General features: G+C 72.0%; 100 protein-coding genes and 1 tRNA gene (2 of these 101 running past the window's edge). 44 read left to right on the top strand and 57 right to left on the bottom strand.

From position 1 onward, the window contains the following. From ACYU7H_RS02585 to ACYU7H_RS02555, 7 genes are all read right to left on the bottom strand, one after another. Positions 1–128, bottom strand: partial view of an acyl-CoA dehydrogenase C-terminal domain-containing protein gene (locus ACYU7H_RS02585; protein WP_460812246.1) — the start only. It extends 1675 nt beyond the left edge of the window; the window shows 128 of its 1803 coding nt (coding positions 1–128); it begins with the start codon at positions 126–128; its stop codon lies beyond the left edge, outside the window. 11 nt (positions 129–139) lie between these two features. Further along, positions 140–631: an LEA/WHy family protein gene (locus tag ACYU7H_RS02580; protein ID WP_460812244.1), complete on the bottom strand. Its 492-nt coding sequence runs from the start codon at positions 629–631 to the stop codon at positions 140–142. Between the two features lie 76 nt (positions 632–707). Further along, complete coding sequence (locus tag ACYU7H_RS02575; RefSeq protein ID WP_460812242.1) at positions 708–1367, bottom strand: response regulator; 660 nt, start codon at positions 1365–1367, stop codon at positions 708–710. 31 nt (positions 1368–1398) lie between these two features. After that, entirely contained in the window at positions 1399–2136 is a 738-nt protein-coding gene (locus ACYU7H_RS02570) for a sensor histidine kinase (RefSeq protein ID WP_460812241.1), read from the bottom strand. Next, the gene (locus tag ACYU7H_RS02565) at positions 2133–5516 is read right to left on the bottom strand and encodes a protein kinase domain-containing protein (protein WP_460812239.1); all 3384 of its coding nucleotides are present in this window, start codon (positions 5514–5516) and stop codon (positions 2133–2135) included. Before ACYU7H_RS02565 ends, ACYU7H_RS02570 begins: the two co-directional genes overlap by 4 nt. Continuing rightward, complete coding sequence (locus ACYU7H_RS02560) at positions 5516–6421, bottom strand: FHA domain-containing protein (RefSeq protein WP_460812238.1); 906 nt, start codon at positions 6419–6421, stop codon at positions 5516–5518. The genes ACYU7H_RS02565 and ACYU7H_RS02560 overlap by 1 nt, the downstream gene beginning before the upstream one ends. An 85-nt stretch (positions 6422–6506) precedes the next feature. Then, on the bottom strand, positions 6507–7388 hold the full coding sequence (locus ACYU7H_RS02555) for a DUF6689 family protein (RefSeq protein WP_460812236.1): 882 nt from the start codon (positions 7386–7388) through the stop codon (positions 6507–6509). A gap of 413 nt (positions 7389–7801) precedes the next feature. Here ACYU7H_RS02555 and ACYU7H_RS02550 point away from each other — a divergent pair, with 413 nt between their 5' ends. Next, positions 7802–10333, top strand: coding sequence for a S8 family serine peptidase (locus ACYU7H_RS02550; protein WP_460812235.1), 2532 nt, complete (start codon positions 7802–7804; stop codon positions 10331–10333). A gap of 89 nt (positions 10334–10422) precedes the next feature. Here ACYU7H_RS02550 and ACYU7H_RS02545 read toward each other — a convergent pair whose 3' ends face one another. Both ACYU7H_RS02545 and ACYU7H_RS02540 read right to left on the bottom strand, forming a co-directional pair. Beyond that, entirely contained in the window at positions 10423–11205 is a 783-nt protein-coding gene (locus ACYU7H_RS02545; protein ID WP_460813036.1) for a M23 family metallopeptidase, read from the bottom strand. Between the two features lie 92 nt (positions 11206–11297). Continuing rightward, positions 11298–12098: a murein L,D-transpeptidase catalytic domain family protein gene (locus ACYU7H_RS02540; RefSeq protein ID WP_460812233.1), complete on the bottom strand. Its 801-nt coding sequence runs from the start codon at positions 12096–12098 to the stop codon at positions 11298–11300. Between the two features lie 247 nt (positions 12099–12345). On the opposite strand from ACYU7H_RS02540, the gene ACYU7H_RS02535 reads away from it, so the two are divergent. Next, positions 12346–12564 (top strand): hypothetical protein, encoded by a 219-nt coding sequence (locus tag ACYU7H_RS02535; protein WP_460812232.1) that lies wholly within the window; start codon positions 12346–12348, stop codon positions 12562–12564. Between the two features lie 75 nt (positions 12565–12639). Here ACYU7H_RS02535 and ACYU7H_RS02530 read toward each other — a convergent pair. Then, positions 12640–12715: transfer RNA gene (locus ACYU7H_RS02530), tRNA-Phe, on the bottom strand. Between the two features lie 147 nt (positions 12716–12862). On the opposite strand from ACYU7H_RS02530, the gene ACYU7H_RS02525 reads away from it, so the two are divergent. Continuing rightward, on the top strand, positions 12863–13291 hold the full coding sequence (locus tag ACYU7H_RS02525) for a DUF6491 family protein (RefSeq protein ID WP_460812230.1): 429 nt from the start codon (positions 12863–12865) through the stop codon (positions 13289–13291). Between the two features lie 11 nt (positions 13292–13302). On the opposite strand, the gene ACYU7H_RS02520 is transcribed toward ACYU7H_RS02525, so the two are convergent. The 4 genes from ACYU7H_RS02520 to ftsY are packed head-to-tail and all read right to left on the bottom strand — an operon-like array spanning position 13303 to position 17206. After that, on the bottom strand, positions 13303–13581 hold the full coding sequence (locus tag ACYU7H_RS02520; RefSeq protein WP_460812229.1) for an oxidative damage protection protein: 279 nt from the start codon (positions 13579–13581) through the stop codon (positions 13303–13305). Positions 13582–13607: 26 nt separating this feature from the next. Further along, entirely contained in the window at positions 13608–14711 is a 1104-nt protein-coding gene (gene mutY, locus ACYU7H_RS02515) for an A/G-specific adenine glycosylase (protein ID WP_460812227.1), read from the bottom strand. After that, positions 14704–16047: an AsmA family protein gene (locus ACYU7H_RS02510; protein ID WP_460812225.1), complete on the bottom strand. Its 1344-nt coding sequence runs from the start codon at positions 16045–16047 to the stop codon at positions 14704–14706. Before ACYU7H_RS02510 ends, mutY begins: the two co-directional genes overlap by 8 nt. A gap of 4 nt (positions 16048–16051) precedes the next feature. After that, on the bottom strand, positions 16052–17206 hold the full coding sequence (gene ftsY, locus ACYU7H_RS02505; RefSeq protein WP_460812223.1) for a signal recognition particle-docking protein FtsY: 1155 nt from the start codon (positions 17204–17206) through the stop codon (positions 16052–16054). An 80-nt stretch (positions 17207–17286) separates the two neighbouring features. On the opposite strand from ftsY, the gene rsmD reads away from it, so the two are divergent. The 7 genes from rsmD (at position 17287) to ACYU7H_RS02470 (ending at position 22897) form a co-directional block, all read left to right on the top strand. Continuing rightward, positions 17287–17937, top strand: coding sequence for a 16S rRNA (guanine(966)-N(2))-methyltransferase RsmD (gene rsmD, locus ACYU7H_RS02500; RefSeq protein ID WP_460812221.1), 651 nt, complete (start codon positions 17287–17289; stop codon positions 17935–17937). Continuing rightward, complete coding sequence (coaD, locus tag ACYU7H_RS02495; protein WP_460812220.1) at positions 17934–18437, top strand: pantetheine-phosphate adenylyltransferase; 504 nt, start codon at positions 17934–17936, stop codon at positions 18435–18437. The genes rsmD and coaD overlap by 4 nt, the downstream gene beginning before the upstream one ends. A 73-nt stretch (positions 18438–18510) precedes the next feature. Continuing rightward, complete coding sequence (locus tag ACYU7H_RS02490) at positions 18511–19134, top strand: hypothetical protein (RefSeq protein WP_460812219.1); 624 nt, start codon at positions 18511–18513, stop codon at positions 19132–19134. Between the two features lie 63 nt (positions 19135–19197). Next, complete coding sequence (locus tag ACYU7H_RS02485; RefSeq protein WP_460812217.1) at positions 19198–19461, top strand: YfhL family 4Fe-4S dicluster ferredoxin; 264 nt, start codon at positions 19198–19200, stop codon at positions 19459–19461. 37 nt (positions 19462–19498) lie between these two features. Continuing rightward, positions 19499–21223 carry a gamma-glutamyltransferase gene (gene ggt / locus ACYU7H_RS02480; protein ID WP_460812216.1) on the top strand — a complete coding sequence of 575 codons (1725 nt, stop codon included), beginning with the start codon at positions 19499–19501 and terminating at the stop codon, positions 21221–21223. Between the two features lie 43 nt (positions 21224–21266). After that, positions 21267–22157, top strand: a complete 891-nt coding sequence (locus ACYU7H_RS02475) for an MBL fold metallo-hydrolase (protein WP_460812215.1) — start codon at positions 21267–21269, stop codon at positions 22155–22157. Further along, positions 22154–22897, top strand: coding sequence for a hypothetical protein (locus ACYU7H_RS02470; RefSeq protein WP_460812213.1), 744 nt, complete (start codon positions 22154–22156; stop codon positions 22895–22897). The genes ACYU7H_RS02475 and ACYU7H_RS02470 overlap by 4 nt, the downstream gene beginning before the upstream one ends. A 67-nt stretch (positions 22898–22964) precedes the next feature. Here the strand turns inward: ACYU7H_RS02470 and ACYU7H_RS02465 are convergent, their stop codons facing one another. After that, positions 22965–24464, bottom strand: coding sequence for an aminotransferase class III-fold pyridoxal phosphate-dependent enzyme (locus tag ACYU7H_RS02465; RefSeq protein WP_460812211.1), 1500 nt, complete (start codon positions 24462–24464; stop codon positions 22965–22967). Positions 24465–24710: 246 nt separating this feature from the next. Here ACYU7H_RS02465 and queA point away from each other — a divergent pair, with 246 nt between their 5' ends. The 5 genes from queA (at position 24711) to secF (ending at position 30632) form a co-directional block, all read left to right on the top strand. Continuing rightward, positions 24711–25769 (top strand): tRNA preQ1(34) S-adenosylmethionine ribosyltransferase-isomerase QueA, encoded by a 1059-nt coding sequence (queA, locus tag ACYU7H_RS02460; protein ID WP_460812209.1) that lies wholly within the window; start codon positions 24711–24713, stop codon positions 25767–25769. Between the two features lie 39 nt (positions 25770–25808). After that, positions 25809–26936: a tRNA guanosine(34) transglycosylase Tgt gene (tgt, locus tag ACYU7H_RS02455; protein ID WP_460812207.1), complete on the top strand. Its 1128-nt coding sequence runs from the start codon at positions 25809–25811 to the stop codon at positions 26934–26936. Between the two features lie 461 nt (positions 26937–27397). Then, positions 27398–27736, top strand: coding sequence for a preprotein translocase subunit YajC (gene yajC, locus ACYU7H_RS02450; protein WP_460812206.1), 339 nt, complete (start codon positions 27398–27400; stop codon positions 27734–27736). Positions 27737–27794: 58 nt separating this feature from the next. Beyond that, complete coding sequence (gene secD / locus ACYU7H_RS02445; RefSeq protein ID WP_460812204.1) at positions 27795–29654, top strand: protein translocase subunit SecD; 1860 nt, start codon at positions 27795–27797, stop codon at positions 29652–29654. A 12-nt stretch (positions 29655–29666) separates the two neighbouring features. Beyond that, positions 29667–30632, top strand: coding sequence for a protein translocase subunit SecF (gene secF, locus ACYU7H_RS02440; protein ID WP_460812202.1), 966 nt, complete (start codon positions 29667–29669; stop codon positions 30630–30632). A gap of 72 nt (positions 30633–30704) precedes the next feature. Here the strand turns inward: secF and ACYU7H_RS02435 are convergent, their stop codons facing one another. Beyond that, positions 30705–31544, bottom strand: a complete 840-nt coding sequence (locus ACYU7H_RS02435) for an inositol monophosphatase family protein (protein WP_460812201.1) — start codon at positions 31542–31544, stop codon at positions 30705–30707. An 89-nt stretch (positions 31545–31633) separates the two neighbouring features. Here ACYU7H_RS02435 and ACYU7H_RS02430 point away from each other — a divergent pair, with 89 nt between their 5' ends. The 3 genes from ACYU7H_RS02430 (at position 31634) to ACYU7H_RS02420 (ending at position 35557) form a co-directional block, all read left to right on the top strand. Beyond that, positions 31634–32419 carry an RNA methyltransferase gene (locus ACYU7H_RS02430; RefSeq protein ID WP_460812200.1) on the top strand — a complete coding sequence of 262 codons (786 nt, stop codon included), beginning with the start codon at positions 31634–31636 and terminating at the stop codon, positions 32417–32419. A 76-nt stretch (positions 32420–32495) separates the two neighbouring features. Beyond that, positions 32496–33422 carry a phosphate/phosphite/phosphonate ABC transporter substrate-binding protein gene (locus ACYU7H_RS02425; RefSeq protein WP_460812199.1) on the top strand — a complete coding sequence of 309 codons (927 nt, stop codon included), beginning with the start codon at positions 32496–32498 and terminating at the stop codon, positions 33420–33422. After that, on the top strand, positions 33419–35557 hold the full coding sequence (locus tag ACYU7H_RS02420) for a putative bifunctional diguanylate cyclase/phosphodiesterase (RefSeq protein ID WP_460812197.1): 2139 nt from the start codon (positions 33419–33421) through the stop codon (positions 35555–35557). The genes ACYU7H_RS02425 and ACYU7H_RS02420 overlap by 4 nt, the downstream gene beginning before the upstream one ends. 12 nt (positions 35558–35569) lie before the next feature. Here the strand turns inward: ACYU7H_RS02420 and ACYU7H_RS02415 are convergent, their stop codons facing one another. Together ACYU7H_RS02415 and ACYU7H_RS02410 are read right to left on the bottom strand one after the other, a co-directional pair. Continuing rightward, complete coding sequence (locus tag ACYU7H_RS02415) at positions 35570–36289, bottom strand: exopolysaccharide biosynthesis protein (protein ID WP_460812195.1); 720 nt, start codon at positions 36287–36289, stop codon at positions 35570–35572. Next, entirely contained in the window at positions 36286–37614 is a 1329-nt protein-coding gene (locus ACYU7H_RS02410; RefSeq protein ID WP_460812193.1) for a hemolysin family protein, read from the bottom strand. The genes ACYU7H_RS02415 and ACYU7H_RS02410 overlap by 4 nt, the downstream gene beginning before the upstream one ends. A 263-nt stretch (positions 37615–37877) precedes the next feature. On the opposite strand from ACYU7H_RS02410, the gene ACYU7H_RS02405 reads away from it, so the two are divergent. Then, positions 37878–38504 carry a DUF47 domain-containing protein gene (locus tag ACYU7H_RS02405; protein WP_460812191.1) on the top strand — a complete coding sequence of 209 codons (627 nt, stop codon included), beginning with the start codon at positions 37878–37880 and terminating at the stop codon, positions 38502–38504. Further along, entirely contained in the window at positions 38504–39640 is a 1137-nt protein-coding gene (locus ACYU7H_RS02400; RefSeq protein WP_460812189.1) for an inorganic phosphate transporter, read from the top strand. The genes ACYU7H_RS02405 and ACYU7H_RS02400 overlap by 1 nt, the downstream gene beginning before the upstream one ends. A 21-nt stretch (positions 39641–39661) precedes the next feature. Here ACYU7H_RS02400 and ACYU7H_RS02395 read toward each other — a convergent pair whose 3' ends face one another. Then, the gene (locus tag ACYU7H_RS02395) at positions 39662–40069 is read right to left on the bottom strand and encodes a hypothetical protein (RefSeq protein ID WP_460812188.1); all 408 of its coding nucleotides are present in this window, start codon (positions 40067–40069) and stop codon (positions 39662–39664) included. Positions 40070–40168: 99 nt separating this feature from the next. On the opposite strand from ACYU7H_RS02395, the gene ACYU7H_RS02390 reads away from it, so the two are divergent. Together ACYU7H_RS02390 and ACYU7H_RS02385 are read left to right on the top strand one after the other, a co-directional pair. Then, complete coding sequence (locus ACYU7H_RS02390) at positions 40169–40567, top strand: MGMT family protein (protein ID WP_460812186.1); 399 nt, start codon at positions 40169–40171, stop codon at positions 40565–40567. A 56-nt stretch (positions 40568–40623) separates the two neighbouring features. Then, the gene (locus ACYU7H_RS02385) at positions 40624–41286 is read left to right on the top strand and encodes a rhomboid family intramembrane serine protease (RefSeq protein ID WP_460812185.1); all 663 of its coding nucleotides are present in this window, start codon (positions 40624–40626) and stop codon (positions 41284–41286) included. Between the two features lie 20 nt (positions 41287–41306). Here the strand turns inward: ACYU7H_RS02385 and ACYU7H_RS02380 are convergent, their stop codons facing one another. Together ACYU7H_RS02380 and ACYU7H_RS02375 are read right to left on the bottom strand one after the other, a co-directional pair. Further along, positions 41307–43220, bottom strand: coding sequence for a M13-type metalloendopeptidase (locus ACYU7H_RS02380; RefSeq protein ID WP_460812183.1), 1914 nt, complete (start codon positions 43218–43220; stop codon positions 41307–41309). 182 nt (positions 43221–43402) lie between these two features. Then, on the bottom strand, positions 43403–45493 hold the full coding sequence (locus ACYU7H_RS02375; protein WP_460812182.1) for a M13 family metallopeptidase: 2091 nt from the start codon (positions 45491–45493) through the stop codon (positions 43403–43405). Positions 45494–45817: 324 nt separating this feature from the next. Between ACYU7H_RS02375 and ACYU7H_RS02370 the strand changes: the two genes are divergently transcribed. The 3 genes from ACYU7H_RS02370 to ACYU7H_RS02360 all read left to right on the top strand — a co-directional run bounded on the left by ACYU7H_RS02370 (position 45818) and on the right by ACYU7H_RS02360 (position 49314). Continuing rightward, positions 45818–46558, top strand: a complete 741-nt coding sequence (locus tag ACYU7H_RS02370; protein ID WP_460812180.1) for a sulfite exporter TauE/SafE family protein — start codon at positions 45818–45820, stop codon at positions 46556–46558. 294 nt (positions 46559–46852) lie between these two features. Next, entirely contained in the window at positions 46853–48172 is a 1320-nt protein-coding gene (locus ACYU7H_RS02365; protein ID WP_460812179.1) for a DEAD/DEAH box helicase, read from the top strand. Between the two features lie 269 nt (positions 48173–48441). Further along, on the top strand, positions 48442–49314 hold the full coding sequence (locus ACYU7H_RS02360; RefSeq protein ID WP_460812177.1) for a hypothetical protein: 873 nt from the start codon (positions 48442–48444) through the stop codon (positions 49312–49314). 118 nt (positions 49315–49432) lie between these two features. On the opposite strand, the gene ACYU7H_RS02355 is transcribed toward ACYU7H_RS02360, so the two are convergent. From ACYU7H_RS02355 to ACYU7H_RS02325, 7 genes are all read right to left on the bottom strand, one after another. After that, the gene (locus ACYU7H_RS02355; RefSeq protein WP_460812176.1) at positions 49433–51274 is read right to left on the bottom strand and encodes a DUF885 domain-containing protein; all 1842 of its coding nucleotides are present in this window, start codon (positions 51272–51274) and stop codon (positions 49433–49435) included. A 78-nt stretch (positions 51275–51352) separates the two neighbouring features. Next, positions 51353–52036: a DUF502 domain-containing protein gene (locus ACYU7H_RS02350; RefSeq protein WP_460812174.1), complete on the bottom strand. Its 684-nt coding sequence runs from the start codon at positions 52034–52036 to the stop codon at positions 51353–51355. A 30-nt stretch (positions 52037–52066) separates the two neighbouring features. Continuing rightward, a complete protein-coding gene (locus tag ACYU7H_RS02345; protein WP_460812172.1) occupies positions 52067–54139 on the bottom strand; it encodes a protein kinase domain-containing protein in 2073 nt (690 codons plus the stop codon). A gap of 93 nt (positions 54140–54232) precedes the next feature. Beyond that, a complete protein-coding gene (locus ACYU7H_RS02340) occupies positions 54233–54682 on the bottom strand; it encodes a DUF4442 domain-containing protein (protein WP_460813035.1) in 450 nt (149 codons plus the stop codon). 13 nt (positions 54683–54695) lie between these two features. Next, a complete protein-coding gene (gene trxA, locus ACYU7H_RS02335) occupies positions 54696–55580 on the bottom strand; it encodes a thioredoxin (RefSeq protein WP_460812170.1) in 885 nt (294 codons plus the stop codon). 66 nt (positions 55581–55646) lie between these two features. Further along, on the bottom strand, positions 55647–55907 hold the full coding sequence (locus ACYU7H_RS02330; RefSeq protein ID WP_460812169.1) for a SemiSWEET transporter: 261 nt from the start codon (positions 55905–55907) through the stop codon (positions 55647–55649). After that, positions 55904–57226 (bottom strand): metal-dependent hydrolase family protein, encoded by a 1323-nt coding sequence (locus ACYU7H_RS02325; RefSeq protein ID WP_460812167.1) that lies wholly within the window; start codon positions 57224–57226, stop codon positions 55904–55906. Before ACYU7H_RS02325 ends, ACYU7H_RS02330 begins: the two co-directional genes overlap by 4 nt. A gap of 150 nt (positions 57227–57376) precedes the next feature. On the opposite strand from ACYU7H_RS02325, the gene leuS reads away from it, so the two are divergent. Beyond that, on the top strand, positions 57377–60136 hold the full coding sequence (gene leuS / locus ACYU7H_RS02320) for a leucine--tRNA ligase (RefSeq protein ID WP_460812166.1): 2760 nt from the start codon (positions 57377–57379) through the stop codon (positions 60134–60136). Between the two features lie 21 nt (positions 60137–60157). On the opposite strand, the gene ACYU7H_RS02315 is transcribed toward leuS, so the two are convergent. The 4 genes from ACYU7H_RS02315 to ACYU7H_RS02300 all read right to left on the bottom strand — a co-directional run bounded on the left by ACYU7H_RS02315 (position 60158) and on the right by ACYU7H_RS02300 (position 63084). Continuing rightward, on the bottom strand, positions 60158–61177 hold the full coding sequence (locus ACYU7H_RS02315; RefSeq protein ID WP_460812164.1) for a TraB/GumN family protein: 1020 nt from the start codon (positions 61175–61177) through the stop codon (positions 60158–60160). Positions 61178–61230: 53 nt separating this feature from the next. Beyond that, positions 61231–62217: an LpxL/LpxP family acyltransferase gene (locus ACYU7H_RS02310; RefSeq protein ID WP_460812162.1), complete on the bottom strand. Its 987-nt coding sequence runs from the start codon at positions 62215–62217 to the stop codon at positions 61231–61233. Next, positions 62217–62849 (bottom strand): hypothetical protein, encoded by a 633-nt coding sequence (locus ACYU7H_RS02305; protein WP_460812161.1) that lies wholly within the window; start codon positions 62847–62849, stop codon positions 62217–62219. The genes ACYU7H_RS02310 and ACYU7H_RS02305 overlap by 1 nt, the downstream gene beginning before the upstream one ends. A 67-nt stretch (positions 62850–62916) precedes the next feature. Continuing rightward, positions 62917–63084 carry a hypothetical protein gene (locus ACYU7H_RS02300; RefSeq protein ID WP_460812159.1) on the bottom strand — a complete coding sequence of 56 codons (168 nt, stop codon included), beginning with the start codon at positions 63082–63084 and terminating at the stop codon, positions 62917–62919. A 228-nt stretch (positions 63085–63312) separates the two neighbouring features. On the opposite strand from ACYU7H_RS02300, the gene creB reads away from it, so the two are divergent. The 8 genes from creB to rlmH all read left to right on the top strand — a co-directional run bounded on the left by creB (position 63313) and on the right by rlmH (position 70229). Further along, the gene (gene creB / locus ACYU7H_RS02295) at positions 63313–64005 is read left to right on the top strand and encodes a two-component system response regulator CreB (RefSeq protein ID WP_460812157.1); all 693 of its coding nucleotides are present in this window, start codon (positions 63313–63315) and stop codon (positions 64003–64005) included. Between the two features lie 2 nt (positions 64006–64007). Next, on the top strand, positions 64008–65450 hold the full coding sequence (gene creC, locus ACYU7H_RS02290) for a two-component system sensor histidine kinase CreC (RefSeq protein ID WP_460812156.1): 1443 nt from the start codon (positions 64008–64010) through the stop codon (positions 65448–65450). Positions 65451–65553: 103 nt separating this feature from the next. Continuing rightward, positions 65554–66894 (top strand): cell envelope integrity protein CreD, encoded by a 1341-nt coding sequence (gene creD, locus ACYU7H_RS02285; protein WP_460812155.1) that lies wholly within the window; start codon positions 65554–65556, stop codon positions 66892–66894. Between the two features lie 63 nt (positions 66895–66957). Further along, entirely contained in the window at positions 66958–67461 is a 504-nt protein-coding gene (locus ACYU7H_RS02280) for an LPS-assembly lipoprotein LptE (RefSeq protein WP_460812153.1), read from the top strand. 19 nt (positions 67462–67480) lie between these two features. After that, positions 67481–68536 (top strand): DNA polymerase III subunit delta, encoded by a 1056-nt coding sequence (gene holA, locus ACYU7H_RS02275; protein WP_460812151.1) that lies wholly within the window; start codon positions 67481–67483, stop codon positions 68534–68536. A 25-nt stretch (positions 68537–68561) separates the two neighbouring features. Continuing rightward, entirely contained in the window at positions 68562–69245 is a 684-nt protein-coding gene (nadD, locus tag ACYU7H_RS02270) for a nicotinate-nucleotide adenylyltransferase (protein WP_460812149.1), read from the top strand. Between the two features lie 36 nt (positions 69246–69281). Next, positions 69282–69704, top strand: a complete 423-nt coding sequence (gene rsfS, locus ACYU7H_RS02265; protein WP_460812147.1) for a ribosome silencing factor — start codon at positions 69282–69284, stop codon at positions 69702–69704. A gap of 54 nt (positions 69705–69758) precedes the next feature. Continuing rightward, the gene (rlmH, locus tag ACYU7H_RS02260) at positions 69759–70229 is read left to right on the top strand and encodes a 23S rRNA (pseudouridine(1915)-N(3))-methyltransferase RlmH (RefSeq protein WP_460812146.1); all 471 of its coding nucleotides are present in this window, start codon (positions 69759–69761) and stop codon (positions 70227–70229) included. Between the two features lie 48 nt (positions 70230–70277). Here the strand turns inward: rlmH and ACYU7H_RS02255 are convergent, their stop codons facing one another. Both ACYU7H_RS02255 and ACYU7H_RS02250 read right to left on the bottom strand, forming a co-directional pair. Further along, on the bottom strand, positions 70278–70973 hold the full coding sequence (locus tag ACYU7H_RS02255) for an energy transducer TonB (RefSeq protein ID WP_460812144.1): 696 nt from the start codon (positions 70971–70973) through the stop codon (positions 70278–70280). A gap of 411 nt (positions 70974–71384) precedes the next feature. Continuing rightward, a complete protein-coding gene (locus ACYU7H_RS02250; protein ID WP_460813033.1) occupies positions 71385–72146 on the bottom strand; it encodes an SIMPL domain-containing protein in 762 nt (253 codons plus the stop codon). A 174-nt stretch (positions 72147–72320) separates the two neighbouring features. Between ACYU7H_RS02250 and ACYU7H_RS02245 the strand changes: the two genes are divergently transcribed. From ACYU7H_RS02245 to tldD, 4 genes are all read left to right on the top strand, one after another. After that, complete coding sequence (locus ACYU7H_RS02245) at positions 72321–72959, top strand: Maf family protein (protein WP_460812143.1); 639 nt, start codon at positions 72321–72323, stop codon at positions 72957–72959. After that, complete coding sequence (gene rng / locus ACYU7H_RS02240) at positions 72959–74458, top strand: ribonuclease G (RefSeq protein WP_460812141.1); 1500 nt, start codon at positions 72959–72961, stop codon at positions 74456–74458. The genes ACYU7H_RS02245 and rng overlap by 1 nt, the downstream gene beginning before the upstream one ends. Positions 74459–74494: 36 nt before the next feature. Next, on the top strand, positions 74495–78406 hold the full coding sequence (locus ACYU7H_RS02235) for a YhdP family protein (RefSeq protein WP_460812139.1): 3912 nt from the start codon (positions 74495–74497) through the stop codon (positions 78404–78406). A gap of 77 nt (positions 78407–78483) precedes the next feature. Further along, positions 78484–79926, top strand: coding sequence for a metalloprotease TldD (tldD, locus tag ACYU7H_RS02230; protein WP_460812137.1), 1443 nt, complete (start codon positions 78484–78486; stop codon positions 79924–79926). Between the two features lie 14 nt (positions 79927–79940). Here tldD and yjgA read toward each other — a convergent pair whose 3' ends face one another. Further along, positions 79941–80486 carry a ribosome biogenesis factor YjgA gene (yjgA, locus tag ACYU7H_RS02225; protein ID WP_460812135.1) on the bottom strand — a complete coding sequence of 182 codons (546 nt, stop codon included), beginning with the start codon at positions 80484–80486 and terminating at the stop codon, positions 79941–79943. A 178-nt stretch (positions 80487–80664) separates the two neighbouring features. Between yjgA and pmbA the strand changes: the two genes are divergently transcribed. From pmbA to ACYU7H_RS02210, 3 genes are all read left to right on the top strand, one after another. Further along, positions 80665–82059 carry a metalloprotease PmbA gene (gene pmbA, locus ACYU7H_RS02220; RefSeq protein ID WP_460812134.1) on the top strand — a complete coding sequence of 465 codons (1395 nt, stop codon included), beginning with the start codon at positions 80665–80667 and terminating at the stop codon, positions 82057–82059. Positions 82060–82125: 66 nt separating this feature from the next. Continuing rightward, positions 82126–82557 (top strand): DUF4870 domain-containing protein, encoded by a 432-nt coding sequence (locus tag ACYU7H_RS02215; protein ID WP_460812132.1) that lies wholly within the window; start codon positions 82126–82128, stop codon positions 82555–82557. A gap of 103 nt (positions 82558–82660) precedes the next feature. Then, entirely contained in the window at positions 82661–83110 is a 450-nt protein-coding gene (locus ACYU7H_RS02210; protein WP_460812131.1) for a DUF4870 domain-containing protein, read from the top strand. Between the two features lie 10 nt (positions 83111–83120). Here the strand turns inward: ACYU7H_RS02210 and ACYU7H_RS02205 are convergent, their stop codons facing one another. The 7 genes from ACYU7H_RS02205 to ACYU7H_RS02175 all read right to left on the bottom strand — a co-directional run bounded on the left by ACYU7H_RS02205 (position 83121) and on the right by ACYU7H_RS02175 (position 91782). Then, the gene (locus ACYU7H_RS02205; protein ID WP_460812129.1) at positions 83121–83999 is read right to left on the bottom strand and encodes a polyprenyl synthetase family protein; all 879 of its coding nucleotides are present in this window, start codon (positions 83997–83999) and stop codon (positions 83121–83123) included. Next, positions 83992–84261, bottom strand: coding sequence for an exodeoxyribonuclease VII small subunit (locus ACYU7H_RS02200; RefSeq protein ID WP_460812127.1), 270 nt, complete (start codon positions 84259–84261; stop codon positions 83992–83994). Before ACYU7H_RS02200 ends, ACYU7H_RS02205 begins: the two co-directional genes overlap by 8 nt. A 41-nt stretch (positions 84262–84302) precedes the next feature. Then, positions 84303–85625, bottom strand: coding sequence for a tRNA lysidine(34) synthetase TilS (tilS, locus tag ACYU7H_RS02195; RefSeq protein WP_460812126.1), 1323 nt, complete (start codon positions 85623–85625; stop codon positions 84303–84305). A 40-nt stretch (positions 85626–85665) separates the two neighbouring features. After that, positions 85666–86625, bottom strand: coding sequence for an acetyl-CoA carboxylase carboxyltransferase subunit alpha (locus ACYU7H_RS02190; protein ID WP_460812124.1), 960 nt, complete (start codon positions 86623–86625; stop codon positions 85666–85668). A gap of 71 nt (positions 86626–86696) precedes the next feature. After that, a complete protein-coding gene (gene dnaE, locus ACYU7H_RS02185) occupies positions 86697–90224 on the bottom strand; it encodes a DNA polymerase III subunit alpha (RefSeq protein ID WP_460812122.1) in 3528 nt (1175 codons plus the stop codon). Positions 90225–90366: 142 nt separating this feature from the next. After that, positions 90367–91002 (bottom strand): YkvA family protein, encoded by a 636-nt coding sequence (locus ACYU7H_RS02180; RefSeq protein ID WP_460812120.1) that lies wholly within the window; start codon positions 91000–91002, stop codon positions 90367–90369. A 150-nt stretch (positions 91003–91152) separates the two neighbouring features. Next, positions 91153–91782, bottom strand: coding sequence for a hypothetical protein (locus ACYU7H_RS02175; RefSeq protein WP_460812118.1), 630 nt, complete (start codon positions 91780–91782; stop codon positions 91153–91155). 209 nt (positions 91783–91991) lie between these two features. On the opposite strand from ACYU7H_RS02175, the gene ACYU7H_RS02170 reads away from it, so the two are divergent. Beyond that, positions 91992–94490: an ATP-binding protein gene (locus ACYU7H_RS02170; protein ID WP_460812116.1), complete on the top strand. Its 2499-nt coding sequence runs from the start codon at positions 91992–91994 to the stop codon at positions 94488–94490. Here ACYU7H_RS02170 and ACYU7H_RS02165 read toward each other — a convergent pair. The 15 genes from ACYU7H_RS02165 to rpsB all read right to left on the bottom strand — a co-directional run bounded on the left by ACYU7H_RS02165 (position 94483) and on the right by rpsB (position 110407). Beyond that, complete coding sequence (locus tag ACYU7H_RS02165; protein ID WP_460812115.1) at positions 94483–95082, bottom strand: ribonuclease HII; 600 nt, start codon at positions 95080–95082, stop codon at positions 94483–94485. The genes ACYU7H_RS02170 and ACYU7H_RS02165 overlap by 8 nt on opposite strands. Continuing rightward, the gene (lpxB, locus tag ACYU7H_RS02160) at positions 95079–96293 is read right to left on the bottom strand and encodes a lipid-A-disaccharide synthase (protein WP_460812113.1); all 1215 of its coding nucleotides are present in this window, start codon (positions 96291–96293) and stop codon (positions 95079–95081) included. Before lpxB ends, ACYU7H_RS02165 begins: the two co-directional genes overlap by 4 nt. Positions 96294–96352: 59 nt before the next feature. Further along, positions 96353–97141, bottom strand: a complete 789-nt coding sequence (lpxA, locus tag ACYU7H_RS02155) for an acyl-ACP--UDP-N-acetylglucosamine O-acyltransferase (RefSeq protein ID WP_460812112.1) — start codon at positions 97139–97141, stop codon at positions 96353–96355. After that, positions 97138–97620: a 3-hydroxyacyl-ACP dehydratase FabZ gene (fabZ, locus tag ACYU7H_RS02150; RefSeq protein WP_460812110.1), complete on the bottom strand. Its 483-nt coding sequence runs from the start codon at positions 97618–97620 to the stop codon at positions 97138–97140. The genes lpxA and fabZ overlap by 4 nt, the downstream gene beginning before the upstream one ends. 31 nt (positions 97621–97651) lie before the next feature. Next, a complete protein-coding gene (gene lpxD, locus ACYU7H_RS02145; protein ID WP_460812108.1) occupies positions 97652–98710 on the bottom strand; it encodes a UDP-3-O-(3-hydroxymyristoyl)glucosamine N-acyltransferase in 1059 nt (352 codons plus the stop codon). A 16-nt stretch (positions 98711–98726) separates the two neighbouring features. After that, positions 98727–101255 carry an outer membrane protein assembly factor BamA gene (bamA, locus tag ACYU7H_RS02140; RefSeq protein ID WP_460812106.1) on the bottom strand — a complete coding sequence of 843 codons (2529 nt, stop codon included), beginning with the start codon at positions 101253–101255 and terminating at the stop codon, positions 98727–98729. 144 nt (positions 101256–101399) lie between these two features. Beyond that, the gene (rseP, locus tag ACYU7H_RS02135; RefSeq protein WP_460812104.1) at positions 101400–102749 is read right to left on the bottom strand and encodes an RIP metalloprotease RseP; all 1350 of its coding nucleotides are present in this window, start codon (positions 102747–102749) and stop codon (positions 101400–101402) included. A 42-nt stretch (positions 102750–102791) separates the two neighbouring features. Beyond that, positions 102792–104000 carry a 1-deoxy-D-xylulose-5-phosphate reductoisomerase gene (dxr, locus tag ACYU7H_RS02130; RefSeq protein WP_460812102.1) on the bottom strand — a complete coding sequence of 403 codons (1209 nt, stop codon included), beginning with the start codon at positions 103998–104000 and terminating at the stop codon, positions 102792–102794. Positions 104001–104018: 18 nt separating this feature from the next. After that, positions 104019–104882 (bottom strand): phosphatidate cytidylyltransferase, encoded by an 864-nt coding sequence (locus ACYU7H_RS02125; RefSeq protein WP_460812101.1) that lies wholly within the window; start codon positions 104880–104882, stop codon positions 104019–104021. Continuing rightward, positions 104879–105643 (bottom strand): polyprenyl diphosphate synthase, encoded by a 765-nt coding sequence (gene uppS / locus ACYU7H_RS02120; protein WP_460812099.1) that lies wholly within the window; start codon positions 105641–105643, stop codon positions 104879–104881. Before uppS ends, ACYU7H_RS02125 begins: the two co-directional genes overlap by 4 nt. A gap of 20 nt (positions 105644–105663) precedes the next feature. Next, positions 105664–106221 carry a ribosome recycling factor gene (gene frr / locus ACYU7H_RS02115; RefSeq protein WP_460812098.1) on the bottom strand — a complete coding sequence of 186 codons (558 nt, stop codon included), beginning with the start codon at positions 106219–106221 and terminating at the stop codon, positions 105664–105666. Between the two features lie 75 nt (positions 106222–106296). Continuing rightward, positions 106297–107199, bottom strand: coding sequence for a cation diffusion facilitator family transporter (locus tag ACYU7H_RS02110; RefSeq protein WP_460812096.1), 903 nt, complete (start codon positions 107197–107199; stop codon positions 106297–106299). Positions 107200–107351: 152 nt separating this feature from the next. Next, the gene (gene pyrH, locus ACYU7H_RS02105) at positions 107352–108080 is read right to left on the bottom strand and encodes a UMP kinase (protein WP_460812094.1); all 729 of its coding nucleotides are present in this window, start codon (positions 108078–108080) and stop codon (positions 107352–107354) included. 426 nt (positions 108081–108506) lie between these two features. Further along, positions 108507–109373: a translation elongation factor Ts gene (gene tsf / locus ACYU7H_RS02100; RefSeq protein WP_460812093.1), complete on the bottom strand. Its 867-nt coding sequence runs from the start codon at positions 109371–109373 to the stop codon at positions 108507–108509. 158 nt (positions 109374–109531) lie between these two features. Further along, complete coding sequence (gene rpsB / locus ACYU7H_RS02095; RefSeq protein WP_460812091.1) at positions 109532–110407, bottom strand: 30S ribosomal protein S2; 876 nt, start codon at positions 110405–110407, stop codon at positions 109532–109534. A gap of 741 nt (positions 110408–111148) precedes the next feature. Here rpsB and map point away from each other — a divergent pair. Both map and glnD read left to right on the top strand, forming a co-directional pair. Next, positions 111149–111925 carry a type I methionyl aminopeptidase gene (map, locus tag ACYU7H_RS02090; RefSeq protein WP_460812089.1) on the top strand — a complete coding sequence of 259 codons (777 nt, stop codon included), beginning with the start codon at positions 111149–111151 and terminating at the stop codon, positions 111923–111925. Further along, on the top strand, positions 111922–113738 hold the 5' portion of the coding sequence (gene glnD, locus ACYU7H_RS02085) for a [protein-PII] uridylyltransferase (protein WP_460812088.1). 820 nt of this gene lie beyond the right edge of the window; the window shows 1817 of its 2637 coding nt (coding positions 1–1817); its start codon is at positions 111922–111924; its stop codon lies off the right edge, out of view. Before map ends, glnD begins: the two co-directional genes overlap by 4 nt.

Raw genomic sequence — 113738 nt, 5'->3', positions numbered from 1 at the left:
AGCACCGCGTCGACGACATCCCGCGTTGCGTCCACGAAGCCGAGCCGCTCGAAGAGCGTGCCGGCATCGAGCACGTCGTACAGCGCGAAGCGGATGTCGCCGAGGGGTGCGCGGTAACTTCCGCCCATCCGGGCCGGCCTCAGCGCAGCACGCCGGGCAGGCCGGGCACCGGACTCAGCGCGCTCCTCCGGTCGAGGTCGAAGCTGCGGCTGCCGGCGCCTTCGGGCGTCGCGTCGACGCGTCCGTCGAGGGTGTAGTCGATGCCGCGCCCGCTGGCCAGGGCGTCGGCCATCCGCAGGCGCGCCTCGGGGGTCGGCGTCATGCGCAGGGTTGCCACGTCGGCCGACTCCGGTCCGACGGGCAGCGCGGGCGTGCCGGCGAGCCGGCCGGCCGCCGTGCCGCCCACGGTGACGGCGAAATCGACGCGCTCGAACCGCATCGGGATGCTGCTGTAGTTGTCGATCCGCAGCTCGACGGTCCAGCTGCCGTCGGCGGCCACCGCCAGTTGCTGGATGCCCGCGGCCGGTTCCGACACACGCCGGACCTTGCCGCCGGTGCAGGCGGCGAGCAGGACGACGACGGCGAGGCAGGCGATCGCGGGACGCAGTGCGGGACGGGCGGGGCGGGTCATGGCATGGCTCGCGGCAGGAATGGAATCCGATCCGATGGTAGCGCGGTGCGCCGCCACGCCCGCCGCCGCCGGGGCGTCAGTCGAGCAGCCCGCGGCGCAGTGCGTAGCGCACGAGTTCGGCGGTGTTGCGGACCCCCGCCTTGCCCAGCACCCGCGCGCGGTGGTTCTCCGCGGTCTTGACGCTGATGTCGAGCCGGCGTGCGATCTCCTTGGTGGTCAGCCCCTCGGCGATGAGGTGGAACACCTCCCGCTCGCGCGCGGTGAGCCGCCCATACGGGTCGTCGACGGTGCGCTCCGGGTGCTGCATCTGCTCGGCGAGTGCCTGCGCGGCGCGCGCGCCGAAGTGCGCGCGGCCGGCATGCAGGCTGCGCACCGCGGCCAGCAGTTCGGCGGACGCGCTGTCCTTGACCAGGTAGCCCGAGGCGCCGGCCCGGACCGCCTGCAGCACGTATTCGTCCTCCTGGTGCATCGTCAGCACCAGTACGCGCGCGGACGGGACGGCCTCGCGGAGCCGGCGGACCACTTCGATCCCGTTGAGGCGCGGCATCGACAGGTCGGCGACGACCACGTCCGGACAGACCTCGACCGCCTTCTCGAGCGCCGCGATGCCGTCCGCCGCCTGCGCCACGACCTGAACGTCGCCTTCGGCTTCCAGCACGCCCGCGAGGCTCTCGCGGACGAGCGTGTGGTCGTCCGCGAGCAGGACCCTGATGGGATGGATGGCGGGCGCGCCCATGCCTGAACGGTGCGCGCGGCCCGCGATGGCGTCAAGCGGGCGGGGGAATGGGCACCACCGCCCGCACGCGCGTGCCTTCGCCCGGCGAGGCATGCAGTTCGAGCCGGCCCTCGTGCAGGCGCAACCGGTCGCGCATGCCGCCCAGGCCGCTTCCGCCGCTGCGGAACGCGACGGCCGGGTCGCAGCCGCGGCCGTCGTCGGCGACCTGCAGTCGCAGGCTGCCGTCGCGCGCGACGAGCCGCAGCAGGATGGTGTTCGCCTTCGCGTGCTTCACCGCGTTGTTCACCGCCTCCTGGGCGACGCGGAAGAGCAGGGTCTGCAGCTCGTCGTCCAGGTCCGGGAGGGGTTCGACCTCCACCTGCACCTCGACGCCGGCGGCATCGGCCTGGCTGCGGGCCAGCCAGCGCAGCGCCGCCTCCAGGCCGAGGTCGTCGAGGATCGGGGGGCGCAGCAGGCGCGACAGCTCCCGCGTGTCCTCCAGCGTCGACGCGCACAGTTCGATCGCGGTCTCGAGCCTTGCGCGCTGCTCGGGCGACATGCCGGCGCCGAGCTGTGCGAGCCGGTGCTTGAGCGCGGTGAGGTTCTGGCCGATGCCGTCGTGCAGTTCGCGCGCAAGGCGCTGGCGCTCGTCCTCCTGCACGCGCCAGACCGCGCGCCCGAGGCGGCGGAATTCGCGCTCGTTGGCCTCCAGCCGCTGCAGCAGCGCACGGTACTGGGTGCGCAGGGCATCGAGCGCCTTGGCATCGGTGATCGCGCCCTGCGAGCTCATGGCGACGGCTCCGCCTCGGCGAGGATCGGCCGGTGCGCGGCATCGAAACCGGCGCGCAGGGCCTCCGGCAGGGTGGCCGCCAAGGCGGCGAGGGTGTCGTCGGCCTGCGCGCGCGCCCGCGTGGCGGCGTCGGCATCGCCCGAGGCGGACAGCGCCTCGGCGTGCATCGCGTGCAGCCGATGCGCATGGAGGTAGGGCCGGCCGCGCAGGAGGCCGGCGACGTCCGGCCAGTCCGAAAGCGCCCGGTCGGCGCGCCCCGTGTCGAGCGCGAGCCGCATCGTCCACTCGTGCAGCGCGAGCACCAGGCCGACGTGGCCCAGCGCGCCGATCCCCTCGACGGTGGGGGCGGCGGGCGCGCGGTTCTCCAGTTGCGCGCGTTCCAGCGCGATCTGCAGTTGCAGCGCCCGCACGCCGGACGTCCCGGCCAGCGCGTCGGCTGCGCGCAGGCGAGCCGCCGCCTCGTCGATCCTGCCCTCGGACCGGGCGATCCGCGCACGTTGCAGGTCCGCGATGGCGCGCTGCTCCGCGGAACTCTCTGCGAGCAGCGGTTCGAGGGCGGCCAGCAGCTCCCGTGCGCGGTCGTGCGCAAGGACGGCCACGAAGGCCTGGACGCGCAACAGCGCCGCGTCGGCCTGCCCGCGACGGTCCTCGCGCTGCAGGAACAGCGCCTCGGCGCGCTGCGCCTGGTCGATCGCATCGCCGATCCGGCCTTCCCACAGCGCGAGTTCGGCAAGGTTGCGGTGGCTGACGGCCGCTTCCTCGACCATCTGCTGCGCGAGCGCGTCGGCCAGCGAGGCTTCCAGCTCGGACTTCGCCTGGTCCCAGCGACCGCGCGCGATCGCGAGCAGGCCCAGGTTCTGGCGCGTGCGGATGCGTCCCGTCGCGCTGCCCAGGGATTCATAGGCTTCGCCCGCCTGCTGCCAGTAGACCTGCGCGTCGTCGTAGGCGCCCAGCTGGTAGTGGGCGAAGCCGATGTTGTTGAGGGCCTGCGCCACCCCGTGCGGATCGTCCAGCCCGCGCCAGCCCGCGAGCGCGCGCCGGAAGGCCTCGAGCGCGGCGCGATGGTCGCCCTGCTCCTCGGCGAGCAGGCCCAGTTCGTTGTCCACCGCGGCCAGGCCGTTGCGGTCGCCGAGCGCGTCGTGGATCTGCCGGGCCTCGGCGAGGTTCGTCGTCGCGTCCGCGAAGTCTCCGGTGAGCGCCTGGACGTTCGCGAGGTTGCGCAGGCTGGTGGCGACGCCGGCGCGGTTGCCGACGGCGCGGCGCAGGTCCGCGGCCTCCCTGTACTGCTCGGCGGCGTCCGCTGTCTGGCCGAGCCGGCCGTAGCCGATGCCCAGGGCATTGAGCGTCTCCGCCTCGCCATACCGGTTGCCGCTGCGCTTGAACAGCACGAGCGCGCGAACGAGGTGGTCGTCGACGGCGCGGCGTGCATCGCCGGAGAGGATCGAGAACTTGCCGAGTTCGTACCAGGCGCGCGGGTCGTTCGCGTCGCGCGCGGTCAGGGCCTGGAGCTGGTCGACCGCGGCGCCGAAGTCACCGCCGGCCCCGAGTGCCCGGGCGAGATTCAATTCGGCGAAGGTGTCGTCCGGCGTCGCTTCCAGCTGTGCGCGCCAGTCGGCGGTGGCGCGCGTGGGCTCGCCTTCCAGCAACGCGAGTTCGGCGTCGATGCGGCGCTGCAGCCGGGCGGGCGCATCGGGGGCGAGCGCGGCGTCCGCCCGTTCCAGCGCATCGAAGGCGACATCCAGTTCGCCGATCGCCTGCGCGGCCTCCACGAGCGCGAGCTGGACGATCGGATCCCCGGGCGCGCGGTCCGCCGCGAAGCGCAGCCGGTCGATCGCCGTGGCGAGGTCGTTGTCCGCGAACGCCTGCAGGCCGGTGCCGAGTGCCTGCTCGGTGTCTTCGTCGGTCGCGCCCGCCGGCCAGGTGGCGGGCAGTCCGCCGGGCGACACGCCGAGCGCATCGGCGAGCGCGGGGGTCGCCAGCCAGGCCTGCATGGCCGCCATCGGCGTGGCCGCTGGCGGGCCCTCGATCGTTTGCCCGGGCGCGTCCTGCACGTGCAACGTCGATTCGACGCGCCACCGGTTGCCGACGCGGATCAGTCGTGGCTCCAGCACGCGACGCGCCGCGGCGATGTCGCGCAAGCCGTCCACGTCGTAGCGTGCCGAGCCCGTGGGATCGAGGAGGTCGACGGACTGCATCATCCGGGCGCGGTCCACCGTGGCCAGGCCCGGCGCGAGGTCGATCGCCGCGTGCATGCGCGCGCCCAACGCGACGCGTGCGGCGGGTGCGATGCCCGGGGTGTGGGAGGCGGGGGGCAGCACGAGCAGGCGCTCGAGCGGCGGCGAGGCGAACGGCGACGCGCCTTCCCCGGAACGCTGGAGCCACCATGCACCGCCGAGCGCGAGGACGGCCGCGAGGCCGGCGGCGACGGCGGCGCCCCGCCCGCCGGACAGTGCGCTCCGCAGGCGTCGGGGCAGGGGCTCGGCGGGGACCGCGCGCTCTTGGATCGCGTTCGCGACGGCCCGTGCGTCGTCGAACCGGTGCGCGGGGTTGGGACGGAGCAGCCGGTCGAGCAGCCGCACCACCCATGCGGGAGCGTCGGCGCGCAGTTCGTTGATCGGGCGTGGCGTGCCCATCATCCGCTGCGCGAGCGTCTCGCTGACCGTGCCGCCCGGGAACGGCTGCCGGCCCGACAGCATCTCGTAGAGGATCAGGCCGAGTGCGTACAGGTCGCTGCGCGCATCGACCGGGCCACCGCGCGCCTGTTCCGGCGACAGGTAATCGGGCGTGCCCACGACCGCCCCGGAGCGGGTCATCCCGCTCGTCGCCAGCGACCGCGCCACTCCGAAGTCGCTGATGAAGGCGTTGCCGTCCGCATCGAGCAGCACGTTCGCGGGCTTGAGGTCGCGATGCACCACGCCCTTCGCGTGGGCGGCGGCCAGCCCTTCCGCGAGCTGGCGGGCGATGTGCAGGGCGTCCTCGAGGGGGAGCGCGCCTTCGCGCTCGATCCGCCGGTCGAGTGATTCGCCGTCGACGAAGTCCATCCCGATCAGCCACAGGCCCTCGTGGCGGACGAGGTCGTGGATCCGCACGACGTGGGGACTGGACACCTGGCGCGCCAGCAGGAGCTCCTGCCGGAACCGTTCGAAGGCGTCCTGGCGCGCGGCCAGTTCGGGCCGCAGCAGCTTGAGCGCGACGGGGATGTCCAGGGTGAGGTCGGTCGCCCGGTAGACCACGCCCATCCCGCCGACGCCGAGCAGCCCGTCCACCCGGAAGCGGCCCGCGACCACGCTCCCGGGCGCGAGGTCGGCGTGCACGTGGATCCCGGTGGCGGTGGGCCGGTCTTCCGCCCCTCCCGGATGCGACGGGCCGGCGCCTGGCATCAGGCGTGCCCGGCGGTTTCGGGATGCGCGGCCTCGATGCCGTCCCATCGCGTCGCGTCGGGGCGCGCGGCGGCGTGCGCATGGTCGAGCAGGTCCGCCGCCCGCTGCGCGGCGATCCACACCGCGGCGCCCTCGACGAACGCCTGCAGCAGCTCGAGGTCGAGGTCGGTGATCGCCGGGCCGGGGCGGACCCGGTCCACGTAGATCGCGCCGAACGACGCACCGTCCTGGACCAGCGGCAGGCAGGCGATGGCACTCAGTCCCGCGGCGACGACCGAGGCCCGCTGGCCGAGCCATGCATCGCTGCCGATGTCGTTGACGACGACGGGCTGGCGGTCGCGCAGCGCGCGGCGGACCGCACCCACGCTGCCGGAGAACGTGCGGGCGGACAGTTGCGAGGGATCGAGCGCAAGGCTCGCCCGCACCGTCAGTCCATCGCCCTCGTCGAGCAGGACGAAGCCACGCTCGCACTGTGCGAGTTCGACCACGGAACGCAGGCTGTCGTCGAGCAGGTCCCGCAGGCCGGCCATGCGTTCGATCCTGGCGGTGCGGGCGGTGATGGCCGCGCGTCGCTCGGCGCGGTCGCGTGCGTCGGCGTCCACCTGTGCCTCCGTCAGCGGCGTGAATTCGCAGTAGACGTCGCCGAAGCGCAGCCACGTCTCCCGAGCGAGGGTCGCTTCGGAAATGCGGGCACCGTCCGCGAAGCTGCCGTTCTTGCTTCCGAGGTCGCGCACGTGCCAGCTGTCGCCATCGGAGTGCAGTTCCGCGTGGCGCCGGGACACGGAGGGGTGGTCCAGCCTGAGCTCGCAGTCGGACCCGCGGCCGATGCGCAAAGACCCGCCGGCCGCGACATGCCGGACGACGGCGGCGGCATCTGGGGGGTAGGCGATCAGTCGCGCCTGCATCCCGCCATCTTAGCCGGATGCGCGTTCAGCCGGTCAGCGGCTTTCGGGTGCCCCGGCCATCGGCCGGGGCCCGGACCGGCGAAGGCTACTCGCCGTAGTCGCGCAGGTAGGCGACGCTGTAGGCGAGGGTCGCCGCACCGGCGATCAGTTCGCCCGCGTGGTTCTCGGACGTGCGCGTCGCGCGCCAGGTCTGCGGCAGGTGCGTTCCCGCGCGGGCCGCCGCACGGGCCCGGAGGCTGTCGAGCGCGGCGATCGCCGCCGCATGGTCGCCCGCGTCGACGGCGGCCTCCGCATCGTCGACGAGCGCATCGAACGCGCCCTGCTCGGTGGCCGGCAGCATCGCGACGCGGCCACGCAACCAGGCGAGCTTGGCGTCGATCACGGCACCGGTCTCGCGAAGGTCCGCGAGCACGAGGAACTGCGAGAAGCCACCGGTCGTGCCACGCGCGCGCACGCTGCCCGGCGCGACTTCGTCGGTGATGTCACGGAAGGCGCCGTTCAACGGCGCCTTGAACAGCCGGTAGCTGCTGCCCGCCTCGTAGGCCAGCGCGTGGGTGTGGATCTCCACCCTGACCGTGCGATCGAAGGCCAGGCCGCCGGCGGCCGGCGGCTCGACCGTCACCAGCAGCGGCAGCGCGCTGTCGAGTCGCGTCAGTTGCAGGTTGGGCAGGCGCGCGAGCAGCGCCGGATCGTCCAGGCTCACCAGCTTGGCCGACACGCCGAGGCTCGAGGCGCTCAGGCCGTCGGCGTCGTCGAAGGTCAGGGTCATGTCGGCCAGGGGGTGGCCGGGCATTCCGCCGATCTCGATCGTCGCGGTGTCGCCGGAGATGTCCACGTCCACCGGGACGGCCTGCGCGAACGCGGCGCGGTTCGCCAGCAGGAGGGCGGCGGACACGAGGAGGGAGGCGGCAAGCAGGCGGAACGGATTGGACCGTGCGGTCGTCGGGGCGTGGCCGGGCGAGGGCATCGCAGTCTCCGGTTGGAGGCCGAGTCCATGGCGTTGCAGTGGTGGCGGCCGATCGGCGCGGATCCTCGGCGCCTTCCCATGCGGCGTCGGCGCGACCGCGGCGCCGGCGACCAGGCGATCCTACGGAGTCCGCGTGGCGCGTGCGTGAATCCGTGACCGCGTTCCGACGATAGACCGTGGGCGCGGGCCTTGTGAATAGGGGATTCCACCCAGGCGTGCGATGGCGTTGGTGGGGGTTCACGGCGGTCCGCGTGGCGTGAACGCGCTGCCGATCGGCCCGCGGCCGGCGCCGGATGGGTGATTTCGCCCATGACGGTTGGGGGGTCTCCCGGATGGGATCGGGGCGGCCGTTGCGCGTCACTGGAAGACAGCACCGGCCCCCGCCGGCGCAGACCCCCGGAGAGAGAGCCGACATGACCACCAATCGCCACAACCAGTCCACGTTCCGTTCAAAGCGCCATCGCACGGTCCGCATCTGCGCGATCGCCGCCGGCATGCTCGCCAGCGGCATGGCCCTGGCCGATGCGCAGCTCGACCCGCAGCTGCTGCAGAAGATGGCCGCCGCCGCACCCACCGACGAGCTGCATGTCGTCGTCAGCTATGAGCAGTCCGGCCCCGTCACCGCCGGCCAGCTCGCGACGATGAAGTCGCTCGGCATCGAGAAGGGCGTGACCATGCGCACCCTGCCGATCGCCGGCGCGCTCGCGACGCCCGCGGAGATCCAGGCGCTCGCGCAGCGCGACGACGTCGTGTCCATCTACTGGAACGCGCCGCTGCGCTACTTCAACAAGGAGCAGCGCGAGATCTCCGGCGCCGCGCGCGCCGTGGAGAACCCCGGCGACTACAACCAGGCCATCCCGTACAGCGGCCGCGGCGTGACCGTGATGGTCAACGACTCGGGCATCGACGCCTCGCACGAGGACCTGAAGTTCGGCGAGCACGTCGTGCAGAACGTGCTGGCGCCGCAGAACATCCTCGCGGAGATCGCGCGCGACTTCCAGCCGGGCATCGTCCCGATGACCTACCTGGAGAACCAGATCAACACGGATCTCGGTTCGGGCCATGGCACGCACTGCGCGGGCAGCGTGGGCGGCACGGGCGAGCGTTCCAACGGCCTGTACCGCGGCGCGGCGCCGGGCGCGGACCTGATTGGCTACGGCTCGGGTGCGGTGCTCTTCATCCTCGATGCCGTCGGCGGCCTCGACTACGCAGCGACCAACCAGTTCAGCTACGACCATCCGATCCGCGTCACCAGCAACTCGTGGGGCAGCAGCGGCAAGTTCAACCACCTCAATCCGGTCAACATCGCCACCTACGAGCTGTACAAGCGCGGCATCGTGAGCGTGTTCGCCGCCGGCAACGACGGCCCGGGCGAAGACACCCACAACCCGTACGCGCAGGCCCCCTGGGTCATCTCCGTGGGCGCCGGCGAGAAGGACGGCGTGCTGACCGACTTCTCCTCGCGCGGCAAGCGCGGCGAGAGCGGCACGTTCACCATGCCCGACGGCAAGTCCTGGACCTACTACAACGAGCCGACGATCGTCGCGACCGGCGTGGACATCATCTCCACGCGCACGGTGACCGGGACGCTGCCGGCCCTCGGTGCCGATACCGACGCATCGATGATCGCGCCCGAGCACCTGCCGTTCTACACCGTCTCCAGCGGCACCTCGATGGCGACGCCGCACGTGTCCGGCGTGGTCGCGCTGATGCTCGAGGCGAACCCGAACCTCAACCCCGCGCAGGTCAAGGACATCCTCGAGCGCACCGCGGGCAACATGACCGGGCGCCTGTCCTGGGAGGCCGGGGCCGGCCACCTGAACGCCTACGCCGCGGTCGGCGAGGCCGCCGGCATGCGCAACGACTTCGGCGGGTCGGTCAACTTCCTGCGCGAATTCAACAGCAACGCGCTGCTGGCCCCGGGCAGCGACCCGGTGCCGTTCTCGGTGGACTTCGCGCCGGTCGGCACGGTCGGCGAGAAGACCTTCGAGGTCGGTCCCGAAGTCGCCTATGTCAACGCCAAGGCCGTCATCGGCGAGAACACTCTGGCGCTGGTCCTGATCGACCCGGACGGCGTGCGTTACGGCTCGGCCATCTCGCTGCCGGTGATCGGCGACACGGTAAGCGTCGGCGCGCCGGCGAAGGTCGGCACGTGGCGGGTGACGGTGCGCGGCATCGGTTCGGTGTCGGGCAACGACATGGATCCGCTGGACGTCACCAACGGCTACGGCGCGCCCGGCACGGTCGAGGGCGAGGTGTCCTTCCTCAACAGTGGCGGGTACACGGGCCTGGACGACATCGCCAATCATCCGGCGCGCCAGGCGATCGAGTTCGCGGTCGCGAACCGCCTCGTCGACGGCTATTCGGACCGCAGGTTCAAGCCGGACCAGGCGATCCGCCGCATCGAGCTCGCCCAGTACCTGCTGATGGGCGCGAGCATCCGCCAGCAGTTGCCGCTCGACCGCGTGCCGTCCTTCGGCGACGTGTCCACGGGGAGCGCCAACTACGTGTTCGCGGAATCGGCGGTGGCCGAGGGCGCCGCGCTGCGTGACCTCACCCAGCGCCAGGCCGGCGTCATGGGGCTGTTCAACGGCAACTTCCGCCCGAGCGACAGCGTGACCCGGGTCAGCCTGGCGTACTCGCTGGTGCAGAGCCTGGCGCTCCAGGACGAGGCCCAGTCGTTCAGCGGCGACCTGACGGCGTTCTACGACGGCCGCCGGATCCCGCTGCAGGACGCCGCCTCGATCCCGCCCGCGCTGCGCGGCTACGTGCAGCTGGCGCTCGACCTCGGCCTGATCAACGCGCGGTTCACCCTGAAGCAGGGTCCGTTCGACCTGCAGCCGACACTGCAGGCGTACTTCGACCCGACCACCACGGTCTCGCGCGCTGCGTTCGCGGTGGCCGCCAGCCGGTACCTGTCGCACTACCAGTCCGCCCAGGACTGACGCAAGGCGCGGTAAGCCGTTCCGACAGGCCGCCCCTGGCGAGTCGGACCGGTCAACGGCCCGGGCAGGATGCCCGGGCCGTTTCTTTTTCAGCGGGTGGTGAACAGGGGGTAGGGATTGACCGCGGTGCCCTCCCACCAGCGCTTCTCGGGCCCGAGCCTGAAGATGCCGAAATGCAGGTGCGGCGCGTCGGGGCTTGCGTTGCCCGTGCTGCCGACATAGCCGATGACCTGGCCGCGCCGCACGCGGTCGCCCTCGTCCAGGCCGGGCGCGTAGCGCTGCAGGTGCGCGTAGTAGTAGGCGTAGCGGCCGGTCGGCTCGAACTGGTAGATCGTCAGGCCGCCGTTGTCGCTGTCGAAGAGCTTCTCGACGTGCCCGTCGGCGACGGCGAACACGGGCGTGCCGGCGGGCGCCATGATGTCCAGCGCCTCGTGGATGCGTTCGCTGCCGCGCCTGTCGTCGAAGGTGTCCACGAGATCGGTGGCGGCGACGCCGGCGACGGGAATGGCGAGGTTGCCCACGAGGACGGGTGCCGCGGGTGGCGTGGTCGCGGCCGCCCCCGTGCCGGCCGCGGCAGGGCGTGCGGCCTCGCGCCCTGCGGGCGACCGCCTGCCGATAGGCCGGATGTCGACCCGCAGCGGATTGCCCGCATGGGTGGCTTCGGCCGAAGGCAGGTCCGCCCGCGCGGCCACGGCGCCCGGGGGGGCGGCGACGGTCGGGTCCGCGCTCGACTCATCGGCCGGCCCGGCCTCGCGGATGGGGGGCAGGGGGTTGGTCGCCGCCGGACAGCGGGGCGCGTCGCGCACCATGAGGAAATAGACCGCGTTCGCGCCCGCGAGCGCGCCGACCAGCAGCAGGAGCAGCCCGCGCAGGGCGCCGCCGCCGGCCCGCTTCGAGAGGGTGGGATCGTGCCTGGTTCGCATCCGGGGACCCTGTATCCGAGGGTCCCGGATGGTCGATGCCGTCAGCGGGCCGCCGTGTGAAGGCCGGCGCCGCCAGCGCGCTTGCGCGCCTGGTAGGCCGCGAGCACGGCCTTGTCGCACGCCAGGAACTTCGACCCGGCCAGCCAGGCGTCGTCCGGGTAGTAGGAGAACAGCAGCTGGCCGCCCTTGAGGACGTCGATGATCTCCCGCGCGACCGCGGTGCGGACGGCCGGGCAGCCGTAGCTGCGGCCCAGGCGGCCCTGCCTGCGCGCCTGGTCCGGGTTCACGTACGCGGCACCGTGCATCACGATCAGCCGATCGCGGGCATTGTCGTTCCAGCCCGACTCCAGCCCGTCCATTCGCATCGAGTAGCCATTGCCGCCGACGTACGTTTCCGCGGTCCGGAACAGGCCCAGGCTGGACTGGTGGCTGCCGTCGACGTTGGAGAAGGACGTGGTCATGTTGTGGCCGCTCTTCTGGCCGTGGGCGACGTGCTCCCGGTACATGAGGCGCGGCTGGGCGGTATCGAACACCCACAGGCGCGGCTCGGTGGAGGCGACGGAATAGTCGATGACCGCCAACCGGCCCGGATCGATCGCGTCACCGTTGGCGAGTGCGCATTCACGGGCGCGCAGCGCGAGCTCCAGGACTTCGCCATCCAGGTCGGGCGCGAGCGACGAGAGCGATGCGAACAGGCGCGTGTCGTAGGACTCGGGCGGCGGAACGGCCGGCGCGGGCGCGGGCTCGACCACGACCGGGGCCAGGGCGGGCGGGGCCTCGGCGCGCGGGTTCGGCTCGGAGACGCAGGACGTGGCCGCCGCGAGCGCCGCGGCCGTGATCAAGACGTGACGGAAATTCCCCATGGACGCGAGGTTAGCGTCACTTCGTCTTGACGTGCATGAACCAACGGGAAGCGATTCAGGAACCGCGACATGCGCGTGAAGCGATCACTCGACGCAGGCGGGGGCCGGCGGCGCATTCACGATTGCATTCGCCTCGGCCGCGGGTCTCGCATGGGCCGGTGCCTTCACGCTGCCATACACGCCACGGACCCTATGTCTCCCGCAGGCGGAACCGCAGGTCCGGGTCGTGTCGCTGATCGAGATCAACCAGCTCAAGGTGCTCATCGCCGTGCTCGAGGGCGAAACGCTCCGGGGCGCGTCGCTCGACGATGCGCTGTTCGAGAACCACTGGCTCACGACATCGGAATCCGGGTTCGCCGTGACGCCGGCGGGCCGGTGGCGCCTGGAGGAACTGCGGCAGCGGATGCGCAGCGAGATCAGCCGCAAGGTGGGCGCGACCACCTGACCGGTCCATGCGGGACAGCTGGATCCCAAACGGAAACGCCCCGTGCGGCGGGGCCGGACGGGGCGCGGAAATCGCTGGTGGCCGGGGAGGGAATCGAACCCCCGACACGGGGATTTTCAATCCCCTGCTCTACCAACTGAGCTACCCGGCCAGCGAGCCGCGCATGATACGGGCGGGGGCGGGGGCAGGCAAGCTGGACACTGGCTTCCCGTGCAGATGTGGCCAGCCGGCGCCGTGCGACGCCGGGCCGCGCTTCGCCGTAGTACGACCAGTGCACCGCCCACCGACCGGAGGTCCCATGTCCCGAACCATCCCAATCACCGTCGCGATCCTTTTCGCCGTGTCCGGTTGCGCCACCACCGGTGACGAGGCCCGCGACGCCGCACGCGACGCGCGGCTCGAGCTCCACCGGGCCCATGCGGGCGCGCCGGTCAGCACCATCCCGTTCTCGCGGTCGATCGACAACTGGACCTACCTGGGCGACCGCAACCTGGTCGTGTGGACGAGCCCGGCGCGCGCCTACCTGCTCGAGCTGGGCAGCCGGTGCGACGAACTCGAGTACGCGCATTCGATCGTGTTCGACGGCAGCGGGCCGAACATCAGCGCCGGGTTCGACTCGGTGCGCGTCGTCTCGCCGTCCGCGCCGCTGCAGATCCCCTGCCGGATCCAGGTGATCCGCCCGCTGGACGTGCCCGCGATCCGGGCCGCGGAACGCGGGGAAGGCTGAGGGGCGCGGCGTCAGCCCGCAGGCGCTTCGGGCACGTAGCCTGCGGGCTTGTCCGCGCCACCTTCGAAGAGGAACGCGACCATCTCGCGTTCCAGCCGGGCACGGTGGTCCGGGTTCATCGGCGACAGGCGGTGCTCGTTGATCAACATCGTCTGGTGCGCAAGCCACGCGGCCCAGGCGCGCTTGCCGATGTTTTCGTAGATGCGCTTGCCCAGCGGCCCGGGCCACGGGATGAAATCCAGGCCTTCGGCGCGCGCACCCTCGTGCTGGCAGAACACTTCACGCGGCATCGCGTTTCCTCCTGTGTGGTCCGGGGTCAGCCACCCGCGGCCGCGACATGCGGCGCGTGGAGCAGCCGGCGGATCGGCGCGGGCAGTCCCAGCGCTGCGATCCGGGGCATGGCGAATGGCCGTAGACCGGGATTGTCCCGCACCGCGTCCTGCAGGGCGATCCCGTCCCAGAGGAGTGGTTGCATCCGCAGGCGGAAGTGGGTGAACCCGTGCTCGACCGACGGCAGCCGGACCGCGGCGTCGAAGTCACCGCGCACGTGCCGAGCGAACCATCCACGCGCCTCCTCGTCGTCCGGCAGCTGGGGAAGCGACCACAGCCCGCCCCAGATGCCGGAGGGCGGACGGCGTTCGAGCAGCACCCGTCCCTCGTGGTCGCGAAGCACCAGGATCGTCGCCTCCCGTCCCGGCACGGTGCGCGCCGGTCGTGGCGTGGGCAGTTCGCCGGTTCGGCCCGCCCGGTGCGCCACGCAGTCGCGTTGCAGTGGGCAGCGCGGGCAGGCGGGAGCATGGCGCGTGCACACCGTCGCGCCGAGGTCCATCTGGGCCTGGGTGTAGTCGGGCAGGCGGGCATCCGCCAGGGCGGGATCGGCCACGTGCGCATCCGCCAACGACCACAATTGCTTCTCGACCGCCGCCGAGCCCGGCCAGCCGTCGATGCCGTGGTATCGCGCGAGCACGCGCTTGACGTTGCCATCGAGGATGGGTGCCCGCGCACGCCACGCCTGGGATGCGATCGCGGCCGCGGTGCTGCGCCCGATGCCCGGCAGCGCGACGAGTGCATCCAGGTCGCGCGGGAGGTCGCCGTCGTGTACCTCGACGCAGCGTTTCGCCGCGGCATGCAGGTTGCGTGCCCGCGCGTAGTAGCCGAGGCCGGACCACAACGCGAGGACCTCGTCGAGCGGCGCCGCCGCCAGCGCCGGCACGTCGGGCAGGGCCCCGACGAATTGCTCGAAGTACGGCACCACGACCGAGACCTGCGTCTGCTGCAGCATGATCTCGCTCAGCCAGACGCGGTACGGCGTGCGCGGATGCTGCCACGGCAGGTCGTGCCTGCCGTGGGTGTCGAACCAGTCGAGCAGCCGCACCGCGAACGGAGCATCCGCCGCCACCGGCTTCCGCGGGTCAGCCATCGGTCGGGGGACCATGCGCCGCGTCGTTGCCGTCGCCTTCGAGCCCGGGGTCGTCGACGGTGATCTCGACGCCGTGCAGGGTCGCGCCGCCGAGTTCGAACACCGGCAGCGAGGCCCGTCCGTCGATCGGCGGCAGGGGCGACCACCGGCCGTCCTCGTCGATCCATGCGGTCAGGTCGGCCAGCCTGAGGCGGCCGTCGAAATGCGCGTCTTCCCGTTGCAGGCGAAGTCGCGCCGGGTCGCCCAGCCCGGTATCGCCGTCGTAGGCGAGGGCGAAGGGAAGCGGGGCCGACGACGCCGACAGCGGTGCGGGCAACGGCGGCCAGGCCTCCGGCCAGGCGGCCACCTCGCCTTCCAGGCCGAGCACGACGCCGTCCTCGATCCGCAGGGCGCCGAGCGCGTCGAGTCGTGGCACCGGATCGCTTCCGGGGTCCCCGCCGGGCATGCGACGCAGGGCCACGCCCATCGGCGCGAGCACGATGCGACCCTCGCGGGCCACGAGGGGGCCGGCGACCCCGAGCACGAACGGCGTGGTGCGGGCCGGCGTGACGTGGCGCGCGCGCGCGGAGAGGGTCATGGGTGCGATCGACCAGCCCCCGTCGCCCATCCGCAGCACGCCCGAAAGGACGACACGCGCTGGAACGGACCACCCGGGCCGTTCCACCGACAGCGTGCCCGCGGCGCCCACGGGGCTTCTGCTCGCGGCCCTGGCCATGACGACCTGCAGGTCGAACGGCACGCGCGTCGCGCCCACCTCCCACGTGCCGCGCGCGGGGCCGGCGATGCGTCCGCCTTCTTCCAGCACGGGAAGTTCGAAGTCGAGGCCGACGATGCGCCAGCTCGATCCGACGATCGCCCCCTCCGTGACCGACAGGCCCTCGCGAAGCGTCGCGATCCGCCCGCTGCCGGGGGGCCGCGTTTCGCGCCAGGCCTGCAGCCGGGCGAGGTCCAGCACCGGCGCGTCGAGCTCGATGCGGGTGAAGTCGAACTCCCTGAACCGGCCGCGCAGGGTGGACCACGGCAGCGAGAAGGCGACCCGGTCCGCGGTCAGCAGCGGTGCCTCGGTGCCGGGCACCCGCGCCACCACGTCGCGTGCCACCAGCATCGGCGTGCCACGGAGCCGGTACTCGCCCGCGCCGGCGGCGGTGATCTCCAGCCCGAGCGCGTTGCCGGCCTGCTCGAGCGCGATGCGCACCACGCGCTCGGGCTGCAGGAGCACCCGCAGCCCGAGCAGGCCGACGAGCAGGAGGACGAGCGCCACGACGCCCGCGCGCAGTCCCCTGCGCCGCCAGCGCACCGCGCGGGAGGGTTCGGACGATGACCCGGTGGAGCGCATGGGGTCAGGGGGCGCCCAGCGCCTCGGGCAGCAGCGCGTCCACGAAGGCCTCCGCGTCGAACACGCGCAGGTCCTCCGGACGCTCGCCGATGCCCGCGTACCGGATCGGGATGCCGAACTCGCGCGCCAGCGCGAACACGACGCCCCCCTTGGCCGTGCCGTCGAGCTTGGTCACCACCAGTCCGGTCACGCCCACCGCGGCATGGAACTGCCGGACCTGGTTGACCGCGTTCTGCCCCGTGGTGCCGTCGACCACCATCAGCACCTCGTGCGGCGCCTCCGGGTCGAGCTTCTGCAGGACCCGCCGGATCTTGCCCAGTTCAGCCATCAGGCCCTGCTGCGTGTGCAGGCGGCCGGCCGTGTCGGCGATGAGGACCTGCGTCCCCCGCGCCCTTGCAGCCTGCAGCGCGTCGAAGGCGACGGAGGCGGCGTCCGCGTTCTGTCCCTGCGCCACCACGGGCACGCCGTTGCGCTCGCCCCAGGCCTGGAGCTGGGCAACGGCCGCGGCGCGGAAGGTGTCGCCCGCGGCCAGCATCAGCGTGTGCCCGGCGTCCCTGTAGCGCCGCGCGAGCTTGCCGATCGTCGTCGTCTTGCCGACGCCGTTGACGCCCACGGCCAGCAGCACGAACGGGCGCGCATCGGCGCGGATCTCCAGTGGCACGGCCACGGGCCGCAGCAGGTCGACGAGCGCGCCGCGCAAGGCCGAGAGCAGACCGGCGGCATCCGCGAATTCGCGGGCCTTCATGCGCCTGCGCAGGTCCTCGACGAGCGCGGTCGTCGCGGTGACGCCGACGTCGGCCGTGAGCAGCGCGGTCTCGATCTCGTCGAGCAGGTCGTCGTCCAGGCGCGGGTTGCGCGAGAACAGTCCGCCGAGGCTCTTCGCGAACGCACTGCCGCGCAGCCGCTCGCGCCAACCGGGGCGGCCGGATGCCGCCGGCGTCGCCTCCGCGCCGGACCCGGCCACTGCGTCGCCGGCGGGTGCCTCCGCGGGCGTCGCCGGCGCGGACGTGTCCTCGGCGCTCGCGGCCTCCTTCCCCTGGGCGGTGGCGGGCGCGGACGGAAAGGCCGCGGCAAGCTCTTCCACGCTCATGCGCCTTGCGGCGTCGTCCTTCGCCGGCGCGGTCGCCTCCGGCTTCCTTCTGCGGAAAAAGCTGACCATCGCGACGGCTCGGGGGAGGGCGGTGGCGCGGGAATGCGCGAGAATGCCGCCATGCTAGCACCCGCCCCGGAAGCCTCCCGATGAGTCGAAGGCGCGCGCAGGCCGTGCCGAAAGGCCGCGCGGCGGGCGTGGTCCGCATCATCGGCGGGCGCTGGCGCGGGACGCGACTGGAGGTGCTCCCCGTCGAGGGCCTGCGGCCCACGCCGGACCGCGTGCGCGAGACCCTGTTCAACTGGCTCGCGCCGGTGCTGCCGGGCGCGCGCGTGCTGGACCTGTTCGCCGGCTCGGGGGCGCTGGGACTCGAGGCGGTCTCGCGGGGTGCACGCGAAGCGCATCTGGTCGAGCGCGACCCCGTCGCGCATGAAACCTTGCGGGGCGTCGTCGACAGGCTCGGTTGCGGCGACGCGGTGCACGTCCACCGCGCGGACGCGATCGCGTTCCTCGGCGCGCCGATCCATGGCCGGTTCGACGTGGTGTTCCTCGATCCGCCTTTCGAGGCCGGTGCCTGGCAGCCCGCCATCGAGCGCCTCGGCCCGTGGCTCGAGCGGGATGCCTGGCTCTACCTCGAGTCGCCCCCCGGCAACGTGCCGTCGACCCCCGGCTGGCGGCTGCACCGGGAAGGTGCGACGCGGGACACCCGGCATGCCCTGTACCGACGGGACGCAGGCGGGGCAGGACCCGCTGATACACTTGCGCCGGCTCCCGAATCGCCCTCCGACGCCGCCCAATGAGCGCCACGCGTTCCCGCATCGCGGTCTACCCGGGCACTTTCGACCCGATCACCAATGGCCACGTCGACCTCGTCGAGCGTGCCGCGCCGCTGTTCGAGCGGCTGGTGGTGGGTGTGGCGGAAAGCCCGTCGAAGGGTCCTGCCCTGGCCCTCGGGTCCCGCGTCGAACTGGCCCGTGCCGCGCTCTCGCACGTGGGCAATGTCGAGGTGCGGGGTTTCGATTCGCTGCTCGCGCATTTCGCGCGCGAGGTCGGCGCCGGGGTGCTGCTGCGGGGCCTGCGGGCGGTGTCCGACTTCGAGTACGAGTTCCAGCTGGCGAGCATGAACCGCCACCTCATCCCCGAGGTCGAGACGCTGTTCCTCACGCCGGCCGAGCAATACAGCTACATTTCCTCCTCGCTGGTGCGCGAGATCGCGCGCCTGGGCGGGGACGTCGCCGGGTTCGTGCCGGCGGCGGTGGCCGAGGCGCTGCAGGCCGAATGGCAGCGCACGAGCGCATGATCCGGCGACCGTCCAGCGGACGGCCGGCATGCACATCCAGGTTTTCGACAACGCACCAACCCGGGGGAACACCATGAAGACAACCATCCGCGTCCTGTTCGCCGCCCTGCTGGCCACGACCGTCGTCGCGTGCCAGGACAAGGAGGCCGACGAGGCCGCCGCCGCGGCGGCGGCCGCCAAGGCGCCGCTCAGCGCGCCGACCGATCCGGCCGACGAGGCCGGCTGGCAGGCCTACGTGACCGACGTCGTGCGCCGCAACCTCGGCGACGTCACCAACAGCCCGTACGTCTACTACCTGCCGGCCACGGCCGAGTCGGGTGCGGACGCCACCGCGGCCGACGATGCCGAGGCCGGCGCTGAAGCGGGCGCCGACGCCACGGCCGCCGCCGGCGGGGAAGCGGACGCCGGCGCCGACCAGGCGGCCACGCTCGCCGAGGGCAGCAGCGACTACGCGCGCCTGCTCGACAAGGCCAAGGAGGACATCGCGCGCGGCATCCTGCCGGGCAACATGCTCGCCTTCGCGTCGCCGGATTCCTCGGTGGCCGGCGACCTGGCCGTCGCGGCCTTCGAGGGCGTCGAGGCCGACGCCATGAAGGGCGTGCGCGTGCTGTTCATCGGCGAGGCCGCGGACGGCGAGCGCGTCCGTACGGCCGTCGGCCCGAGCGGCGTCACCTACGTGTTCGTCGAGGCGAAGTAAGCGCTGCAACGGCCCGCCCCGCGATCGCGCGGGGCGGGCTCGCAGCGGCGCCGGCCCCACGCGATGTCGCTCCGGATCAACGAAACCTGCGTCAACTGCGACGTCTGCGAACCGGTCTGCCCCAACAAGGCGATCGCGCAGGGCGAGACCATCTACGTGATCGATCCGGCGCTGTGCACCGAGTGCGTCGGCCACTACGACGAGCCGCAGTGCGTCGTCGTCTGCCCGGTCGAGTGCATCGATCCGGACCCCGAACACCCGGAAACCGAAGTGCAGCTGCTGGCGAAGCTCGCGAACCTGAGGAAGCGTGATGCGGCGGGCGGCTGAGTCCGCGGCGGCTTCGCGCGGCCGTGCCTCGCGCGCGATGGCATCGCTCCTTGCCACGGCGTTCGCCGTGGTGCTGGCGGCATGCGCGGGCAGCGGCATCGCCACGGGAGGCGACGCCAACCGTGCCGAGCCGGTCGCCGAACCCGTTCCGCCCGGCGCGGCGATCGCGAGCGCTCACGCACTGGCGACCGACGCGGGCTTCGAGATCCTCGCCCAGGGTGGCAACGCCTTCGACGCGGCGATCGCCGTGTCGTCCACGCTGTCGGTCGTCGAACCCATCAGTTCGGGCATCGGTGGCGGCGGCTTCTTCCTGCTGCACGACGCGTCGCGCGGTCGCGACATCTTCCTGGACGCGCGCGAGACCGCACCCGCCTCGGCGACGCCCGAAGCGTTCCTCGACGCGGACGGCGAACTCGACCGCACCCGCGCCACCACCGGGCCGTGGTCCGCCGGCATCCCGGGCCTGCCCGCCGCGCTGGTGCACCTGGCCGACAACTACGGCCGGTTGCCCCTTTCACGGTCGCTCGCGCCCGCGATCCGCATCGCGCGCGACGGCTTCGAGATCTACCCGCGCCTGGAGCGGGGCTACGCGTCGAAGGCCGCGGTCCTCGAGCGGTTTCCGGGAACGCGCGCGCTGCTGCTGGCCGACGGCGATCCGCCACGGGCCGGCGAGGTGCTGCGGCAGCCGGACCTGGCGCGCACGCTCGAGCGCCTGGCGGCCGACGGGTTCGACGGTTTCTACCGCGGCGAGACCGCCCGGCTGCTGCTCGACGCCGTCGCCGCCGAGGGCGGTCGCTGGACCGGCGACGACCTCGCCGGGTACCGCGTCCGCGAGCGCGCGCCGGTCGTCTTCGACTACCGCGGCTGGCGGGTCACGACCGCGCCACCGCCATCCTCCGGTGGCGTGGCGCTGGCGCAGATGCTGCAGGTGCTGGAAGGGTGGGACCTGCAGGCCATGGCGCCCGCGCCGCGCACGCACCTGGTCGTCGAGGCGATGCGCCGCGCGTACCGCGACCGCACGATCTACCTGGGCGACCCGGACTTCGTCGAGGTCCCCGTCGAGCGGCTGGTGCATCCGGCCTACGCGGCGGGACTGCGCGCGACGATCCATCCGGAGCGCGCGACGCCCAGCGCCCTGCTGCCCGGGCAGCCCGCACCGCTCGAGGACGAGGAGACCACGCACTTCTCGATCATCGACGCCGAAGGCAACCGCGTGTCGACGACGCAGACGGTGAACCTGCTCTACGGCTCGGGCATGGTCGCGCCGGGCACCGGCGTGCTGCTCAACAACGAGATGGATGATTTCGCCCTGAGGCCCGGCACGCCGAACGCGTTCGGGGTGATGGGCTTCGAGGCGAACGCGGTCGCGCCGGGCAAGCGGATGCTCAGTTCGATGACGCCGACCTGGATCGAGTCGGCCGACCGCGTCGCCATCCTCGGCGCGCCGGGCGGCAGCCGGATCATCACCCAGGTGCTGATCGGCATCCTCGGTTTCGATGCCGGGCTCGATGCCGACGCCGTCGTCGCGCTGCCGCGCTACCACCACCAGTGGCTGCCGGACGCGATCTCGGCGGAGCCCGCCGCCTTCGACCCCGGGGTCGTGGCTGCCCTGGAGGCGATGGGGCATGCCGTCAGTGCCGGCGAGGACACCTGGGGCAACATGCAGGCCGTGGAATGGGACCGCGGGACGGGCGTGCTGCGCGCCGGCACCGATCCGCGCAACCCCGTCGGCAAGGCCCGGATCGCGCCCCGCGCACCCTGAACCGGCGACGCCGGCCCGCCGGGCGCGGCGGTAGAATCGGCGCATGAAGCTCTGGTCGATCCGCGGCAATTCGCAGAAGCTCGATGGCGGCGCGATGTTCGGCAACGCGCCGCGCGCGCTCTGGTCGCGCTGGTCGTCGCCCGACGACCAGAACCGCATCGACCTGGCCTGCCGCGCGCTGCTCGCGAAGCCGCTCGCCGGCAAGACCGTGCTGTTCGAGACCGGCATCGGCGCGTTCTTCGAACCGAAGCTGCGCGAGCGCTACGGGGTGGTCGAGGACCGCCACGTGCTGCTCGATTCCATGCGCGAGGCCGGCTTCTCGCACGAGGACATCGACGTGGTCGTGCTCAGCCACCTCCACTTCGACCACGCGGGCGGGCTGCTCGCGCCGTGGCGCGAGGGCGAGGCACCGGCACTCCTGTTCCCGAACGCGACCTACCTGGTCAGCGCCGCCTGCTGGGACCGCGCGCGCGATCCGCACCCGCGCGATCGCGCCAGCTTCATTCCCGAGCTGCCCGGCCTGCTCGAGCGCAGCCGTCGGCTGGAGCTCGTCGACGGCGCGCACTCGCGCGCGCTCGGCGACAGCGTCCGCTTCCACTACAGCGACGGGCACACGCCGGGGCTGATGCTGGCGGAGATCGTCGGCCCCGAGTGCGTGGACGGCGAGGCGCACGGCGGCGTCGTGTTCTGCGCGGACCTGATCCCCGGCCGTCCCTGGGTGCACGTGCCGATCACCATGGGCTACGACCGCAACGCGGAACTGCTCATCGACGAGAAGCGCGAGTTCCTGGAGGACAAGCTGCGCCGCAACGTGCACCTGTATTTCACCCACGACCCGGAGGTCGCGCTCGCGCAGGTCGTGCGCGACGACAAGGGGCGGTTCGGCACCTCGCACGAGGTGGCCGAGCTGCACGCCAGGGCGCTGGCCGCGTGATCGGCCTTACCGGCGCGCCGCGGGTCGGCGCGTGGTGCGCGTGCGTCGCCGCCCTCGCCTTCGCGACCGTCGCGCAGGCCGCGTCCTCGCCACCGGTCGCCGGACCGGTCGTGGAACCGGGCGAGCCGATGAACGTGGCCGCCCCGAAGGATCCCGAATTCGGCGTCGAGACGAAGCGGCATGGCCTGCGTCGCGCCGTGGCGATGCTGCAGTGGCGCCGCGCGGGCGGCGGATACGCGCGGACGTGGGCCGATGCACCCGTCGACGACGCCGGCCACCCGGACGGACGCGCCAATCCGGACTTCCCGATTCCCTCCAGGGAGTGGATCGCGGAGGTGCGCGTGGACGGCCGGCCACTTGCGCGGGAGGCGCTGCTGGCGCTCGGGGAATGGCGCCCGCTTCGCCCCGATTTCGCGTCGTTGCCGGGCAACATGTCCGCGACGTTCCAGCCGGAGGGGGACGGGCTCGGCACCGCCGCCAATCCGCAGGCCCCGGAGGTGGGCGACCTGCGGATCACCTGGCAGGCACTGCACCTGCCGCCGCTTGCGGGACGCATCGTGCTGGACGACGGCACGTGGCGCCTGGCGCCCGGGGTGCCGGCGAGGCCTGGCGGTCCCGACGTGCCGGCGATGGAGGAAGCCCGGGTCGTGAGCGGCGTCGGCTGGCTCGACTGGCGCGTCGCGCTGCTGGCCCTGGGCGTGCTCGCCCTGCTGGGCATCGCGGTCGCGCGCCGGCGCTGACGGTTCGGCGCATGGAAAAGGCCGGGTCGCCCCGGCCTTCCTCGTGTCGCGACGATGTCCCTCGGGATCAGGCGGCCGCCGCCTGCTTCTGCCGCGGACCATCCAGCAGCGCGCGCTTGACCATGCCCACCAGCAGGTCGATCTCCTCGCTGGTGATGTCGAAGGTCGGTGTGAAGCGCAGCGAGTTGACGCCGCCGTGGATCACGCCGATGCCGCGCTCGCGCAGCCACTCCTCGGTCGAGCCCGCGCCGTAGCACTTGAACTCCGGCGACAGCTCGCAGGAGAACAGCAGGCCGGTGCCCTGGACCTTGGTGATCAGGCCGCCAAGCTCGGCCTTCAGCTTCTCGAGCTTGTCGACCGCCTCGGCGCCGCGCGCGCGGATGTTCTCCCGCAGGGCCGGCGTCACGCGCGACAGGACCGCGCACGCGACGTCGAGCGCGCGCGGGTTGGAGGTCATCGTGTTGCCGTACAGGCCCTTGCGGTACATCGCCGCGGTGGCGGCGTTCACCGCCAGCACGCTCAGCGGGTACTGGCCGGCGTTGAGGGCCTTGGAGTAGGTCTCCATGTCCGGCGCCTCGGCACCCTCGAAACCGGGGTAGTCGACGATCGACAGCACGCCGTTGGCGCGCAGGCCGGCCTGGATCGAGTCGACCAGCAGCAGGGTGCCGTGGTCCTTCGTCAGCCGGCGCGCGGCGTCGTAGAAGTCGCGCGGCACGCTGCGGCCCGGGTCGCCTTCGCCCATCACCGGCTCGAGGAACATCGCCTCGATGAACCAGCCGTTCGACTCGGCGTCGGCGAAGACCTTCTCCAGCGCCGCGATGTCGTACGGCGGGACCGCGATCACGCTGTCCTCGCCGCGATAGCTGGCCAGGTGCTGCAGGTAGGTCCTGCGGGTCGAGTCCGAGTACAGGGCCGGGCGGTCGGTGCGGCCGTGGAAGCCGCCCTTGACCACCACGCGCTTGATCGTGCGGCCCGCGTGGCGCGCGCCCGGGTCGGTGTTCGCCTTGGCGTTCGCGTCGGCGATGCGCGCGGCCAGGGTGACCGATTCCGAGCCGGAGTTGAGGCAGAAGAACTTCGCGTACGGGCACTCGCGTCCAAGGCCGATGGCCTCGCGGATCATGGTCGAGAAGCGCAGCTGCGACAGGCTCGGCGTCATGATGTTGGCCATCGCCTGCGGGCGCGCCATCGCATCGATCACGTCCTCGGGGGCGTGGCCGAAGCCGAGCATCCCGTAGCCGCCGGAGTCGTGGAGCACCGCGCCCTTGAGCGTGACGATCCAGGGGCCGCGGGCGGCGAGCGCGATGTACGGGTTCACCGCGTCGTCCGGGTAGAAGTTGACGTAGCCGGACTGCGCGGCCTGCGTCTGCGCGTCCTCGTCCTGGTCGAGCAGGTCGGCGAATTCGCCCTCCAGGCGCGCGTATTCCGCGGCGGCGGCGGCGATCGCGCCGCGCAGGTCGGCGTCGTCGGCGAACGTCGCGAGCACGGCGTCGTCGAGGCCGACGGTCCGGCGCGCGCCCTTGCGCGAGCGCAGCGGGGCGAGGGGGGCGAGCAGGTCGTGCTGGGTCATGGATGGCGTCTCCCGCGGTCGTGGGCCGGAGGACGCACCCGCCAGAAAAAGACAGACCCGCGCGGTTGCGGTCGCGCGGGCCGGCAAGGTCCCTTCAGGGGGTGTATCTCCAGCCAATTCAACTGGTTGCGGGATTCTACCACGCCGCCGTCGCGGCGGCATGGGGTGCCGGGATCGTCCGTCTCCGGCGTCTGCGCGACAATCCCCGGCCCCGCCACAGCCGCGCACGCGCACGCGTCCAAGCCATTGAAGAAGTCAGATTTCCGCTTCGAGCTGCCCCAGGAACTGATCGCGCAGGCCCCACTGGCCGAGCGCTCGGCCAGCCGGCTGCTGCATGTGCCTCCTGGCGACGCCCCGTTCGAGGACCTCGGCGTGCGCGACCTGCCGCGCCTGCTCCGTGCGGGCGACCTGCTGGTGTTCAACGACACGCGGGTGATCCCGGCGCGGCTGGTCGGCCGCAAGCGCGAAAGCGGCGGCCGGGTCGAGGTGCTGGTCGAGCGCCTGCTGCCCGGCAACGAGGCGCGCGTGCAGGTGGGCGCGAGCAAGTCGCCGAAGGCGGGCGGCCGGATCGAGTTCGAGGGTGGTGGAGAGGCGGAGGTGCTCGGCCGCGATGGCGAGTTCTACCGCGTCCGCTTCGACGTACCCGGCGAACTCGAGGCCTGGCTGCAGGAAACCGGCCGGCTGCCGCTTCCGCCCTACATCCGGCGGGCCCCCGGCGCGGAGGACGCCGAGCGCTACCAGACGGTGTTCGCCCGCGAGGCCGGTGCGGTCGCCGCCCCGACTGCGGGCCTGCACTTCGACGTGCCGCTGCTGGAGGCGCTGCGCGCGGCCGGCGTCGACTTCGGGCACGTCACGCTGCACGTGGGCGCCGGGACGTTCCAGCCGGTCCGCGTCGACGACCTCGGCGAGCACCGCATGCACAGCGAGTGGCTCAACGTGGGTGCGGGCCTGGTCGAGCAGGTGCGCCGCACGCGCGCGGCGGGCGGGCGCGTCGTCGCGGTCGGGACGACGGTGGTGCGCGCGCTGGAGGCGGCCACGGGACAGGACGGCATGCTGCGGCCGTTCGCCGGGGAGACGCGGATCTTCATCCTGCCGGGCTACCGGATCCGCAGCGTCGACGCGCTGCTGACCAACTTCCACCTGCCCGAGAGCACCCTGCTGATGATGGTGTCTGCGTTCGCCGGCAAGGAGCGCGTGTTCGATGCCTACCGCCACGCGGTCGAGGCGCGCTACCGCTTCTTCAGCTACGGCGACGCCATGCTGCTGTGGCCCAATCCACCGCCTGGCGCGCACGCGGAGGCCTGATCCGCGACACTACGCCGCCCCGCGAAACGACCCCGCCCGATGTCCAGGATGCAGTTCGACCTGCTCGCCACCGACGGCGCCGCCCGGCGCGGCCGCCTCGCGTTCCCGCGCGGCACCGTCGAGACGCCCGCCTTCATGCCGGTCGGCACCTATGGCTCGGTCAAGGGCGTGCTGCCGGCGCAGATCAAGGGCCTCGGCGCGGAGATCATCCTCGGCAACACCTTCCACCTCTACCTGCGTCCGGGCCTCGACGTGATCGAGGCGCACGGCGGGTTGCACGGCTTCGCGCGCTGGGACGGGCCGATCCTCACCGACTCGGGCGGCTTCCAGGTCTTCTCGCTCGCGCACAGGCGGAAGATCACGGAGGAGGGCGTGCGGTTCCAGGCGCCCACCGACGGCAGCACGGTGTTCCTCGGCCCCGAGGAGAGCATGCGCATCCAGCGCGTGCTCGACTCGGACATCGTGATGATCTTCGACGAATGCACGCCCTACCTGGTGGACGGCCAGCCGGCCAGCGAGGACGTCGCCCGCCGCTCGATGGAACTCAGCCTGCGCTGGGCGGAGCGCTCGAAGCGCGCGCACGAGGGCAACGACGCCGCGCTGTTCGGCATCGTGCAGGGCGGCATGTTCTCCGGCCTGCGCTCGCGGTCGGCCGACGGCCTGCAGGCCATCGGCTTCGACGGCTACGCGATCGGCGGCCTGGCGGTCGGCGAGCCGGAGTCCGAGCGCAACGCGATGCTCGAGCACCTGGATCCGCAGTTGCCGCGCGACCGTCCGCGCTACCTGATGGGCGTCGGCACGCCGTCGGACATCGTCGAGGCGGTGGCGCGCGGGGTGGACATGTTCGACTGCGTGATGCCCACGCGGAACGGCCGCAACGGCCATTACTTCACCTCCACCGGCACGGTCCGCATCCGCAACGCCAGGTACGGGAAGGACCTGCGCCCGATCGAGGAGGGCTGCGGCTGCCCGGCCTGCGCCGGCGGCTTCTCGCGCTCGTACCTGCGCCACCTCGACCGCTGCAACGAGATGCTCGGCCCCATCCTCGGCACGCTGCACAACCTGTGGCACTACCAGCAGCTGATGGCCGGCATCCGCGCCGCCATCGCCGAAGGCCGCTTCGCCGACTTCCGCGCCGCCTTTCACGCCGCAAAAGCCGAGAGCTGATTCTTCGGCTTACGGATAGACGCCCCGGCCTGGTGGGCCGTATTCGCTTTTCCCTCGGTCAGGGCATCCTGCCCTGACTCGGGCGCTGGCCATCCCTGGCCAGCTTGGCGCGAACACGGCCCACCAGTCCGCGGCTACGAATGTTCGACCGGCTTCGGCCCTTCGCTCGCCGTGCATCCGAAGCCTCGTGACTAGATGCCGGGGCGAAGGCGGGCGATCCCTTGGGGGAATTGCGCAGCAGGGGCCAAGGATGGCCCCGCCCCGCATAAAGGCAGGACGCCTTTCGCGGGGCGGAGCAATCCCCCAAGGGGTTGCACGCCGTACTGTCCGAAGCCGCGGGTGCGCGGGCAGCGAGCCCGTGTCGCGAACCCGCAAGCCGTCGCACCCGGCCGCTTGAAAGCGGAGGGTCGCGGCCACATGGCATAATCCCCGGCTGTTTTCAGCCTTCCGGACGCCTCCGAATGAACCTGCTCGACCTCGTGATCTCCCCGGCCTACGCCCAGGCGGCCGGCCAGGCCTCGCCCAGCATCTGGTCGACCCTGATGTTCCCGGTGATCCTCATCGCGGTCATGTACTTCCTGATGATCCGCCCGCAGATGAAGCGCGCCAAGGAGCACCGCGAGATGCTCGGCAAGCTCGGCAAGGGCGACGAGGTCATCACCTCCGGCGGCGTCGCCGGCACCGTGACCGAGATCGGCGACAACTTCGTTACCGTCGAGATCGCCGACAACGTGCGCGTCCGCGTGCAGAAGGCCGCCATCTCGAACGTGCTGCCGAAGGGCACGCTCAAGGCCGCCTGATCCCCTCAACGCTCCACGCCAGTCGCCGGCCGGCGTGGCCGGCGCGCAGGGTCGCACCATGCTCGAGTTTCCCCGCTGGAAGTACGCGCTGATCGTCCTGGTGATGCTGGTCAGCGCCCTGTACGCGCTGCCGAACATCTACCCGCAGGATCCGTCGGTCCAGGTCACCGCCGCGCGCGGCGCGCCGATCGACGCTGCGCTGCGCGCCCGTGTCGATCGCGCACTTGCGGAAGCGTCCGTCGAACCGAAGGCCATCGAGGCCGACGAGGATGGCCTGCTGGTCCGCCTTCTGGGGCTGGAGGCCCAGACACGGGCGTCGGACGCCCTGCGTGCAGCGCTCGGCGAGGACTACGTCGTCGCGCTGAACCTCGCCTCCACGGTTCCCGACTGGCTGTCAGCGTTTGGTGCCAAGCCGATGACGCTGGGCTTGGACCTGCAGGGCGGCGTGCACTTCCTGATGCAGGTCGACCAGGGCGTCGCACTCGACAAGGTGATGGACGCCAACGTCGATGCGATCCGCTCGATCCTGCGCGAGAACCGCATCCGCTACACCGCCGTAGAGCGCCGCGGCGACGACACGATCGTTGCCGAGCTCGCCTCGCCGCAGGACGTCGAGCGCGCGCTGCCGCTGCTGGCGGCCGACCAGCCGACGATGATGCGTGAGACCGACGGCAACCGCATCACCAGCACGCTGCCGGAAGCCGAGGTCAACCGGGTCGCGCTCGACGCCATCACCCAGAACATCACCACGCTCCGCAACCGCGTCAACGAGGTTGGCGTCGCCGAGCCGGTGATCCAGCGCCAGGGCGACGACCGCGTCGTCGTGCAGCTGCCGGGCGTGCAGGACACCGCCGAGGCCAAGCGCATGATCGGCGCGACCGCCACGCTGGAATACCGCGCGGTGGTGGAGGGCAACCCGTACGACGCCGTGTCCACCGGCAACATCCCGCCCGAGGCGGCGCTCTACTACGAGCGCCGGACGGGGCCGGACGGCGAGCCGGTCCCGGTGCTGCTCAACAAGCGCGTGATCGCCTCGGGCGAGCAGATGGTCGCCGCGCAGTCCACCTACGACCAGGACGGGCTGCCCGCGGTGAGCGTCACCCTCGACGCCGCCGGCGGCAACCGCATGTTCGAGTTCACAAGCGTCAACGTCGGCAAGCCGATGGCGGTGGTCTACATCGAGCGCATCCCCCAGGTGCGCGTGGTGAACGGCGAGGAAGTGCGCAGCTTCCGCGTGCACGAGGAAGTCATCTCGGTCGCCAACATCAACGGCGTGTTCGGCCGGCAGTTCCAGACCACCGGCCTGTCCAAGCAGGAGGCGGACGACCTGGCGCGGCTGCTGCGCTCGGGTTCGCTGGCCGCGCCCATGGACTTCATCGGCGAGGGCATCGTCGGCCCCAGCCTGGGCGCGGAGAACGTGCAGCGCGGCGTGACCGCGGTGCTGTGGGCGTTCCTGTTCACCCTGCTGTTCTTCATGGGCTACTACCGCATGTTCGGCCTGGTCACCTGCGCCGCGCTGCTGCTGAACCTGCTGATCGTCGCCGCGGTGATGTCGATCTTCGGCGCGACCATGACGCTGCCGGGCTTCGCCGGCCTGGCGCTGTCGATCGGCCTGTCGGTGGACGCCAACGTGCTGATCAACGAACGCATCCGCGAGGAGCTCAGGCTCGGGGTGCCGCCCAAGGCCGCGATCGCCACCGGCTACGACAAGGCCTCCAGTTCGATCCTGGACGCCAACGTCGCCGGGATCCTGGCGGGCGTCGCGCTGTATGCCTTCGGCACCGGCCCGCTGAAGGGCTTCGCGATCACCCTGGTGGTCGGCATCGTCGCCTCGATGTTCACCGCGCTGACCGTGACCCGCGGCCTGGTGACGCTGATCTACGGCAAGCGCCGCAAGCTCAAGACGCTGGCCATCTGACCGGACGCACCCATGAAGATCTTTCCGCTCACGCTGATCCCCACCGGCACCAACATCGACTTCATGCGCGCGCGCTGGGTGTCGATGGCGGTGGCGCTGCTGCTGTTTCTCGGTGCCATGGGCGCGATCGCGACCCAGGGCTTCAACTTCGCGCTGGACTTCACCGGCGGCACGGCGATCACCGTGCGCTTCGACCGCCCGGCGGACGTCGACGGCGTGCGCGAGGCGCTGGCCGACGCCGGCTACGAGGGCGCGCAGGTGCAGACCTTCGGCAGCGGCTCGGACCTGCTGGTCAAGCTGCAGGAAGGCGCCGAGAAGATGACCGTCGACCAGGCGGGCGCGATGACCCGCGAGGTCCTCGGCATCATCTCGACCGACGCCAACCCGGCGACGCTGCTCAACCGCGAGTCCATCGGTTCGCAGGTGTCCGAGGAACTGGCGGACAAGGCGCTGATGGCGACGCTGTTCGTGCTCGTCGGCTTCCTGATCTACATCAGCTTCCGCTTCGAGTGGAAGTTCGCGGTCGTCGCATCCATCACGACGCTGTTCGACGTCGGGCTCGTGGCGGGCTGGTTCGCGGTGACGGGCCGGGAGTTCGACCTCACCGTGCTCGCGGGCCTGCTCAGCGTCATGGGCTTCTCGATCAACGACACGATCGTCGTGTTCGATCGCGTGCGCGAGAACTTCCGGTCGATGCGCGCCGATCCGCTGACGGTGTTCAACCGCTCGATCAACCAGACGCTCTCGCGCACGATCATCACCTCCGCGGTGTTCTTCCTGTCGGTGATGGCGCTGTACCTGTACGGCGGCGGTTCGCTCGAGGGCCTGGCGCTGACCCAGATCATCGGCGTGATCGTCGGCACCCTGTCGTCGATCCTGCTGGCCTGCCCGCTGCTCACCGTCGGGCCGCTGAAGGTCACCAAGCAGGACCTGCTGCCCAAGGCGCGCGACGAGGAGGCCCTGGCGCGGCGTCCATGATCCTCGCCACCAGGGCAACGAAAAAGGCCGCGGACATCCGCGGCCTTTCTTCTTCCGTCGCGGTGCGGCGGATCAGTCGAAGGCGGCCGCGTACCCGGTCGCCACGATCGCCTTCTGCAGCACCTCGCTGAGCTTGATGTTGCCCGCCAGCAGGGCCCGGGGCGCCGTGCCGCGCGCGTCCACCGGCCCGGTCCCCGCGCCGCGGAAGTCGGTCACGCGTCCGCCGGCCTCGCGCACCAGCAGCATGCCCGCGGCGATGTCCCAGGGTTTCACGCCGGCCTCGAAGTAGCCGTCCACGCGCCCCGCGGCGACGTAGGCCAGGTCGAGCGCGGCCGAACCGGTGCGGCGGATGTCCTCGGCGGTGTCGAGCAGGCCGCGGATGCAGGTGAGCTGTGCGCCGGCACGGGCGCGCTCGCGCGGCGGGAAACCGGTCGCGAGCATGGCGCCGTTGAGGTCCTTGCGCTCGGCCACGCGGATGCGGCGGTCGTTGAGCACGGCGCCGGCGCCGCGGCTGGCCACGAACAGTTCGTTGCGCAGCGGATCGAACACGACGCCATGTTGCGGTTCGCCGTTCTCGACCAGCGCGATCGAGACGCACCAGTGGGGAATGCCGCGCAGGTAGTTGCTGGTGCCGTCGAGCGGGTCGATCACGAACACGCCGCGGATGTCGCCGCGGCCCGCGCGCGCGGGCTTCTGCTCGCCGCCTTCCTCGCCCAACACGGCGCAGTCCGGGAACGCGCGGCGCAGCTCGCGCACGATCTCGACCTCGGCCTTGGCGTCCATCTCGCTGGCGAAGTCCATCCGGTCCTTCTCGACCACGTTCAGCGCGTCGAGCCGCGTCATGCCGCGCAGCAGCACGTTGCCGCCGGCGCGCGCCGCCTTGACCATGATGTTGACGACGGGCTTGGACATCGCGACGGACCTCGGGCGCGGGGGCGGGCAGGGCGGGGAAAGAGCGGGCCGCCGGCGTGGGCGGGGCGCGGAGTTTACCATTCGCCGCCATGGAGACTCCCCGCATCGACGCCGCGACGGCCGCGCGGCTGCGCATCGTGCTGGTCGGCACGCAACACCCCGGGAACATCGGTTCCGCGGCCCGCGCCATGAAGACCATGGGCCTGGACCGGCTGGTCCTGGTCGAACCCGAACGCGCCCCGGACCGCGAGTCCGCCGCGCTGGCCGCCGGTGCCGACGACGTCCTCGCGGGCGCGCACACCTTCGGCACGCTCGCGGAGGCCGTTGCGGACTGCGGGCTCGTGCTGGGCTGCACGGCCCGCGACCGGCGCGTCCAGCTCGAGCAACTGCCGCCGCGCGGTGCGGCCGCGCGCGCCGTGTCGGAGGCCGCGGCCGGCAGGGAGGTGGCGGTGGTCTTCGGTCGGGAGCGGACCGGCCTGACCAACGAGGAACTCCAGCTGTGCCATGCCGCCGTGCACATCCCCGCCAATCCCGGCTACAGCTCGTTGAACCTCGCCGCCGCGGTCCAGGTGCTTGCCTACGAACTGCGGCTCGCGCTGCTCGAGGGCCCTGCGGCCGGCACCGGTGGCGACGACGCCCCGCCCGCGCCGCACGACCTGCTGGAGGGCTTCTTCGGCCAGTTGGCCGAGGCGCTGGACCAGATCGACTTCCACAAGGGCAGGGCGCCGGAATCCGCCATGCGCAAGCTGCGCCGCCTGTACCTGCGTGCGCGGCCCACCGAGGCGGAAGTCCGGATGCTCCGCGGGATCCTTGCCGACACCCAGCGCATGGCCAGGCTGGCCCGGGAGGGCGGGGAGGGGACCTCCGGGCGCTGACCGCCCCGTCTGTCGCCTGTCGCGCGATTAGGCTAGTCTGCGACAGCCTTCACGGACCGGTCACGCCCGCTTGACGTTGTCGTCCAGCCGAATCGCCGCCTGCCTGCTGGGACTCCTGGCCGTGCTGGCGCCGTTGCTGCCGGCGCGGGCCCAGGACGATGGCCACGTGCTGGTGATCGGCCGCATCAGCGACGACCCCAAGGCGCACTACCGCCAGCTCAAGGGCCTGCTCGACTACGTCGTGCCGCGGATGGCCGATGTCGGCATCCGCGAAGGCCGCATCCTGATGGCGCGGGACGCGCAACAGATGGCGAGCTTCCTCCGCCGCGGCCGCGTGGACTGGGTCACCGAGACCGCCGCGACCGGCGTGATGCTGCAGGAACGCGCGGCCGCGCGGCCGCTGCTGCTGACCGAGCGCGACGGCGTGAGCCGGTACCACACGGTGTTCTTCAGCCGGCGCGACAGCGGCGTGGACGCGCTGTCCGACCTGCCCGGGCACAGCGTCGCCTTCCAGCGGCCGAATTCGACCAGCGCGTACTTCGTGCCAGCCGCCGAGATGCTGTCCGAGGGACTGGTCCTGGAGCCGCTGCTTTCCCCGGTGGACAGGCCGGACGCCCCGGTCGTCGGCTACCTGTTCGCGCGCTCGGAACTCAACGTGGCCACGTGGGTGCACAAGGGGCTGGTCGACGCAGGCGCGGTCAGCAACCTCGACTGGGCCAACCCGCAGCGGATGCCCCCCGCGTTCCGCGACGACCTGCAGATCATCGCCCGGAGCGGCGAATACCCGCGCGCGATCGAACTGGTCCGCGGCGACCTCGATCCGCGGGTCGCCAACCGGTTGCGCGAGGTCCTGCTCGAGGCCGCCGGGGACCCGGACGCCCACGAGGCACTGATGCGCTTCTTCAGGACGACGCGCTTCCTGCCGCTCGACGGGGACGCGGACCGGTCGGCGCTCGACCGCGTGGGCCAAGGCGTGCGGCGCGTGCGCTCGGAGGTCGAATGAGCGTGCGTCCCGGGCTGCAGGGGCGGTTCCTCGCGACCATGCTGGTCGCCCTCGCCATCGTGCTGGGGCTCATGTCCGTGCTCTGGCTGCGCCAGGAGCGCACCCAGGCGGCGCTGACCGAGGAAAGCCGCGAGGCGATGCAGTCGCTCGCGACCGAGAACCTGCGCCGGCGTGGCGAGGGCATGGTGAGCCAGCTGGCCGACGCACTCGCCAACCCGCTCTACTACTTCGACCTCGACCAGGTCGGCGGCGCGGCGCGCGCGGCACTGCAGCAGCCCGACGTGGAGTACGTGCTGGTCTACGACGCCGAGGGCAACATCCTCCATGACGGCAGCGACGAAATCGCCGGCTTCGGGCGGCGGATGGACGATCCGCTGGCGTTCGAGGTGATCGCCGCGCGCAGCCTGCACGTGCAGTGGTCGGACCGGATCGTCGACGTCTCCAGCCCGATCGTCGTGGGCGACCGCCGGCTGGGCGGCGTGCGCGTGGGCTATTCGCTCGAGAGCGCGCGCGGGGCGGAGCAGCGCGCGCTCGCCAACCTGCGGATGCGCATGCAGGAGATCGGTCGCTCGCAGATGGTCTGGATCGGGCTGCTGTCGATGGCCCTGCTGGTGCTCGGCCTGCTGCTGGTGTGGCTCGCCCAGCGCGCCCTGGTGGGCCCGGTCCGGCAACTGGCGGACGCCGCCCGCGCGATCGAGGCCGGCGATTTCGACGCGGAGGCGCCCGACAGCAGCCGGGACGACGAGATCGGGGACCTGGTCCGCGCGTTCCGGCGGATGAGCACGAGCGTGGCGCGGCACGACCGCGAGATCCGCCGGATGGCCTACACGGACGCGCTCACCGGCCTGGCCAACCGGCTCGCGTTCCGGGAGCGCCTGGACCGGAAGCTCCTGCAGCTGCAGGGCGCGGGCCGGCAGCTGGCCCTGCTGTTCGCGGACATCGACGACTTCAAGCGCATCAACGACACCCTCGGCCACGACGCGGGCGACGAAGTGCTGGTCCAGTTCGCCAACCGCATCCGCGAGGTCGTGTCGCGGCTCGGCGGGGAGGACGCGTCGATCGCGCGGTTCGGCGGCGACGAGTTCGTCATCCTGGTCGAATGCGGCCTGGCCGACGGGGCCGGGACGGACATCCGCGAGGTCGCGACCCGGCTCGGGGACGCGCTGGTGCTCGAGCTCGGGCGTCCCATCGTCCTCCAGGACCGGCAGGCGTTCCTCGGCACGTCGATCGGCATCACGCTGTTCCCCGACGATGCATCCGGGGCGACCGCGCTGCTGAAGAACGGCGACATCGCGATGTACCAGGCGAAGGTCGCCGGCAAGAACTGCCACCGGTTCTACAGCCGGGCGATGGACCAGGCGGTGGAGCGCCGCGTGCGCCTGGAACAGGAACTGCGCGGGGCCTGGGACCGCGGCGAACTGAGCCTCGTCTACCAGCCGGTCTACCGCCTGTCCGACGGCCACCTGGTCGGCGCCGAGGCGCTGCTGCGGTGGCAGCACCCCGAACAGGGCCTGGTGGCGCCCTCGGTGTTCATCGACGTGGCCGAGCAGAGCGGCCTGATCGAGACCATCGGCCCGCAGGTCCTGGCGGCCGCGTGCGCGGACGCGGTGCACTGGCAGGCCTCGCACGAGACGGCCGGCCCGCTGTTCGTCTCGGTCAACGTCTCGCCGCGGCAGTTGCGCAGCGGCGACCTGCCGAAGGTGGTCGACACGTGCCTGCGCGAGAGCGGGCTGTCCGCCTCGTGCCTGCACCTGGAGCTGACCGAGACCGCGGTGATGGGCGACGAGCTCCACGCCAGCGGGCTGCTCGCCCGGCTGCGCTCGATGGGCGTGAAGGTGTGGCTCGACGACTTCGGCACCGGCTTCTCCGGCCTCAGCCACCTGCGCCGGGTGCCCGTGGACGGGGTCAAGATCGACCGCAGCTTCATCGCGGACGTGCTGCGCGACCCGGACGACCTCGCGCTGACCACCGCGATCATCGCCATGGCGCATTCGCTGGGCATCACGGTCGTCGCCGAGGGCGTGGAGAAGGAAGGCCAGTACGCGCTGCTGCGCGAGCGCGGTTGCGACCTGGCGCAGGGCTACTGGCTGGGGCACCCGATCAAGGCGGACGAGTTCGAGCGCCTCTGCCTCTGACCGGCCGCGGGTTCAGAGCAGGAAATCGATCCAGCTGGAGGCGGCCGCGACCAGGGTCCCCGACAGCAGTCCGAAGATCGTGATGGCGACCGCGCCGCCGACCCAGGCGGCCAGCATCAGCGCACCGTCGCGCTCGAGCAACGCAAACGCGAACATCAGCAGCAGGCCGCCGAAGATGTAGTTCGTGCCCGGGATCGGCAGGGCGAGCAGCAGCCCGAGCACCACGAGCATCAGGCCGGTGAACGCCGCGGCGGCCCGGTTGTCCAGCACTACCGACAGGCGCGGACGCACCTGGCGCTCGAGCCATGCGAGCGGCTTCGAGATGATCCGGTCGAAGCGCGCCAGGGCGTGGCGGTGCGGGCCACGGCGGGCGATGAACCGCGGCAGCCACGGGCGCCGCCGCAGCGCGAGCAGCTGCAGCCCGATCAACACGACGAGCGGGCCGCTGATGGCGCCGCCCACCGGGATCGGGATGAACGCCGGGAGCACTGCCGCGAACAGCAGCATGCCGAACGCGCGCCGTCCCAGGCCCGAGAGCAGTTCCTGCAGCGTCAGCAGTTCGTCCTGGTCGCCTTCCACCAGTGCGTCGAGCAGGGCGCGGGTGCCGGCCTCGGCGTGGCGGCGCCGGGTACGCCGGCCGCTGCGGCGCGCTGCGGCGCCTTCACCTGCGGGCGAGGCGGTCGATGCCCCTTCCTGCTCGTCTCCCGCGCCCCCGGGCGCGTCGCGGTTCATGCGTGCACCTGCGCGTCGTCTTCCGGCGGGGCGGTGCGGCCGAGCAGCAGCTTGTCGATGCGCGGGCCATCCAGGTCGACGACCTCGATGCGCCAGCCCCCCCAGCGGAAGAACTCGCCGGCGTTCGGGATCCTGCCCAGCTGCGCGATCACCATGCCGGCGGCCGTGTGGTAGTCGTGTTCGTCCTCGCCAGGCAGGCGCCCGCCGCCGACCAGTTCGCGCAGTTCCTCCACCGAAAGCGCGCCGTCCACGAGCCACGATCCGTCCTCGCGTTCGACGACCATCGGGTCGGCATCGGTGCCTTCGCCCGTCTGCGTGCGGCCGATCACCGCGCCGAGCAGGTCGTTGACCGTGACGATGCCGGTGACGTCGCCGTATTCGTCGACGACCAGCGCGAGCGACTGCTGCTCCTCGCGGAAGATCTCGAGCAGCTTGAGCGCGGGCGTCGATTCGGAGACGAACACCGCCGGCCGCAGCCCACGGAACAGTTCCGGCGCACGCTCGTCGAGCCGGTCGAGCAGCGACTTGACCTCGAGCACGCCGAGCACGTCGCTGTCGTCGCCGCGATACACCGGGTAGCGCGAGAACGGCGTCTCGCGCATGGTTTCGAGGTTCTCCTCGAACGGCGCCGCCGCGTCGAGCCAGGCGATGCGCATGCGCGGCGTCATCAGGCTTTCCGCGTCGCGGTCGCCAAGCCGCATCACGCGATGCATCATGTTGCGCTCGTCGGCGTCGATCACCCCCTGCTCGTGGCTCTCGCTCAGCAGCAGGCGGATCTCCTCCTCGCTGATCGCGTCGCGCGCATCGTTGCGGATGCCGAGCAGGCGCAGCACGCCGCGGTTGATCGCGCCCAGCGAGGCCACGACCGGGCGCGCGGCGCGCGCGAGCCAGTCGAGCGGGATGGCGACGGCACTCGAGATCGCCTCCGGGTTCGTCAGCGCCAGGCGCTTGGGCACGAGCTCGCCGAAGATGACCGTGGTCGCCGTGATCAGGCCCACCGCGGTGCCGATGCCGATCGGACGGGCGTACTCGGCCACCGCCGGCCACACGCCGTCCAGCCAGTCGGCGATCACCAGGCCGATCGCATCGCCGCCGAACACGCCGGTCAGCACGCCGATGAGGGTGATCCCGACCTGGACCGTCGAGAGCAGGTTGTCCGGGTGTTCCGCCAGCGCCAGCGCCTTGCGCGCGCCGCGGCTCGGGTGTTCCGGATCCTCGGCCATCCGCTTGAGCCGCAGCTTGCGCGAAGTGACCAGCGCCATCTCCGACAGCGCGAAGAAGCCGTTGAGGGCGATCAGGGCGAGGACGACGAGCAGTTCGAACACGTCAGCAGGCCACCGGCCGGGCGGGACACGCGCATGCGGCCACGGCGGGGCGTGGGCCGGCGGTCGGAAGGCCCGCGTCGCGCGGGCCGAAGGGCGTGTCGGGGTCGTCGTCCATGCGGGGCGGGGCGCGGTGGGGCGCGCGGCGACCGATCATAGCAAAGCCCCGCACGCTTTCCGGCCTGGTCCCTCGGGGTGCGGGACGCGTGGCAATGCGGCCATAATCGCGTCCCTTGCCGGAAGGCGATGCGTGACGGGGCGCCCGGATGTTCTCCCTCCAGACGATGTTCGGCCAGGGCAAGCAGTTCTACACGCTGCTCGAGGATGCGGCGGTGGCCGGGCACGACGCCACGAAGGCGCTGCACGCGATGCTGCGCGCCGAGGAGCGCGTGCCCGCGCTGGACGCCTTCAGGCTTGCCCGCGAACGCGAGCGCGCGGCTTCGGACCGCATCAGCCAGGAGCTCGTCGACAGCTTCATCACCCCGATCGAGCGCGAGGACATCGAGGCGTTGGGCTCCGCCCTGTACCGGATCCCCAAGCAGGTCGAGAAGTTCGCCGAGCGCTACGCCCTGGCGACCGAGCACCTCGCGAAGATCGACTTCGCCCCGCGCGCCTCGATGCTGGAGAAGGCGGCGGGGGTGGTGGTGGAGATGGTCCGCGAACTGCCCCGCATGAAGCTCGAGCCGATGAAGCGGCTGGGCGACCAGCTTCGCTCGATCGAGAACGAGGCCGACCGCCTCATGCTCGAACTCTACCGGGACATCTATTCGGGCCAGCTCGACCACCTGCAGATGTTCCTGCTGAAGGAGTTCTTCGAGATCCTCGAGAAGGCCATCGACCGCTGCCGCGAGGCCGGCGTGGTCTGCTACGGGATCGTGCTGAAGAACTCCTGATGGACGTCGCGCTCGCGCTGGTCGTGGCCGTCGTGCTCGTCGCCCTGGTCTTCGAGTACATCAACGGCTTCCACGACACCGCCAACTCCATCGCCACGGTCGTCGCGACCAAGGTCCTGACACCGATGCAGGCCGTCGGCATGGCCGCGGGCATGAACCTCATCGGCGCATTGGCGGGCACCGCGGTGGCCAAGACCATCGCGTCCGGCCTGATCGACGTGGGCGTGGTCGAGGTCGGCTCCCAGCTGGTGATGTGCGCGCTGCTCGGCGGCATCACCTGGAACCTCATCACCTGGTACGTGGGCCTGCCCTCCTCTTCGTCGCACGCCCTCATCGGCGGGCTCTTGGGCGCCGCGCTCGCCGCCGCGCACAACGACATCGCCGCGATCATCTGGTCCGAGCCGAAGGAACCGCTGTGGAAGAGCGGCGGCGTGCTCTGGAAGGTGGTGGTGCCGATGGTGAGTTCGCCCATGCTCGGCTTCATGGCCGGATTCGCAGTGATGGGCGTGCTGTTCTTCATCATCTCGATGATGGCGCGCAGCGGCGGCGTGCTCGCACGCATGGCGCGGCCGCGATGGGTGAACGGCTTCTTCGGCAAGTTCCAGATCGTCAGCGCGGCGAGCATGGGCTTCGCGCACGGCATGAACGATGCCCAGAAGACCATGGGCATCATCGCCCTGGCGCTGGTGGGCGCGGAGGCGGCCGGGACGCTCGACGACCTCCCGTCGCTGCTCGCGTTCCTTCATCCGTCCGAGGGCGCGCTCGCCGAGGGCGACATCGACCTCTGGATCAAGGTCACCTGCGCGCTGGTGATGGCCGCGGGCACGGCGGCGGGCGGCTGGCGGATCATCAAGACGCTCGGCCACAAACTGGTGAAGCTCCACCCGATCCACGGCTTCGCGGCGGAAACCAGCGCCGCCTCGGTGATCCTGGGCGCGTCGTCGCTGGGCATCCCGGTGTCGACCACGCACAACATCTCGTCGGCGATCATGGGCGTGGGCACGTCGAAGCGGCTCAACGCGATCCGCTGGACGGTCGTGGAGAAGATGATCTGGGCGTGGATCCTGACGATCCCGATGGCCGGCGGGATCGCCTACCTGCTGCTGCGCGGCATGCAGGCGCTGGGCTGGGCCTGACCTGGACGCGGCCGGCCGGTCTCAGAGCAGGTCCGCTTCCGACGACAGGACGCGCTCCATCCGGTCGCCCAGGCCGCCGATCTCCAGCACCAGCCGGTCGAGTTCCGAGCCGCTGAGGCTGTCGTAGGGCCGGTTCTCGACCAGGTGCAGGTACGGGACGCCGTCGTGCTCCCCGGTCGCGAGGTAGCCGACGCGGCTCTCCCAGTTGAATGCCAGCGCCTTCTTCGCGTCGAAGGCATCGGTCGGCGCCACGGCGGTGCTGACGCGGAGGAAACAGCGGCCGTCGTCGTCCTCCATTTCCGACAGGTAGATCGCCTGCTGGCGACTGCCCTGTTCCAGCGACAGTTCCACGCAAAGCACGTAGGGCTCCTGCATGGAGATGCGGTAGCCGTTGCCGGTGAGATGGGTGCGGATCTGCTCGAAGTTCATGGCGCGTCCCGTTCTCGGCGGTCGGGGCGATGGTAGCGCAGCGGCGGGTCGCGGCAAGGCGGGGCTGACGCGCGGCCGTCCGGCCGGCACCATGCGCGCATGCCCCGCACGCCGGACAGACGCCAGCCACACCGGGCCACCCGCGCCGACCGGCCGGGCGGCCGTGCTTCGCCGGAAGTTGCCGCCGGGCGCATCCTCGCCGCGGTCCGCGCGATCCCGCGGGGCCAGGTGGCCGGCTACGGCGAGGTCGCGGCGCGCGCGGGGCTACCCGGGCGCGCCCGCCTGGCGGCCCGCGTGCTGTCCGGAAACCAGGATCCCGCGCTGCCCTGGCACCGGGTCGTCAGGGCCGACGGCCGCATCGCCTTCCCCGAAGGCTCGGAGGGGCGACGGGAGCAGGTCGAGCGACTCCGCGGCGAAGGCGTCGCGGTCGAGGGCGGCCGCGTGGCGCGCCGCGCGAAGTCACTGGATGCCGCCCTTTGGGGGCCGCCCGGCGAGTGAGGCGGGGTGGCGCAAGGCCAGCCGGTATCATGGCGCGGCACCGACAAGGATGCCCGATGTTCTCCAACATTCCACCCGTCACCAAGGCGCTGCTGATCGCCAACGGCGTCGCGTTCGCGCTCCAGATGCTGCTCGGCAACGCGGTCTTCGGCGCCTTCATGCTCTGGCCGCTGGGCGACGCGTCCCTCGACCCCTACGCGCAGGCCCAGGGCTTCCTCCCGTGGCAGCTGCTGACCTACGGCTTCCTGCACGGCAACCTGCCGCACCTGCTGTTCAACATGCTGGCGCTGCTGATGTTCGGCGCGCCGCTCGAGTACACGTGGGGCAACCGCCGCTTCGCGACCTACTACCTGGCGTGCGTCGCCGGGGCCGGACTGTGCCAGCTGGTGGTCGCGTCGTGGATGCTGTCGGAGACGGGCCTGTCGTACCCGACCGTCGGCGCGTCCGGTGGCGTGTTCGGGCTGCTGCTGGCCTACGGCATGCTGTTCCCGAACCAGCGCGTGATGCTGCTGATCCCGCCGATCCCGATGAAGGCGCGCACGCTGGTCATCGTGTACGGCGTGATCACCCTGCTGCTCGGCATCACCGGCACGGCACCGGGCGTGGCGCACTTCGCGCACCTGGGCGGCATGCTGTTCGGCTGGCTGCTGATCCGCTACTGGCGCGGGCAGCCGCCCTTCGGACGGCGGGGGCCACCGCGGCCGCGCATCGTGCGCTGAGGCCGCGGGGCCGCCGGCAGTTACTTCCAGATCCCGACCCGGGCGTCCGCGTCCACCGACATCGCGTCCTTCGCCTTGCACTCGAAGGCGGTCGCGAACGCGGGCTGGTTGCGAAGCGGGCCGTTGACGCGCCAGTAGCCCGGCGGGTGCGCCGAACCACGGGCGGCCGCCTGCGCCTGCGCCGGTGCCAGGCGTTGCGGCCACAGGCCCGCCCAGCCGCGTGCGAACGCCTGCGTGGCCGCGGCGTCCGCGCCGGGTTCGGCGGCCGCGTGCGCGGCGAGCGCGAGCTCCACCCCGGCGAGGTCCGCCATCTGCTCGGCCGCGGTGCGCCGGCTGTCGTACGCGACGCCAATGGCCTCCGGGATCGGGAAGGCGACGTATTGCGCGACCAGCCGGTTGGCGGGTTCGGCCATGGCCTCGACCCCGGCGGCATGGGACAGCTCGTGGCCGAGCATGGCGCCCAGTGCACCGTACTGCGCGGGGGGCGGCTGCGAGGCGTCGAAGACCGGTGCCTGCAGCACCGCGGGCGTGGCCACCAGGCGATTGGCGTCCGGCAGCCAGGCAAGGACGGGACGCCATGCGGGGACTGTCGCCGCGCTGCCGGAGGGCTGGCCCGCGCGTGCGAACGACCGCGCCTGGCGCCATGCACGCGCGGCGAGCACGTTCGCGGCGTGGTTCGCGCGATCGAGCGCGGGCAGGGTGGTGGCATCGATCGCGGGGCCGGCCGCACCGATCTCCAGCTGCAGGGTCGCCAGGCGCGACTGCGCGGCGGCACGCGCCGTGGCATCGAGCGCCGGCGCGCCGGGCACGGCCTGGGCGAACGCGTCCCGCACGCGGGTGGCGATCCCCCGGGCGCGGTCGGCATCCGCCGGGGACAGGTAACGCGCCGCGTAGGCCTGGCCAAGCACATGTGGCGCAAGTTCCTGCGTGGCGAGCGTCGCGCGCGCCGCGGCGTCCGGGGCACGCACGCGGCCCTCGAGGTTCGGGCCGTGGAAGGCGAAATGCGCGTCGCGCCAGGCCTTGGGGAGCGATGGCGCCATCGCGTCCGCGACGTGGAAGCGCAGGTAGCTTCGCCATTGCGCGGGCTCGATCTCGCCCGCGAGCGCTTCGACCTTCGCCAGCCACTGCGGGTCGGCCATGACCTGCGCCGACGTCGAGCCGGCGGCCTGCAGGAGCGACGCCGGCTGCAGCCTCGGGTACTGGCGATCGAGCCCGGACACGGACAACGATTCGCGTCCGCGCGCCGGCTCCGCGCGCAGCAGCGACAGCGGGCGCGAGGTCGCGGCGATGCGCGTCTCCACGTCGAGCACGACCTGCGCCTGGGCGGCGGCCTCCGCCGCGGGCATGCCGCCCAGTTCGAGCATCCGCTGCACGTACGCGCGGTATTTCCCTCGCAGCGCCTCGGCCTCGGCGCCGTCGCGCGTGTAGAACGCGGGGTCGCCCAGGCCCAGGCCGCCCTGCGCCAGCGCCACCGCCAGCGTGTCGCCGGAGGGGCCAACCGACGTGTCGACGACCACCGGGATGCCGGCACGGTGCAACGTCGCGATGGCCGGCGCGACGTGGCGCGCGCGGCGCACCTTGTCGACCTCGGCCAGCAGCGGGGCGATCGCCGTGGTGCCGGCGCGCTCGATCGCCGCGTCGTCCAGGGCGCCGGCATAGAGGTGGCCCAGCCAAGTTTCGAGCGGGCCCTGCGGGGCCGACATCGCGCCCTGCAGCAGTTGCGCCACTTGCGCATCCGCGCGCGCGGCCAGTTCGCCCATCGCCGAGGCGGGCACGCCTTCCGGATGCGACGCGTACCAGGCGGCGTTGGCGTGGGCGTCGAAGTCCTCGCAGGCCTTCGCGTCCTTGGCCGCGGCGGCGGTCGGCAACGCGAGCGCCAGGCCGATCGACGCGGAGAGGAGGGCGGGCAGGACGCGGCGTGGCGTGCTGGGCATGCGGGGTACCTCGCGGCTCTGGGGGGGAGCGGGACCCCGGCAGGTCCCGAGGCGCGCGAGTCTAGCAACCGGTTTCCGGTCGCCATGAACGCGGCTTCACGCGGGTTTGGACGGCGCGGGACGCGACCAAAAAAGAAGGCCCGGCGGGTGCCGGGCCTTCGTCGCGACGCGGTGGGCGGCGCTTACCAGATGACGATCTGGTCGTCGCCTTCGCGCACCATCGGATCGCCCGGCTTGCAGTTGAAGGCCTCGGCGAAGGCCGGCAGGTTCGACGGCGCACCGACCGCACGGAAGTTCGCCGGCGCATGGGAGTCCGTCGCCAGGCGCACGTTGAGCTCCTCCGGGGTGAAGTTGCGGCGCCACACGGTGGCCCAGTTCATGAAGAAGCGCTGGTCGCGGGTGAAGCCGTCGATCATCGGATCGGGCTGGCCCTCGGTGGCGCGCTTCATCGCGTCGTGGGCGACGGCCAGGCCGCCGAGGTCGGCGATGTTCTCGCCCAGCGTCAGCTTGCCGTTGACCATCCTGCCCGGCGCGGCCTCGTACTCGCCGAACTGGGTGACCAGCTGGTCGGTCAGGCCGGTGAAGCCCTTGGCGTCGGCATCCGTCCACCAGTTCTCGAAGTTGCCGGACGGCCCGAAGCGGCTGCCCTGGTCGTCGTAGCCGTGGATCATCTCGTGGCCGATCACAGCGCCGATGCCGCCGTAGTTGAGCGCCGGGTCGGCGTCCGCGTCGAAGAACGGCGGCTGCAGGATGGCGGCCGGGAACACGATCTCGTTGGCCAGCGGGTTGTAGTAGGCGTTGACCGTCTGCGGGCTCATGCCCCACTCGGTCCTGTCGACCGGCTCGCCGATCTTGCCCAGTTGCCACTCGTAGTTGAACTTGTTGGCCGCCAGCACGTTGCCGATGTAGCTGTCGCGGGCGGTGTCCAGGCCGGTCCACTCGCGCCACTTGTCCGGGTAGCCGATCTTCGGGGTGAAGGCGGCCCACTTCTCCATGGCCTTTTCCTTCGTTTCCTCGGACATCCACTCGAGGTTCTCGATGCGGACCTTCAGCGCCTCGCTCAGGTTCTCGACCAGCTGCTGCATGCGCTGCTTGGACTCGGGCGAGAAGGCCACGTCCACGTACATCTGGCCCAGCGCCTCGCCGGCGACGTTGTTGATCGTGCCGAGCGTGCGCTTCCAGCGCGGCTGGATCTCCGCCTGGCCGCGCAGGGCCTTGCCGTAGAAGTTGTAGTTTTGCTGCACGAACGCATCGGCCAGGAACGGCGAGGCGTCGTCGACCAGGTGGAAGCGAAGGTACGCCCGCCAGTCCTCGACCGGCACGTCGGCGATCATCTCGCTGACCTCCTTGTGGAAGTCCGGCACCGACAGCGAGAACATCTCCGGCTTGTCGACGCCCTGAGACTCGAAGAAGCGGGTCCACGGGAAGTTCGGGGCCAGTGCGTCGGCATCGGCCAGCGAGACCGGGTTGTAGTACAGCGAGACGTCGCGCGAGAACTCCTCGGTCGACTTCGAAGCCTCGGCAAGCCGCGTTTCGAATGCGATCACGCGTCCGGCCTGCGCCGCGGCCTCGTCGGCCGGCACGCCCGACAGCTCGAGCACCTTGGCGACGTGCGCCTGGTAGGCCTCCAGCTTCTCCGCCTTGTCGGCGTCGAAGTAGTAGGTCTTGTCCGGCAGGCCCAGGCCGCCCTGCACGGCGTAGGCGATGTTCATGTCGGAGTCCTTGAAGTCGGCCTCCGGACCGAAGCCGAACAGCACCATGCGGCCGTCGGCGGCGCTGGTGCGCAGGTACTCGGCGATCGCCTCGGGCGAGTCGATCGCGGTGATCGCGTCGATCATGGGCTGGATCGGCGCGATGCCCTGGGCCTCGATCGCGGCCTCGTCCATGCCGGTCGCCCACAGGTCGCCGACGATGGCCTTCACCCCGTCCGCGTTCTCCATCCCGGCGGCCTGCTCGGCCAACTGGCGCTGGATCTCCAGCGAACGCTCGCCCAGCATCTCGAACGCGCCCCAGCTGGTGCGGTCGCCGGGGATCGGGTTGGCGGCCAGCCACTTGCCGTTGACGTAGCCGGCGAAGTCGGTGCACGCGTTCTTCGACGGGTCGAGCTGGTCGGCGGCGAGCTGGTTGAACGGGGGCAGGTTGCTCTCGTCGAGCGTCAGCTCGGTGGAGGCGGCGGCGCCGGCGCCGTCGGCGGCCGGGGCGGCGTCGCGGTCGCAGGCGGCCAGCGCCAGCGCGACGGAGAACGAGAGCAGCAGGATCTTGGGCTTGGTCACTGGGAACTCCAGGAGGCGGAAGGAATGCTCGCGGGCGCAAGGCAGTCGGGCACGGCCCGCCCACGGCAACGCCGGCCGATGCTACGCCGCGCCCCCGGCGCAGGCGGGTGTCGAAGGTCATGGCGCCGGGCGGGCGCCCGTTCAGCGTGCTAGCGTCGCCTGGCGGAGTCGCCTGGCGGAGTCGCCTGGCGGAGTCGCCTGGCAAGAGCGGGAGTGGGCGATGCGGGTCCGGTTTCATTACTGCGGATTTCCGCTCGACGCGTGCCGGTGTGGCGGCATGTCGCCGAGCCAGCCCGGCGACACGCTGGACGATTGATGCCGGGCATGGGCCGGACCCTGCTGTTCCTCGCGCTGGCCCTGCTGGCGGAGACCGCGGGCACGATCGGCGGCTTCGGCTCGTCGGTGTTCTTCGTGCCGCTGGCGAACTTCTTCCTGCCCCTGACCACGGTGCTCGGACTGGTCGCGCTGTTCCACCTCGCGAGCAACCTCGCGAAGCTGGGGCTGTTCCGGCACGGCATCGACCGCGTGCTGCTGCTCAAGCTGGGGCTGCCGGCCGTGGTCGCGGTCGCCGTGGGAGCACTCGCGAGCGGCCTGCTGTCGGGCGCGTGGCTGGAGCGCGTTCTGGCGGTGTTCCTCGTGGGGACCAGTGCCACGTTCCTCCTGCGCCCGGCCTGGACGCTCGCGCCGAGCGCGCGCAACGCGGCGGTCGGGGGCACGTTGTCGGGCCTGATGGCGGGGCTGGTCGGCACGGGTGGCGCGATCCGGGGCGTCACGATGGCCGCCTTCGCCCTGCGCAAGGAGGTGTTCGTCGCCACGTCCGCGGCGATCGACCTGGGCGTGGATGCGACCCGCGCGGTCGTCTACTGGCGGCACGGCTACATGGAGGAGGTGCCGCTGGCATGGATCCCGGCACTGGTGGTGGTGGCGGTCGCGGGCACGTGGCTGGGCCGGGCCGCGCTGCGGCGCATTCCCCAGGCACGGTTCCGGCAGATCGCGCTGGCGCTGGTGCTCCTGATCGGGCTGGTCACCCTCGTGCAGGCGCTGGCGGGACCGGCCGGCGCATGAATGCCGGGCGGCGGGACGTGGCGCGGGACGCCTGATTCGCGTAGAGTCCGCGCCGTCCGCGCACGGCTGAACTGTTTTCCGGTTGGCCCGCCGCCCCTCGCAACGGTCCCCGCGACCGGCCCGCGCCCCGCGCCGGCATGCGAACCGGCCCATATCCCCGCACGCCTTTCGTCGCACGGACACGACGGCCGCACCGCGGCCTCGTCCAATCTCACGCTCGCAGCGCGGTATCGGGAAAAGCTTCGAGTGTCCGCTCCGGCATGGCCGGCGGCGGTCCATGCATCGGAGCTCAACATGTCTTTCGAAACCCTCGGGCTTTCGCCCGCGTTGCTGCGCGCGCTCGCCGAAGGCGGCTACGCCACCCCCACCCCCATCCAGGCCCAGGCCATCCCGCTCGTGCTCGCCGGGCACGACGTGCTGGGCGGTGCCCAGACCGGCACCGGCAAGACCGCCGCGTTCGGCCTGCCGCTGCTGCAGCGCCTGGCGAAGCAGACCCCGCCGGCCGGCCCGCGCCGTCCGCGCGCGCTGGTGCTGGTGCCCACCCGCGAACTGGCCGTGCAGGTCAGCGACAGCATCAAGACCTACGGCCGCCACCTGCGGCTCAACGTCACCACCATCTTCGGCGGCGTCGGCATGCAGCCGCAGGTCGACCAGCTGCGCCGCGGCTGCGACGTGCTGGTCGCATGCCCGGGCCGGCTGATCGACCACCTCGAGCGCGGCAGCGCGAAGCTCGACGGCGTCGAGCTGCTGGTGCTCGACGAGGCGGACCGCATGCTGGACATGGGCTTCCTGCCGGCGATCAAGCGCGTGCTCAAGCGCGTGCCGTCGCAGCGGCAGACGCTGCTGTTCTCGGCCACGTTCGAGCCGCGCATCAAGGCGCTGGCGCTGGAGTTCATGCGTGACCCGAAGCAGGTGCAGGTCGCGGCCAACAACACCATCGCCGACACGATCGCGCACCGCGTGCATCCGGTCGACAGCGGCCGCAAGCGCGCGCTGCTGGTGAAGATCCTCAGCGAGCGCCACACCGACCAGGTGCTGGTGTTCGGCAAGACCAAGCACGGCTGCAACCGGCTCGCCGAGCAGCTGGAGAAGGACGGCCTGCCCGCGGTCGCGATCCACGGCAACAAGAGCCAGGCGCAGCGGCAGAAGGCGCTCAACGCGTTCAAGGCCGGCAAGGCGCGGATCCTGGTCGCGACCGACGTCGCCGCCCGCGGCCTGGACATCCCGGACCTGCCGCTGGTGATCAACCACGACCTGCCGATGGTCGCCGAGGACTACGTGCACCGCATCGGCCGCACCGGGCGCAACGGCGCGCGCGGCGAGGCGCTTTCGCTGGTGTCGCCGGACGAAGCGCAGCTGCTGCGCCAGATCCAGCGCATCCTGAAGGACGACATGGCGATGGAGACGGTGTCGGGCTTCGAGCCGAGCCAGCCCATCCGCATGGGCTCCGACGCGCCGGGCGCCCGCCGCCCGGGCGGCAACGCCGCGCCGCGCAGGAAGGCCAACCGGCCGCACGGCAAGCCCGGCCAGCGTGGTCCGCAATCGCACGCGGGTCCGAAGCAGCATCGCGGCGCGAGCCAGGGCCGCGGCGGCCGGCGGGACTCGCGCGCCTGACGGACCGATCCGCGACCTGAACGTTTCCTTCACGGAAGGGGAAGAAGCGGGCGCGCACCCTTGGGGCGGACCCGCGCGAGCGCCGGCCGCCCGGAACCGGGCGGTCCGGCCCGACGACGATGGTGGATGAGGCGACGAGGACCGGGCGGTTCGACGCGCCATGGGCCCGTGGCGAGGCCGGATGGCCCCGCCACGCGATGGTCCGGTGCCAGCCATCGGCAGGGGCGCGAGGGGACCGGGGGGGTTCGGAAAGACCGGGAGGTGCAACCATGAACCGATCCTCTTCAGGCGCGGGCGGCATGTCCGTGCGCAATCCAGGGACCCTGCGGGCAAAGGTGCCCGGTGTGATCGCCCTGTCGCTCGGCCTGGCCTGCGCATCGACCGTCGCATCGGCCGACGCGCCCTGCGGCGGGCTGGACGAATGCCGGGTGCTGATCGAAATCAACGCGACCGACGGCGACATCGGCTTCCACGTGCTCTTCGACGCGGACGGATGGAAGGAGGCCCGCATCGTCGATCCCGCCCGCAAGGTGATCTTCAGGAACCAGGCGCTCGCGGGACTGCGCGACCAGAACCTCACCGAGAACTTCTTCGAGAGCGCCGAGCCGGTCTGCGAAGCCGGTCTTGCCGAAGACCCGGAAGACTTGGTGGTGACGCTCCCCGAGTTCCTCGAGCGGTTCCCGGCGGGCACCTATCGCTTCCGCCTCAAGCTCGCCGACGGCGAACAGGTCTACGGTGCCACCGCGCTCACCCACGTGCTGCCGCCGGCACCCGCGGACGTCGACTTCGACGGCAGCGGGATCTCATGGGAATTCGGCGGGGACCTGGGTGCGTGCACCACGCTGCCGCCGGGATTCGCGTTCGCGGACGAGGCCGACATCGCCGGCTACGAGGTGGTGCTTGAACCCGAGGATCCCGCGTTGAGCGGGTTCCGTTTCGCGACGCGCGTGCCCAACGGCGCGGACAGCGTCGCGGTGCCGCCCGAGTACCTCGCATCGCTCCCCGCGGACACGCCGTTGAAAGTCGAAGTGGGTGCCATCGAGCGCCGGCCGAACGGAAGCTTCGGCAACCAGACGTTCACCGAGGCGGACGGCTTCTGCAACAACCTCGACCAGGACGCCTGCCCCGACGACGGGGATTGACTGCTGCTTGTCGCGCGGCGCGCGGGGCAGCTGAAGGGCCGGCTCATGCCGGCCCTTCGTGCTTCCCCGACAGGAAAGCAGGTCCCTCGCTGCGCTCGGGACGACAGGGTGCGGGAGGCTAGCCCTTCCGCTCGGCGATCCAGCGGTCGATCTTGGCTTCGAGCACGTCCAGCGGGACCGAGCCGTCCTTCAGGACTTCGGCGTGGAAGGCGCGGATGTCGAAGTCGGCGCCGAGCTCGGCTTCCGCGCGGGCACGCAGTTCCTTGATCTTCAGCTCGCCGATCTTGTACGCCAGCGCCTGGCCCGGGATGGCCATGTACCGCTCGGTCTCGGAGATCGCCGGGGTCTCGGCGGTGGCCGAGTTCTCCAGCATGTAGGCGATCACCTGCTCGCGGGTCCAGCCCTTGCTGTGCAGGCCGGTGTCGACGACCAGGCGGATGGCGCGCCACAGCTCGTTCTGCAGGTAGCCGAAGTAGTTGTACGGGTCGGTGTACAGGCCCAGGTCCTTGCCCAGCGACTCGGAGTACAGGCCCCAGCCTTCGGTGAACGCGGTCTCGCCGCCGAAGCGGCGGAAGGCGGGCAGGCCGGTGAGTTCCTGCTGCAGCGCGAGCTGGAAGTGGTGGCCGGGGATCGCCTCGTGCAGGAACAGGTCCTCGGCGTCCCACGTCTGCCGCGTCGGCAGGTCGTAGGTGTTGACGTAGAAGATGCCCGGGCGCGAACCGTCCTCGCTCGGCCGCATGTACGAGCCGCCGGCCGCCGACTGCGCGCGGAACGGCTCGACCGGGCGGATCTCGAAGCCGGCCTTCGGCGTGAGCGAGAACAGCTTCGGCACGTTCCGGTTCACCGTCGCCTCGAGGCCACGGTAATGCGCCAGCAGCGCCGCCTCGCTCTCGAACTGGAAGCGCGGGTCGGTCGCCATGAACTTGAAGAAGTCCTGCAGCGAGCCGTCGAAGCCCACCTTGGCCATGACCTCGGTGCGGATCAGGCCGTGGATGCGCTCGACCTCGTCCAGGCCGATCTGGTGGATCTGCGCCGGGCTCAGGTCGGTCGTGGTCGAGCTGCGCGCGTTGTACGCGTACCAGGCCTCGCCGTTCGGAAGGGCGGCCATGCCGTCGCTGTCGCGCGTGGCGGGCATGTACTCGTTGGCGACGAACGTGCGCAGCTCGCGATAGGCGGGCATGAGCTCGTCGGCGATCATCGTGCGGTACTCGGCGGTGATGCGCGCCTTTTCGTCCGCGGGGAAGTCGGCCGGCATGTTCCTGATCGGCATCCAGAACAGCGTCTGCTCCGGATCGTCCTTGATGACCTGGTCGAACTGCGGGATCACCTTCTCCATCAGCGGGCGCGGCTGCACGACGCCGTTCGCCATGCCGATGCGCATGTTCGCGATCGCCTCGTCGAAGATCACCGGCATCCGGCTGGCGCGCTTGCGCCAGTTGTCGTAGTCCTCGACGGTCTTGAACGGCTGCGCGCCGGTACCCGAGCCGAGCTGCACGGCCATCGCACCGAAGTTGTAGAACTGGTTGAGCGGCTGCATCCAGCCGGGGAACTGGTTTCCCTCGAGCGAATTCTTCGCGTCGCGCACGAAGATCTGGTAGCTCAGCAGGTCCTGCCCGGTCAGGCCCTGCGGACCCACGGCCTCCACGCGCGCGAGCCAGTCCTTCGTGAACTGCTCGCTGCGGTCGCGGTATTCCTGCGACAGGAAGTTCGGGAGCTGGTCGTTGTAGCGCGGGTCGCCCTGGAAGGTGGCCTGCAGCGGGTTGAGCGCCAGCAGTTCCTCCCAGTACTGCGCGTAAAGCTGGTCGAGCTTCTCGGCCTTCGCCTCCGCGGAGGCGGCGCCCGCGACCGTGGTTCCACCGCCGCCGGGCGTCGTGGCGCAGCCGGCGAGGCCCGCACCGAGCGCGGCGGCGAGCGCGAGCGCGAGGGTCCGGGTCGGAAGGGATCGGGTCGTCTGGCGCATGCGCGGTCTCCGTGAGGCGGTCGGTCAGGATAAACCCCGAGACTCGCCCGCCAGCCCGCGCACGCCATGGGCCGAAGGTCACGCCCCGCGCGGCGGGTCCGGCTGCGGGGGCGGCGCGAAGGGAATCTCGTCGGGGGACACGGCGCCACCGGAGATGATGAAGCTCATGGCCTGGTCGACGGTCCAGTCGGTGGGCGTGATCTTCTCCACCGGGACGATCTCCAGGTAGCCGGAGGTCGGGTTCGGCGTGGTGGGCACGTACACCGCCGCCAGTTCGCGCCCGGTGCCCCGCTCTCGCACGGTGCGGGTGACGAAGCCGAGGGTCTTCATTTCCGTGTGCGGGAAATCGATCAAGACCACGCGCTGCGTGCCGTCGGGCTTGGTCTGCAGGATGTCGAGCAGCTTGCGCGCGCTGCCATAGACGGTGCCCGCCAGGGGGACGCGCGCGACGAACGCCTCGAACCAGCGGAGCGCCTGCTGCCCGACCACGCGGCGCGCGAGCCAGCCGACCATCAGGATCACGAGGATGGTGGCCACCAGCGCGAGCGCGGTCTGCACCCAGGGATCGGCGACCCACGCCAGCAGCGGGTCGCGCGCGGCGATCTCGGCCGTCGTCGGCCGGACCCACGGCTGGCTGAGGTCGCTCAGCAGCACGAAGACGAACTTGACCACGACCCACGTCAGCCAGATGGGCAGGAGGGTGAGCAGGCCGGTCAGGAACAGACGCTGCAGTCGGCGGCCAAGCGAGTGGGGATGCGGCATCTGCGGATTGTAGCCGCGGCCGCCGGCAGGTCAGAGTTCGCGGACCAGGCGGAAGCCGACGTCGGGATAGCCGCGGTCGGAGTCACGCGGCTCCGATCCCTTCGCGCCCTGCCACGACGTGCCCGCCGTGATCCGCTGCCGGCAGGAGGCGCCGCACGGCTGGAGCCATTCCGCCACCGCGGGCGTGCCGCCGACCGCGACCGACGCGGCCGCCTGGAACTCGCCTGCATCGGGGAGCCGGTAGCGGTGGCCGCTGCGTTGGCTGAGCCAGCGGGCATAGGCGTCGGCGTCGCTCCACGACACGCAGACGACTGCATGCCCGTCGTTCTGCTGGAAGCCCGGCGACTGCCAGCTGCGCGGCGAAAGGATGCGCAGCGGCGAGGCGCGTTCTCGACACAGCGACGCCGGCCGCCCGGTGGCGCGCGCGAAACGCGCGTACTCGCCGCGGGTGACCTCGCGTGGCGCCGCGGCGAGCATTCCGTCGCCGTGCCTGACCAGCACCGCGCCGGCCGCGTCGCCGGGCACGCGGTCGCCGCTCTGCAGGACAGCCCTGGCCTTCTGCTGGAGCCGCGCGACGTCCGCGGCCGTCGCACCGAAGCCCGCCGCCTGCGAGGCCAGCGCCAGGGCGCGGTCGCGGTCGTAGCGTTCGCCGGCGCGGTCGACGCTGCTGGACAAGGCCGCGACGGCGCCTTCGCGCAGCCGCGTGGTCGCCGGACCGCCCGCGCGGCCCGCACGCTCGGCGATCTCCGTGGCGCGATCGTGGTAGTCCCGCGCCCGCGCCACGTTGCCACCCTCCAGGTGGCGCGAGATCTCGGCGGCATAGGCGTCGACAAGCGCATCGGCGACGGCCGGGAGCTCGGGGTGGTCGGGCTCGGTTTCGGCCGCCGCCAGCACGCTGTCGTGCGCGTTGCCGCCTTCGGGCAGGGTCAGGTTGCGTGCCTCGATCTGGTCCTGCGCGGCGGCCAGCAGCGCCGTGGCGGGGGACGCGTTCGCCTGCATCGCCGCGTCGTCGCCGGCCGCGGGCACTTCCGGCGCGGTCGGGTTCGTCGTTCCCCCCGCGGGCGCGGGCCGCAGGAAGCCGTCGACCGGGTCGCGTTGCAGTTGCATCGTCACGCCCAGCGCGCCTGCCGCCACCAGCAGCACGGCCGCCCACAGCGGCCTGGGCCAGCGCTGCGGCGGGCCGATGCGGTTGGCGAGCCGGCGGGCCGCCGCGGCGCCGGGGATGGGGCGCCGGTTCTCGATGCGATCCAGGGCCTCGAGCATCTGGCCGGCGTCGCGGAAGCGCTGCGTCGGATGCTTGGCCATCGCGCGGTCGATGAAGCGCTGCCAGTGGCGCAGGCCGGGCGGCAGCTTCGGGATCGGATCCTGGGCGTGCATCACTGCCATCGACAGCGCGTCGCCCGCGGCGTACGGCAGTTCGCCCGTGAGCATCTCCCACGCGAGCACGCCGACGCTGTACAGGTCCGCGCGGCCGTCGACTTCCTCGCCGCGGGCCTGTTCGGGCGCCATGTAGGCGGTGCTTCCCACCGCCAGGCCGGCAGTGGTCACGCGCGGTCCGAAGCCCTTGCGCAGCGCGATGCCGAAGTCGGCGAGCAGGGCGCGGCCGGCATCGTCGAACAGCACGTTCTCGGCCTTGACGTCCCGGTGCACGATGCCGCGCGCGTGCGCGTAGTCGAGGGCCGCGAGCAGCGCGCGCAGGATCGCGATGATCTGCGGTTCCGCGTCGGGGTCGTCGTGGAAACGGCGCTGGCCGAGGTGGCCGCGCGCAAGGCAGGGCATCGCGTAGAACGGCAGCCCGTCCCGGGTGCGACCGACCTCGAAGATGCCCACGATGTTGGGATGCTCGAGCCGCGCCACGGTGCGCGCCTCGTTCTCGAACCGCCGGCGGCTGACCTCGTCGGCCAGCGCCTCGGGGAGCATGACCTTGACCGCGACCTCGCGGCCGAGCGACTCCTGTTCGGCGAGGTAGACCGTGGACATGCCACCGTGGCCGAGCACGCGCAGCAGCCGGTAGCCCTCGATGTCGGGCAGCGGTTCGGCGATCTCCATCCGGGTCGGGAGCGTCGCGTTCTCGTCGTCTGCGGGCGCGTGGTCTGCGTTCATGTTGGCGGCGGCCGGGGCGTGCCGAGGATACGACGCGGCCGCGCGTGGCGCACCGCCGCGCGCGGTGGCTGCCCGGCGTCGTGACCCGGGGCCTCAGCGGCCGCGCTTGCGGCGGACGTAGAGCTGCTTGCGGACGCGGGCGACCACGTCGCCCTCCCGGTCCATGACGTCCGTCTCGAACCAGCGCAGGTGCTTGTCGCCGTCCGCGGTGCCGGCGCGGATGGACGCCACGGTCGCCGGGTCCAGCCGGAACGTCGCGCTGACCGTGCCCCGGCCGGGTTTCTCGAACACGATCTCGCCGGCCCGGTCCCACACGATGTGGTCGTCCCCGATGGCGTGGAGCATCAGCAGCATCCAGAACGGGTCGGTCATCGCGAACAGGGACCCGCCGAAATGGGTGCCGACGTAGTTTCTGTTCCACGGCCGCATGCGCAGTTCCACGCGCGCGGAGGTCCAGTCGTCGGCGAGTTCGGCGACGTGGATCCCGGTGAACAGGAACGGCGGCCACAGGTTGAGTCCGCGGCGCAGCCAGGCGGCGGTGATCGCCACGCGGAGGTCAGACCAGCAGCAGCGAGGACATGCGGCGGCGGTAGCGGCCGACCACCGCGGGATCGTCCACGATGCGGAAGGCCTCGATCAGGCGCTGCTTCGCCACGCCGTCGCCGAACGCGCGGTCGCGCTGGAGGATCTCGATGAACTGGTCCAGGCCCGCCTCGCTGCGGCCGGCGACCACGTGGTGCACGCCGAGCAGGTGGCGGGCCTGCAGGTCGGCCGGGTCGCGGGCGACGGCCGCCTCGAGCACTTCCGGCGGCGGGGCGTCCTGCAGAAGCTTCGAGAAGCCCAGGCGCGCGCGGGCGTTCTGCGCGCGGTCGTCGGTCGCCAGGTTGGCCGGCAGCCCGTCCAGCAACTGCTCGGCCTCGCGCGCCGCGCCGGTCCGCATCAGCGCCAGCGCCAGGTCGAGCTTCAGCTCGTCCTTGTCGGGGGCCCCGGCGACCGCGTGCCGCAACCGCACTACCTCGGCGTGCGGGTCGGCGGGCGGGGGCGGCGCGGCGTCGGCGTCGGCCTCCACGGCGGGCCCCGGCTGCGCCGGCTCGCCCGGCTCGATGCCGTGGTGCTTGAGGAACTCGCGCAGCTGGCCCTCGGGCAGGGCGCCGGGAAAACCGTCGACCAGCTGGCCGTCCCTGACCAGGAAGACGGTCGGGATCGAGCGCACCTGGAACGCGGCCGCAAGCTGCTGCTCGGCGTCCACGTCGACCTTGGCCAGGCGGAAGGCGCCGTTGTACTCGGCCGCCAGCTTTTCCAGCACAGGGCCCAGCGTCTTGCACGGCCCGCACCACTCCGCCCAGAAATCGACCAGCACCGGGGTCTGCAGCGAGGCCTGGAGCACCTCCGCCTCGAAGGTGGCGGCGGTGGCGTCGAACACGTGGGGACTGTCGGCCATGTCGGGCTCCTCGCGGGCGTGGTGCAAGTCAGGTGGAGGCGGGGCGGGGCGGATGCAAGCGGCGCGTCAGCCGTGCCGGAGCTTGAGGCCCAGGATCGTCGCGGACAGCGCGAAGGTGACCACGTTCGCGATGATCATCGGCCAGGAATGCAGCACGATCCCGTAGAGCAGCCAGAAGGCGATCCCGATGGTGAACACCACGTACATGCCCAGCGAGATGCTGCGCGTGTCGCGCGTGCGGATCGTCTTCATCGCCTGTGGCACGAAGGCCAGCGTGGTCAGGGTCGCGGCCACGTAGCCGGTCCACTCCATGCCGATGCCGGTCACGGCGCGCGGTCGCCCGGGGCCCGGTACACGACGCCGTCCTTCATCACGAAGTCCACGGCCAGGGTGGCGGCGATGTCCTCCACCGGGTTGCCGGGCATGGCGATGATGTCGGCGCGCATCCCCTCGGCGACCACGCCCTGGTCGTCGACGCCGAGCACTTCGGCGGCATGGATCGTCGCCGTCCGCAGCGCTTCCGCCGCGGGCATGCCGGCTTCGACCATGTAGCCGAACTCGCGCGCGTTGTCGCCGTGCGGGCCCACGCCCATGTCGGTGCCGAAGCCGATCCGCACGCCGGCGCGGTACGCGCGCGCGAAGGTGTCCTGGATGAGCGCGCCGATCCGCTCGGCCTTGGGACGCACGACCTCGGGGAAGTAGCCCGGCACCTTCGCCTTGTCCGCGACGAAGCGGCCGGCGTGGATCGTCGGCACGTACCAGGTGCCGTGCTCCTTCATGAGCCGGAAGATCTCCTCGTCCATGTAGGTGCCGTGCTCGATGGTGTCGACGCCGCCGAGGATCGCGCGCTTCATGCCTTCCTTCCCATGCGCGTGCGCGGCGACCCTGTAGCCGTAGTCCCGCGCCGTCTCGACCACCGCGCGGACCTCCTCGACCGTGAACTGCGGTGCGTCGCCCGACTTCGCGTAGGACAGCACGCCGCCGGTGGCGGTGATCTTGATCACGTCGCTGCCGTCCTTGTAGCGCTGGCGCACGGCCTGGCGTGCGTCCTCCGGCGAATTGACCACGCCCTCGGTCGGGCCGGGCGGGCCGATCACGTGCGCGAGGTCGGAGTTCAGGCCATTGGTCGGATCGGCGTGGCCGCCGGTGGTCGCGATCGACTTGCCGGCGGCGAAGATCCGCGGCCCTTCGACCAGGCCCTGGTTGATCGCGTCGCGCAGGTTGGGGGTGATCTCGCCGCCGAGGTCTCGGACGGTGGTGAACCCGGCCATGAGCGTCTTGCGGGCGAAGCCGACCGAGCGGAACGCGTAGTCCGCGTCGTCCATCCGGAACCCTTCCGAGTAGCTCTGCGGGCTCGACTGGCTGCCCAGGTGGACGTGCAGGTCGGTCCAGCCCGGCGAACAGGTGCGTCCGGACAGGTCCACCACGGTGGCGCCCGGCACGTCGGCGCGGCCCGGCAGGACCGCGGCCACCTTGCCGTCGCGGACCACGATCGTGCGCGCATCCAGCACGCGTCCTTCGCGGCTGTCGAAGAGCCGTTCGCACTGCAGCGCCAGCGTGGTGCCGGTGCCGGAGGGGGCCTGGGCCAGGGCGGGCGCCGCAAGGGCGGCAAGCACGGCGAGCAGGGCGGTCGAAAGGCGCGTCATGGCGGGTCCCGGTGCGTGGAGCGGCGATCATACCGGCCTCGCGTCGCCCGCCTTCGCGCGCGCGAGCGCGCGGACGGGCGCGCATGACGGGGTTGGTGCGCTGCGGTAGGCTGTCCGGTCCCCCCGCCGCCCGCCGCCGACGCCACCGCCGTGCACCCGACCGAAGCGCCCGCCGACCCGACCGCCTATCCGCCCGCGACCGTCGAAGCCGCCGCGCAGCGCTTCTGGAGCGCGCGCCGCGCCTTCGAGGTGGTCGAGGACCCGTCCAGGCCGAAGTACTTCGTGCTGTCGATGCTGCCGTATCCGTCGGGCGCGCTGCACATGGGCCACGTGCGCAACTACACGATCAGCGACGTGATCGCGCGCCACAAGCGCATGACCGGGCACAACGTGCTGCAGCCCATGGGCTGGGACGCCTTCGGCCTGCCCGCCGAGAACGCCGCCATCAAGCACCGCACCGCGCCGGCGAAGTGGACCTACGCCAACATCGAGCACATGCGCTCGCAGCTGCAGTCGATGGGCTACGCGATCGACTGGTCGCGCGAGTTCGCCACCTGCCGCCCGGACTACTACGTGCACGAGCAGCGCATGTTCGTGCGGCTGATGAAGCAGGGCCTGGCGTACCGCCGCAACGCGGTCGTCAACTGGGACCCGGTCGACCAGACGGTGCTCGCCAACGAGCAGGTCATCGACGGCCGCGGCTGGCGGACCGGCGCGCTGGTCGAGAAGCGCGAGATCCCGCAGTGGTTCCTGAAGATCACCGACTACGCGCAGGAACTGCTCGACGCGCTGGACACGCTCGACGGCTGGCCCGACCCGGTCAAGACGATGCAGCGCAACTGGATCGGCCGCTCCGAGGGGCTGGAGTTCGCGTTCGACGTCAAGGATTCGGACGCGCAGGTGCGCGTGTACACCACGCGCCCGGACACCCTCATGGGCGTGACCTACCTCTCGATCGCAGGCGAACACCCGCTGGCGCGCCAGGCGGCGGAAGGCGACGCGCCGCTCGCGGAATTCATCGCCGGTCTGTCGAAGGGGGGCGTGTCCGAGGCGGAGCTGGAGACCCAGGAGAAGCGCGGCCGCGACACGGGCCTGCGCGCGATCCATCCGGTCACGGGCGAGGAGCTGCCGATCTGGGTCGCCAACTTCGTCCTGATGGGCTACGGCACCGGCGCGGTGATGGCCGTGCCGGGCCATGACCAGCGCGACTGGGAGTTCGCCCGCGCGCACGACCTGCCGGTGAGGATGGTGGTGGTGGACCGGGCGACGGTCGACGCGATTCGCGAGATCGGGCACGACCTCGCCGAAGGGGTCGGCGCGGACGCGATGCGGTCGGCGCTGCGCGGCCGCAGCACCGACGCGTATGCGACCTCCGCGGCGGTGGCGGCCGTCGAGGACTTCGAGCGCGGCATCGCCGAGCGGGGCGCCTACACCGAGCGTGGATGGCTGGTGAACTCCGGCGAGTTCGACGGCATGGATTCCGACGAGGCGTTCGCCGCGATCGCCGACCGGTTCGAGGCCGAGGGGCGCGGGACGCGCCGCGTCAACTTCCGCCTGCGCGACTGGGGCGTGAGCCGCCAGCGGTACTGGGGCTGCCCGATCCCGGTGGTGTACTGCGGTGCGTGCGGCGCGGTGCCCGTGCCCGAGGACCAGCTCCCGGTGTTGCTGCCGGAGGACGTGGAGTTCATGGGTACCGGTTCGCCGATCAAGGCGGATCCGGACTGGCGGCGGACGACCTGCCCGGAATGCGGCGGGCCCGCGGAGCGCGAGACCGACACCTTCGACACGTTCATGGAGTCGAGCTGGTACTACGCGCGCTACACCTCGCCGGGCGCCGACGCGCAGGTCGACGCACGCGCCGACCATTGGCTGCCGATCGACCAGTACATCGGCGGCATCGAGCACGCGATCCTGCACCTGCTGTACTTCCGCTTCTACCACCGCCTGATGCGGGACGCGGGCCTGGTGTCGAGCGACGAGCCGGCGCGCAACCTGCTCACCCAGGGCATGGTGATCGCCGAGACCTACTACCGCGACAATCCGGACGGTTCGAAGGACTGGATCAACCCGGCCGACGTCGACGTGCAGCGCGACGAGCGCGGACGGGTGGCCGGCGCGGTGCTCCGCGCCGATGGCAAGCCGGTGCACGTCGGCGCGGTCGAGAAGATGTCCAAGTCGAAGAACAACGGCGTGGACCCGCGGGCGATGATCGAGCGCTTCGGCGCGGACACCGTCCGCCTGTTCTCGATGTTCGCCGCGCCGCCGGAGCAGAGCCTCGAGTGGAACGAGGCCGGCGTGGAGGGCATGGCCCGGTTCCTGCGCCGCTTCTGGCGGGAAGTCACCACGCACGCGTCGCAGCCGGACCATCCCGACGTCGCCGCCGTGCTGGCCGGCGGCGCGACGCTGACCGCGGCGCAGAAGACGCTGCGCCGCCAGCTGCACGAGACCATCGCCAAGGTCGGCGACGACTACGGGCGGCGCCACAGCTTCAACACCGCGATCGCGGCGCTGATGGAACTGCTGAACCACGTCGCGAAGTTCGACGACATGTCCGATGCCGGTCGCGCGGTGCGCCACGAGGCGCTCGAGGCGATGGTCCTGATGCTCAACCCCGTCACCCCGCACGCCAGTCACGCGCTCTGGCAGGTGCTGGGCCACGGGGAGACGCTGCTGGAGGACGTCCCGTTCCCTGTCGCCGACCCGGCCGCGATGCAGCGCGACGCGCTGACGCTCGCGGTGCAGGTCAACGGCAAGCTGCGCGGCACGATCGAGGTGGCACCCGACGCGCCGCGCGAGGCGGTCGAGGCCGCCGCGCTCGCCGAGCCGAACGTGGCGAAGTTCCTGGAGGGCGCAGCAGTGCGGAAGGTGATCGTCGTGCCGGGGAAGATCGTGAACGTCGTGGCGGGGTGACTGCGGAAATTCTTTCCCGGGTCAGGGTGATTTGACTTCGTAGCCGAGCGAAGCGAGTCGCGCCGCGTACCCGTCCGGCCCGATCAGGTCTTCGAGCGCCACGATCGCGAGCGTCGTCCGGTTGCGTGCAAGCGCGGAGCGGGCCTCTTCCATCCAGCGGGCCGCGATGCTGGCGCGGATGTCCGGCAGGCCATGCGCACGTGCAAACTCGGCGTTGGTCATGGCATCGGTGCAGCGTGCCCGGCGTCGCGCGAGAGCTTCGAAGTGCACCCGATCGAGCTGCCCTGTCGACCACGCATTGGCGTTCGTGATCATCCGCGGCAGGTCGTGATCGATCGCATCAAGGGTCGCTTCCAGGCAGGCGATGTCGTCGAGTGCGGTGTTCCGGAGCGCGTCGATGGCCTGCTTGGCCACCTTGGCGGTGAGTTCGACGCGAACCTGGGGGGCCCTCATCGGCACCTCTTCACAGCGGATGGTGCCCAAGATGGGTGCTAGCAGCGTCTCGGCATCGGTCATGCCGCGAGATTCAAGCGCGGCATCCATCAGCGCCTGCGCGGCGACTATGGGGCGCGCGCGCTCCAGACGCCCTTCACGGGGAAGCAGGCGTTGCCTTGCCGCTGTCCATCGTGCATGGAGGGGACGTGGCAGGACTTCTGCCAACGTTCTCCTCCCGGGATTTTGCTGCGCCCGCCACATCCCGTAGCCGAGGCGCAGCTGGCCGAAGAAGCCGGTATCGACTTCGACCTGGTAGTACGGCTCCCAAAGGACCTCGTCGGCGTGCGCCACGAGCGACTTGATCCGGGAAGAGTCCCATTCGACCGCGGCGGGAACAGGGGACAGCGTTCCCAGCACCCAGAGCACGTGTCCCTCCGGATTGGCAACTCGCCAGAGCCCCGGGCCCGGGGCCTTGCCCGACACGACGACAGTGTCGAGATCCTGGACGGCGGCCGGGCCGACCCCCTGCGGCGCCGAGGCCTCAGTTGTCCGCGCCTGTGCGAGTACTGCGGGCGTGGACAGCGTCATCGCGATGAGGAGGATCATTGAGCTGAGCATTCGCGCACGGCGATCGCGATGGTGCATCGATGCGTCCAAGACTAGGGGCGAAGGTCGACGGTAGTCAGCGGCCCTTGCATCAAGGGACTGGACTCGAGCAGTGCCGCAACCCGATCCATCGCGTGCCGCTTCACTTCCGGAAATTCCTGTGCTCGGGCCAGATGCTGGCGCACGTTCTGCCAGTAGATCAGCTCATCGCCCATAAGGAGTTCGAAGCGGGCGAAAAGCCGTCGCATGGCCGCATAGTCGACGAGTCGCGCGACGTTCGAACCGGGCGGAATTCCGGTTCCGCCAGGCTCGACCAAGGCACCGAATCGCGTGGCGAAGCCCATCCCCCGCCCGATGGCCTGCGAGACGGCGGGCAGGATGACGGCTTCTGAACGCCTGGCCATCGTGGCTGCACCCAGCATGACGTTCATGGGCCGCCCGCAGAACGGAACGAACAACGTCGCCGATTCATCCCGGAACACGTCAGGCATGATCATCACGGTTTCGCCATTGCGCAGGCTGTCCAGGGCCTGCGCGAGCCCGCGCCGGTCGTCGTGGAGGATCCGGACCCCGGAGTCGTCCGTCCAGAGCACTTCATGGAGCGTGTCGAAAACCTCGTTACCACGGTGGGTTCCGGGCGCGCCATAGAAGATGTTGACTCGCTGGAAACGCTGGAGATGGCGGGCCAGCGCGATCATCGAGAAGACGTAATGCGCGTGGTGGGGCATCGCGACCAGGACGCCACGCCCGGAGGGGAGCGAATTAACGGCAGAGTAGTCCGTCCGGTCCCGTCCCCGAACCATGCGAAGGATCCACTCCCGGTTCGCGCGACGAATAGCCCGCGCCTGGAGCGCTTTAAGGAAATACCAGTGGTAGTAGTGTCCGAGACGTTGGCCGCCCCCTCGCGCGCAGGCGGATCGAATCACCGCGATGTCCCGATCGCTGAGGGGCAGGTCCAATACCTTTTCGAGCCACTTGGTTCGACGATTGATGAGAACCATGGGGCGTGCCAGCCACGCGGGCGCCTCGAGAAGTGGCATCACGACGCGAATCCACGGCGCATCGCATTTCCCAGTTGCCGCGTCCGATCCAGGAATCTCGACGCATCGGGGTGCGTGGGGTCGGTGCAGTACTCATGGCACACGGCAGATTCGAAGGAGCGGATGACGCGGGCACCGGCGCGAATGCGCCATTCCTGGGTGCGCTCCAGCTGGCGGCGCCGCATGAGCCAGTCATCGCCCAGTTGTTCGCACGCGACGAGGTGGCGATGCAGCACACCGAGGACATTGCTCAACGTGTCGCCTTCGGGGCATTGCGATTCGCCTTCCCCGTTCCAGACGATTAGCCGGTAGCCATGACGCGCGACGAGCAGGAATTCGAAAGTGGAGTGGAACGCTGCGCTACCTTCGGAACGAACCAGTACGGGCGTATCGGCAGGCGAAAGGATCTGGTCGCTGAACACCACCACGGATTGTGGCTGATCCACTGAAGCGAGAGACGCAAGAAAATCGGCGGGGGTTTGCATCCCGCTGAGAGAGCCCACGAACTGGACGTGCAGTCGGTGCCGGGCCTTCTCGACGGCCGAGAGCGCGGCATCGGTCGTGGGCAGGACAAGGGCTACGCGGCGTTCACCGGAGCCAAGTCGAATCAGGTGGCTGTCGAAGCTGCTCATCAGTGATCGATCGTCCTTTCCTGCTGCAACGCACGGGCCGGGCCGGCGTTGCCGGCCCGGCATGGGCTCACTTGGGCAGCGTCGGTGCGCAACTGTTGCCGTTCGACACGCAGCAGTCGCTGCACATCGCGGTCTGCGATGCGCCTTCCACGACGCCCAGCGCGGCATCAAGCGCACTTGCGCTGGCGTTGGCCGCAAGCATGGCCGCTTCGGCCGTAAGGGTGATTTCATTCATTTTCACTGACTCCTTGTCATTGGATCCGCGCTCCATTGCGCGGCCATCCGGGACGCATCCCCGAATTCCTGCGGCGGAATACGCCGGCGATCCAGGCAACTTAGAGCCGGCACGAGTTGCAGTGGATCGGCGCATCCGCCTGGACAAGGTAGGAATCGGCCTACGGGTCCCTTCGGCAGCCCCGCTGCCCATCCGGTAACCTGAGTCCGGCCTTCACCGACGACTCCCATGCGGCTCCTGCTCGTCGAAGACGAACCCGCGATCGCGGACACCGTGGTGTACGCGCTGCGTGCGGACGGCCACGACGTCGTGCACTGCCTGCTGGGGCGGGATGCGCTCGCGCGGGCGGCCGATGCCGGCTTCGACCTGGCGATCCTGGACGTCGGCCTGCCGGACATCGATGGCTTCGCCCTGTGCCGCGCGCTGCGCCGGGACCGGCCGATGCCGGTGATCTTCCTGACCGCGCATGGCGCGGAGGCCGAGCGCGTGCTCGGACTGGAGATGGGCGCCGACGACTACGTGGTGAAGCCGTTCTCGCCGCTGGAACTGGCCGCGCGGGTGCGCGCGGTGCTGCGGCGGTCGACGGGCGCCACCTCGCCGGCCGGCGCCGCCGCCGGATTCGAGCACGACGCGGCGGGCCATCGCATCCGCTTCCGCGGCCGCGCCCTGGAACTCACGCGCTACGAATACGGACTGCTCGCGGCGCTGCTCGCCCGGCCCGGGGCGGTCCTGTCGCGCTCGCAGCTGATGGACCGCGTGTGGGGCGATGCGCTGGAGACGGGCGACCGCACCGTCGACACCCACGTCAAGACGCTGCGGGCGAAGCTGCGCGACATCGATCCTGGCGCCGACCCGATCCGCACCCACCGGGGCATGGGCTACTCGGTGGAGGGCGCGTCCGCCACGCCCGGGGGCGGTTGAGGATGCGGATCGGCCCGCGGATCCTGCTCGGGACGTTCGTGCTGGTCGCGCTCGCGGCGATCCTGCTGGCCCAGGTCTTCGTCCAGCAGGTGAAGCCCGGCGTGCGCCAGACGATGGAGGACACGCTCGTCGACACGGCCAACCTGCTGGCCGAGCTCGCGCGCGACGACCTGCTTGACGGCCGCATCGAGGACGGCCGCTTCGCGCGAAGCGTGCGCGCGCTCGCCGCGCGCGACATCGGCGCGGACATCTGGGGCTTCGAGAAGCGCCGCGCGCAGTACCGCATCTACGTCACCGACGCGCGTGGCATCGTCGTGTTCGATTCGACGGGCGAGGCGGTCGGCGAGGACTATTCGCGCTGGAACGACGTCCACCTGACCCTGCGCGGCGCGTACGGCGCGCGGTCCACCCGCAGCGATCCAGACGACGAGGACTCCTCGGTGATGCACGTCGCCGCGCCGATCCGCGACCGGGCGGGGCGGATCGCCGGCGTCCTGACGGTCGCCAAGCCGAACCGGACGATTGCGCCCTTCATCGAGCGCAGCCAGGCGGTCGTCGCGCGCTGGGGCGGGGTGCTCGTGGCCGTCGCCCTGCTGCTGGGCGTCGCCACCGCATGGTGGCTGTCGCGGGAGCTGGGCAAGCTCCGGCGCTACGCGGACGCGGTCACCGCGGGCGGACGGGCCGAGCTGCCGCGCACGGCCGGCGAGTTCCACGAGCTCGGCCAGGCGCTGGAGACGATGCGCACGCGGCTGGAGGGCAAGCAGTACGTCGAGCGCTACGTGCATGCGCTGACCCACGAGCTCAAGAGCCCGCTGACCGCGATCAGTGCGTCGGCCGACCTGCTCGCGGCGACGGGTGGCGCGCCGATGCCGGACGCCGACCGGGCCCGGTTCGTCGAGGCGATCCGCCACCAGTCCGGCCGCATGGCGACGATGATCGACAAGTTGCTGGCGCTGGCCGCGGTCGAGCATCGCCGCGCGCTGGACGCGCCGGCCGAGGTGGAAATCCCCCCGTTGCTCGATGACGTCGCGCGCGACGTGTCGATGCACGCCGAGGAGCGCGGGGTGGCGGTCCGCTGTTCGGCCGGGGCAGCCTGTGGCGTGGTGCGGGGCGACCGTTTCCTCCTGCGCCAGGCCATCGGCAACCTGGTGGAGAACGCCATCGACTTCTCGCCCGCGCGGGGCGGGGTGGAGGTGCGCGCCCGCCGGGAGGGCGACACCGTGTCCGTCGAGGTGCTCGACCGGGGCCCCGGCGTGCCGGACTACGCCCGCGGACAGGTGTTCGACCGCTTCTATTCGCTGCCCCGTCCGGACGGCGGCAGCCGCAGCAGTGGCCTGGGCCTGAGCTTCGTCGCGGAGGTCGCCGCCCTGCATGGCGGATACGCGCGCCTGGACCCGCGCGAAGGCGGCGGCACCGTCGCGCGCCTGGTGGTCCCCGCGGGCTGAGGCCGCGCTTCACCCTCGCCACACGATCGCCCCGTCGCGGCCTCACCGGACCGCGCCACCCTGCCTGCGTTGCTGGAAACGAGGGCAGGGCATGGACGGTTTGATGGCGGGCCTCCGACGGTCGCTGGGCGTGCGGATGGTGGTGGTCGGTTTCCTGGTGCTGGCGATCCTGGTGCCGCTCGCGCTCGTGCGCGACGTGATCCGCGACCGGCAGCAGCACCGGGCCGCGGCCGTCGCGGACATCGCCGCCCGCCATGCCGGCGCGCAGCGGCTCCTTGGCCCGGTCCTGTTCGTCCCGTACGAGGAGGTGGTGCCGGTGGAGACGCTCGACGACGATGGCGACCGGCGCGTGGTCGAGCGCCGCCGCAGCGGAACCTGGACCTACTTCCCGAAGACGTCCGACCTCGTCGCGACGCTCCGGCCGGACACGCGTCGGCGCGGCCTGCACGAGGTCCGCGTGTACGAGCTCGACGGGCGGCTTTCGGCCGCGTTCGCGGCCGAGATTCCCGCGGCCCCCGCGTCGGGTCGACGGCAGGTCGGACGCCCCTGGCTGGCCTACGGCATCTCCGATGTCCGGGGACTGGCGGGCACCCCGTCGCTGCGCGTCCAGGGTCGCGTCGCCACCCTCGCGCAGGGGATGGGAGCATCGCCCCGGCGCGGCGTGCACGCGCGGCTGGATGCGCCATCACCGGGGCAGGTGCTCAGGCTGGACGCACGCCTCGACTTCATCCTGGGCGGGACCGAAACCCTTTCGATCGTCCCGGTCGCCGACCACGCCACGGTCGCGATGGATTCGAGCTGGCCGCATCCGCGATTCGAAGGCGACTTCCTTCCGCGCACCCGCACCGTGGACGCGAACGGATTCCGCGCCACCTGGGAAGTCTCTTCGCTGGCCAGCGCCGCACAGGCCCAGCTCCCGGGGGCGATGGCGGCCGCGCGCACCGAGGACGGCGGGTCGGGTGCCCGCCTGGAGGCGATCGGCATCTCGCTCGTCGATCCGGTCAATCCCCATGTGCTGGCGGATCGCGCCAGCAAGTACGGCATCCTCTTCGTGGTGCTCACCTTCGGCGGCTTCTTCCTGTTCGAGACGGTGCGCCGTCTCCCGATCCATCCCATCCAGTACCTGCTCGTCGGGCTGGCGCTCGCGATCTTCTTCCTCCTGCTGCTGGCGTTGTCCGAGCACGTGGCGTTCGGCGCGTCCTACCTCGTCGCGAGCGTGGCCTGCATCGGCTTGCTCGGCCATTACCTGGCCCACGTGCTGCGCAGCGCCCGGCGGGGGCTGGCGGTCGCCGCCGGGCTGGCGATGCTGTACGCGGCGCTGTACGGCCTGCTGGTGTCGGAGGACAACGCGCTTGTCCTGGGCGCCGGGCTGCTGTTCACCGTCCTTGCGGCGACGATGGTCGCCACGCGACGGGTGGATTGGTACGCGCTGGGCCGCGGCTGACGCCACGGGCGGGCGGCGGGCTTCCGCTATCCTCTACGGCGCTGCCCGCCCAGGATCCTCCGGATGCCCCGCCTCGCCCTGACGCTCTGCCTCGCCCTCCTGCTGTCCGCCTGCGGGTTCCACCTGCGCAACGCGCTGCAACTGCCGCCCGATCTCGGGCCGATGCGGGTGGAGGCGCGGGATCCGTACAGCGCGCTGGCGCTCTCGCTCGAGCGGGCGCTGGAGGCCGCCGGTGCCGAGGTCGTGCCGAAGGACGCCGGGGACGTCGCGGTGCTGGACATCCTGGCCGAGCGCTGGGGCAACACGCCGATCAGCGTCGACGCCCGTGGACGCGCGCAGGAATTCTCGCTGCGCTACGCGGTGATCTTCGAACTGCGCAACGCGGAGGGCGAGGTGCTCGTCCCGCGCCAGGCGACCGAGCTGTCGCGCGACTACGTGTCCGTGCCGACCCGCTCGATCGGCACCGAGAGCGAACGCGACATCCTCGCCCGTGAACTCCGGCGGGAAATGACCGCCGCCGTGCTGCGCCGCATCGACGCGGCCGCGCGCGGGGTGGTCGGGGAGTGAGCCCGGCGCGGGTGCCACGATGAGCCTTCGCCCCGACCAGCTCGCCGCGCACCTGGATCGCGGCGACCTGGCGCCCGCGTGGCTGGTGGCCGGGCGCGAGCCATTGCTGGTGCTGGAGGCGGCGGACGCGATCCGCGCGGCGGCACGGGCGCAGGGCGTCGCCGAGCGCGAGGTGTACGAGTTCGAAGGCCGCCAGTCGGCCGCGGACTGGGATGCCGTGGAGGCGAGCCTGGGTGCCCCGAGCCTGTTCGCCAGCCGCCGGCTCATCGAGCTGCGGGTGCCGACCGGCAAGCCGGACAAGGCGGGCGAGAAGCTCATCCAGGCCTTCTGCGCGGCGCCCCCCGAGGACGTGGTGCTGATGCTGGTCGCCCAGGACTGGAGCAGGCGGCACGGCGGCAAGTGGGCCACCGCGATCGAGCAGGTCGGCCGGTCGGTGGTCTGCTGGGAGGTCAAGCCGCACGAACTCACCGGCTGGATCGACCGGCGCCTGCGCTCGCGGGGACTGCGTGCCGATCGCGAGGCCGTCGCGCTGCTCGCCGAACGCGTCGACGGCAACCTGCTGGCGGCGGCGCAGGAAATCGACAAGCTGGTCCTGCTGGCCGAGGCCGGTGCGATCGATGCCGGGCGCATGGCGGCGCTGGTCGCGGACTCGGCGCGCTTCAACGTGTTCCGCCTGATGGAGGCCGTGCTCAACGGGCAGCCGGCCCAGGCGGTCCGCATGCTCCACGGGCTCCGGGCCGAAGGTGAAGCGGTGCCCGCCCTGATGGGGATGGTGGTGAGGGAACTGGAGACCGTCGCCGGCGTCGCGCAGGCGCGGGAAGGTGGGCAGGCGTTGCCGGCGGCGTTCCGGGCGCGCGGGGTCTGGGACACCAAGCAACCCATGTACCGGCGCGCGCTGGAACGGCATGCGACGCCGGCCTGGGCGCGTTTCGTGGCCGGCGCCGGCGTCGTGGACCGGATCGCGAAGGGCCGGGGCGGGCCCGGCGAGCCGGACGATGCATGGCTGGCGCTCGAACGGCTGCTGCTTTCGGTGGCGGACGCAGGCGTCGCCGGCCGGCTGGCACGGACCGGTTGACGCCGTGCCGGGCGAAGGCGCGGGGATGACGCCGTTGCGCGTGCTCTACGGGGGCACCTTCGACCCTGTCCACGAAGGCCACCTGGCGATCGCGCGCGACGCGCACAGGGCGCTCGGCGTGCCGGTGCACCTGATGCCCGCCGCCGATCCGCCGCACCGGCCTCCGCCAGGCGCCGATGCGGCGCATCGCGCGGCGATGCTCGCGCTGGCCATCGAGGGCGAGCCGGGACTGCGACTGGACCTGCGTGAACTCGAACGCGACACGCCCTCCTGGACCGCCGTGACACTGCGGGAGTTGCGCCGGGAACTGGGCCAGGACGCGCCCATCGCGCTGATCGTGGGGGCGGACAGCTTCCATGGCCTGCCGACGTGGCGGGACTGGCACGCGCTGTTCGACGCGGCCCACTTCGTGGTCGCGGACCGCGCGGGCAGCCCGCTGGCGCGCGATGCGCTGCCCGAAGCACTGTCCCGGGAGATCGCGGACCGGTTGGTCGACGATCCATGCGCCCTCCACGCGACCCCGGCCGGGCGCGTCTACTTCCTCTCCCAGCCGCTGCGCCCGGGCTCGGCGACCGACATCCGCCGGCGGCTGGCGCGCGGTGAACCGCTGGATGGCGCCCTGCCGGCCGCCGTGGCCGACTACATCCGCCGGAACGGCCTCTACGGGGGCGGGGGCGGTCCCGGGGCCGTCACGACCGCGCCGCTATAATCACGGCACCGCCCCGGACCCCAGGACCGACCGCCCTTGACCAGCCAGGCCCACGTCATCAAGACCCGTCTCCCGAAGCCGCCGCCGCCCGCCGACGCCCTGTTGCGATCGGTCCATGCCGCGGTCGAGGAACTCAAGGCCAAGGATGTCGTCGAGATCGACGTGCGGGGGCGCAGCAGCGTTACCGACTACATGCTGATCGCCTCGGGTACGTCCACGCGCCACGTGAAGTCGATCGCCGACGAAGTGGTCAAGCAGCTGAAGTCCCTGGACGTGCAGCCGCTGGGCGTGGAGGGCGAGCGCGAGGCGGAGTGGGTGCTGGTCGACCTGGGCGACGTGGTCGTCCACGTGATGCTGCCGCGCGTGCGCGAGTTCTATGCGCTCGAACGCCTGTGGACGGTCGGCGACCAGCCGCCCGAGGCCGAGGCGGACGAGCAGCAGGCGCCGTCGCAATCCTGACCGACGGCGGTTCCCGGTGCGCCGTGCAGCCCGCCCGCCGGTCGTGATCCGCGCATGAAGGCAAGGCTCGTCGCCGTGGGCGAACGGCCGCCGCGCTGGGTCGCCGACGGGTTCGCCGAGTATTCCAAGCGCCTGTCGCACTGGTTGCCGCTCGACCTGGTGGAAGTCGCGCCGGGCGTGCGCGGCAAGGGCCGCGATACGGCCCGCGCCATGGCGGACGAGGGTTCGCGCGTGCTCGCCGCGCTGCAGGGCGACCTCCATGTCGTCGCCCTGGATGGACGCGGCCGGGCATGGTCGTCCGAACAACTGTCGGCGCGACTCGAACACTGGCGCGGACAGGGCCGCGACCTGGCCTTCCTCGTGGGGGGGCCGGAAGGGCATGCGCCCGACGTGTTCGCGCGCGCGGACGAGTGCTGGTCACTCGGGCCCGCCACCTTGCCGCACATGCTCGTGCGCCTGCTCGTGGCCGAACAGCTCTATCGGGCGTGCGCGATGCTGGCGAACCATCCCTACCATCGCGCATGAAAAAGGGGCGCCGCGATCGCGGCGCCCCGCTTCGGTCCGGGTCGCCGCCTACCGGAGCGAAAACGACACGGGCACGAGGCCGACGGCCTCGACCGGCTGGCCATCGCGCATCGCCGGGCGGAACTGCCAGGCGGACAGCACGTGGCGCCGGGCGGCGGCGTCCAGGCTTCGATGCCCGCTGCTCTCGGCCACCGTCACCTGGAGCGGGCGGCCGGCCACGTCGACCACGACCTGCAGGACGACCGTGCCCTCGTTGCCCGCGCGCAAGTCCGCGCGGGGATAGGGCGGCGGAGGTGCGTGGGCGTATTCGAGCCGCATGGCGGCCGGGGCGGGCGGGTCCGTGGCAATCGACGTGGTGGCGAGCGCCGACTGGACAGGTTGGATGGCGGGCAGTTCGACCGTGACCGGCAGGACGCCGTCCTCCACCACGATCGGGACCGGCGGGGTCTCGACGGGCGCGCTGCGGGGGTGTGCGGGCACTTGTTTCGCAGGCTGCTGCACCGGCTTCGGGGGCGTGACGGGCACCGCGATGCGCGGCGGCGTGATCGGCATCAGGAGGGTGATGCGCTCCCGGTCGGGCGGGGATTCGACCGGCGGCGCCTGCAGGGGCGCAAGGAGCAGGGCCAGCACGCAGGCATTGAGCGCGATGGCGCCGGCGTAACCGAGGACGCGGGTCGGGTCGATGCGCGTCGGCGCTCGATGGCGGGTCGAATGGACACCGTGGACCGGGGATGCGAGCTGCATGGGCCTTCTCCTGTCGATTCGCGGCCGGGCAGCCGCGGGGTCCGGGGAACGGCCCGTGCGAACCGTCGGGGTCATGCGAACGGGCGTTCTCCGCCTCGACCATGCGCTTGCGTATGGAGCGGCGGCAACGATGGCCCGACGAGCGGGCGTCGTGCAGGACCGGCGGACGATGCCGGCAAATGCGAACCCCGGCGCGTGGCCGGGGTCCGGGGTCAGTCATCGGTGGGTTGCGCGTCGTCCGTGTCGCGTTGGACGCCCCCGTCATCCGGCGACGGTGGCTCCTTGCCATGGGGATCCCGGACGTCGCGGCGATCGCGCGGCTCGTCCTCCGCGTATCCCGGGTTGCGGCCCGGACGGGGGTCGGCCGCGGGCGGCGTGGACTTGCCAGTGGACTTCCCGCGCGTTCCCATGTCAGCGCCCCAGTTCGAAGACGACGTCGAGGTTGACGCCCAGCGTGCTCTCGCCGGGTGCGATCGGCGTGCCGGCGTCGGCGGCCTCGGCGCGCGCCATCGCCATCATCGGCATCGGCGGGCCCATGCCGCCGCCTTCGGAAATGCTCACGATCCGGCGCACGCGCAGGCCGAGCGTCCCGGCGTACATCTCCGCGCGGGCCTGCGCCGTGGCGAGCGCCCGCCGGCGCGCCTCGTCTCGCACCGCTTCCGGTTCGTCGATCTCGAAGCCGGGGCCGTGCACCTGGTTGGCACCGCTGGCGACCAGTGCATCCATGACCTCGCCGAGCCTGTCGATCTCGCGGACGGTGACGTTCAGCGTGTTCGTGGCCTGGTAGCCGGTGATCGACGGGGCGGTGCCTTCGTCGTGCCGGTACTGCGGATGCAGGCTCACGCCACTGGTCTGCACGTCGCGCTCGGCGATCCCGGCCGCGCGGACGGCGTCCATCAGCCGCGACATCTGCTGCGCATTGGCGCGGCTGGCCGCCTGCGCATCGCCCGCCTGCGTGACGACGCCCGCGGAGAGCGTGGCGACGTCGGGTGCCGCGGAAGCCTCGCCCTGGGCCGACACGGACAGGAGCGTGGCGTCGCCGGGCACGGCGTACCCCGGGGCGGGACCTTGCGCCGTAGCGCTCATCGCCACGCCCGTGAGCGCGACGGCGAAGGCAAGCAGCACGGATCGCATCCGGGTGCGCGGCGGGCGGGGTGTGCGAAGGGACGGCATCGGGCGCATGGGCAGCTCCTTTCCATTGTTCGAGGGTCGGCGCGGGGCCGTGGAACGCGGGTGAACGCATGCCCCGGGGAACGGGGTCGGACGTGCGCGCCGGAGTCAGCCCGTGTTCCGCCCGGTATGCCCCGGTCGGGGCCCGGACAGGTGCCGCGGGGTATCCTTGGACGGATGCTCTACCTCGCCTCGCGCTCACCGCGCCGATCCGCGCTGCTGGCGCGGCTCGGGCCTGCCCTCGGCTTGCCCGGCCCGCTGGAATTCGGCGTGCTCGCCCTCGACGTGCCCGAGGTCCGTGCGCCCGGGGAACCGCCCGAGGACTACGTCCGGCGCGTCGCCCGGGAGAAGGCCGGGGCCGGCTTGCTGAAGGTGGTCGCCACGCACGGGGCGATCGTGCTCGGCGCCGACACCGAGGTCGTGCTCGGGGACGAGGTCTTCGGCAAGCCCCGCGACGCGCTCGAGGCGAAGGCCATGCTGCGCCGCCTCTCGGGGCGCACCCATCGGGTCATCTCGGCCGTGGCGCTCGTGTCGCGCGACCGGGAACTGCAGGCGACCTCGGTTTCGGAAGTGACGTTCGACGTGCTGGACGACCGCGTGATCGACGCCTACGTGCGAACGGGCGAACCGGAGGGCAAGGCCGGCGGCTATGCGATCCAGGGCGCGGGCGAGGCCTTCGTGTCGCGCCTCGACGGCAGCCATTCCGGCGTGATGGGGCTGCCGCTGCGGGAAACCGCGAAGCTGCTTCGCGCGATGTTGCCGGGCGGCGGTGGCACCCTGGCCGCCGCGCAGCCGGACCGGGTGGAGGCCGGATGATGACCGAGGAGATCCTGGTCAACGTCACCCCGCGGGAGACCCGCGTGGCGGTGGTCGAGAACGGCATGCTGCAGGAGCTGCACATCGAACGCGGCTGGCGTCGCGGCGTGGTCGGCAACATCTACAAGGGCAGGGTCCAGCGCGTCATGCCGGGCATGCAGGCCGCGTTCGTGGAGATCGGCCTGGAACGCGCCGCCTTCCTGCATGCGAACGACATCCTGCGGACCACCCCGGTGGCTAGGCCCGACGACGATGCCAACGCGGAGGCCGAGGCGCTGCCCGCGCCGGCGCAGACGCCATCGATCACCGAGCTCCTCCGGGACGGGCAGGAGGTGATCGTCCAGGTGGTCAAGGACCCGATCGGGACGAAGGGGGCGCGGCTGACCACGCAACTGAGCATCCCCTCGCGCTACCTGGTGCTGCTGCCGCAGTCGTCGGTCATCGGCGTGTCCGCCCGCATCGAGCTCGAGGACGAGCGCGCGCGCCTCAAGGGCCTGGTCGCCGAGCTGTCCGCGGACCGCCGGCGGGGCTACATCGTGCGGACGAACGCGGAAGGCCAGCCGTCGGAAGCGATTGCCGAGGACATCGCCTACCTCGGCCGTGCCTGGGCGCTGGTCGAATCCAGCGCCAGCACGTCACGGGTCGGGACCTGCGTCTACGAGGACCTCAGCCTGCCGCTGCGGGCGGTCCGTGACCTGATGCGCCGGGACGTGGAGAAGGTGCGCGTGGACTCGCGCGAGACCTGCGAGAAGCTCCGCACGTTCGCGGCGCAGTTCATGCCGGGCCTGGCCGAGAAGATCGAACACTACGCGGGCGCGCGTCCGATCTTCGACCTGTACGGGGTCGAGGACGAGATCGGCCGCGCGCTGGAAAAGGAAGTGCCGCTGAAGTCCGGCGGCTACCTGGTGATCGACCAGACCGAGGCGATGACGACGATCGACGTCAACACCGGCTCGTTCCTCGGCCAGCGCAACCTCGAGGAGACGGTCTACCGCACCAACCTCGAGGCCGCGCAGGCGCTCGCGCGCCAGCTGCGGCTGCGCAACCTCGGCGGCATCATCATCATCGACTTCATCGACATGGTCGACGCCGAGCACCGTCGCCAGGTGCTGCGCACGCTGGAGAAGTCGCTGTCGCGCGACCATGCGCGGACCACCGTGTACGACTTCTCGCCGCTGGGCCTGGTCGAGATGACGCGCAAGCGCACGGTCGAATCGCTCGAAAGGCAGTTGTGCGAGCCGTGCCACGAGTGCGGCGGGCGCGGCACGCTGAAGACGCCCGAAACCGTGACCTACGAGATCTTCCGCGACATCGTGCGGCAGGTGCGCCAGTTCGACGCGCAGAGCCTGCTGGTCATCGCGTCGCCGAAGGTCGTCTCCCGCATCACCGACGAGGAGTCGGCGGCGGTCGCCGAACTGGAGGAGTTCCTGGGCAAGTCGATCCGGCTCCAGCCGGACGAGCAGTACGCGCAGGAGCAGTTCGATGTCGTGCTGCTCTGACGCCGGTCGCGACCTGGCGGGTCCGGCGAGGCGCTGATGCCCACGCCGCTCCGCCGCCGCCTGCGCCTGGCCCGCCGCGGCCTGGGTTACGCCGCCGCGTCCGTGCTGGTGCTGGTCGCGCTGGTGATCGGCGTGGCCAGCCGGCTGCTGCCCATCGCGGAGGCGCACCCCGAGCGCATCGCCGAATGGCTCGGTGAACGCAGCGGGCGGCCCGTGGCGTTCGATGCCGTGTCGACCGAATGGACGCGGCGCGGCCCGCTGCTCCGGCTCGAGGGCCTGAGGGTCGGCGAGCGCGGACGCGAGGTGGAGATCGGCGACGCGGAGATGCTGGTCTCCATGTACGCCGGCCTTTTCCCGGGCACGCCGTTTTCCGAGCTCCGGTTGCGCGGCCTCGACCTCACCCTGGAGCGGCTCGGGGACGGCCGCTGGCAGGTGCGCGGGCTGCCGGGGCAGCAGCACGCCGCCGGCGGCGATCCGCTGGGCATGCTGGAGGGCCTGGGCGAGCTGCAGGTGGTGGACGGGCGGCTCGGCGTGTCCGCGCCGGACCTCGGCATCCAGGCCACGGTCCCGCGGATCGACATGCGCCTGCGCGTGGAGGCGTCGCGCGTGCGCGCCGGCCTGCGGGCCTGGCCCGCGACGGGCGCCGAGCCCCTCGATGCCGCCCTCGATCTCGACCGCTCCCTCGGCAACGGGCGTGCATGGGCGGGCGCCGAACACGCGGACATCGCGCCCTGGGCCGGGTTGTTGCGCGTCGCGGGCATCACGGTGCAGGAAGGGACCGGACGCGCGGAAGCGTGGGTCGAGCTTCGGCGGCATCGCATCCGTACGGCCGACGCGGTGGTCGACTTCCGGGACGTGCGCCTGTCGGGAAGCACCCTCGATCCGGCGGGCATCGGCGACGTGCCGTCGCTGGAATTGCCGGCGGTGGAGGCGCGGCTCCATCTGGGCGCGGACGCGGGGCAGTGGCGCGTCGACGCGCCGCGCCTTCGACTGACCGACGGCGAGGGTCCACATGTCCTCGACGGGCTGCTCGTCGCGGGCGGGAAGCGCATCGCACTCGTCGCCGACTCCCTGGACGCCGGACCACTGCTGTCGCTCGCCGCGCTGAGCGATCGACTTCCGGCGGAGCGCCGTCGATGGATCCTCGAGGCGCGACCGTCGCTGCGTGCGACAGGCGTCGAGGTCGCGGGCAGCCGCGGCGGCCCGTTGCGGGTCGAAGCCGTCGTCGCGTCCGCGGGGCTGGCGCCCGCCGGCGCGGCGCCGGGGCTTTCCGGCGTGTCGGGGCGGCTGCGGGGCGACGGGGACGCGATCGCGTTCCATCCGGACCCGTCGGCGATCGTGCAGGTCGCGTGGCCGCGCGAATTCGATCGGGTCCATCGCGTCGCGCTCGACGGCACGCTGGTCGGCTGGCGCGAAGGGGACGGCTGGCGCCTTGCGTCCCCCGCGCTCGCGGTCGTCGGCGACGCCTACCGGTTCGACGTGCGCGGCGGGCTGCATTTCGAGGGGGACGGGACGCGTCCCGCGATCGCACTGGCCGCCGGCGTGCGCGCCGACGACCTGCAGGCCGCGAAGGGATTCTGGCTGCGCAACCTGATGCCGCAGGCTGCGGTCGCGTGGCTGGACGACGCGCTCGAGGCGGGCCGGGTGGAGGATGGCCGGGCGATCGTCGCGGGCGACCTGGACGATTGGCCGTTCCGGGCGGACGCGGATGGCGTCGCGCGCGGGCTGTTCCGCGCCGATGCCCGGCTGGTCGATGCACGCCTGCGCTTCGACCCCGGCTGGCCGGCCGCCGAGTCGATCGAGGCGACGGCGAGCTTCGTCGCCGACGGATTCACCGTGGCGGGCAGCGGCGAGATCGCCGGGGTCGCGATCCCCGGATTCGCCGCGGGGATCGCGCGCTATGGCCGCGCGCCTTTGCGCGTGACCGCGGACGCGTCCGCTGACGCGTCCCGGCTCGTGGCGCTGCTGCGCGATAGCCCCTTGCAGCGCGAGCACGGCGAGACCCTTGCCAACATCGATGCGCACGGCCCGGCACGCGTCGACTTCTCACTGCAGCTCCCGGCGGGTGCGACCGGCTTCCCCGACCGCCTGCAGGGACAGGTCGCGCTGGAGGATGTCTCGCTGCGCGAACGCCGCTGGGACCTGGCATTCGACGAGGTCAACGGTCGCGCGGAATTCGGCGGAAGCGGCTTCGCCGCCGAGGACCTGCAGGTCGTCCACGCGGGTCGTCCGGCGCGCCTGCGCCTGCGCGCCGGCGAGGGGTTCGTCGAGACGGCCGGCAATGCGTTCGAGGGGGCGCTGTCGGCGTCGCTGGAGGCGGGGGAACTCATCGGCAGGGTGCCGGAGCTTTCCTGGCTGGCGCCGCGCGTTTCGGGTCGTTCGAACTGGGAGGCCTCGGTCGCCCTGCCACGTGGCGCGGCCAACCGCACGCCCGGGTCACTGATGCTCCGCTCGGACCTGGTGGGAACGGCGCTCGCCCTGCCGGCGCCGTTGGACAAGTCCGCCACCACGCCCCTCGCGGCGCGCGTGGAGATGGGCCTGCCGCTGGACGCGGGCGAGGTCGCGGTGCGCCTTGGCGACGCGTTCGCGCTGCGGGCGCGCCAGGCGGCGGGAAAGACCGGCATCCGCGTCGCGCTCGGCGGGGACGCCGCACCGCCCCCGGGCGACGGCCTCGTGGTGACCGGGACGGCGCCGCGCCTGGACGCGCTGGGGTGGGTCGGCCTGCTGGCGGGCGGGACGGCGGGTGGGCCGGGCCAGGGCGGCCACGACGGGCCGCCGCTCCAGCGCGTGGACGTGACTGCATCGCGCCTCGAGCTGCTCGGCGGCGTGTTCGACGACACGCGCGTCCGGCTTGCCCCGGCGGCCGGCGGCGCGTTGGCGGTGCGCGCCGATGGCGTGGCGTTGCAGGGCGCGCTGCTGGTCCCGGCGGGGAAGGGTGCCGCCGTGCGTGGCCGGTTCGATCGCCTGCACTGGAACGCGCCGCCCGCGCCGGAGGGCGGCCGTCCGGTCGACGATGGCGTCGGCCGTGCGGAGGCCACGGCAACGTCGACCGACCCTGCCGCGATCCCGCCCCTCGAGCTGGACATCGACGACCTCCGCATCCGTGACGCGCGCCTCGGCGCTGCCAGCCTGCGAACCCGGCCGGGCGCGGACGGCATGCGCATCGACTCGTTCACCACGCGCGCCCGCGCGCACCAGGTGTCGGTGAGCGGTGACTGGTCCGGGCGGCGTGCGGCCGCGCGCTCCCGCCTCGAGGCGACCATCGAGAGCCGGGACTTCGGCGCGCTGCTCGACGGGCTGGGATTCGGCGGCCGGCTGGATGGCGGCGAAGGGACCGCGACGCTGCAGGCGCGATGGCCGGGCAGCCCGGCCGATTTCCAGCTCGCGCGGCTGGAAGGCACGTTGCGGCTGGATGCACGCGATGGCCGCCTCGTGGAGGTCGAACCCGGCGCCGGCCGCGTCCTCGGCCTGCTCAGCATCGCGGAACTGCCCCGCCGCCTGACCCTGGATTTCCGGGACTTCTTCTCCAAGGGGTTCGCGTTCAACACGATCTCCGGCGGGATCGACTTCGGCGGCGGCGTGGCCCGGAGCGACGGACTCGCCATCGACGGCCCTGCCGCCGAGATCCGCATCCGCGGAACGGCGGACCTGCGTGCCCGCACCTACGACCAGACCATCGAGGTCCAGCCGCGCCCGGGTGGACTGTTGACCGTGGTGGGTGCGATCGCCGGTGGACCGGTCGGTGCGGCGATCGGCGCGGCGGCCAATGCCGTCCTCCAGGAACCCCTGGGCGAAGTCGCCGAGCGCGTGTATCGCGTCACCGGCCCATGGGCGGATCCGGACGTCGACGTGGTCGAGCGCGCGGCGTCGCGCGGCCGCAGCGGTACGGCCGCGGTCGACGCCCAGGACACCCGCCCCGGGCCCGCCCCGCCCGCGGACGACGGTTGATCCCGCCAACGCGCGGCCGCATGTAGGGTGGCCGGGATGCCGAGTCCGCGGCGCCCCGCAACCGTTCGAAGGAAGCCATGACCGACGCCCTGCAACTCGCCGAGTCCCGCCTGCTGCTGCCCGCCGGGCTCGACCAGCGGGGGCTGGAATCCACCTTCGGCACCCTGCTCGGGCCGGGCATCGATTTCGGGGACCTGTATTTCCAGCATTCCAGGCGCGAGAGCTGGTCGGTCGAGGATGGCATCGTCAAGGACGGCGCGCACTCGATCGAGCAGGGCGTGGGCGTGCGCGCGATCTCGGGGGAAAAGACCGGCTTCGCGTACTCCGACGACATCGATCGCGACGCGCTGCTTTCGGCCGCGGGCAACGCCCGCGCGATCGCCCGTGACGGCGGGCAGGCGGCGGCGCGCGCGCTGGTCCCCGGGCGCGGTCGCGCGCTGTACCCGGCGTCCGACCCGGTCGACGGCATGGCCAGCGAAGCGAAGGTCGACGCACTGCGCGCGCTCGACCGGTTGCTGCGTGCCGCGGACCCGCGCGTGAAGCAGGTCGTCGTCAGCCTGGCCGGCGGCGTGGACACCGTCCTCGTCGCCCGCAGCGACGGCGTGCTCGCCGCCGACATGCGGCCGCTGGTGCGCCTGAACGTGCAGGTGATCGTGGAGCAGGGCGGCCGGCGCGAGTCGGGCTATGCCGGTGGGGGCGGCCGTTATGCGTACGACGAGCTGCTCGGCGGCGGCCGTCCGGAGAAATGGGCGCGCGAGGCCCTGCGGCAGGCCCTCGTGGCGCTGGAGTCGGTCGACGCGCCGGCCGGCACGATGCCGGTGGTGCTCGGGCCGGGGTGGCCGGGCGTGCTGTTGCACGAGGCCGTCGGCCATGGGCTGGAGGGCGACTTCAACCGAAAGGGCACCAGCACGTATTCGGGGCGGATCGGACAGCGCGTCGCCTCGCCGGGCGTGACGATCGTCGATGACGGCACGCTGCCCGGCCGGCGCGGCTCGCTGAACATGGACGACGAGGGCCAGCCGACGCAGTGCACGACGCTGATCGAGGACGGCGTGCTCGCCGGCTACATGCAGGACAGCCACAACGCGCGGCTGATGGGCATGGCCCCGACCGGCAACGGACGGCGCGAGTCGTTCGCGCACCTGGTCATGCCGCGCATGACCAACACCTACATGCTCGCCGGCCCGCACGACCCGGAGGAGATGATCCGTTCGGTGAAGCGAGGCCTGTACGCAGTCAACTTCGGCGGCGGGCAGGTCGACATCACCAGCGGCAAGTACGTGTTCTCGGCCACCGAGGCCTACCTGATCGAGGACGGCAGGGTCACCGCGCCGGTCAAGGGCGCGACGCTGATCGGCAACGGCCCGGAAACCATGCAGCGCGTGTCGATGATCGGCAACGACCTGGCGCTCGACGAGGGGGTCGGCGTGTGCGGCAAGGACGGGCAGAGCGTGCCGGTCGGCGTCGGCCAGCCCTCGCTGCTGATCGACCGGTTGACGGTGGGCGGGACGCGCGCGTGATGCGCGCCGCGGCGTCAACCTTCGAGGTCGCTGCCGTCCTCGGTGTCGGCGAGCAGCTCGCGCAACACGCGGTACAGCTCGCGGAACGCATGCGGCGGCTTGTTCCTCCGCTGCTCCTCGCCCGCGTTGCGCACGAGCTGGCGCAGGTGCTGGCGGTCCGCGGCCGGGTGCGCGTCGAGCAGTTCCGACAGGGCCGCGTCCCCCGCCTCCAGCAGGCGCGCGCGCCAGGCTTCGGCGCGATGCAGCGCCGCCGTCTCGCGGCGCGCCGCCTCGCCCTTCTCGTCCATCGCGTCGCGGATCGCCTCGAGCGCCTCGTCGTCCTCGCGCCGCAGCTGCTTGGCCAGGAACGCCATCTGCCGCTTGCGGGCGATGTGCGAGGTGATGCGGCGGGCCTCACGCACGTGCGGCAGCACGGCGTCGGGCACCGGCAGCTTCGCCAGCTGCGCGTCGGTGAGCGACGCCAGTTGCTCGGCCAGCTCCAGCACTTCCAGCGCTTCGCGCCGCTGCTGGCTGCGGCTGGGCGCGAGGAACGCGCCGGTGTCAGGATCCTTGCCGCGCATCGCCACCTCCAGCCTTCCTTTGCGCCACCGCCGGGCGCTGCCGCCAGGCTGCAACAGACCATCGACGAAAACCCTGTCGTCCCGAGCGCAGCGAGGGACCTGCTGCTTTCCCGCCGGCTGTCCGGCAAAGCAGGTCCCTCGCTGCGCTCGGGACGACACGATCTGGAAGGATAAGCCATTGGGCACCACCACCGTCCCCGTCCGACCCCCGACCGACGACAGCCGGGAACGTCTCGATGCACTGGCCGGCATCGCCGGCCGGCTCCTCGAACGCGCACGCGCGCAGGGCGCCCACCAGGCCGAGGTGTCCTGCAGCGAGGAGCGCGGGCTGAACGTCAACGTGCGCATGGGCGATGTCGAGACCGTCGAGTCGACCCGCGACCGGGGCATCGCGGTGACGGTCTATTTCGGCAAGCGGCGGGCGAGCGCCAGCACCGCGGACCTGCGGGAGGCGAGCCTGGAGGCGACGGTGGCGCAGGCGTGCGCGATCGCCCGCCACACCGAACCCGATCCCGCGGCGGGCCTGGCGGATGCGGCGCTCATGGCCCGTGCCCAGGACGACGGCGCGTTCCCCGATTTCGACCAGTGGCACCCGTGGCCGCTGTCGCCGGAGCACGCGATCGAACTGGCGCTCGCCTGCGAGGCGGCGGGACGCGACGCCGAGCCGCGGATCCGGAATTCGGACGGTGCCTCCGTGGGCAGCAGCGCCAGCCTCGGCGTGTACGCCAACAGCCACGGCTTCATCGGGCGCGAGCGCTCCACGCAGCACACCATCGGCTGCGCGCTGATCGCGGGCGAAGGCGCGGGGATGCAGCGCGACGGGTGGTACTCGACGGCGCTGTCGGCGGACGACCTGGAGCCGGCGGCAGCCGTCGGCCGGCACGCCGCCGAGCGCGCGGCGGCGCGCCTGGACCCCCGCCACCTGTCGACGATGCAGGTGCCGGTGCTGTTCCAGGCGGAGGTGGCGCGCTCGCTCATCGGCCACCTGCTCGGTGCCGTGTCCGGCGGTGCGCTGTACCGGCGCGCCAGCTTCCTGCTCGACACCGTCGGGCAGCGGCTGTTCCCCGACTGGTTCTCGATCCACGAGGACCCGTTCCTGCAGCGCGGCTTCCGGTCCGCCGCGTTCGACGCGGAAGGCGTGGCGACCCGCGCGTCCGCGCTGGTGGAGGCGGGGGCGCTCCAGCGCTACGTGCTCTCCAGCTATTCCGCGCGCCGGCTCGGGCTGCAGACCACCGCGAACGCGGGCGGGGTGCACAACCTCGACGTCGCGGCGAACGCGGGCGACCTCGACGCGCTCGTGTCCGGCATGGACCGTGGCGTGCTGGTCACCGAGCTGATGGGGCAGGGCGTCAACACCGTGACCGGGGATTATTCGCGGGGCGCCGCGGGTTTCCTGGTCGAGGGTGGGCGACGCGTGGCGCCGGTGGACGGCATCACGATCGCGGGCAACCTGCGCGAGGTGTTCCAGTCGATCGAGGCGGTCGGCAGCGACGTCGATCCGCGCTCACACGTGCGCTGTGGCTCGATCCTGGTGGGCCGGATGACCGTCGCGGGGCAGGCCGGCGACGCTTGACCCCGCGAGGCGGCGCGCGCCAGAGTGGCCCCGGCGCCACGCCGGCGCCGCCACGGGGAGACGGGGATGGTGGACGAGTTCGATCGGGATCAGGCGCCAGGCGCCGGCACGGATATGTCGACGCTGTCGGCCGAAGAGCGGCAGTGGGCGATGTTCGCGCACCTGTCGGCGCTGGTCGGCGGCATCCTGACCGCGGGCTGGGCCGGCAGCATCGGCTGTTTCATCGGTCCGCTGGTCATCTGGATGGTCAAGAAGGACACGATGCCCTTCGTCGACGACCAGGCGAAGGAAGCGCTCAACTTCAACATCACGGTGGCGATCGCGTTCTTCGCGCTGTTCCTGCTGACGCTCCTGACGCTCGGCATCGGCGCGCTGCTGACCGTGCCGCTGATGGTCATCATCGGCATCGGCTGGCTGGTGCTGACGATCATCGCCTCGATGAAGGCGAACGAGGGCCATCGCTACCGCTATCCGTTCGCGCTGCGACTGGTGAAGTAGCGGCGTAGTCCATCAGTTGGCTTGCAACCGGCCGGTCCGGCGCCATGATTGGTGTCGGGCCGGTCCGTTTTCCGGCCTTCCGGAACCGACGAGGGCCCACGCCATGAACGCCGACGCACAGTCCATTCCCGTCGCCTCGCCGAGCGAGAACGAACGCCACTGGGCGGTCGCCGCGCACCTGGCCGCGCTGCTGCTCGCGCTGCTGACCAGCTGGCTGGTGGGCGTGGCCGGCGTGGTCGGCGCGCTCGCGGTGTGGCTGCTCAAGCGGGACGACTCGCCGTTCGTCGCCCGGCATGCCCTCGAGGCGCTGAACTTCAACCTCAGCATGCTCATCTACGCATGCATCGCGGTCGCGGTCGGCGTCGCGCTGATCGGCATCACGGTCGTCACGCTGGGCCTGGGCCTGCTGCTGACGCTGCCTGCGGGACTGGTGCTGCTGGTCGCCATCGCCGCGATCGCGGTCCTGTGGCTGGTCTGCAGCCTGCTGGCGATCGCCGCGGCGTGGAACGGCCAAGATTACCGCTATCCGCTGAGCATCCGGCTGGTCGGCTGACGCGCGCGGCTCAGTGGCTGCGCTCGATGGCGCGCCGCCCGAGCGCGCGGAGCGCGTCGGCCTCCGGACCGAAACCCGACAGCGCGGAATCCATCTCCGACGCCAACCCGGACAGGCGCGCGCGGGACGCGGCGGCACCGATCACCGCCGGGAAGGTCGCCTTGGCCTGTGCCGCGTCCTTGCCCGGCGTCTTGCCCAGGGTGTCGCTCGCGGCTTCGATGTCGAGCAGGTCGTCGCGCACCTGGAAGGCCAGGCCGAGCGCGCCCGCATAGCGGTCGAGCCGTTCGCGCGCGTCGGGCGATGCCCCCGCGGCGAGCGCGCCAAGTCGCACCGCGCAGCGCAGCAGCGTGCCCGTCTTGGCGCGATGCAGCCGTTCGAGCGCGGACAGGTCGAGCGCACCGCCCCGGCCGGTGGCCTCGATGTCGAGCGCCTGCCCCCCGCACATTCCCGTCGCCCCGGCCGCGCCGGCGAGCTCGGCGATCATGGCGACGCGGACGGTGGCGTCGACCGGCGTGGTGGCGAGGACGGCGAAGGCCAGCGACTGCAATGCGTCCCCGGCCAACACCGCCGTCGCCTCGTCGAAGGCGACGTGGACGGTCGGCTGGCCACGGCGCAGCGCGTCGTCGTCCATGCAGGGCAGGTCGTCGTGGACGAGCGAGTAGGCGTGGACGAGTTCGACCGCGACCGCGGGCGCGTCGAACGACGCGGGATCGGCGTCGAACACGGCGCCGGTCGCGTGGACCAGCAGCGGACGCATCCGCTTGCCGCCGAGCAGCACGGCGTGCCGCATCGCGGCGTGCAGGCGCGGCGGCGCGTCGAGCGGAGGGGACAGTGCGGCCTCGAGCGCGGCGTCGATCCGCGCCCGCCAGCCGTCGAACGGGTCAGTCATCCCGGCCGTCGTCGCCCGGCGTGCCGAAGGGCTCGCCCTTGTCGGGGCGCTCCGGGTCGCTGAGCAGGCGGACGCGCAGTTCGGCCTGCTCGAGCGCGGCCTGGCAGCGCCGGTAGAGGCCCACGCCGCGTTCATAGGCGGCGAGGGACTCCTCCAGGCTCAGTTCGCCGTGCTCCATCTTCCCGACCAGCTGCTCGAGCGCATCGAGCGAGGCCTCGAAATCGGCGACCGGGGAGGCGTCGGGGGCGGCTTTGCGTGGCATGCGCGCAGTGTAAGGGAAGCGCGGCGCGCGGGCAGCGCCGCTCAATCCGCCGCTGACTCGAACACCAGCCGGAGCCCCCGGCGTGCGAGCCAGTCCGTCATGCGCGCGGAGAACACGACGTCGCCGGCAGCCAGCAGTTCGCCGTCCGCATCCGAGACCAGGGGCAGCCGGGCGCGGCGCCACGGGGGAACGCCGGTCTCCTGCAGCACGTGCTTGAGCGCGTGCGAATGCGCGCGGCCGGGAAGGCGGATGCGTTCGCCCCCGCGCCGGGCGTGCACGCGGACCGGGGCCTGGAAGCGCGGACCGCCCGGGTCGCTTCCGTGCGCCTCCAGCCTGAGCCGGCCACCGCACGGAAGCTCGAGCGGAGCGCGCCCATCCCACGGCGCGGACCAGTCCACGGGCAACGCCACCGTCGCGGATCCGGCGTGCAGTCGTCCCCGCCACGCGCGCACCACCGCGCCCGACCAGGCGAATGTCGCGCCCGCGTCCCGGCGCGCGGGCAGGAGGTCGGCCCCGATGCGGGCGACGCCCTCGGCGGGCAGGGGCGGCAGGCCGAGGCCTTCGATCCATGCGCGCAGCACGCGGCCGCGTTGTCCGGGCGCCAGGTCCCGGAGAGCGTCGATGCGCAGGGCGCTTCCATCGGACGCGGCCCGCAGGGGCGCATCGTCGGCGCCATGCAACAGCTCGGCCGCCTCGGCGAGCAGGCCGGCACTGCGCGCGAACGATGCATCCGCGCCCGGCCAGCGCGTGCGAAGCAGGGGCATCACCTCATGGCGCAGGAAATTGCGGTCGGCCACCGCCTGCGCATTGCTCGGATCCTCGACCCATTCCAGGCCGTTGGCTTCGGCGAACGCGCGCAGGCGGTCGCGCGGATGGGCGAGCAGGGGGCGCCACATCCACCCCCCGGCGAACCGCCGCAGGGACCGCATCGCGGCGAGACCGTCGACCCCCGACCCGCGCAACGCCCGCAACAGGAAGGTTTCCGCCTGGTCGTCGAGGTGATGGGCGAGGGCCAGCACGCCGCCGTCGGGAAGCACCCGTTCGAACGCCGCATGCCGCGCCGCGCGGGCCCCGGCTTCCGGGCCCGCGTCGTGCGTGCCGTCGACCACCACGCGTTCGATCGACAGCGGGATGCCCAGGGTCGCGCAGGTCCGTGCGCAATGTGTCGCCCAGTCAGCGGCGTGCGGATGCAGTCCATGGTCGACGTGGACCGCGGACAGGCCGCGCGCGCGGATCGCCGGGTCGCGCGCGAGCAGCGCCAGCAGGACCCGCGAATCCAGTCCCCCGCTGTAGCCCACGACCACTGGCCCCGCGCCCGCGGCATCGGGCGGGGGCGGCAATCGCAGGGTGTCCGGCCCGGTCACGGCGCGATGGTGCCACGCTCCGCGCCCGGCGCCGCTGTCGTCAGGCGGACTCGTAGGCCCCGTAGCCGCGCAGGCGCTCATAGCGGCGCTGGAGCAGCTCGTCGACCGGCAGCGCCTGCAGCATGTCCAGCTCGTTCAGCAGGACCGCCTTCAGGCGCGTGGCCATCTGCCCCGGGTTGCGGTGCGCGCCGCCGATCGGCTCGCGGACCACCTTGTCGACCAGCCCCAGCTCGCGCAGGCGCTTGGCGGTCAGCCCCAGTTGCTCGGCGGCGTCCTTGGCCTTGTCGGCCGACTTCCAGAGGATCGACGCGCAGCCTTCGGGCGAGATCACCGAGTAGGTGCTGTATTCGAGCATCAGCGTGCGATCGCCCACGCCGATGGCCAGCGCGCCGCCCGAGCCGCCCTCGCCGATGACGGTGCACACGATCGGCACGCGCAGCTCGGACATCTCCAGCAGGTTGCGCGCGATCGCCTCGGACTGGCCGCGCTCCTCCGCGCCCACGCCCGGGTACGCGCCCGGGGTGTCGATGAAGGTGAGGACCGGCAGGCCGAAGCGCTCGGCCAGCTTCATCAGGCGCAGCGCCTTGCGGTAGCCCTCGGGGCGCGGCATGCCGAAGTTGCGCTTGACCTTGGCCTTCGTGTCGCGCCCCTTTTGGTGGCCGATGACGACCACGCTGCGTCCGTCGATGCGGGCCAGGCCGCCGACGATCGCGGCGTCGTCGGCGAACGCGCGGTCGCCGGCGAGTTCCTGGAACTCCTCGCACATCACGCGCAGGTAGTCGTTGGTGTACGGCCGGGCGGGGTGGCGCGCGAGCTGCGAGACCTGCCAGGGCGACAGGTCGCGGAAGATGTGGGCCGTGCGCTGGCGCAGCTTCGACTGCAGCGCGTGGATCTCGGCGTCGATGTTGACGGCCGGTCCATGGCTGGCGTGTCGCAGCTCCTGGATCTTGTCCTCCAGGGCGGCGATCGGCTGTTCGAAATCGAGGTAGTTCGGATTCATTCGGGGCCGGCGGCCGGGCGGTCGAGCAGTCTAGTCTAGCGTCCGGGCCCGTACCGACCCGTAGGGTCGGCTCAGGCCGCCCATGGCGGGGCGATCGACAGCCGCACCGCCCGCACCCCCGGCAGGTCGCGCAGTTGCGCCGGGAGCGACGCGTCCACGCGCAGGCCGTGGCCGCCATTGATGCGCAGCTGGCCCACCGCCGTCTCGGTGATCGCCTCCAGCAGGACGGGCGTGGCGCCCGCGCGGTCCCCGATCAGGCGGCTGAACCGGTCGAGCGCCTCCGGCTCGCGCAGGTCGAGCCGGACCGACAGGCCGCGCGCATGGCGTTCGCACACCTGCGCGTAGTCCCAGCAGCGGCGGGCACGCAGGGCGAAGCCCCCGGAGAATTCGTCCTCGCGCAGGCCACCCTCGACCAGCAGGATCCGGTCGCGCACGAGCAGCGGGGCGAACTCGGTCCACGCCTCGGCGAAGAAGGCGCATTCGATGCGCCCGCGCCCGTCCTCCAGCTGCACGAAGGCCTGGCTCTCGCCGCGCTTGCGCATCGCCGACACCATGCCCGCCACCACGACGGTCACCTCGGGACGCCAACTGCGCCGGTCGTCCTCGGGTCGTGCGGCCCACAACCGGTCGAGTTCGCCCAGGTCATGGCCGAGCAGCGCGCGCACGTCCTGGCGGACCGGGTCGAACGGGTGGCCGCTCAGGTAGTGGCCGAGCGTCTCGCGCTCGCCCTGCAGCTTGCGCTCCAGCGGCCAGTCGTCGCTGCGCGGGAGCTCGAGCACCAGCGCGGGCGCCGCGTCGCGCCCGCCGCCGCCGAACAGCGAGTTCTGTCCGGCTTCGCGCTCGCGCACCTGCTGTTCGGTCGCGCGCAGGACCTCGGGCAACTGCAGCAGCAGCGACGGCCGGTTCTCGCCGAGTGCATCGAGTGCGCCGGCCTGCACCAGCGCCTCGAGCGCCCGCTTGTTGAGCCGCGTGGAGTCGACGCGCTGGCAGAAGTCCAGCAGGTCCGCGAACGGCCCGCCCGCGTCGCGCGCGTCGACGACCGCCTCGCACAGGCCGCGGCCCACGCCCTTCACCGCGCCGAGCCCGTAGCGGATCGTGCGGTTGTCGTCGACGGCCTCGAACATGTACGCGGAGGCGTTCACGTCGGGCGGCAGGACCTCGAGGCCCATGTCCCGCGTCTCGTCCAGGAACGCGGCGACCTTGTCGGTGTTGTCCATGTCGCTGGACAGCACCGCGGCCATGAATTCGGCCGGATGGTGCACCTTGAGCCAGGCGGTCTGGTAGGCGACGAGCGCATAGGCGGCCGAGTGCGACTTGTTGAAGCCGTACTCGGCGAACTTCTCCATGAGGTCGAAGATCTGCGAGGCCTGGCGCGGCTCGATCCCGCGCTCGGCGCAGCCGGCCTCGAACAGCGCGCGCTGCTTGGCCATCTCCTCGGCCTTCTTCTTGCCCATCGCGCGGCGCAGCAGGTCCGCGCCGCCCAGCGAGTAGCCGGCCAGGACCTGGGCGATCTGCATCACCTGTTCCTGGTAGACGATGACGCCGTAGGTCGGGGCGAGCACCGGCTCGAGCGACGGATGCGGGTAGCTGACCTCCGCCACGCCGTGCTTGCGGTCGACCCATTCCCGGTCCATTCCCGAGCCCAGCGGGCCGGGACGGAACAGCGCGGCCAGCGCGATGATGTCCTCGAAGGTGTCGGGTTTCGCGCGCTTGAGCAGTTCGCGCATGCCGCGCGATTCGAACTGGAAGACGGCGACGGTGTCGCCGCGCGCGAAGAGTTCGTACGTCTTCGCGTCGTCCAGGGGCAGCGCGGCGATGTCGAGCGCCGCGTCGCCGGCGCGTTCACGGCGCGCGTTGATTGCCTTCACCGCCCAGTCGATGATCGTGAGCGTGCGCAGGCCCAGGAAGTCGAACTTGACCAGGCCGACCGCCTCGACGTCGTCCTTGTCGAACTGGGTGACCGGGTTCCGGCCCCGCCCGTCCTCGTCGTGTTCGGCGAACAGCGGGCAGAAGTCGGACAACGGCGACGGCGCGATCACCACGCCGCCCGCGTGCTTGCCGGCGTTGCGGGTCAGGTCCTCCAGCCGCAGCGCGAGGTCCACCAGGTCGCGGACGTCTTCCTCGGCCTGGTAGCGCGTGATCAGTTCGTCCGAGCGCCAGTTGTCGTCGCTGCGCGACTTCTCGGTGCGGCCCAGCGCGTCGTCGAGCGAGATGCCGAGCGTGTTCGGCACCAGCTTGGCGACGCCGTCCACGAATCCGTAGGGAAAGCCGAGCACGCGGCCCGAGTCGCGCACCACGGCCTTCGCCGCCATCGTGCCGTAGGTGATGATCTGGCTGACCCGGTCGCGCCCGTACTTCGCGGCGACGTAGTCGATGACCTCGTCGCGCCGGTCCATGCAGAAATCGATGTCGAAGTCCGGCATCGACACGCGTTCGGGGTTGAGGAAGCGCTCGAACAGCAGGTCGTAGGGCAACGGGTCCAGGTCGGTGATGCCCAGCGCCCACGCGACCAGCGAGCCGGCGCCGGAACCGCGCCCCGGCCCGACCGGGATGTCGTGGTCCTTCGCCCAGTTGATGAAGTCCGCGACGATCAGGAAGTAGCCGGGGAAGCCCATGCCGACGATGACGTCGAGTTCGGTCTCCAGCCGCGCGTCGTAGCTGGCGCGGTCGTGGCCCGGGGCGAGCGGATGCTTCTCCAGGCGGCGGGCGAGGCCCTCGCGCGCGGTGCTCCGCAGCCACGACTCGATCGTGTGGTCGTCGGGCACGGGGAAGGCCGGCAGGTAGTACGTGCCGAGCGACAGTTCCAGGTTGCAGCGGGTCGCGAGCGCCACCGCGTTGTCGATCGCGTCCGGCGCGTCCTCGAAGAGGGCCGCCATCTCGTCGGAGTCGCGCAGGTACTGCTCGTGCGTGTAGGCCTTCGGCCGGCGCGGGTCGTCCAGCACCCGCCCGGTCGCGATGCACACCCGTGCCTCGTGGGCGTCGAACCCGTCCGGCGAGAGGAAGCGGACGTCGTTGCTGGCCACGACCGGGATGCCCCGCAAGCCCGAGGCCTGCAGCGCGAACCGGTTGAAGTCGTCCTCGCCGTCGCCCCCCGTCCGGGTGAGTTCCAGGTGCATGCGGTCGTCGAAGGCGCGCTGCCAGTCGCCGAGCCAGTCCAGCGCCTGTTCATGCCGTCCGGCCGCCGCCAGCAGGCCCGCGGCGCTGTGCCGCCCGGCGAGCGCGAACAGGCCGTCGCAGCCCTCCAGGACCCACTCCGGGCGGACCGCCACGCCATCGGTGCGATGGCCCTCCATCCAGGCGCGGGTGAGCAGCCGGGACAGCGCGAGGTAACCGTCGCGATCGCGGCACAGCAGCGTCACCGGCCACGCGGCCTCGCCGTCGCCGGCGACCATGACGTCGGCGCCCGCGATCGGCTTGATGCCCCGGGCCTCCGCGGCCCGGTAGAACTTTACCAGGGCGAACAGGTTGTTGCGGTCGGTGATCGCGACGGCGGGCTGGCCCAGTTCCACGCAACGCGACACCAGCCGGTCGACCCGGATGGTCGAGTCGACCAGCGAGTATTCGCTGTGCAGGTGGAGGTGGACGAAGCGGGCGGACATCCGGGGCCGGTGCGCGGCCGGCGCGCCGCCGGCGGGTCACCCGCAGGGTAGGAGGGGGGCGGCGTGCCGGCAAGCCTTGACAGGGCCGTGCCGGCACGCGCCCGAGGGCGGGGTGGGGGCGTCCGTGCCTCCAGGCTCGCGCTCAGTGGACGACGAAGACGTCGACCGGCCGCGGCACGTAGCTTCCGTCGCCACGGCCGACGCGCGCCTCCGCCAGGCGGGCCTGCGCGGCCCGGGCCTCCACCCAGTCCCGGCGGTCGAAGCGGGCACGCATCCCGGCGAGCAACCACTCCGCGCGCCTGAGGCGCCTGAACTCGATGAAGTCGGCGACCTCGCGGGCGAGCGAGTCCCAGGCCGCGTCGACCACGATCGCGTCGTCGAGCCGGCCCACGCGGGGCAGGCGGTCGGGGATCAGGTCGGTGGCACCGCGCACGTACGCGACCACCAGCTCGGCCGGTTCGCGCGCCGCGTCGGGCATGGCCCATTCGGCGTCGCGCAGCATGAGCTCGATCACGCCGGCGCGGCGCATGCGCTGGGTGATGCAGGCCGGCGCCTGGCGGCCCGCCGGCTCGCCGTCGAGTTCACGGGCGGCGGTCGCGAGCTGGTCCGGGACCAGTGGCCGGTGCCCGTCGTCGAGGATCGACAGCAGGCGGTTGAAGTGCGCCAGCGCACCGTTGTCCAGGTCGAAGGTGCCGATGCGGTGGCGCCGTCCCGCATCGCCCTTGCCGTTCACCAGGGCGGCCGGCAGGGGATGGAGTTCGTTCAGGGCGGCGTTCATGTCGTTCTCCTTGCGTCGCTTCGAGCCCGGCAGATTCCGGGCACGCGTCGAGGATGCGACCGCCGCGGTGCGAAGTCTTGATGCGCGCGTGTGGAATCGATGAGGCCCGCATTGGGGCGGTGGGGGATCACCGCACCGCCCTCGGCGGGCTCAACCGATCCGGAACGGACGCGCGGGCTCGCCGCTCTCGGCGTAGCGGTGCGCGTCGACCTCGATCCGGTGCCGCAGGAGCGCGAGTTCGTCCAGGCGATCTCGGATCCAGGCCGCGCGCCGCGCACTGCCATCGCCATCGACGGGATGCGCGCCCGCGCGCCAGGCGCAGAAATCCCGGTACTCCTCCGCCTCGTCCGCGACCGCCGGCCACGCCAGTTCCAGGAGCAGGACGTCGTCGAGCAGCCCGAGCAGCGGGATCCGGTCCGGGATCAGGTCCTCGTCCTGGTCCAGGTACGACAGCAGGCGGCGGATCCGCGCGCGGTCGGCCTCGTCGCAATCCCAGTCGGCGTCGCCGACCAGCGCGCGGAGTTCCTCGATGCGCTGGACGCGCTCGCCGAGTGCGGCGCGGGCTTCGTCCTCCGGCAACGCGAGCAGCCATCCGGCGAGCTGGGAAAGTTCGTCCGCGGTCACGCGCCGGGCATCGGGCTGGATCTCGTGGAGCAGCGCATCGAACGCGGCCACCGCGGCGGGGTCGAGCGGATGGTCGCCGATGTGGTGCCGCCGCCCTGCCGTGCGCTCCGGGTGGGGCAGCGGGTGGTCGGTTGGGGTTCGTGGCGATGCGCGCATGTCACCTCTCCCGGCCGGCCTGGGCGAGTCGGATTCCGGTGCGCGCGGCCGGCGGAACGCGCGACCGCATCCCTTGGATGCGTGCCCAGCATGCGCTGATCGGAGGCGGTTGTCGTTAGCCGGAAGTGAGGGTGACCGATGGCCCGGCCCTGTCCGTCCGCACCCGGGCCTGACGTTGCCCGGGGGACGGGGGAGGGCTGGAGTCGCCGATGTCCGATCCCCGCATCTACCGCTTCGGTCCGTTCCGCTTCGAGCCCGCGGAATCGCGTCTCTGGCGTGGCGGGGACGCGCTGGAGGTCGAACCCAAGGCATTGGACGTGCTGGCAGTGCTGGTCGACGCGCCCGGCAAGCTGCAGTCACGCGATGCATTGCTCGACGCGGTCTGGGGCCATCGGCACGTCACGCCTTCGACGCTGAACCGGGTCATCGCGTTGTTGCGCGCCGCACTGGGCGACGCCGCGAACCGGCCGCGCTTCATCGAGACGGTGCCCAGGCGGGGCTACCGCTTCGTGGCCGACGTCCAGGTCGAGGCGGGCGAAGCGGCGCCGCTGCCGCCTGAAGGCGACGGAGGCGTGCTGTTCCTGCCCCCGCCGTTGCCCGCGCGCGTGGAACTCGCCGTGCCCCGGCATGCGACGCTCTCCGGCATCGAAGATCTGCTGGCCGTGCATCGCCTGGTGACGCTGGTCGGACCGGGTGGCGTCGGCAAGACCGAACTGGCGCTCGAGGTCGCGCGGCGCAACATGTCCGAGTGCCGCGACGGCGCCTGGTTCATCGATGTCGGCGGTTGCCTCGACGGAGACGACCTGGGCGACGCACTGCTGGCGGCGTTCGGCATCATCACCGCACCCGGCCGCGATCCCCTCGCATCGATCGTGGCCGCGCTCCGCCAGGCCGACCTGCTGCTCGTGCTCGATGGTTGCGAGCGGATCGCCAGCGCGTGCGCGCGCCTCGCGGGCGTCCTGCTCGCCAACTGTCCCGGGCTGCGGTTGCTCGCGACCAGCCAGGTCCGGCTGGGCATGGAGGGCGAACAGCTGTTCCGTGTCGACGCGCTGTCGTTGCCGGACGAGGAATGGCGGCAGGCCGCCGACCCCGTGGCCGCGGCGCGCGAGGGCGAGGCCGTGCAATTGCTGGAGATGCGCGCGCGCGAATACGACCCCGGGTTCACGCTGGAACGACGCAACGTCGGCGCCGTGGTCGCGCTCTGCCGGCTGGTGGAAGGCATGCCGCTCGCGCTGGAACTGGCCGCGTCGCGTCTCCGCGTCCTCGAACCGCAGCAACTGCTCGAGCGGCTGTCCACCGACCACGGCGCGCTGGCCGCCGAGTGGCGGGGCGGCCCGACGCGCCAGCGCACCCTGCGCGACACGCTCGACTGGAGCTTCCGGCTGCTCTCCCCCGCGGAGGCGCGCCTGGCCACGCGGCTTGCGGTGTGCGCTTCTGGCTGGACGCTGGAGGCCGCGGAAATCGTGGCCAGGGACGTCGGCGACGGCATGTTCGACGTGGCCGGGACCCTGGGTGCCCTGATCGACAAGAGCATCGTCGTGGTCGATACGGAAGCCCGCCCGCGGCGCTTCCGGATGCTCGAGACGATCCGCCTCTACATGCTCGAACGGCTCGGGAACGCGCCGTCCGATGTCCTGTCGTCCCGGGGCGGGCTGCTCGAGTACTGCCTCGCGCTCGCCGCGCGCGCGGGACCGGTGCTGTACGAATCGCAGCAGCACTGGTACGGCGACCTGCTGGAGCGCGAGCAGCGCAACCTTCGCGTCGTGTTCGAGCATGCGCTGGAACACGCGCCGCCGAAGGCGCTCGCACTGGCGCTCGACCTGCGCTGGTACTGGTGGTCGAGCGGAAATTTCCGGCAGGCGAGGGAGTGGCTGTCGCGCGCACTGTCTTCCCACGCGCGGCCCGAGGAACACGCGCGCATACGCGCGCTCCAGTTCATGGGGATGATGGACATCCACCTGATGGAGCGCGACCGGGCGGTCGCCGCATTGCGCGAGGCGCTCGCGCCGGGAGGCGTCGACCCGCTGTCATGGGAGTCCGGCTATGCCCACGCCGCGCTCGCCGCCTCCGACATTGAGGACGGAGGGACGCCGGAAGTGCGGCGCCTGTTCTCGAAGGCCGCGCGTGCCGGCGTGGTGTCGCGGGACGCGCAGCTGCTGGCGTACGCACGCACCTGGATCTCGGTGATGCACGTGCATGCCGGGCGGGCGTCGCTGGCGGACATCTGCTGCCGGCACGCCGTGGCCGAACTGGAGGCGCTGGCGCGCGCGGGACGCGGCGCACCGGGGTTCGTGATGGCGCTCGCGCGCATCAACCTGGGCCTGTGCGCCTGGCGTGCCGGCGATCCGGCGCTGGCGACGCGCCAGTTCTCCAGGGCCTTCGAACTGGGCGCGTCGCTGCGCAACGCTCGGATCTGCGCGGCAGGACTCGAGGGGCTGGCCTACGTCGCCTGCTCCCAGGACAGGCATCCGCTCTCCGCGCGGCTGCTCGGCTGCGCGCATGCCCTGCGCGAGCAGACCGGCATCCCGATGTCGCCGCACTGGCAGGCCGCGCACGACACGGTCAGCACGGTGCTGGAGACGTCGCTGGGCGACGGATTCCGCCCGCAGCTGGAATCCGGCCGTCGCGCGCGCGCCGACGTGCTGTTCGCCGAGTCCCGGCAGCTCGCCACGGCCGCGGCGCGGAACGGGCGGGGCGTCCTCAGCTGAACGCGATCGCCAGTTGCCCGCATCCGTCGCGCACCGGCGCGAAGCTGCGGCGGTGCTCCGGGCACGGTCCGTGCAGGCGGAGCGCCTCGCGGTGGGCCGGCGTCGCGTAGCCCTTGTGCACGTCGAAGCCGTAGGCGGGCCAGCGTGCGTGCAGTTCGCGCATGTGGCGGTCGCGCGCGACCTTGGCCAGGATCGATGCGGCCATGATGGAGCGGTCCCGCGCGTCGCCCCCGACCCAGGGCTCGGCCGGGCAGGGCAGGCCCGGCGGGACGAGGTTGCCGTCGATGCGGGCGAGCGCCGCGACGTGGGCCACGGCCTCGATCGCGCGCCGCATGCCCAGGAACGTCGCCTGGAGGATGTTGAGCCGGTCGATGTCCTCGACCTCGACGAACGCGACGTGCCAGGCGAGCGCGCGATCGACGATGCGGTCGAACAGCAGCTCGCGCCTGGCCGCGCACAGTTGCTTGGAGTCGCCCAGCCCGTTGATGCGGGGCCTGGCGGGATCGAAGACCACCGCGGCCGCGACGACCGGCCCGGCGAGCGGGCCACGCCCCGCTTCGTCCACGCCGGCGACGTGCGTCGCCTGCGTCATGCCCGCGACCCGGCGCGCGCGCCGACCAGCGACGCCACGGCATCGGCCGCGCGTTCGCTCGCGCCGCGGCGCAGTACGTCGTGCATCTCGCGGAACCTGGGCACCAGCGCGTCGGCGACGTGGGGATTGCGCAGCCAGCCCAGCAGCGAGGCGGCCAGGCGGTCGGGCGTGCAGTCGCCCTGCATCAGTTCCGGCACCAGGTCCTCCCGCGCCAGCACGTTGGGCAAGGCGTAGCGACGGACCTTCAGCAGGCCCAGGCCCTTCACGAGGGCATGGGTGAGCGGCGCGATGCGGTACCCGACCACCATCGGCCGCTTGGCGAGCATCGCCTCCAGGGTCGCCGTGCCGGACGCCAGCAGGACGACCTGGGCGGCGACCATGGCGTCGCGCGCGCGGCCGTCGACGATCCTGAGCACGGGCCTGAGGGCGTCCCGCCGCGGGTGCGAATCGAGGATCGCCTCGAACGTGGCCCGCGCGCCCGCGCCCGCCATCGGCGCGACGATGCGCAGCGCGGGGATCGCGTCGCGCACCAGGGCCGCGGCCTCGAGGAACGCGGGGGCGAGCCGCTCGATCTCGCTCCTGCGCGACCCCGGCAGCAGGGCGAGCACGGGGCCGGTGGGCGGCAGGCGGAGGTCCTCGCGCGCCCTGTCGCGGTCCGGGTCGAGCGGAACGACGTCGGCCATCGGATGGCCGACGAAGCGCGCGTCCACCCCATGCCGCGCGTAGACGGGCGGTTCCATCGGGAACAGGCACAGCACCCGGTCCGCGCTGCGGCCGATCGTGGCCGCGCGCCCCTGGCGCCAGGCCCAGATGGACGGGCTGACGTAGTGGACCGTGGGGATGCCGCGCGCCTTCAGCCGGCGCTCGAGCCCGAGGTTGAAGTCCGGCGCGTCGATGCCCACGAACACGTCCGGGCGCCACTCGGTGATCCGGCGCAGCAGTCCGCGGCGCAGGCGCAGCAGGCGCGGCAGGTGGCGCACGACCTCGGCCAGCCCCATGACCGCCAGCGCATCGCTGTCGTGCCAGGTCTCGACGCCGGCCGCCCGCATCGCGGGTCCGCCAACGCCGGCGAACCGCGCCCCCGGGTATCGCGCGCGAAGCGCCTCGACAAGGCCCGCCCCCAGCTGGTCCCCGGACGCCTCGCCCGCGACAAGGGCGATGCGGACCGGGCGCGCGGCCGGGTCCGGGGAGGCGTGGTCGGAATCGGGCAAGGCGGGCTCTTCGCAGGACGGACCTGCCGACGATGATAGCCGCGCGGACCCGCCGCGCCCTAGCGCAGCAAGGGTCGCTCGGCGGCCTCGACGAAGGCGAGCAGCTCGCGGACGTCGTCGCTCTCGGTGGCCAGCGACGCCAGCCGTGCACGGGCGTCGTCCATCGATCCGGTCGACATGTACAGGGCGCGGTAGGCGCGCTTGATCGCTGCGACGCGCTCGGGTGCGAAGCCGCGCCGCTTGAGGCCCTCGGCATTGATGCCCCGCGGGCGGCCGTAGCCGTCCTGGGCGACCATCACGAACGGCGGGACGTCGCCGTTGACGAACGCGCCCATCCCGATGAAGGCGTGCGCGCCGATCCTGCAGAACTGGTGCACGCCCACGAAGCCGCTCAGGATCACGTGGTCGCCCACGGTCACGTGGCCCGCCAGCGTCGCGTTGTTGGAGAGCACGCAGTGGCTGCCGACCATGCAGTCGTGCGCCACGTGGGTGTAGGCGAGGAACCAGTTGTCGTCGCCGACCCGCGTGAGCCCGCCGCCGTCGCCGGTGCCGCGGTTGATGGTGACGAACTCGCGGACGGTGTTGCGGTCGCCGATCTCGAGGTGGACCGCTTCGCCCCGGTACTTCTTGTCCTGGGGCTCGCCGCCGATCGCCGCGTGGCCGTGGAAGCGGTTGTCCCTGCCGATGCGCGTCGGCCCCGAGACGCTGCAGTGCGGGCCGATCCAGGTGCCGTCGCCGATCTCGACGTCCGCGCCGATGACGGTGAACGCGCCGACCCGCACGCCCGCGCCGAGGCGGGCCGAGGGATCGACCGAGGCGCTGGGGTGGATGGCGGGCGCTTCGCTCACGCCGCGTCCCGGTCGACCTCGGCGCAGAGGATTTCCGCGCAGGCGACCTGCTGGCCGTCCACGCGCGCCACGGCGGTGAACACGGCCATGTTGCGGATCGTGCGCTTGAGCGCGACCTCCAGGTCGAGGCGGTCGCCCGGCACGACCATGCGGCTGAACTTCGCGCCGTCGATCTTCACCAGGTAGTAGATCTTGCCCTCGGCCAGCGCGCCGGCGTTGTCGACGCGGTGCGAGAGCTGGGTGAGCACGCCGCCGGCCTGCGCGAGCGCCTCGAGCACGAGCACGCCGGGCATCACCGGATGGCCGGGGAAGTGCCCGTTGAAGAAGTTCTCGTTGGCGCTGACGTTCTTGTAGGCGACCACGCGCTTGTGCGCCTCGAACTCGGTGACCCGGTCGACGAGCAGGAACGGATAGCGATGGGGGAGCAACTGCTGGATCTGCTCGACGTCGAGGGGAAGATTGATCTGGAAGTCCGTCATTTCGTGTCCATGCCCGCGGCGGCGGGGTCGTTCAGTCGTGATCGCCGGTGCCCGACGCGCGCACCTGGCGGGCGATCGCGTCGAGCTGGCGGAAGCGCGCGGCGTTGCGGCGCCAGGCGCGATTGTCCATCAGGGGCGTGCCGGAGGAGTATTCGCCGGGCTCGCGGATCGAGCGCGTCACCAGGCTCATGGCGGTGATCGTCACGCGGTCGCAGACCTCCAGGTGCCCGAGGATGCCCGCGCCACCGCCCACCAGGCAGTACCGCCCGATGCGCGCGCTGCCGGCCACCGCGGCGCAGCCCGCCATCGCCGTGTGCGCGCCGATGCTCGCGTTGTGGCCGACCTGGATCTGGTTGTCCAGGCGCACGTCGTGCTCCAGGACGGTGTCCCCGAGCGCGCCGCGGTCGATCGTGGTGTTGGCGCCGATCTCGCAGTCGTCGCCGACCACCACGCCGCCGAGCTGGGGCACCTTGATCCAGTGCGGCTCGCCGCCTTCCGGCCGGTCCATCGCCAGGCCGAAGCCGTCCGCGCCCAGGACCGCGCCGGGATGGATGCGCACGCGGGCGCCCAGGCGCACGCGCACGACCAGGGTCACCCGGGCGACGAGTTCGCTGCCCGCGCCGACGATGCAGTCGTGGCCCACGACGCAGCCCGGGCCGAGCGTGGCGCCGGCCCCGATGCGGCTGCGGGCGCCGATGCTGCAGTGCGGCCCGACCGAAGCGTCCGGGGCCAGCTCGGCGGAGGGGTCGACCCAGGCCGTCGGGTGCACGCCGGGCGATCGCGCCGGCGCGGGCTCGAACAGGGCGGCGATCTTCGCGAATGCGGTGTAGGGATCCCGCGCGAGCAGGACGGTGCGGGCGAAGCCGTCCGCGTCCGCCTCGCGGCACACCACCACGCCCGCGGCCGTGGTCGCGAGTTGCGACCGGTACTTGGGGTTGGCGAGGAAGGCGAGGTGTCCGGGCCCGGCGTCGGCCAGCGTGGCGACGCCGGCCACCGGCGCGTCGGCGTCGCCCCGGAGCGAAAGCCCGAACCGCGTGGCGAGCGCGCCGGCGGTCAACGGCGCGCCGGGACCCGGGTCGCGTTCGCTCATCGTCCCGGGGCGGCCGTCAGAACGCGCCGCCGAAGGTGAACTGCAGGCGCTCGGTCTCGTCGTCGTCCTCCCGCTGGAACGGGATCGCGTAGCTGATCGAGATCGGGCCCAGCGGCGAGCGCCAGAGCAGCGCCACGCCCGTCGAGGCGCGGAACGTGCCGGCGTCGAAGTCGTCCGTGCTCCGGTACACGTTGCCGAAGTCGAGGAACGTCGAGACGCGCGCGGACGGCGAGTCGAGCAGCTGCGGGAAGTACAGCTCCACCGAACCCACGGTCTTGAGCGCGCCGCCGAGCACCTGGCCCCGGCCGCTGAAGCCCGGGATCTCCGCGCGGGGACCCACGGTGTTGTCGCGGAAGCCGCGGATCGAGCGCACGCCGCCTGCGTAGAAGTTCTCGAAGAAGGGGAGGCCGTCGGCGGTGACCGTCTCGATGTAGTCGCCGGAGGACGTCAGGCACGGATCGCTCGGCGGCGGCGGGGGCGGCGGGTTCGGGTGGGCCTCGCTGGGCGGCGTGGGCGCGGTGAAGCAGAGGTTGCGCACGTACGGGTCGCCGTAGCTGTCGCCGTAGCCGATTTCCGCCCGCGTGTTGAGCACCAGCGCGCGGCTGAGCGGCCAGTACTTCGAGAACTCGTAGTTGAGCTTGTAGTACTCGACGGTCGATCCGGGGAGCGCGACCTCGGCCGACACGCGCTGGTAGAGGCCGCGGGTCGGGGCGAAGAAGTCGTTGCGGGTGTCGCGCGCCCAGCCGAGCTGCCCGCGCCACGCGTGGAACGTGCGCTGCCCGACGGCGTTGATGTAGTCGATGATCGGCTTGGGCGTGGTGCCCGGGAAGGCCAGGATCTCGTTGCTGTCGATGCCGAACAGCGCCGAGACGGTGTCGGTCTCGGTGATGGGCAGGCCCAGCAGCAGCTGCGCCGCGCCGCTGTTGCTCGAGTACTGGGCGATGTTGAAGTCCGAGTAGTCGAGTTCGCGCCACCACAGGTTGTAGCCGAGCGACATGCCCTCGTCGGTGAAGTACGGGTTCACGAACGAGAAGTCGTAGCGCTGCAGGTAGCTGTTGCGCTGCGCCTGCACGCTGACCTGGTTGCCGGTGCCGAGGAAGTTGCTCTGCTGGACCTGGATGGAGGTCGTCAGGCCCGACAGCTGCGAGTAGCCGAGGCCGAACACGAAGCTGCCGGAGGTGGTTTCCTTGACGTTGTAGACGACGTCCACCTCGTCCGGGGAGCCCGGCACGGGCTGGGTCTCGACGTCCACCGTCTCGAAGTAGCCCAGGCGCTGCAGGCGGATCTTCGACCGGTCGATCGCGGCCTGCGAATACCAGGCGCTCTCGAACTGGCGCATCTCGCGGCGCAGCACCTCGTCGGCGGTCCGGGTGTTGCCCTTGAAGCTGATCCGTCGCACGTTCACGCGCGGGCCGGGCACCACCTGCAGCTTCAGGCCGACGGTGTCGGCGTCGCGGTCGATGTCGGGGATCGGGTTCACCTGGGCGAACGCGTAGCCGATGTTGCCGAGGGTGGCGATGATCGCCTCGGCGCTGAGCTCGACCAGCGCGCGGGAGAAGGTCTGGCCTTCCTTGACGAGCACGAGCCGCTCGATCCGGTCCTTCGGCAGGATCGTCTCGCCGGTGACCTCCACGGAGGAAACGGTGTACTTGTCGCCCTCGGTGACGCCCGCGGTGATGAAGATGTCGCTTTTGTCGGGGCTGATGGCGACCTGCGGCGAATCGACGCTGAAGTCGACGTAGCCACGGTCGAGGTAGTAGGAATTCAGGCGCTCGAGGTCGCCCGACAGCTTCTCGCGCGAGTACTGGTCGTCGCGGCGGTACCAGCTCAGCCAGTTGCTCTCGGCGGACTCCCAGGTATCGAGGATCGCCTCGTCGCCGTACGTCTCGTTGCCGATGATGTTGATGTGGCGGATCTTCGCCGCGTCGCCCTCGTCGATGACGATGGTGAGGTCCACGCGGTTGCGGTCCAGGCGGTTGACCGAGGGCAGGATCGAGACGTTGTACTTGCCGCGGTCGTTGTACTGGCGCACCAGTTCCTGGGTGACCCGGTCGAGCGCCATGCGGTCGAAGGTCTGGCCCTCGGCCAGCCCCACCTCGGCCAGGCCGCGCTCCAGGTCGGCGGTCTCGATGTCCTTGTTGCCGGTGATGTTCAGGTCGTTGATCGCCGGGCGCTCGGTCACCGTGACGACGAGGATGTCGCCCTGGCGGTCCAGGCGGACGTCCTCGAAGAACCCGGTGCTGTACAGGGCGCGGATCGCGTCCGCGGCGCCGGCCGCGTCGAGCCGGTCGCCCCGCTGCACGGGCAGGTAGGTGAAGACCGTGCCCGCGGAGATGCGCTGCAGGCCGTCGACGCGGATGTCCGAGACCACGAACGGCAGCGTCCCCGTGGCCTGCGGCGCGACGGGCGCGGGCGGCGCGGCGGCGGGATCGGTGGCCGGCGCGGCGGGGGCCGCGAAGGGATCCGCCTGCTGGGCCCAGGCCGGACCCGCGAGGGCGGAGGCGAGGGCGATGGCAAGCAGTCGGCGGGGGCAGGGTGGCGTCATGTCACGTCCGTCGGCAGGAATGGGTTCCCCGGGCGCCACGCGGCGCTTCGGGGGCAGGCGGGCGCGATGGTCCCGGCAATGCGGCGCGGGCACGCGCCCCTGCCGCGGAGGCGGCCGGCGGGACCGCCGGCGTCCGCACAGGGGTCATCGCACCAGCAGCAGGATGTCATTGTAGAACGCCAGGCCCATCAGCCCCGCGAGCAGGGCGAGCCCGACGTACTGGCCGGCGACCATCGCCCGATCGCTCAGGGGACTGCCCTTGGCCAGCTCGACAAGGTAATACAGCAGGTGACCGCCGTCCAAGACGGGGATCGGCAGCAGGTTGACGATCGCCAGGCTCAGGCTCATCAGGGCGAGGAAATTGAGGAACCAGGCGGGTCCCATGTCCGCCGACGCATTGGCGAAGCGCGCGATCGTGATCGGCCCGGAGACGTTCTCCACCGAGGCCCGGCCATCGAAGATGCGGGCGATCATCCCGATCGAGTCCGCCGCCAGCTGCCACCCCGCCGCCAGCGCGGCCGGGACGGCCGCGACCGGTCCGCGGCGCAGTTCCGCGTCGTGGGGCGGCCGCGTGGTGGTCTCGGGGACGATGCCCAGCACCCAGCGGCCCTCGCCCTCGTCGGCCGACTCGCGCCGCGGGGCCACCTCCAGCGCGAGCCGCTCGCCCGCGCGGTCGACCTCGATCATCCCCGGGCCGCCACCCATGCGCTGCACGAGCGGGCCGATCTCGTCGAAGCTGGCCACCGGCGTGCCGTCGACCGCGGTCACCCTGTCACCGACTTCGAACAGGCCCTCGGCCGCCGAGTCCTCGGCGACCCGGCCGATCACGGCCGGGACCAGGAAATGGCGCGGGAGCAGGCCGGCCGCTTCCACCGCGCGGCGCTCCTCGATCTCCGCGGGCAGGCGGGACAGGCGGAGGGTCCGGGTGACGGTGCCGCCGTCGGCGGCATCGAGCCGCAGGGGCACGTCCGCGCGATCCAGGGCGGCGGTGGTGATCGCGAGCGCGGCCTCGCTCCAGGTCGGGGTCGGCCGGCCGCCGACTTCGAGGATGCGGTCGCCGCGCGCGAGCCCGGCTTCCGCGGCAATGCCGTCGACGTGGCCGACGACCGGCTGGTAGTCCGGCCGGCCCACGACGAACATCGCCCACAGCAGGGCCACGCACAGCACGAGGTTGGCGATGGGGCCGGCGGCGACGATCGCGATCCGGCGCCAGACGGACTGCGTATTGAAGGCCTGGGCCCGCAGTTCCGGCGGCACGTCGCCCTCGCGCTCGTCGAGCATCTTCACGTAGCCGCCAAGCGGCAGGGCGGCGATCACGTACTCCGTGCCGTCGCGACCGCGGCGCGACCACAGCGCCCTTCCGAATCCGACCGAGAACCGGAGCACGCGGACGCCGCAGCGCCTGGCCACCCAGTAATGGCCGAATTCGTGGAAGGTCACCAGCACGCCGAGGCTGACGATCATCCACCAGACCGAGCCGAGGAAGTCACCCATCGGCGAGGGCCCGGTCGTGCGCGGCGCGGGAGGGGAATCGGGTCATGCGGACGACACCGTGCGGGGGTGGTCGAGCGCCGCGGCGACGTGGGCGCGGGCGCGGGCATCGGACTCCAGCAGCGCCTCGAGGTTCCCCGCGGGTCCGCCGGCGACCGCTTCGAGCGCATCCTCGACCAGTGCGGGGATCGACAGGAAGCGGGCGCGGCCCTGAAGAAAGGCTGAAACCGCCACCTCGTTCGCCGCGTTGAGCACGGCGGGCGCGTCGCCGCCCGCGGCGAGCGCGTCATACGCCAGGCGCAGGCAGGGGAATGCTTCGGTGTCGGGCGCCTCGAAGTCGAGGCGTCCGCCCTGCGCGAGCAGGTCGAGGCCGGCGACGCCCGAGTCGACGCGGTCGGGCCACGCCAGTCCCACCGCCAGGGCGGTGCGCATGTCGGGGAGGCCGAGCTGGGCCAGGGTGGAGCCGTCGATGAATTCGACCAGCGAATGGACCAGGCTCTGCGGGTGCACGAGGACGTCGATCCGGTCGCCGGGCAGTCCGAACAGGTGGCGGGCCTCGATCACCTCCAGCCCCTTGTTCATGAGCGTGGCCGAGTCGACCGAGATCTTCGGCCCCATGGACCACTTCGGATGCGCCACCGCCTGCGCCGGCGTCACGCCCGCCAGCGACGCGCGGTCGCGGCCGCGGAACGGCCCGCCGGAGGCGGTCAGCACCAGCCGGCGGACCTGCGGGCAGGGCGCCCCGGCGGCGTGCGGCGGCAGGCACTGGAAGATGGCGTTGTGTTCGCTGTCGACGGGGATCACGTCCGCGCCGCCGCCCCGCGCCGCGGCGGTGAGCAGTTCGCCCGCGAGCACCATCGACTCCTTGTTCGCCAGCAGCAGGCGCTTGCCGGCCCGGGCCGCCGCGAGCGTCGACGACAGGCCCGCGGCGCCGACGATGGCCGCGACGACCGTGTCGCAGGCATCCGAGCCGGCCAGGGCGTCGATCGTCCCCGGCCCGGCGTGGGCCTGCGTGTCGAGGCCGGCGGCCCGCAAGCCATCGCGCAGCGCGCCATGCATGGACGCATCCGCGATCGCGGCATGGTCGGGCCGGTGGGTGCGGCAGAGTTCGACGAGGGCATCGACGTTGCTGCCCGCCACCAGCACGCTGGCGCGCAGCCGGCCAGGATGGCGCGCGACCACGTCCAGCGCGGACGCGCCGATCGAGCCGGTGGCCCCGAGTACCGCGACCGCCTGCCGCCCCTCCTCAGCCATGGCGTCGCCCCGGCATCCTCAGAACCCCAGGACGGCCTTTCCGAGCGCGAAGGCCGGCAGCGCGGCGAGCACGCCGTCCAAGCGGTCCAGCAGGCCGCCATGGCCGGGGATCAGGTTGCCCGAGTCCTTCACCCCGACGTGCCGCTTGAGCAGGCTCTCGAACAGGTCGCCGACCACGGAGAACATCCCGGCCACCAGCGCGACGAGCGCGACGGCGGGCAGTTGCGCGAGCTCGGCGCCCGCGAGCGGCGCGAGTGCGACGCCCGTGACGACCGCCGCGGCCAGGCCGCCCAGCAGCCCCTCGATGGTCTTGTTCGGGCTGACGCGGGGGGCGAGCTTGCGGCGGCCGAACCGGCGGCCCGCGAAGTAGGCGCCCGTGTCCGCGGCCCAGACGATCACCACCGCGACCAGCAGCCAGACATGCCCGCGGTCCGCGCCGGGGACCACTTCCGTGCCGGCGTCGCCGCCGTGGATGATCGCCAGCGCGCACCACGCCGGCACCACCGACAGGGTGCCGGCGGCCAGCTTGAAGATGCGCGCGTGCGTCGTGTGGTCGGACGCGAATTCGAAGCTGCGCAGCCAGAGCAGCGCGGCCAGCCACCAGGCCACGCCGACCAGCACGGCCAGTTCGAACAGCACCCAGCTGAAGCCGCCGGGCGTTCGCGACGCCCAGACGATCGCCACCATCAGCGCGAGGTTCGCGGCCAGCAGGATCCAGCGCCCCAGCGTGTCGTCGACGTCCGCCAGGCGCAGCCACTCCCACAGCGTGGCCAGCATCACCACCGCGCCCACCGCCAGCATCCACGGGGTGGGCAGCAGCAGGACGGCCGCGATCGCGAGCGGTGCCATGACCAGCGAGGTGAGCACCCGCAATCGGGTCATCCCTGTACTCCGGGTTGCGGGCGCGCGACCTGCGCGCCGGTGAGGCCGAACCGGCGTTCGCGCCGGGCGAAGTCGTCCAGGGCGCGCTGCAGTGTGGCGACATCCAGCGCCGGCCACAACGTGTCGGTGAACCACAGTTCGGTGTACGCCAGCTGCCACAGCAGGAAGTTGCTGATCCGGTGTTCGCCGCCGGTGCGGATGAACAGGTCCGGCGGCGGGAGGTCTGCGAGCGCGGTTTCCGCGCCCAGCAGCGTCTCGTCGATCGCCTCGGCGTCCAGCGCTCCGTCGGCCACGCGCCGCGCCAGCACCCGCGCCGCGGCCGCGATGTCCTGCCGCCCGCCGTAGCTGGCCGCGACCGTCAGGTGCAGGCGGGCGTTGCGCGCGGTCTGCGCCTCGGCGTGCGCCATGCGCTGCCGGATCGCCTCGGAGAAGCGCGCCCGGTCGCCGATGAAGCGCACGCGCACGCCGCGCCGGTCGAGCTCGCCGACCTCGCGGTCGAGCGCCCCCATGAACAGCTTCATCAGCGCGCCGACCTCGTCGCTCGGCCGGCCCCAGTTCTCGCTGGAGAAGGCGAACAGCGTCAGCGCCGCGATGCCGCGCTCGAGGCAGAAGTCGATGCACAGGTTGACCGCGCGCGCGCCGGCGCGGTGGCCGATGGCGCGCGGGCGGTTGCGTTGCTGCGCCCAGCGGCCGTTGCCGTCCATGATGACGGCGAGGTGGCGGGGGATGTCGCCCCTGGCGGCTTCGGAAGGTTCGGGCATGCGGGTCGCGGCCGGGCCGGTCAGACCGCCATCAGCTCCTGTTCCTTGGCCTTGACGACCTCGTCCACGTCCTTGATCGCCGAGTCGGTGAGCTTCTGGATCTCGTCCTCGGCGCGGCGCACGTCGTCCTCGGTGACCTGCTTGTCCTTCAGCAGTTCCTTGACGTGGTGGTTGGCGTCGCGGCGGATGTTGCGGATCGCGACCTTGGCGTTCTCGCCCTCGGCGTGCACGTGCTTGGACAGCTCGCGGCGGCGCTCCTCGGTCAACGCGGGCATGTTGATGCGGATGACGGTGCCGGCGGTGTTCGGGGTCAGGCCCAGGTCGGAGGCGAGGATCGCCTTCTCGACCGCGGAGACCATCTGCTTCTCCCAGGGCGTGATCGTGAGCGAGCGCGCGTCGGTGACGGCGACGCTGGCGACCTGGGACAGCGGCATGTCCGAGCCGTAGTAGTTGACCTTCAGGTGGTCGACCAGGGCGGTGGAGGCGCGGCCGGTGCGGACCTTGGTCAGGTCCTGGCGGAGCGATTCGACGCTCTTGTGCATCCGGGTCTGGGCGTCGTTCTTGATCTCGTTGAGCATCGCGGGCTCCGTCGCGGTCTGTTGAGCCGGGCGAGTATAGCGGGCGGCCGCCGCCGGGCGGCCCGGATGGCGCCTTCAGTGGCCGCCGTGCGGCGCATGGTCGCGGTCGTCGTGCCCGCAGGCCGCGCCATGCTCGATCTGCAGGGTGGGGTGGTTGATGCCGAATTCACGCGCCAGCGCGTCGTTCATGCCGTCCAGGAACGCATCGTGGCCCTCGACGGCGGGACGCACCAGGTGCGCCGTCATGGCGATCTCGCCCGCGCCGAGCTGCCAGATGTGCAGGTGGTGGACCGCCTCGACGCCCGGCTGCGCCGCGAGGAAGGCTTCGACGCGGGCCGGGTCCACGCTGCGGGGCACTGCGTCCATCGCCGCGTTGAAGGCGTCGCGCAGCAGCGCGAATGCGCCGATGGCGACCACCGCGCCGACCAGCAGGGCGGTCGCCGGGTCCAGCCAGTGCCAGCCGAAGGCGAGCATGCCCGCGCCGGCGAGCACCGCCGCGAGCGACACCGCGGCATCGGCGACCAGGTGCAGGAACGCGCCCCGGCGGTTGAGGTCATGGTCGTGGCCATGGCGCACCAGCCAGGCGGCGCCGAGGTTGACCGCGATCCCGATCGCCGCCACGACGATCACCGGCATGCCCGGGATGTCCGGCGGCGCGGCGAACCGGCGCACCGCCTCCCATGCCAGCGCGCCGGAGAAGGCGACCAGCAGCAGCGCGTTCGCCAGCGGGGAGAGCAGGGTGGCGCGGCGCCATCCGTAGGTGTGGCGCCCGGTGGGACGCCGCTTGGCGAGCACCGCGGCGCCCCAGGCCAGGCCCAGCCCGAGCACGTCGCCGAGGTTGTGCAGCGCGTCGGAAAGCAGGGCCAGCGAACCGATGGCGAAGCCGTAGCCGGCCTCGAGCACAGTGTAGGCCAGGTTGACCAGCGTCACCGCGGCGAACGCACGGGTCCCGTCGTGGTGGTGGTCGTGGGCGTGCATGGGTGCAGTGTGCCCGCGGCGCCGTCCGCGGTCATCCGTCCCTGTCGTCCCGAGCGCAGCGAGGGACCTGCTTGTTCCGGCGACCAATGGCCAAGCGATGAAGCAGGTCCCTCGCTGCGCTCGGGACGACAGGCGTCAATGGGGCGGGAGAATCAGCGTGCGGGGTCGCGACCCTGCACGAGCGTGCCCACGTCCTCGCCGCGCAGGATGCGCAGGAGGGTGCCGGGCTGGCCCATGTCGAAGATGCGCAGCGGCATGTCCGCGTCGCGGCACAGCGCGAACGCGGCGGTGTCCATGACCTGCAGGTCGCGCGCGATGACCTGGTCGTAGCTCAGTCGCTCGAAACGCGTGGCGCCGGCGTGCTTCTTCGGGTCGCGGTCGTAGACGCCGTCGACCTTGGTCGCCTTGAGCAGCAGGTCCGCGCCGATCTCGATCGCGCGCAGCGCGGCGCCCGAATCGGTGGTGAAGAACGGGTTGCCCGTGCCGGCGGCGAAGATGACCAGCCGGCCTTTCTCGAGGTGGCGGATCGCGCGGCGACGGATGTAGTCCTCGCACACGTCGTTGATCTTGATCGCGCTCATCACGCGCGCCTTGCCGCCCAGCTTCTCGAGCGCGTCCTGCATCGCCAGCGCGTTGATCACGGTGGCCAGCATGCCCATGTGGTCGCCGGTCACGCGGTCCATGCCGGCGTCGGCCAGGCCCTTGCCGCGGAAGATGTTGCCGCCGCCGATCACCAGCGCCACCTCGGCGCCCGCCTGCTGGGCCTCGATGACCTCGCGCGCCAGCCGACCGATCACCGCGGGATCGATCCCGTAATCCGCATCCCCCATCAGCGCCTCGCCGGACAGTTTGAGCAGGACGCGGCGGTGGGCGAGGGGCATGCGGTCGGCTCCGGCTGGGGTGCCGGGATTGTAGCGGACCGTTCTGCGGGGGCGTCGCTGTTCGGGTTCCGCGGGGCGCCGACGCTGGGTTCCGCGAAGGCACCGGGGGCGGGTGGGCCTCGGGGCGAATGTCCCCCGGCTACGGCCTGCGGCCTTCGCCTCCTCCTTGATTTCGCCCCGAGGCCCACCCGCCCCCGGCGCTCGGACAGACGCAATCGCTGCAGCTCGCGCGTGCAATGGGAAGGTGGGCGTCGGAAGCCTTGGGGGCGAAATCAAGGAGGAGGCAGCCGCCGCAAGGCGGATGCCGGGGGACATTCGCCCCCAAGGCTTCCGATGCCCGCCCTCCGCGCAAGCCACTTCTCCGCAAACCGGAAAAGAAAAACCCCGCCGAAGCGGGGTTCTTCCAGGCAACAGCAGCGGCCTCGATTACGCCAGGCCGGCCTGCTTCATCACTTCGGAAGCGAAGTCGTCTTCCTTCTTCTCGATGCCTTCGCCGACGGCCAGGCGCACGAACTGCAGCACCTCGGCGCCCGCGGCCTTCAGGACCTGCTCGACGGACTGGTTGGTGTCCAGCACGTAGGGCTGGCCGGTCAGGCAGATCTCGTTGACGGTCTTGTTGACCTTGCCCGACACCATCTTCTCGATGATCTCGGCCGGCTTGTTGGTGTCCTTGACCTGGGCCATCGCGATTTCCTTCTCGCGTGCAACGAAGTCGGCCGGCACGTGCGCGGGCGAGATGTACGGGGGGTTCATCGCGGCGATGTGCATCGCCAGGCCGCGCGCCAGCTCGGCGTCGCCGCCCTTGACCTCGACGATCACGCCGATGCGGCCGCCGTGCACGTACGCGCCGATCTGCTTGTCGCTGTCGATGCGGGCCATGCGGCGGACCTGCACGTTCTCGCCGACCTTGGCGATCAGCGCGGTGCGCACTTCCTCGACGGTGCCGCCGTCGACCTGCGCGGCCTTCAGCGCGTCGATGTCCCCGGCGCCCAGCGCGGCATTGGCGACCGCGTCGGTGAACGAGACGAAGTTGGTGTCCTTGGCGACGAAGTCGGTCTCGGAGTTGATCTCGACCAGCACGGCCTTGCCGTCGGCCTGCGCGCTGACGATGCGGCCTTCGGCGGCGACGCGGCTGGCCTTCTTGTCGGCCTTGGCCAGGCCCTGCTTGCGCAGCCAGTCGGCCGCGGCCTCGATGTCGCCGTTGTTCTCGGTGAGCGCCTTCTTGCACTCCATCATGCCGGCGCCGGTGCGCTCGCGCAGTTCCTTGACCAGGGAAGCGGTGATCTCTGCCATGGGGGTTGCCTCTTGGATGTGGTGTCGCAGGCCCGTTTCCGGGAACGATCGGATGCGCGGCGTGGTGCCGCGTCCATGCCCGGGGGCGTGCCTGCAGGAATTCCTGCCGGAATCGCGGGTCGGGGCCGCGCCGTGGGGCGCGCCCCCGCGGTGCGGCCTTACTCGGCCGCGTCGGCCTTGGCGTCGTCGCCGGCCTTCGCCTCGTCGCCGGCCTTCGCTTCGGTGGCGGGGGACTCGCCGGCCTTGGCCTCGTCGCCGTCCGCCTTGGCGGCCTTCTTCGCCGGGGCGCGGCGCGCCGGCTTGGACTCGCCTTCGGAGAACTCGTCCTCGCGGACCGTGGCGGCCGACGGGGCGGCGGCCTTGCCCTCGAGCACGGCGTCGGCCGCGGCACGGGCGTACAGCTGGACGGCGCGGATGGCGTCGTCGTTGCCCGGGATGGCGTAGTCGACCAGGGCCGGGTCGTAGTTGGTGTCGACGACGGCGACGACCGGGATGCCGAGCTTCTTGGCTTCCTGGACGGCGATGTCCTCGTGGCCGATGTCGATCACGAACAGGGCGTCCGGCAGGCGGTTCATCTCCTTGATGCCGCCCAGCGACGCCTCGAGCTTGTCGCGCTCGCGGCGCAGGCGCAGCACTTCGTGCTTGACCAGCTTGCCGAAGGTGCCGTCGGTCTCGGCGGCCTCGAGCTCCTTCAGGCGCGAGACGGACTTCTTGACGGTCGCGAAGTTGGTCAGCGTGCCGCCCAGCCAGCGCTGGGTCATGTACGGCATGCCGCAGCGTTCGGCCTCTTCCTTCACGGCGTCGCGCGCGGAGCGCTTGGTGCCGACGAACAGCACGATGCCGCGCTTCTGGGCGATGCCCGAGAGGAAGTTCATGGCGTCCGAGAAGAGCGGCATCGTCTTCTCGAGGTTGATGATGTGGATCTTGCCGCGGGCGCCGAAGATGTACGGGCCCATCTTGGGGTTCCAGTAGCGGGTCTGGTGGCCGAAGTGCACGCCGGCCTCCAGCATCTGGCGCATGGTGATCTGGGGCATTGCTCTTGCTCCGATGGGGAATCCGCCGCCCGGGTCGTGTGTGGGCGGGGCCGCGGCGCCTGGCGCCGTGGCATGGATTCCGGGGTTGGGCCTCCCCGTCGCGTCCGTGTCCGAACCCTCCGCCATTCGGCTTCGGGCACCCCGGCACGGGCTGTGGCGACGGGTGTGTATTTGCCGGTGACGCCCGGCATGGGCGGTCTTCGAAGGCCGATCGGGCCCACGAAGCCGCGGAATTCTACCCGGATCAGGGGCTTGGCCGCAATGCGGGGGCTGGCGGGGTGCGGGAGCGGGAGCGGACGATCGTTTCGCGGGCAGGCGGGGGCGAGGGGTGCTGCTCTTCGCTCGGTCAGGGCATCCTGCCCTGACTCGCGCGCAGGCCGTCCCTGGCCTGCTTGACGCAGCACCCCTCACCCCCGCCCCACGGACGGCCGGGGCCCTCCCCGTCACCAGTGGCCAAGGAAGGGGCAGCGTTCTCGCACGGGCGGGCCGCGGCGGCCGGCAGCCGGATCCCCCGGCTTTTGTACTTGGGTGAGCGGAGCCGGTCTGGCAGGGGCGGACGTGGATGGTCGGGGGTCATGCGCCAAGTCGGCCAAGGATGGCCGGCGCGCGCGTCAGGGCAGGACGCCCTGCCGCGCGAAAAGCATGACCCCCGACCAGCCGCGGCCGCCGGCACGCACGCCCACGGGTTCGCCTTGCGCGCGGTGACACCGACGCCGGTCGGGGTTGGGCGATAATCGGGCAATGGCTATCTCCATCAAGACCCCTGACGACATCGAGAAGATGCGCGTTGCCGGCCGCCTGGCGGCCGAGGTGCTGCAGGTGGTCGCCCCGCACGTGAAGCCGGGCGTGACCACCGACGAGCTGGACCGCATCTGCCACGACCACATCGTCAACGTCCAGAATGCCGTGCCGGCGAACGTCGGCTACCGCGGCTTCCCGGCGACCGTGTGCACCTCGGTCAACAACGTGATCTGCCACGGCATCCCGAGCCCCTCGAAGGTGCTCAAGGACGGCGACATCCTCAACATCGACGTCACCGTCATCAAGGACGGCTGGCACGGCGACACCAGCCGCATGTACTACGTCGGCGAGCCGTCGGTGATGGCGCGCCGGCTGGTGGAGGTGACGCGCGAGGCCATGTTCAAGGCCATCCGGCTGGTGCGGCCGGGCGCGACGCTCGGCGACATCGGCGCGGCGATCCAGAAGTACGCCGAATCGGAACGGTTCTCCGTCGTGCGCGAGTACTGCGGCCACGGCATCGGCCGCGTGTACCACGAGGAGCCGCAGGTCCTGCACTACGGGCGGGCCGGCGAAGGCCTGGTGCTGAAGGAAGGCATGACCTTCACGATCGAGCCGATGGTGAACGAGGGCAAGCGGCACACCCGCCTGCTGCCGGACGGCTGGACCGTCGTCACCAAGGACCGCACGCTTTCCGCGCAGTGGGAGCACACCGTCGCCGTGACCGCCGACGGCGTCGAGATCCTCACCCGGCTGCCCGGGGACGACAACGACCTGTGAGCGCGCCGGCCGCCAACCGGTCTCCGGAGCGGCACGGGCAGGACGACGCGGCCTGGGCCGCGGCGGCGCGGGCCGCGCTGGCGGCCGATGACGCCGCCTTCGCCGCGCGCTTCGACGCCGGCGAGGACATCGACCGGTTGCTGGCCGCGCGCACCCGTGCGGTCGACAGCTGGGTGCGGCATGCGTGGGAGCGTTGCATCGGCGCGGACCGCACCGACGTCGGGCTGTTCGCCGTGGGCGGTTACGGGCGCGGGGAACTGTTCCCGCAGTCGGACATCGACCTGCTGGTGCTCGCCGAGCCGGAGGCGCAGCGCGAGAACCACGATGCGCTGGCCCGCCTGTTCGCGCTGCTGTGGGACGCGGGACTGCCGGTCGGGCATGCGGTGCGGTCTGCGGAGGAATGCACCGCGGCGGCCGGCGGGGACATCACCGTCCTGACCGCGCTGCTGGAAGCGCGGCCGCTGCAGACGAATGCCGCGGAGGTCGCGCGCCTGGCCGCGGCGATCGCGCCGGACCGGGTGTGGACGCCGCGGGCCTACTTCCAGGCCAAGCGCGAGGAGCAGCGCGAGCGCCATGCGCGCTTCGACGACACCGCCGACAACCTCGAGCCCAACCTCAAGGACGGGCCCGGGGGACTGCGCGACGTGCAGACGCTGCACTGGATGGCGCTGCGCGTGCTGGGCGCGCGCGGGCTGGAACCCCTGGTCGCCGCCGGCCAGTTCGGCGCCGACGAGTACGCCACGCTCGAGCGGCAGCGGCGCACGCTCTCGCGGATGCGATGGGGCCTGCACCTGGTCGCCGGCCGGCGCGAGGAGCGCCTGCGCTTCGACCACCAGAAGGCGCTCGCCGAGCGCCTGGGCCATACCGAGGATGCGGGCAACCTCGCGGTCGAGCGGATGATGCAGGACTTCTACCGCAGTGCCGCGCTGGTGCTGCGGATCGGCGAGCGCCTGCTGCAGCGGTTCGAGGAGCAGCTCGAGGGCGAGTCGGAGCCCGAGCCGCTCGACGACGCCTTCGAACTGCGCCGGGGCTACGTCGCCGCGCGCGACCCTGCGTGGCCGGCGTCGCCGGAGGACGTGTTCGAGCTGTTCGCGGTGTGGGCGCGCCATCCCGACGTGCGCGGCCTGCATTCGCAGACCGCCCGCGCGCTGGCCGAGGCCCTGCCGATCGTGCCGGCTTACACCGACGCGTCGCCGGAGCTGCGCGAGCGGATGCTCAAGCTGCTGCGCGGTCACGCGCCGGTGCGCACGCTCGAGCGGATGTCGCGGCTGGGCGTGCTTGGCCGCTACATCCCGGCGTTCTCGAAGGTGTCCGGTCGCATGCAGTTCGACCTGTTCCACGTGTACACGGTCGACCAGCACACGCTGGCGGTGCTGCGGAACCTGGCGCAGTTCGCGTCGGGCGACCCCGACGAGCGTTTCGCCATCGCCCACCAGGTCTGGCCACGCCTGCGCAAGCCCGAGCGGCTGCTGCTGGCCGCGCTGTTCCACGACATCGCCAAGGGCCGGGGCGGGGACCATTCGGAACTGGGCGCCGAGGACGCGCGCGTGTTCTGCGAATCGCACGGCCTGACCAGCGGCGACGCCGCGCTGGTCGAATGGCTGGTGCGACGGCACCTGCTGATGTCGCTGACCGCGCAGAAGCAGGACATCGCCGACCCGGACGTCATCCACCGGTTCGCCACCGAAGTGGCCGACCGGGAGCGGTTGGACAATCTCTACCTCCTGACCTGCGCCGACATCGCCGGCACGTCGCCCAAGCTGTGGAACGGCTGGAAGGACCGGTTGCTCGCCGACCTGTACACGACCGCCCG

It is taken from the genome of Luteimonas pelagia (genome assembly GCF_054776035.1).
This window is presented reverse-complemented; position numbering and strand designations above follow the sequence as displayed.

Coding starts and splice junctions, on each gene's coding strand:
- ACYU7H_RS02490 (WP_460812219.1), top strand. CDS start 18,511: ATGAAGACAACCATCCGCGTCCTGTTCGCCGCCCTGCTGGCCACGACC.
- ACYU7H_RS02250 (WP_460813033.1), bottom strand. CDS start 72,146: ATGCCGTCCCTTCGCACACCCCGCCCGCCGCGCACCCGGATGCGATCC.
- ACYU7H_RS02190 (WP_460812124.1), bottom strand. CDS start 86,625: ATGAATCCGAACTACCTCGATTTCGAACAGCCGATCGCCGCCCTGGAG.
- ACYU7H_RS02310 (WP_460812162.1), bottom strand. CDS start 62,217: ATGCCACTTCTCGAGGCGCCCGCGTGGCTGGCACGCCCCATGGTTCTC.
- ACYU7H_RS02315 (WP_460812164.1), bottom strand. CDS start 61,177: ATGATCCTCCTCATCGCGATGACGCTGTCCACGCCCGCAGTACTCGCA.
- ACYU7H_RS02255 (WP_460812144.1), bottom strand. CDS start 70,973: ATGCAGCTCGCATCCCCGGTCCACGGTGTCCATTCGACCCGCCATCGA.
- rng (WP_460812141.1), top strand. CDS start 72,959: ATGACCGAGGAGATCCTGGTCAACGTCACCCCGCGGGAGACCCGCGTG.
- ACYU7H_RS02565 (WP_460812239.1), bottom strand. CDS start 5,516: ATGCCAGGCGCCGGCCCGTCGCATCCGGGAGGGGCGGAAGACCGGCCC.
- ACYU7H_RS02575 (WP_460812242.1), bottom strand. CDS start 1,367: ATGGGCGCGCCCGCCATCCATCCCATCAGGGTCCTGCTCGCGGACGAC.
- ACYU7H_RS02280 (WP_460812153.1), top strand. CDS start 66,958: ATGCCCCGCCTCGCCCTGACGCTCTGCCTCGCCCTCCTGCTGTCCGCC.
- bamA (WP_460812106.1), bottom strand. CDS start 101,255: ATGACGCCACCCTGCCCCCGCCGACTGCTTGCCATCGCCCTCGCCTCC.
- ACYU7H_RS02350 (WP_460812174.1), bottom strand. CDS start 52,036: ATGCCGCATCCCCACTCGCTTGGCCGCCGACTGCAGCGTCTGTTCCTG.
- ACYU7H_RS02580 (WP_460812244.1), bottom strand. CDS start 631: ATGACCCGCCCCGCCCGTCCCGCACTGCGTCCCGCGATCGCCTGCCTC.
- rsmD (WP_460812221.1), top strand. CDS start 17,287: ATGAGTCGAAGGCGCGCGCAGGCCGTGCCGAAAGGCCGCGCGGCGGGC.
- ACYU7H_RS02165 (WP_460812115.1), bottom strand. CDS start 95,082: ATGACGCAGGCGACGCACGTCGCCGGCGTGGACGAAGCGGGGCGTGGC.
- fabZ (WP_460812110.1), bottom strand. CDS start 97,620: ATGACGGACTTCCAGATCAATCTTCCCCTCGACGTCGAGCAGATCCAG.
- ACYU7H_RS02510 (WP_460812225.1), bottom strand. CDS start 16,047: ATGCGCTCCACCGGGTCATCGTCCGAACCCTCCCGCGCGGTGCGCTGG.
- ACYU7H_RS02485 (WP_460812217.1), top strand. CDS start 19,198: ATGTCGCTCCGGATCAACGAAACCTGCGTCAACTGCGACGTCTGCGAA.
- ACYU7H_RS02385 (WP_460812185.1), top strand. CDS start 40,624: ATGTTCTCCAACATTCCACCCGTCACCAAGGCGCTGCTGATCGCCAAC.
- rseP (WP_460812104.1), bottom strand. CDS start 102,749: ATGGGTGACTTCCTCGGCTCGGTCTGGTGGATGATCGTCAGCCTCGGC.
- dxr (WP_460812102.1), bottom strand. CDS start 104,000: ATGGCTGAGGAGGGGCGGCAGGCGGTCGCGGTACTCGGGGCCACCGGC.
- creD (WP_460812155.1), top strand. CDS start 65,554: ATGGCGGGCCTCCGACGGTCGCTGGGCGTGCGGATGGTGGTGGTCGGT.
- creB (WP_460812157.1), top strand. CDS start 63,313: ATGCGGCTCCTGCTCGTCGAAGACGAACCCGCGATCGCGGACACCGTG.
- ACYU7H_RS02245 (WP_460812143.1), top strand. CDS start 72,321: ATGCTCTACCTCGCCTCGCGCTCACCGCGCCGATCCGCGCTGCTGGCG.
- ACYU7H_RS02355 (WP_460812176.1), bottom strand. CDS start 51,274: ATGCGCCAGACGACCCGATCCCTTCCGACCCGGACCCTCGCGCTCGCG.
- ACYU7H_RS02205 (WP_460812129.1), bottom strand. CDS start 83,999: ATGACTGACCCGTTCGACGGCTGGCGGGCGCGGATCGACGCCGCGCTC.
- ACYU7H_RS02325 (WP_460812167.1), bottom strand. CDS start 57,226: ATGACGCGCCTTTCGACCGCCCTGCTCGCCGTGCTTGCCGCCCTTGCG.
- ACYU7H_RS02395 (WP_460812188.1), bottom strand. CDS start 40,069: ATGAACTTCGAGCAGATCCGCACCCATCTCACCGGCAACGGCTACCGC.
- ACYU7H_RS02400 (WP_460812189.1), top strand. CDS start 38,504: ATGGACGTCGCGCTCGCGCTGGTCGTGGCCGTCGTGCTCGTCGCCCTG.
- nadD (WP_460812149.1), top strand. CDS start 68,562: ATGACGCCGTTGCGCGTGCTCTACGGGGGCACCTTCGACCCTGTCCAC.
- ACYU7H_RS02415 (WP_460812195.1), bottom strand. CDS start 36,289: ATGAACCGCGACGCGCCCGGGGGCGCGGGAGACGAGCAGGAAGGGGCA.
- mutY (WP_460812227.1), bottom strand. CDS start 14,711: ATGGCTGACCCGCGGAAGCCGGTGGCGGCGGATGCTCCGTTCGCGGTG.
- ACYU7H_RS02235 (WP_460812139.1), top strand. CDS start 74,495: ATGCCCACGCCGCTCCGCCGCCGCCTGCGCCTGGCCCGCCGCGGCCTG.
- ACYU7H_RS02110 (WP_460812096.1), bottom strand. CDS start 107,199: ATGCACGCCCACGACCACCACCACGACGGGACCCGTGCGTTCGCCGCG.
- ACYU7H_RS02365 (WP_460812179.1), top strand. CDS start 46,853: ATGTCTTTCGAAACCCTCGGGCTTTCGCCCGCGTTGCTGCGCGCGCTC.
- ACYU7H_RS02170 (WP_460812116.1), top strand. CDS start 91,992: ATGTCCGATCCCCGCATCTACCGCTTCGGTCCGTTCCGCTTCGAGCCC.
- ACYU7H_RS02435 (WP_460812201.1), bottom strand. CDS start 31,544: ATGTCCAAGCCCGTCGTCAACATCATGGTCAAGGCGGCGCGCGCCGGC.
- yajC (WP_460812206.1), top strand. CDS start 27,398: ATGAACCTGCTCGACCTCGTGATCTCCCCGGCCTACGCCCAGGCGGCC.
- ACYU7H_RS02125 (WP_460812101.1), bottom strand. CDS start 104,882: ATGACCCGATTGCGGGTGCTCACCTCGCTGGTCATGGCACCGCTCGCG.
- tgt (WP_460812207.1), top strand. CDS start 25,809: ATGTCCAGGATGCAGTTCGACCTGCTCGCCACCGACGGCGCCGCCCGG.
- pyrH (WP_460812094.1), bottom strand. CDS start 108,080: ATGCCCCTCGCCCACCGCCGCGTCCTGCTCAAACTGTCCGGCGAGGCG.
- secD (WP_460812204.1), top strand. CDS start 27,795: ATGCTCGAGTTTCCCCGCTGGAAGTACGCGCTGATCGTCCTGGTGATG.
- secF (WP_460812202.1), top strand. CDS start 29,667: ATGAAGATCTTTCCGCTCACGCTGATCCCCACCGGCACCAACATCGAC.
- frr (WP_460812098.1), bottom strand. CDS start 106,221: ATGCTCAACGAGATCAAGAACGACGCCCAGACCCGGATGCACAAGAGC.
- dnaE (WP_460812122.1), bottom strand. CDS start 90,224: ATGTCCGCCCGCTTCGTCCACCTCCACCTGCACAGCGAATACTCGCTG.
- ACYU7H_RS02520 (WP_460812229.1), bottom strand. CDS start 13,581: ATGCCGCGTGAAGTGTTCTGCCAGCACGAGGGTGCGCGCGCCGAAGGC.
- ACYU7H_RS02300 (WP_460812159.1), bottom strand. CDS start 63,084: ATGAATGAAATCACCCTTACGGCCGAAGCGGCCATGCTTGCGGCCAAC.
- ACYU7H_RS02465 (WP_460812211.1), bottom strand. CDS start 24,464: ATGACCCAGCACGACCTGCTCGCCCCCCTCGCCCCGCTGCGCTCGCGC.
- rpsB (WP_460812091.1), bottom strand. CDS start 110,407: ATGCCCCAGATCACCATGCGCCAGATGCTGGAGGCCGGCGTGCACTTC.
- ACYU7H_RS02570 (WP_460812241.1), bottom strand. CDS start 2,136: ATGAGCTCGCAGGGCGCGATCACCGATGCCAAGGCGCTCGATGCCCTG.
- ggt (WP_460812216.1), top strand. CDS start 19,499: ATGGCATCGCTCCTTGCCACGGCGTTCGCCGTGGTGCTGGCGGCATGC.
- lpxD (WP_460812108.1), bottom strand. CDS start 98,710: ATGAGCGAACGCGACCCGGGTCCCGGCGCGCCGTTGACCGCCGGCGCG.
- ACYU7H_RS02360 (WP_460812177.1), top strand. CDS start 48,442: ATGAACCGATCCTCTTCAGGCGCGGGCGGCATGTCCGTGCGCAATCCA.
- ACYU7H_RS02560 (WP_460812238.1), bottom strand. CDS start 6,421: ATGCAGGCGCGACTGATCGCCTACCCCCCAGATGCCGCCGCCGTCGTC.
- ACYU7H_RS02380 (WP_460812183.1), bottom strand. CDS start 43,220: ATGCCCAGCACGCCACGCCGCGTCCTGCCCGCCCTCCTCTCCGCGTCG.
- yjgA (WP_460812135.1), bottom strand. CDS start 80,486: ATGCGCGGCAAGGATCCTGACACCGGCGCGTTCCTCGCGCCCAGCCGC.
- ACYU7H_RS02305 (WP_460812161.1), bottom strand. CDS start 62,849: ATGAGCAGCTTCGACAGCCACCTGATTCGACTTGGCTCCGGTGAACGC.
- ACYU7H_RS02345 (WP_460812172.1), bottom strand. CDS start 54,139: ATGAACGCAGACCACGCGCCCGCAGACGACGAGAACGCGACGCTCCCG.
- ACYU7H_RS02430 (WP_460812200.1), top strand. CDS start 31,634: ATGGAGACTCCCCGCATCGACGCCGCGACGGCCGCGCGGCTGCGCATC.
- ACYU7H_RS02405 (WP_460812191.1), top strand. CDS start 37,878: ATGTTCTCCCTCCAGACGATGTTCGGCCAGGGCAAGCAGTTCTACACG.
- ACYU7H_RS02555 (WP_460812236.1), bottom strand. CDS start 7,388: ATGCCCTCGCCCGGCCACGCCCCGACGACCGCACGGTCCAATCCGTTC.
- uppS (WP_460812099.1), bottom strand. CDS start 105,643: ATGCCCGAACCTTCCGAAGCCGCCAGGGGCGACATCCCCCGCCACCTC.
- coaD (WP_460812220.1), top strand. CDS start 17,934: ATGAGCGCCACGCGTTCCCGCATCGCGGTCTACCCGGGCACTTTCGAC.
- ftsY (WP_460812223.1), bottom strand. CDS start 17,206: ATGGTCAGCTTTTTCCGCAGAAGGAAGCCGGAGGCGACCGCGCCGGCG.
- tldD (WP_460812137.1), top strand. CDS start 78,484: ATGACCGACGCCCTGCAACTCGCCGAGTCCCGCCTGCTGCTGCCCGCC.
- ACYU7H_RS02210 (WP_460812131.1), top strand. CDS start 82,661: ATGAACGCCGACGCACAGTCCATTCCCGTCGCCTCGCCGAGCGAGAAC.
- ACYU7H_RS02525 (WP_460812230.1), top strand. CDS start 12,863: ATGTCCCGAACCATCCCAATCACCGTCGCGATCCTTTTCGCCGTGTCC.
- tsf (WP_460812093.1), bottom strand. CDS start 109,373: ATGGCAGAGATCACCGCTTCCCTGGTCAAGGAACTGCGCGAGCGCACC.
- rlmH (WP_460812146.1), top strand. CDS start 69,759: ATGAAGGCAAGGCTCGTCGCCGTGGGCGAACGGCCGCCGCGCTGGGTC.
- ACYU7H_RS02175 (WP_460812118.1), bottom strand. CDS start 91,782: ATGCGCGCATCGCCACGAACCCCAACCGACCACCCGCTGCCCCACCCG.
- ACYU7H_RS02200 (WP_460812127.1), bottom strand. CDS start 84,261: ATGCCACGCAAAGCCGCCCCCGACGCCTCCCCGGTCGCCGATTTCGAG.
- ACYU7H_RS02215 (WP_460812132.1), top strand. CDS start 82,126: ATGGTGGACGAGTTCGATCGGGATCAGGCGCCAGGCGCCGGCACGGAT.
- ACYU7H_RS02180 (WP_460812120.1), bottom strand. CDS start 91,002: ATGAACGCCGCCCTGAACGAACTCCATCCCCTGCCGGCCGCCCTGGTG.
- map (WP_460812089.1), top strand. CDS start 111,149: ATGGCTATCTCCATCAAGACCCCTGACGACATCGAGAAGATGCGCGTT.
- ACYU7H_RS02420 (WP_460812197.1), top strand. CDS start 33,419: ATGAGCGTGCGTCCCGGGCTGCAGGGGCGGTTCCTCGCGACCATGCTG.
- ACYU7H_RS02390 (WP_460812186.1), top strand. CDS start 40,169: ATGCCCCGCACGCCGGACAGACGCCAGCCACACCGGGCCACCCGCGCC.
- trxA (WP_460812170.1), bottom strand. CDS start 55,580: ATGGCCGACAGTCCCCACGTGTTCGACGCCACCGCCGCCACCTTCGAG.
- creC (WP_460812156.1), top strand. CDS start 64,008: ATGCGGATCGGCCCGCGGATCCTGCTCGGGACGTTCGTGCTGGTCGCG.
- ACYU7H_RS02475 (WP_460812215.1), top strand. CDS start 21,267: ATGAAGCTCTGGTCGATCCGCGGCAATTCGCAGAAGCTCGATGGCGGC.
- holA (WP_460812151.1), top strand. CDS start 67,481: ATGAGCCTTCGCCCCGACCAGCTCGCCGCGCACCTGGATCGCGGCGAC.
- ACYU7H_RS02550 (WP_460812235.1), top strand. CDS start 7,802: ATGACCACCAATCGCCACAACCAGTCCACGTTCCGTTCAAAGCGCCAT.
- ACYU7H_RS02370 (WP_460812180.1), top strand. CDS start 45,818: ATGGGCCGGACCCTGCTGTTCCTCGCGCTGGCCCTGCTGGCGGAGACC.